This is a genomic window from Saprospiraceae bacterium, assembly GCA_016713025.1.
Lineage (GTDB): Bacteria > Bacteroidota > Bacteroidia > Chitinophagales > Saprospiraceae > OLB9.
On the sequence record JADJPZ010000004.1, the window covers coordinates 3,171,928 to 3,287,270 of the forward strand.

Sequence of the window (115,343 nt, forward strand, 5' to 3'; positions counted from 1 at the left end):
GGCTACTTCTACCCTGAATTCTTCCTGATTTGACAAGTCCGTCATATTTTCTCATTAGCAGATAACTCTCTATTTGTTGTAAAGTATCCAACACAACACCGACTAAGATCAATAATGAAGTGCCTCCAAAAAAATACGAAAATGCGACATTCACACCGGCGTAAGCTACTATTGCTGGTAAAATCGCGATCAACCCAATAAAGATAGCTCCCGGAAGTGTAATTCTTGTGGTTAAAGTGTCGATATAATCCTGAGTATCCTGACCTGGTTTTACGCCTGGTATAAAAGAGTTCATCCTCTTTAGATACTCCGCATATTGTTGCGGATTTACAATCAAAGCAGTATAAACGTAAGTGAAAATTACTATCAGTATAAAAAACACCACATTATAAGCCATAGACATCGGGTCATTAAACTTCAATAACAGATCAGACTGAACTCCTGCATTGCTGGTAACCCATTGTGCGCCTGTAAGAGGCAAAAACATAATCGCCTGAGCAAAGATAATAGGCATTACTCCTGCAGCACTCAACTTTAGATTAATAAAGTCATTTGCACCAGCTGCTGGTGCTCCTGCAGTACGACCTACCATTCTTTTTGCAGCCTGAATAGGAATTTTTCTAACACCTTGCACAATTAATATAGTGGCAATGATTATGAAGAAGAATACGATAAATTCAAGTATTAACGGTATCCACTTGTTGTTTGTGACTTGCGATATAACTTCAGCTGCGAAAGCCTGAGGCAATTTAGCGATAATACCCACCATAATCAGAAGGGAAATACCATTACCGATACCTCTATCAGTAATTTTTTCACCCAACCACATACAGAATATTGTTCCTGTGGCAAGCGTAATCATATTCGTAAACCAAAATACAGTTGGGTTGATGCTTGGATCCACTGCTCCCGGTGTAGTGTTGAGATATAAAATGTATCCGCTACCTTGGACGAGAGTAATTAGCACTGTAAGAAACCGGGTGATCTGATTAATTCTTTTTCTACCTGATTCACCTTCTTTTTGCTGTAATCTCTGGAAATAAGGTACTGCAAAACCCAATAACTGCACGATGATAGAAGCAGTAATATATGGCATGATACCCAAAGCAAATATGGAACCCTGATTGAACGCACCTCCTGTAAAAGTGTTAATCAGCTGGAGTAAGTCATTCGCTTTTCTACCTGATGATGCTGTCTCCAAAGCCAAGGCATTTACACCAGGCAATACAATATAAGAACCTAATCTGAATACTGCAAGGATGATAAGAGTAAATGTGATCTTATCTCTTAACTCCTTAATACTCCAAATATTTTTTAGTGTTTCAATAAACTTTTTCATGATGTATCTTATTATGCATTGACAGAACCGCCTGCAGCTTCTATTTTACTCTTTGCACTTGCAGAATATGCATCAACCGTAACATTAAGCTTGGCAGTAAGTTCTCCATTTCCCAAAATCTTAACTTTTTCTCCTCTGTTGATGATACCCTCATTATACAAGGCAACCTTGGTAATATCTGTCAGACCATAATTGTCATGAATCTCCTGTAACCTGGAAACATTGATTGCTACATATGAAACCTGATTGATATTTTTGAAACCCCTCTTTGGAAGACGCATCTGTATAGGCATCTGACCTCCTTCAAAAGCCCTCTTACTTTTGAAACCTGATCTGGCTTTTGCACCTTTATGTCCTTTGGATGCTGTGCCACCTGAACCTGATCCTTCACCACGTCCAAGCCTGCCTTTTTCTTTTTTTACAGATCCTGCAGCAGGCGTCAAATTATGTAATTTCATCTGTTTATTTTAAGTTTGGCACTCTCTGAGTGCAAGTTATTAATGTCAGATTGAACACCCAAAAATTATTCTCCAAAGTGTCCGACAGCTGTCGTGGGAGTTCCGTCTGATAATTCTTCTATTTATTTAATTGAAAGATGGAATTGAAAACAAATCTCCATCCTTACTCTGAATTGACAATTAGATTTAATTTTTAATAAATTTGAAATCAAATTGTAAACACCAAAAACTGAAAAAATAACTGTTTACTTTATCATTATTTTTGGATTATATTTTTCAAATTATCAACAATGCTCAATTTTTATGAGATGGGCAACTTTAGCCACCATACCCATAATCTGAGGGTTTGCCTCTTTTACAACTGTCTGATTGAGCTTTTTTATCCCTAAACATTCAATTGTTGCTTTTTGGCGCTTACTTCTGTCAATAGTACTCTTAACTTGAGTGATTTTGATATTTCCCATTTTCTCAAATTTTAAATTTAGTCTTCAAATACTTTTTTCAAATCAATACCACGATTTCTTGCAATTTCTTTTGAATCTCTAATTTTTGTTAAGGCATCTATAGTAGCTTTAACAACATTATGAGGGTTTGAAGATCCTTGTGATTTAGCTAATACATTATGAATACCTGCCATTTCCAACACCGCTCGCATGGCTCCACCGGCTATTACTCCTGTACCGTCAGCAGCAGGCTTAATCAATACCTTTCCAGCTCCATACTTACCTTTTTGTTCGTGAGGTATAGTACCTTTATTTAAAGCTACTTTAACCATGTTCTTTTTTGCATCTTGTACTGCCTTCTGTATAGACTCAGATACATCCAATGCTTTCCCAAGACCATGACCTACACTTCCATTGCGATCACCTACCACAACAAGAGCAGAAAAACTGAAGGTACGACCCCCTTTAGTTACCTTTGCAACTCTTGAAAGGTTTACTAGCTTTTCTTTCAGTTCAGATTCGGCTTGTTGATTTACTTTTACTGGTGCTGACATATATATTTTTTTTAAAAAATTAAACCACCTTCTCTGGCTCCATCAGCCAAAGACTTAACTCTGCCATGATACAAGTATCCGCCTCGGTCAAAAACTATTTTTTCAATTCCGGCAGCTTTTGCTTTTGAAGCAAGAATCTTACCTACCTCTGCAGCGACGGTAATTTTTGTACCAGCTACTTTTAGTCCTTTTGATGATGCGGCAGCAATTGTTACTCCATTTACATCATCAATTAACTGGCAATAAATCTCTTTATTGCTTCTAAATACAGACAATCTTGGCTTTTGGCTGACACCGCTAACCTTTTTTCTGATTCTATATTTGACTCTTGTCCTATTATATAATTTACTGTCCATTTTTGATGGCTTTGTATTATTTGATTATTTTTTACCTGATGTTTTCCCTGCTTTTCTTCTGATACTCTCGCCAGTAAATTTGATACCTTTTCCTTTATAAGGTTCCGGTTTCCTGTAAGTGCGTATTTTAGCACATACCTGCCCCAAAAGCTGTTTGTCTGATCCTTCCATGATAATGGTTGGGTTTTCACCCTTTTCCATTTTTGTTGTAAGTTTGATTTCAGACGGGATCATAAAATATATAGGGTGAGAGTATCCGACTAGCAATTCCAGAAGATTGCCTGTATTATTCACACGATATCCAACACCCACTAATTCCATTTGTTTGGAAAATCCAGAAGAAACTCCCGTCACCATATTGTTAATAAGTGATCTCGAAAGTCCATGCACTTCTCTATGTCTCTTTTGATCAGTTGGTCTTTCTACACTTAGAGTACCATCTTCAATTTTGATATTCAATTCAGGATTTATTTGTTCAGATAAAGTACCTTTGGCACCTTTTACTGTCACAAAGTTACCTTTACTTACATCCACTGATACACCCGAAGGTATGCTAATTACAGCTTTGCCAATTCTAGACATGACTATAAATAATTATTTTAAATTAATAAATATAACAGATCAATTCACCCCCGATATTCTCTTTTCTAGCCTGTTTGTCGGTCATTAATCCTCTTGAGGTAGAAACAATAGAAATACCTAGCCCGTTGATGATCTTTGGTATTTCTTTAGAACCTGAATACTGACGTAGACCTGAAGTAGATATTCTTCCCAATTCTCTGATTACAGGTTTTTTTGTGACAGGATCATACTTTAAAGCAATACTGATCACTCCCTGTTTTCCGGCAGCATCATCAAATTTGTATTTGAGTATGTAACCATGATCATAAAGTATCTCAGTGATAGACTTTTTCATGTTGGATGAAGGAATCTCCACTATTTTATGACCTGCCATCTGTGCATTTCTGATTCTGGTCAAATAATCTGCAATTGGATCTGTTACTATCATTTTTTGAAAACTAAATTCTATGTTATAAATTATTACCAGCTTGCTTTTGTGATACCCGGAATAAGACCTTCATTTGCCATTTTCCTGAAGGTCACACGGTTGATTCCAAATCGTCTCATGTATCCTTTAGGTCTTCCTGTAAGTTTACATCTATTGTGTAAGCGTACTTTAGAAGAATTTTTTGGTAATTTATCAAGGGCTTCATAATCGCCTGCTTCTTTAAGTTTTTTCCTCAAATCAGCATATTTAGCTACTAATCTTTCTCTTTTTATTTCTCTTGCTATAACGGATTTTCTAGCCATGGAAAGTTAATTCTTTTGATTTTTAAAAGGTAATCCTAACTCTTTTAGCAAAGCCAGGGCTTCAGCATCAGTTTTGGCAGTTGTAACAAAGCTTATGTCCATACCTGTGATCTTATTTACTTTGTCAATGTCAATCTCCGGGAAGATAATTTGTTCTTTAACACCCAGAGAATAATTTCCTCTTCCGTCAAAACTCTTGTCATTTATGCCTTTAAAGTCTCTTACTCGTGGTAATGCCACCGTAATAAGTCTATCAAGGAATTCATACATCTTCTTATTTCTGAGTGTTACTCTTGCACCTATAGGCATAAACTCTCTCAACTTAAAATTCGAAATAGACTTGGAGGCAATTGTTGAAACAGCCTTTTGACCTGTAATGGTAGTCATCTCGTTTAATGCATTATCGACAAGTTTTTTGTCCTGGGTAGCAGAACCAACACCCTGATTGATACATATCTTTTCAAGTCTAGGCACCTGCATGACAGTCTTATATCCAAATTGTTCATTCAATTTGGAGACGATCTCTTCCCTGTATTTCTGCTTAAGTCTAGGTATATAACTCATTACTTGATAATTTCTCCTGATTTTTTTGAATATCTTACCGATTTCCCATCCACCACTTTTCTGCCAATTCTTGTAGGCAACCCTGATTTAGGATCAATAAGCTTAAGGTTTGAAATATGAATAGGTGCTTCCATCTCATTTATCCCCCCAGGATTGTCCTGAGTAGATTTGATATGTTTTTTGACCATATTAACACCATCCACAATTGCACGATTTTCTTTTGGGATCACCAATTTAACTTCACCTTTAAGTCCTTTATTGGATCCAGCGATAACCATTACATTATCCCCTTTCTTTATATGCAATTTTGGTGCAAATCTTTTTGAATCAGTCATGATATAAAATTTTATTAGAGCACTTCGGGTGCTAATGATACAATACGCATATAATCACGATCTCTCAACTCTCTGGCCACAGGTCCGAATATACGGCTTCCTCTTGGCTCATCTGCAGCATTCAGAAGTACAACCGCATTATCATCAAATCTGATATATGAACCATCTTTTCTTCTGATTTCTTTGCTGGTCCTGACAATAACTGCTTTAGTTACAGTACCTTTTTTAATACCGGTAGGTGTAGCTGACTTCACAGCTACGACGATTTTGTCACCAACTGATGCATATCTTCGTCTTGTTCCACCTAATACACGGATACAAAGAACCTCTTTCGCTCCGCTGTTATCTGCAACTTTTAATCTTGACTCTGTTTGGATCATGACTAGTTAATTTAATTATTTCGCTTTTTCAACAATTTCAACAAGTCTCCAGCTCTTCATTTTACTTAAGGGCCTGGTTTCTGTAATTTTTACAGTATCACCTTCGGTACACTCATTGTTTTCGTCGTGAACAAAGAATTTTTTTGACTTCTTCACGAATTTACCATAAATAGGGTGTTTCAATTTTCTTTCAATCAAAACAGTCACTGTTTTATCCATTTTAGCACTGGATACCACGCCTATTCTTATTTTGTTTAATAAATTTTCAGTCATTGGACTTATTATTTTATGATTACTTTCTTCTGAATCTGATTTTTGATCTCTTAGCAAGATCTTCAGCAGACATAGCCTTCAATTCTCTGTCTCTCAACTCAGTTTGCAGTCTTGCTACATCCTTCCTAAGATTTTTTAATTCCAATGGATTTTCCAAACCTTTAGCACCATGATCAAATTTCATTCGATTCAGGTCAGTCATTGACTGGCGAAGCTCAGTTCCAATAGATTCGACAGACATTGTCTGCAACTCTAAAAATTTTTTTGATGCCATAATCAGCTAACTTTTTATATTATTCGCTATAATCTACTCTAACAACTGTTTTTGTCAATACAGGTAATTTTTGAGCTGCCAGTCTTAATGCTTCCACCGCAATTTCCGCTGGTACACCGTCAATTTCAAACATTATTTTACCTGGTTTAATAACTGCTACCCAATGATCTAAGGCTCCTTTACCCTTACCCATACGCACTTCCTGAGGCTTCTTGGTGATAGGTTTGTCCGGAAATATTCTGATCCAAACCTTTCCTTCCCTTTTCATATATCTGGTCATGGCAATCCTTGCAGACTCAAGTTGTCTGTTTGTAATTCTGCCAATCTCCATGGACTTTAGAGCAAATGAACCAAAAGATATTGTGCTACCCTTAACGGCTATACCTTTGGGGTTCATTTTATGCTGTTTTCTGTACCTCGTTCTTTTTGGTTGTAACATATCTGTTATCGTTTAAAACTTTACCTTTTTCAAAAAGTGGCGCAAAGGTAATATAAATTTACAAAATAATTTTATCTTTTTCTATTTCCTCCTTGTCCACCCTGTCCGCCTTGACCTCCTCTTCTGTCTCCACCACGTCTTTCATTTCTATCTCCTCTTTCTCCTCTACCGCCTCGGTGGTCTCCTCTATCTCCTCTTTCTCTATTTTCTCCTCCACCATCTGTATTAGCTTTGCCCGCTGTTACATTTGGCGAAAGGTCTCTTTTCTCAAGCACTTCACCTTTACATATCCAGGTTTTTATCCCGATTTTACCATAAACTGTCAATGCTTCCTTGATGGAGTAATCTATATCTGCTCTGAATGTATGCAATGGAGTTCTGCCATCTTTAAACTCTTCACTTCTCGCCATCTCTGCACCATTAAGTCTGCCGCTTACTCTGACCTTGATACCTTCAGCACCTGCTCTTATTGCAGATTGGATACCCATTTTAATGGCTCTTTTATAGTTTATTCTGGATTCGATCTGCTTTGCAATAGTTTCACCAACTATAGCAGAATCTAATTCAGGACGTCGGATTTCGATTATATTGATCTGAACATCTTTACTGGTGAGTTTTTTCAACTCTTCTTTAATCCTATCTACTTCCTGACCACCTTTACCAATGATGATACCCGGTCTTGAAGTGTGCATAGTAACGGTGATTCTTTTAAGCGTTCTTTCAATTACAATTTTTGAAAGACCACCTTTCTGAATTCGAGCGTTCAGGTAAACTCTGATTTGTTCGTCTTCTACGACTTTCTGACCAAACTCTTTACCACCAAACCAACTTGAATCCCATCCTCTGATGATACCAAGTCTGTTTCCTATTGGATTTGTCTTTTGACCCATGAACTGATGTTTTATATTTTAATCTTGGATTTCTAATTTATTCTCGACCACTAGTGTTACATGGTTCATTCTTTTTCTGATTCTGTTAGCCCTTCCATGGGGTGCCGGTCTGAATCTCTTAAGTACTGAACCACCATCAACGAAGGCAGTTTTGACAAACAATCTATAATCTTCAGGACTTGCCACTTCAGTCTTTGAAGCCCAATTGGATACTGCCGACAATAAAAGTTTTTCAACCCATCCAGCTGCTTCCTTGTTTGTATATTTCAATATATTAAGGGCATCATCTACGGATTTGCCTCTGATATTGTCAACCACCAATCGCATCTTTCGAGCTGACATCGGACAATTTCTAAGTTTTGCATGTGCCTCCATTTCTACTATTTTTCGCTTTTGCTAATTCTTGTTATTTTTTATTACCACTATGACCTCTGAATGTTCTGGTCAAGGAAAACTCTCCCAACTTGTGACCTACCATGTTTTCTGTCACAAATACAGGGATGAAAGTCTTTCCATTGTGAACTGCAATTGTTTGACCTATCATATCAGGTATAATCATTGAAGCTCTCGACCATGTCTTAATCACAGATTTTTTATTACTTTCAGTTGCTTTCACGACTTTTTCGTAAAGCTTGTGATATACATAAGGTCCTTTTTTTATTGATCTAGCCATTTGCTGATAATGATTACTTACGTTTTGAAATAATTAATCTACTTGAAGCCTTCTTAACGCTTCTGGTTTTCTGTCCTTTTGCCATGATGCCGGTTCTGGATCTTGGATGCCCTCCTGAAGCCCTACCTTCACCTCCACCCATCGGGTGATCTACCGGGTTCATTGCTACCCCTCTTACTCTTGATCTCTTGCCCAACCATCTGGTTTTACCCGCTTTTCCCATTACTTCCAGCCCATGATCAGGGTTTGAAGCACGTCCGATGACAGCTTTGCAAGTCAACAATACTCTTCTTACTTCGCCTGATGGCAATTTTACTATGGCATACTTACCTTCACGTCCGACCATTGTCGCATATGTACCTGCGCTTCTTGCTAAAGCTGCACCTTTGCCAGGTGACATTTCGATAGCATGAATATCAGCTCCTAATGGGATTGAAGAAAAGTATAAAGCATTTCCAGTATCAGGAGTAGCATCTTTGCCAGACATAATAGCATCACCTACTTTAATCTTGTCGGGAGCTATAATATATCTTTTTTCTCCATCAGCATACACCAATAAGGCTATAAATGATGTTCTGTTTGGATCATACTCTATGGAAACAACCTTAGCCGGAATACCTTCTTTATCTCTTTTGAAGTCGATAATTCTGTATTTTTGTTTATTTCCGCCTCCAATTTGACGCATTGTCATTTTCCCATCATGGTTCCTTCCACCGGATTTTGACTTACCTACTGTGAGGCTTTTTTCCGGTTTGGAAGTAGTCAATTCCGAATAATCGACCTGAACTTTTTGTCTCAGGCCCGGAGTGATTGGGTTAAATTTTTTAATTGCCATAGCGATTAATTTTTTATAATTATCTGCTTACTCTTCTGAACTGTTATAAATATCAAGGCTCTCTCCCTCAGCCAGAGTAACATAAGCCTTCTTGTAAGAACTTACCTTGCCTCTGATGACTCCTGATCTGGTATTTCGTGATTTCATTCTTGCAGGAACAATCACTGTATTGACAGCCAACACGTTAGTAGAGAACATTGCTTCCACAGCTTTTTTAATCTCTAATTTGTTGGCATTTTTGTCAACTACGAATGTGTACTGATTTCCTTTTGCTGTAAGGGACTCAGATTTTTCGGAGATAACCGGTTTTATTAATATATTTCCAGACATATCTTAACTATTTTATTGCTCCTGAAAAGCAGATTTAAGTTTATTTATTGAATTTTCAGAAATCAAAAGAACATCAGCTCCAATAATATCATAAGTATTGGCATCATTTACAAATCTCACCTGACTCTTAGGAAGGTTTCTTCCTGATAGGTAGACATTTGAATTGATCTCTGCTGTCAGTAATAATGATTTTCCATCCACTTTCAAGTTTTCAAGGATTCTTTTGTATTCTTTGGTACTTGGAGCAGCAAGATTGAAATCTTCGACTACAATCATTGAACCTGAAGCGACTTTGTCAGAATAAGCAGAATATCTTGCAAGTTCTTTGACTTTTTTATTCAGTTTGAATGAATAATTACGTGGTTTAGGTCCAAATGTACGTCCACCACCTCTGAAAACAGGGCTCTTCATAGAACCTGCTCTTGCAGTACCTGTTCCCTTTTGTCTTTTCAACTTTTTAGTTGTTCTTGAGATCTCCCACTTTTCTTTAGCTTTGTGAGTACCTTGTCTTTGTGCAGCAAGATATTGTTTTACAGCAAGATATACCGCATGAGGATTTGGTTCTACACCAAATATTTCTTCAGGAAGTTCTACACTTCTTCCTGTACTGCCACCTTGTATATTTAGAACATCTAGTTTCATCATCCTTACTTTTCAATAATTACATAAGAACCTTTGTGACCAGGAACAGCTCCTTGAATAAGGATAATGTTCATTTCCGGTAAAAGCTTAACAATTTTTAAATTTTTAGTCTTCACTCTTTCATTTCCAACTCTTCCTGCCATACGCACTCCTTTGAAAACCCGTGAAGGCCATGCTGAAGCACCTACTGATCCCGGAGCTCTCAATCTATTATGCTGTCCGTGGGTAGCTTGTCCAACTCCGTTAAAGTTATGTCTTTTTACGACACCCATAAAACCCTTACCTTTGGAAGTTCCTATGGCACTAACTTTATCTCCTTCATTGAATATATCACCAATATTGACCTCTTCGCCCAAAGCCCTATCCAATGGATAATCTCTGAACTCGACTACTTCCTGTTTGGGTGAAGTGCCTGCCTTTTCAAAATGGCCCTGAAGCGCCTTTGAAGTGTTTTTTACCTTTGCTTCACCATAACTCAGTTGAATGGCATCATATCCATCTGTCTCCACCGACTTAACCTGAGTGACGATATTAGACTGGGCCTCGATGACTGTGCAAGCAATATTTTTGCCACTCGCATCGAAAATACTGGTCATACCAAACTTTTTTCCTATTAATCCGTTCATGATTAAATTTTTAAAAAGATTCAGGAAACTACCTGATATCTATACTTCAGAATCTAAAAAATAAATAAAATCCAGCGATTAAGTGAGCTTCACCTGGATATCCACACCACTAGGAAGTTCTAGTTTTGACAATGCGTCAACTGTCTTCTGGGTTGGTGTAAAAATCTCGATGATGCGTTTGTGGGTCCTTAGCTGGAACTGCTCACGAGATTTTTTATTTACATGCGGGGAACGCAATACTGTAAATACTTCTTTCTCTGTTGGCAGCGGAATCGGACCGGAAATAACAGCACCGCTGTTTTTGACCGTTTTTACAATCTTTTCAGTACTTTTATCTACCAAATTGTGATCGTAAGAGCGGAGTTTTATCCTGATTTTTTGATTCATAACCTAATGTTAAATTTCACTCTATTTTTAAGAGGCCGCAAAGATAATACTATTTTGAATATCTCAGCAACAATTAATAAAAAATATTTAATAAAAAAATGATTCTTGATTCAATCATCAAAAATCATTTCAGAATGCTTTTAAGCTTTAGCGCCTTTTGCTTTTTCGATGACAGCGTCAGCGATGCCTTTTGGTGCCGGCGAATAATGGCTAAACTCCATACTACTGCTTGCTCTTCCAGAGGTGATGGTACGCAATTGAGTCACATATCCAAACATCTCAGCCAACGGAACTTCAGCTGCAATAGCTACTGCCCCACCTGATCTTGCTTCCTGTCCTTTTGGAAGTCCTCTCCTTCTGTTGAGGTCACCTATTACACTACCAACATATTCATCAGGCGAAACCACTTCAAGCTTCATGATTGGCTCAAGTAAAACCGGACTACATTTTTTGGAAGCTTCCTTGAAACCTTCTTTTGCACAAAGTTCAAAAGCAAGTGGCTTTGAGTCAACAGCGTGAGTCTGACCATCATAAAGTCTTACTTTCATACTGTCTATATGGTAACCTGCCAAAATACCATTGTCCATCATGGAATTAAACCCTTTGACGATAGAAGCAAAGTATTCTTTCGGAACTGATCCACCAAAAATATCATTGACAAACTGAAGCTTTGTTTTACCAGATTTAAAATCTTCTGATTCTAAAAACTTCTCATCTGCCGGCCCTAATTCAAATGACATCTGAGCAAAAAGTCCAGAACCTCCAGATTGCTTTTTAAGCCTTTCAGTATGTTCGACACTTGAAGTGAGTGCTTCTTTATAGTTGACCTGAGGAGCTCCTTCATTCACTTCCACTTTAAACTCTCTTCTCAAACGATCTACAATGATTTCAAGGTGTAATTCACCCATACCACTGATAACTGTCTGATTGGTCTCTTCATCATATTTTACTCTGAACGTCGGATCTTCCTCTGAAAGTTTATTGAGTGCCATACCCAACTTATCCAGATCTTTTTGTGTCTTTGGCTCAATAGCAAGACCAATAACAGGCTCAGGAAATACCATACTTTCAAGCACGATTGGATGCGCTTCTTCACAAAGTGTATCTCCAGTTCTGATATCTTTAAATCCAACTCCAGCGGCAATATCACCTGCCTCAACACGCTCAATGGCGTTTTGTTTATTAGCATGCATTTGATACAATCTGGAAATTCTTTCTTTATTATTTGACCTTGTGTTGAGTACATATGACCCGGCATCCAATCCACCAGAGTAAACGCGCATAAATGCTAATCTACCTACATATGGATCTGTAGCTATTTTGAAAGCAAGTGCTGCAAAAGGATCAGTGACTATCGGTCTTCTGACTTCTTCTTTTTCTGTTTTGGGATTAGTACCGGTGATACCTGCTGTATCTGTTGGCGAAGGCAAAAATGCACAGACGGCATCAAGTACGGCCTGAACTCCTTTATTTTTAAATGCTGAACCACACATCACAGGTGTAAATGCAAGATCCATTACGGCTGCTCTTACAGCTGCATTGATTTCAGGTACGGTGATTGAATCCGGATCTTCAAAGAATTTTTCCATCAGTTCTACGTCATACTCGGCAACTGCTTCTATCAGCTTAGCTCTGTACTCTGCAACGGTATCCGCTATATCAGCAGGTATATCAATTACTTTGTAAGTCATACCCTGATCTTCTTCATTCCACACCATGGCGATGTTGGTGATCAGGTCTACTGCTCCTTTAAATTTTTCTTCTGCTCCTATCGGAACTTGTAAAGGAATAGCATTGGCTCCGAGTTTTTCTTTGATATCATTTACTACATTGAAGAAATCAGCTCCAGATCTATCCATCTTGTTGACGAAAGCAATACTAGGAACTCGATACCTTTCTGCTAATCTCCAGTTAGTCTCAGACTGAGGCTCAACACCATCAACAGCACTGAAAAGGAAAACCAGTCCATCAAGTACTCTAAGAGACCGGTTTACTTCTACAGTAAAATCCACGTGACCTGGAGTATCGATGATGTTAAAATGGTATTGTTTAGTTTCAGGAAGGGATTGACCTTGAGTGGTAGGATAATTCCAGTTACAAGTAGTAGCTGCTGAAGTGATGGTGATACCTCTCTCCTGCTCCTGTTCCATCCAGTCCATAGTAGCAGCACCATCATGCACCTCTCCTATTTTATGACTTATGCCTGTATAGTACAGAATCCTTTCTGTTGTTGTAGTTTTACCCGCATCAATGTGAGCTGCGATACCTATATTTCTGGTATATTTAAGATCTTTTGCCATGATTATATGGTTATAAAGATTTTATTCTTTTTTAAAAAAATATGTTTCTAAGAAAAATTATGCTTTGAAGTGTGCAAATGCTCTGTTGGCTTCAGCCATTCTATGAGTATCTTCTCTCCTTTTTACGGCTGCACCTTCGCCTTTGCTTGCTGCAATAGTTTCTGCTGACAGTTTTTCTGCCATTCCTTTACCACTGCGGGCACGTGAAAATCTAATCAACCACTTCATTCCTATTGACATTCGTCTTGACGGTCTTATTTCAGTAGGTATCTGAAAAGTAGCTCCTCCTATTCTCTTACTTCTTACTTCAACAGCGGGCATTACATTTTCAAGAGCTTTTTTCCATACTTCATGTGGATTTTCGCTTGTTCTGCCTTCTACTTTGTCCAAAGCATCATAAAAAATACCGTAAGAAATGCTTTTTTTGCCTTCCCACATCATGTTGTTAACAAACTGAGTTACCATAGGATCACTATACCTTGGATCTGGAGTAATAACTCGCTTTTTTGGCTTTCTTTTTCTCATCTTTCGATAATATTATTATATACAGTCTAAGTTATATTATTTTTTAGGGGCTTTTGCTCCATATTTAGATCTACTTTGAAGTCTTTTTGCCACACCAGCCGTGTCTAAAGCACCACGAACGATAGTATATCGTACACCCGGAAGATCCTTAACCCTGCCACCTCTTACCAATACGATAGAGTGTTCCTGAAGATTGTGACCTTCACCAGGAATGTAAGCGATAACTTCAATGCCATTGGTCATTCTGACCTTAGCTACTTTACGAAGAGCTGAATTTGGTTTCTTAGGCGTCGTAGTATATACTCTGGTACAAACCCCTCTCTTCTGAGGACATGAATCCAAAGCTCTTGATTTACTCGCTACTACTACTTTTTCTCTACCTTTTCTTACTAACTGATTAATAGTTGGCATATATGAAAATTTATATAAAATAAAGATTATTTATGAAGAAAAAATACTCCTTCTTCAAAAAGAGACGCAAAGGTATTATTATTTTGCTTACGGAGAATATTTTTTTGGAATATTTTTTCAATAAATTACTGAAATTTAATATGTTCTGACGATCTCAGGCTTATAGCATGGTTGTTTTGGTTGTGTTGTTCTTGTCATTTAAAAAAATCATATATATAAACATCTGAATTTATGGAGTTGATACATTTAAAAAAATACTCCTTTTGAAATTTGTACTTTATGAGTCAGATATTTTAATTTTTTAGAGTGTCGGTTATTGTTCATTGCCGGGATGAGGTAACTCGATACTTTATACTTTTAGGAGTTTGGCAAATTTATGTATAAAATGCCAACACAATACTGATGTTTAGTGAATACAAAATATTTTGCAAAGTATTCAAATCACAAGTTATTAATATTCAAATAATTGCGATTTTTAATTATTGCATTTAATGTTTGTATAACAAACTGCACAAATTCAATTTTTCTTCCTCGCTACCCTCATTCCCTTGAGGGACGACCTGCCCAATTCAACCATGTTTTTACCGTTTATTTAAAAGAATTCTAAAAAAGTGCAATTTGTTATACATACGCATTTCATTTTCTGAGGATGGTAAACAGATTTTTAGCTACATTTGCGGTTTATTTTAAAATCAAAAATCCTTATGGCACTTAAAATAGGAATTACAATAGGCGATATCAATGGTATAGGTACTGAAGTCATAATAAAAGCTTTAGGCAATCCAAATATTTTGAAAACATTTACTCCTGTCATCTATGGCTCTTATAAAGTTCTTTCTTACCATAAGAATATAGTCAAAGATATAAATATCAATTTTCATTCTGTCAGCAATGCTAAACAAGCCATTCCCGGTAAAATAAATCTTGTAAATTGCTGGGATGATAATGTAAATATCACCCTTGGAAAAGCTACATCTGAAGGTGGAAAATATGCGATCATTTCACTGGACAAAGCTCTTTCAGATATTAAGGATGGTAGCATTCAGGGATTAGTCACTGCACCTATCAACAAAAATGCCATGCAGTTGGCTAATTTCACTTATACCGGTCACACAGAATATTTTACTGCCAAGGATGGTGCTGCTCAGAGTCTGATGTTTATGGTTAGTGAAGCTTTGAAAGTGGCTTTGGTCACCAATCATATTCCGGTTTCAAAAGTGGCGTCTTCAATTACCAAAGATCTTATCATTGAAAAAATAAAAATCCTGAATAAAGCATTGATAGAAGATTTTGGATATGAGCGTCCTGTCATTAGTGTTTTGGGATTGAATCCACATGCTTCGGATGATTCGCTGATAGGTGATGAAGAAGAAAAAATAATAAGACCGGCTATCATTGAAGTGAAAAAACAAGGTATATTAGTAAATGGCCCATATGCTGCTGATGGATTTTTTGGAAGTGGATTGTGGAGAAAAGCTGATGCTGTACTTGCGATGTACCATGACCAGGGATTGATACCATTCAAAGCGTTATCATTTGGCACAGGCACCAATGTTACTTCAGGTCTGTCATTTATACGAACATCACCGGATCACGGGACAGCATATGATATAGCCGGAACCAATATGGCGGATGAATCTTCTATGCTGAAAGCAATGTTTACAGCTGTTGAAATGGTCCATCATCGTCAGGAGTATTTTTCTTCGAGAGAAAATGCACTCGTAAGAAGAGAAAAACAAACAGCAGGGCTCAACGAATAGACACTATAAAAAAGTAAAATGCAGTATATTGCCGATGGAGTCATGCTTGGACTCACATTGACCATATTATTGGGACCTATTTTTGTTGCACTTACACAGACAGGTGTTCAGCATGGCTTAAGGGCGGGCATCGCAGTAGGAAGTGGAATATGGATCAGTGATATAATTGTGATCTCGGCATCATACTATTTTATACTTCAATTGACGGAACTAACCCAAGCGGAAAATTTTAAATTTGGTATGGGCCTTGCCGGAGGACTAGTATTGATTGGTTCTGGTCTGATATCTTTTTTCAAATCGCACAAAGGAGATGAATCTACGCCGGCTTTTGATGCCAAATCTTATTTTGGTTATTTTACAAAAGGGTTTGCTGTCAACTTCATCAACCCCTTTACCTTTATATTCTGGATTGGGGTGATGACAAGCTATGTGTCTGCCAAAGGGATAAATGGTATAGAAACCATCTTGCTTTTCGGAACTATAATGGTAACAATTATTATCACAGATTCGCTAAAAGTTATCATGGCGAAGGCCATAAAAAGTCGACTCCAATTGCATCATATTGGCATCTTTACCAAAATAGCAGGAGTATTATTATTTATATTTGGAATAGTACTGATGGTGCGAAGTGGAGTGATATTTTGATCTTTTATTGAATTGAATCATGTAAATGTCATTGCATTGAGGAGCATCCCTCTTTAAACCATTGATTGCGTACCACTGATAGAAAGTTAGCTAAAAATCCACACCTAAAGATCAATAAAAACAAAAATCCCTTGACAATCAATTAGTTATCAAGGGATTTTGTTGACCCACTAGGACTCGAACCTAGAATGACGGTACCAAAAACCGGAGTGTTACCATTACACCATGGGTCAATGTTTCATTTGCGGGTGCAAAGATAAAAATATTGTCTTTAAATTTTATATAGCAGGACATGTTTTTTTTAAAAAAAGTATTTTTGATGGTTAAGTTATTTATAGTGGACAGAAAATATTCTGCGAAATATTTAAATCATAATGTATTGTAAATTAAATAATTATGATTGTATATTTTCGCAATCAATTTTCTGTTTGGTATAAAAAGAAAAATTTTAAAACGGTGATTTTCCTTCTATGTAGCACATTTTATATCTTAAAGAAACAACTACACAATAAAGTGTCTATTATTTCTGTCATTTTGTCATATTTCATCTCAAATTGTTGTAATTTTGCATCCCAAACTTTATATTAAGAAACATGTACGATGACAATGTAACCCTGACCGGAATTAAGAAAGAAATAGATGAAGCCAGACAGGGTGAGGTATTATATCACCAAAATCTGACATCCGCTTCAAGGAAGTTTTATATAGAATCTTATGGTTGTGCTATGAATTTCAGTGATTCAGAGATTGTGGCTTCCATTCTTGCTGAAGATGGTTTTGGCCCTACCAGGATGATGGAAGAAGCTGACCTTATCCTTGTAAATACATGCTCTATCAGGGAAAAGGCAGAAGACACGGTCAGGAATCGTCTCAGAGTATTTAATGCATTGAAGTTGAAAAAGCCGGATATGATGATCGGTGTCTTAGGATGTATGGCCGAGAGACTTAAAGCGAAGCTTCTGGAGCAGGAAAAACTAGTAGATATCGTGGTTGGCCCTGATGCCTACAGAGATTTGCCCAACTTGCTGGCAAAAGTTGATGATGGTGAAAAGGGTATCAATGTATTACTGTCCCGTGAAGAGACGTATTCTGATATTTCTCCATTGAGATTAGACAGTAACGGTATCGTGGGTTTTATATCCATCATGAGAGGATGCGACAATATGTGTTCATTCTGTGTGGTGCCATTTACAAGAGGGAGAGAGCGCAGCAGAGACGCATATTCGATAGTGGCAGAAGCTACAGACCTGTACCAACGGGGCTTCAGAGATGTCACCCTGTTGGGTCAGAATGTTGATTCATACAAATGGACAAATCCAGATGCAGAAGAACATGTCAATTTTGCTCAATTGCTCGAAAGAGTAGCCCTGGTGCACCCGGACCTGAGAGTGAGATTTTCTACCTCCCACCCCAAAGATATCACTAATGAAGTGCTGCACACTATGTCAAGGCATGAAAACATATGCAAGTATATACACTTACCTGTTCAATCCGGCAATAGTCGTATCCTCGATCTGATGAACCGGACTTATGACCGAGAGTGGTATATGGAACGTGTTGAAGCTATTTACAAAATCATACCTGATTGTGCGATTTCATCAGATATCATTTGTGGTTTTTGCACCGAAACAGAGGATGAGCATCAGGAAACCATCTCCATGATCCGTTGGGCGAAATACAGTATGTCGTACATGTTTTTTTACTCCGAACGACCTGGTACTCCGGCAGCTAAAAAATTGATTGATGATATACCTGAAGAGATTAAAAAAAGAAGACTTCAGGAAGTGGTAGATACGCAAATGATGATTTCTCAGCAAGTCAATAAAGCTGATATAGGCAAAACCTTCAAAGTGCTTATCGAAGGAAATAGCAAAAGATCGGATCAGGAGTTTAAAGGACGGAACAGCCAGAACAAAATGATCAATTTTCCAAAGCAGGATGGTCTCAAAGCTGGTGAATATACCTGGGTAAAAGTAACGGATGCTACCTCAGGGTCGCTAAGAGGGGTAATCGTAGAAAAGCCTTAAAAACTCGCACCATGATCACAGACATTAACCAACTCGATCTCAGTAAGACATATTCTTATGCAGATTATCTACTTTGGAGATTTGAGGAGCGTGTAGAATTGATCAAAGGAAAGATATTGAAAATGTCTCCCGCTCCGAGTTCAAAACATCAGAGAACATCGAGTCAAATACATGGTCTTTTATGGACATTCCTTAAAAATAAGTGCAATGTTTATGCAGCACCATTTGATGTGAGATTGCCCATCTCTGAAGATCTCAATATTTCAAAAAAGTATAAAAACAAGGCTAAAAAGCTTCAGGATGGGAAAATACTTACTGTGGTTCAGCCGGATATCACAGTAGTATGTGATCCCGAAAAACTGGATGAAAGAGGTTGTATCGGTGCGCCTGATTTGGTCATAGAAATTCTTTCTCCCGGTAATAAAGATATAGAGCTCAAGGACAAGTTTGAAATATATCAAGAGTCCGGAATAAAAGAGTACTGGATAGTAGAGCCTGATGAATATATATTAGTTTATACCTTACTAAAAGGAAAATATACCGGAAGCAAACCATTTACATCAGGTGAGAAGGTGACATCAACGGTATTGCCCGGAATGTCATTAATTGTTAGTGAAATATTTAGGTAAAAATCAACATTCAAAAAAATTCGATTTGAACATACAGGGAGTTAAACAAAGATTTGGAATCATAGGTCGCTCACCATTACTGGAGAGGGCACTCAACACAGCTATGCGAGTAGCATCGACAGATCTTTCAGTACTCATTCAGGGAGAAAGCGGTGTAGGTAAGGAAGTATTCAGCCGCATCATACATGATTTGTCAGTGCGCAAACATAACAATTTTATAGCCATCAACTGCGGCGCCATCCCGGCTGGTACTATCAACTCCGAGCTTTTCGGACATGAAAAAGGGTCATTTACGGGTGCTTTGGGCGAACGCAAGGGATATTTCGAAACAGTCAATGGCGGCACCATTTTTCTGGATGAGATCGGAGAGATGCCTCTCGATACTCAAGCATATCTGCTGAGGATGCTGGAATCGGGCGAATTTCTGAGAGTGGGCTCTTCCAAGGTACTCACCACTGATGTGCGGGTTATTGCAGCCACTAATGTCAATCTGGAAGAGAAGATTCATTCCGGAAAATTCAGAGAGGATCTTTACTACAGATTGAATACTGTGCCTATCAGAGTGCCTGCCCTACATGAAAGACGTGATGACATCTATATGCTGTTCAGAAAATTTTCAAGTGATTTTGCAGAAAAATATCGTTCAGACTCTATCACCCTGACTCCGGAAGCCAAACTCATACTGGAAAACTACAGGTGGCCCGGAAATATCCGTGAGCTGAAAAATATGGTAGAGCAACTCAGTGTTCTGTCAGAACAAAAAGAGATTGATGCCGAACACCTTATTGAATTGGTACCGCACCTTACTGAAAGATTGCTTCCCAGCAAAAAGTTTGAAAGTGCCCAAAGTGAAGGAGGATTTCATGAAAGAGAGATCATATTTAAGTTTTTACTCGAGATGAAAAGTGATCTAAGTGATCTAAAATCACTCATCTACGAACTGATAAGGACGAATGATCTTACATTGCCGGATATATCAGCACTCAAAAATATGTCTTCTTACAATGCAGAAGCTTTATTTTCGAAAAGCTACCCTACTCCAGGCTCTACAATACGCAATGAAGAATATGAACCTTATGACAATAAACCGATATTGCTGCAAAACAAACAAAACTTCCACCAGACCGATGAAGTGGAAGAAATAAAATCCATTGAAGAAATGGAAAAAGACATGATAAGAAAATCTTTAAAAAAATTTAATAACAGGAGAAAAGATGCTGCAGATGAACTCGGCATTTCGGAAAGAACACTCTACCGCAAAATTAAAGAATACCATATACCTGAAAAACTCTAAATTATGACTTCGTATGCATTTGTAAACGGAAATATAGTACCTTCACATGAAGCCAATGTCAATATCAGCGATATAGGACTATTGCGAGGGTATGGTGTTTTTGATTTTTTCCGTGTAGTCGATGGCAAACCGATTTTCCTGGAAGATTATTTGGATCGATTTGAAAGATCTGTGACAGGGCTCCATCTTACACTTCCTTACACACGACAGTATCTCACCGAAAAAATATACGAAATCATCTCTCTTCATCAGCATCCACTCTTAGGTATAAAACTTTTATGCACAGGAGGTTATTCTCCTGATGGATATACTCCTGCACACTCCAATGTCTTCATGTTGGCCAATCCGTTCAGGTTTCATCCATATGAACAGGGTTTGAAACTGATGACGGTAGATTATTTGCGGGAATTGTATCATATCAAAAGCATAAATTATCTGAAACCTATATCTGTCATACCACAATTAAAAGCTATCGGGGCAGATGATGTATTGTACTACAAAGATGGTCTGATATCAGAATCATCCAGGTCCAATATATTTATGGTAAAAAATGGTATACTTATCACGCCTTCCGATGGTATACTGGAAGGTGTCACCCGCAAGAAAATTTTATCATTCGCACAGGAGGTGTTGCCCCTGGAGGTGAGACCGATAACTGTGGAAGAATTAATGGGAGCTGATGAAGTATTTCTGACTGCAAGCACCAAGAGAATTTCGCCAGTTACGGCCATTGACGATTATTTGTTCGAGAATGGTCCTTTCACCAAAAAACTTTTTGACAGATTGCTTGAAGCAGAAAAAAATTCATAAACCAACTCTTAGAAGGCCATGATAAAGTTTTTTTATTTACTGTTTTTTGTTTTTATCTCCTGCACTCCAAATGCCCAACAATTTCCCAAGGAAATATATCTCGCATATGACAACCATAAAGAACCTTCCTTTACAGTAAAAAGATTTAAACATAGTGACGTAGTACGACTTATCGAAAAACACAAAACAAGTCGGAATTTGATCATCACTGAAGCAGGGAAGTCTTTTGAAGATAGAAACATTTATCAGGTGAAATACGGCAATGGACCTGTCAAACTTTTGTTGTGGTCACAGATGCATGGCAATGAAGCAACAGCCACCATGGCTTTGTTTGATATCTTTAATTTTCTGAAGGCGTCTGGAGATAAGTTTGATTCATTTCGCAAAGAATTAGCAGAAAAGGCTACTATTTATTTTATCCCAATGCTCAATCCTGATGGTGCTGAAAAGTGGCAAAGAAGGACAGCTCAGGAAATAGATATGAATCGGGATGCTCTCAGATTAGTTTGTCCTGAATCCAGATTGCTGAAAAACCTGCAGCAAACAATAAAGCCTGATTTTGGATACAACCTACACGATCAGGATCACAGAATAAGTGCGGGGGTTTCAAAAAATCCGGCTACAATTTCCTTTCTGGCCTCCGCATATGATCATGAATTAAGTATGAATGAAGTAAGAAAAAGATCAGTGCAGTTGATTTCAAAAATGAATAAAGACTTACAACAGTTTGTCCCAGAGCAGATTGCCAGATACCCGGATGACCATGAACCAAGGGCATTTGGTGACAATATCCAGAAGTGGGGTACCAGCCTGATTTTGATAGAGTCGGGTGGATATAAAAATGATCCGGAAAAAATGTATATTCGTAAGCTCAATTTTGTATCTATACTTTCTTCCTTTCACCATATCATTCATAAGACCTACACTAAAGAGACACATTCTGAATATGAGAAAATACCGGAAAATAAAAACTTCCTTCATGACCTGATCATCAGAAATGTAGCATTAATGGTCAACAATACATCTTATAATGCAGATATTGCTATCTCCAGAAATGAACTTACTTCTGAAGATTTTCTCACATACACTTACAAATCTGTGATTTCAGATATTGGTGATTTGAGCACATATTATGGTTTTGAAGAAATTGATGCTAAGGGTGCCGGCATAACACTCCAAAATGATACCATATTTACTCCCAAGGTTGGTATGCCAGCCAGCTTCGTACTGAAAGACCTCAATGGTAAAAAAACTGTGGTCAATAATGGATTTAAAGAATAAAAAACAATTAGGATTTAGAGTATGGGTAAATCAAGGTCACAACTGTTGGGTTAACCCTACAGTTTCCAATCAATCGGAAAGTCTGTATAATTTGACAAAAAGTAGAACTAATCAGATATTCATTTCCAAAATATTTCATTCTGAATTTACGATCACGCTAAAGGCGGATAAACTTTAACATCAACAGGGGTATTTCTGATTACTTTGTTTAATCAACCAGACCATCCTTCTCTATCCAAACTTCTATACTGGATGGCTTCGGCCAGATGTTCGATTTTGATATCAGGACTTCCCGCGAGATCAGCACCTGTACGCGCCACTTTAAGTATTCTGTCATATGCTCTGGCTGAGAGTTGCAGCCGTGTCATCGCTGTCTTCAAAAGATTTGCTCCAGCAGGTGTCAATTCACACACATCACGGACCATACGACTAGGCATCTGAGCATTGCAGAAGATACCTTGCTGATCCTTAAATCTTTCATTCTGGATTTCACGGGCCCTGATGACCCTCTCCACAATTTGTTCGCTTGTTTCACTTTTGTATTCGTGATTTGCTAGTTCGTCATAAGAGACTGGTGTCACTTCCACATGCAGGTCTATACGGTCCAGAAGCGGGCCTGAAATTTTAGTCAGATATTTTTTAACTACTCCGGGGCCACACACACATTCTTTCTCCGGATGATTGTAGAATCCACAAGGACATGGATTCATAGAAGCTATGAGCATAAAACTGGAAGGATAGTCCACTGATACTTTTGCCCTTGAGATAGTGACTCGCCTTTCTTCCATAGGTTGACGCATGACTTCCAGTACCTGTCGCTTGAATTCGGGTAACTCATCAAGAAACAATACTCCATTGTGGGCAAGGGATATTTCGCCTGGGTTGGGATTGGATCCACCGCCAACGAGTGCGACATCGCTGATGGTATGATGAGGTGACCTGAATGGTCGTTCGGTGACAAGTGATGAATTAGCACCTAAAACTCCTGCTACTGAATGGATTTTTGTGGTTTCTAAAGCTTCATGTAGGTTTAACGGTGGCAAGATCGTAGGCAGTCGTCTCGCAAGCATAGTTTTTCCGGCACCAGGTGGACCAATCAGTATGACATTGTGTCCACCAGCAGCAGCAATTTCCAGAGCTCTTTTGATATTGTCCTGACCTTTTACGTCACTGAAATTGATAGCATACTGGTTACTCGTATCTGCAAATACTTCCCGGGTATCATATTCCACAGGCTTCATTTCGATGTCCCCATTCATAAAATCTATCGCTTCCTTTAGGTTTTCGATCCCATAGACTGCTATACCATTCACGATGGCCGCTTCTCTCGCATTTTCTTTGGGCAAAATAAAGGACTTAAACCCTTCTTTCCTGGCTTGAATCGCTATAGGAAGGGCACCTTTGATCGGACGCAAAGCACCATCAAGGGCCAGTTCGCCCATAAATATCACTTTATCAAGTTCAGTGGCACTGACTTGTCCGGTTGATGCCAGAATACCCATAGCTATGGGCAGGTCATAAGAGGATCCTTCTTTCCTGATATCTGCGGGTGCCAGATTGACCACCAATTTGACACGTGGGACTTGCAAACCGATGTTTTTTATGGATGCTTCTATCCTTTGCCAGCCTTCTTTTACGGCATTGTCAGGTAAACCTACCAACCAATACATCTGTTTTCCGGCAGCTACATTGCCACCAGCGTTGACCTCCACAGTGATAGTCTGTGCTTCAACACCATGAACCGCAGAAGCATAGGTTTTAGAAAGCATATTTATAAGCTATTATGTAATTCAGGTTTAAACCCGAATTATGCATTAGAAAGTCTATTCCGAAGCTAAACTGCTTTAAATCAGAATCCGCCGCTGCGGACAATTTTTCTTCTGTAACCGTAGCGGTGCTACGCTTTTCGAATATAAATAGCTGATTTATTGCATTTTAGCTTCTCATGACGAAGTTCTAATGCATAATCCGAGTTAAAGGTAAGCAATCCTTCATTATTGAGCATTTGTTTGCACAACAAATTACAATTTTTGCCATTTTGAAAAAGATCTATTCAAAGTATTTGGAATTACTCTCTTTAGATTATTACAATGATGTATTATTCAACATTATACCAAACAGAAAATTGAATGTCTAAATTAACATCATAATTATTTAATCTACAATACATTATGATTTGCTCTTTCGCATAATAATTTCTATTCACTATAAAATCTCTTTTAGAAGAATATTCATCAATTGTACAAATTTTGAATGAAGATGAAATGGATGATATTTAAAGATCTTTTTCTTCATCATCCTTTGCAGGTCCGTTGAGTTTCCACAATACAAATCCAAATCCTGCAATGAGATGCAGAATAATGATGCCTACCAGAATATTGGTGATCATATTTCAAATATTTAGTACTTTCAATTTGCAAATATCTCCTCTTTCATGTGATTTGTTCAAAAAGATGATAAAAATTTTGAATTTGATATTGGGTAGTACATCAATTTGAAAGTAGTTTTGCAACTTTATTTGAAGCCGAATTGTTAAAATGGCTATTTATTGAATATTGACTTTAATGCTATTAGATATTTAAAATGTTTAAGACTGACATACTTATTATTGGAGCAGGTCCTGTAGGATTATTTACAGTTTTTGAAGCCGGACTGCTCAAGTTAAAATGCCATCTTGTAGATTCTCTCGGACAGCCTGGAGGACAGCTTACAGAAATATATCCTAAAAAACCTATCTATTATATACCTGGATATCCAAGTGTTCTCGCCAGCGATCTTGTCGACAATCTGATGAAACAACTCGAGCCTTTCAAACCGGAATTTACACTAGGAGAAAGAGCAGAAAAACTGGAAAAAACGGAAGATAATCTTTACAAACTTACCACCAGCAAAGGCACAATCATATACGCACCCGTAGTTGCAATAGCTGGTGGTTTAGGTTGTTTTGAACCACGAAAACCACCTATTGACAATATTGACCACTTTGAAGACAGAGGTGTAGACTACATCATCAAAGATCCTGAAAAATACAGAGGTAAAAAAGTACTTGTAGCTGGAGGCGGTGACTCTGCCCTGGATTGGAGCATCATACTGTCTGATATTGCAGCAGAAGTGGCACTTATACACCGCAGAACTTCTTTCAGAGGAGCGCTGGATTCTGTTGAAAAAGTAATGGAACTGGCTAATGTTGGAAAGATACATCTCATCACCAATGCACAGGCCATCGGGCTGAACGGAAACGGTATGTTACAGGAAGTCATCATTGAAGAAGAAGGAAAGGACAATTATCCTTATATTGCTGATTATTTTATACCCTTATTTGGCTTAGCTCCCAAACTTGGGCCTATCGGAGACTGGGGTCTTGAAATTAAGGACAATGCTATTGTGGTTGATACTTATGATTACAGTACCAATGTACCAGGTATATATGCAATCGGTGATATCAATACGTATTCAGGTAAGCTGAAGCTGATTTTATGCGGCTTCCATGAGGGTACGCTGATGGTCCAGTCGGCATTTAAATATATCTATCCAGACCAGAAATTGTCCTTTAAGTACACTACAGTATCAGGTGTCAATGGATTTGAGTAAGGAGTTAGTGTATTTTTGCAAGAAATGCAGTCATTACTTTATCCCATTCATTCATATTGTGACAAGAGTCACACAAGAGTAATAAATCCATCTTATCTTTGAGCCATAAATCTGAAAAAATCCTGATGGATAATATAATAAGTCTTACAGTAATAGATAGAGATGGAGCTGAACATTGTCTCGAAGCTCCTACGGATATGGCCATGAATGTCATGGAAGTCTGCAAATCATATGAATTACCAGTGGAAGGTATATGTGGTGGAATGGCGTTGTGCGCATCATGCCATGTATATGTATTGAGCGATCACGAGCTGTCAGAACCATCAGAAGACGAAGAAAATATGCTTGATCAGGCTTTCTTTGTAAAATCCAACTCTAGATTAGGTTGTCAATTGTATATAGCAGAAAACTTAAACGGTCTCGTCGTTGAGTTAGCACCTGTAAGTGGTGATTGAGTTGGGGCAATAAAAAGCCTTTCACTTTTTCATACTAAACAGAAAATTGAAAGCCAATATTTTAAAATCATAATTAATTAACTTACAATACATTATGATTATAATTTTTTGAATAATATTTTCGACTCACTATAAGATGTTCTAGCTCTAAGAAACTACAAATGACATAGTTTGTCATCTAATGGTGCATTCACTAATTACACTTCTGCTCTGACTAGATAAAGAACTTAATTAAATGTGGTTCTTTATCCGAATATCTGAGTTAAAAATACTCACCGTAGGATTTGTCCTAACTGTGGCACAGTGGCCACAATTCAGAGCTAAAATCTTTTGCGACGATTTCTTTACGCTCTTCTTGCTTTTTGTCTTGATCTTCAAAAAAAATAACGCCCATTTTAATTTGAACCTATTATCTAGTCAGAGCACTACCATACTCATAGACTAAAAATACTTTTTTTATAAGACTAAAACTAAAAACCGGATAAATCGTATATTTTTTTACCTTTGGCGCTCAAATATACCTACTGAATAATGAAATCATCCTTATCTCTTTTCTGTTTTTTTTTAATATCTGTGGTTCTTGTAAGCCAAAAAAGTATTTTGTCTCCCGACCAATATTTTAAACACTATGGCAAACAACATTCATTACACCACCAAATCATAGAATATATCAAATATGCTGATCAACAAAGCGATCAGCTTCAGTTGACCCAATATGGAGAATCATCTCAAGGAAGACCCATGTATCTTTCCTTCATTTCTACGGCCGAAAACCTTAAAAACCTTGAAAATATACGACTGACCAACCTTAATAGCGCCGGTGTATCACCTCAAAAACCAGCGCAATCCATCGAAAAAGCATTGTTATGGTGTAGTTTTGGTGTACATGGAAATGAAGCAGGAACAACTGAGAGTGCCATCAATATCATGTATCAATTGCTGACCAATCCCAAAGCAGAAGAATGGTTAAAAAATACCGTGATCATACTTGACCCAAGCCTTAACCCTGATGGATATGACAGATACGTGCATTTTTTGAAGAATGCTTCAGGAAATAACATCCATCCTGGTGCTATGGACCGCGAACATATGGAACCCTGGCCATCAGGACGATACAACCATTATATGTATGATCTCAACAGAGACTGGGCATGGCATACACAACAAGAGACCAAATCAAGGATCTTAGTCTATAATCAATGGCTGCCTCATGTGCACGCAGATTTTCATGAGATGGGATATAATTCTAATTATTTTTTCGCTCCGGCAGCAGAGCCAATGCATCAATATGTCACACCCTTTCAAAGAGAATTTCAACTTGAGATTGGTAAAAATCATGCCACTTATTTCGATAAAAACGGATGGTTGTACTGGACTCGGGAGCGGTTTGATCTACTTTATCCATCTTATGGAGATACCTATCCAAGCTACAGTGGCGCCATAGGCATGACCTATGAGCAAGCAGGTAATAGTTCATCGGGTAGGGCAATACTTTTAAGCAATGGAGACACATTGACCATTCAGGACAAAATCGATCATAATACAGCTGTCGGATTGTCCACTGTAGAAGTCGCTTCAAAAAATGCTGAAAGACTTATTAGCAATTTTAAAGCTTATTATAAACAGAGTGTACAGAACCCGGTCGGCAAATACAAAGGATATGTACTTAAAAAAAGTCCATCTATGTCCAGACTTGCTGCAATATTTGACAATAGTGGGATCAAATATGGTTTTGCTACTAAAAATTCAAATGCGAGTGCTTATCACTATCAGTCAAAAGCCATTAAGTCCTTTGAAATTTCAAGTGGTGACATGGTCATTTCTGCCAATCAATCACGATCATTATTACTTCAGGTATTGATGGAAGAAGAACCTATACTGTCAGATTCAGCAACTTATGACATCACTGCATGGGCATTACCTTTTGCTTACGGACTGGAATGTTATGCATTTTCATCTTTGCCCAAAATAGATGTTTCTGGATCGGTTGAGCCTATCAAGCCTGAGGTCAAAAAAAATTCCGCTCCTGTCTTTGCATATCAAATCCCCTGGAATGACCTCAGGTCAGCTCAGTTACTGGGACAATTGCACCAACATGGTTTTAAAGTGAGGATGGCGGTTGCTGAGTCACTTTTCCATGGTAAAAAAATAGAAAAAGGCACCATCATGGTCACCCGTGACGATAATAAAAGGAAAAATGATTTTGAAAGCGCCATAGAAAAACTGGCTGAAGAGTACAAAATCTTCGACTTTGTAAGACATTACACTGGATTTTCTGATAAAGGCGGAGATTTGGGTGGAGGAAATTATCAGATCATACAGTCACCAAAAGTACTTTCATTCTCAGGTAGGGGTATCAGTTCCAACTCTTGTGGTGAGATATGGCATTATTTTGATAAGACATTAAATTATCCTGTCAGTACCGTAGAATGGGATCGTTTTGACAGAATTAATTTTGCAGACTATAATACCATTATTCTCCCTGATGGTGGTTACTCCATCAATGATGACAAATATAAAAAACTTGATGAATGGACCAAAAACGGCGGAAGGCTCATCGTTATAGAAGGAGCAGTCCAGCAATTTTCGGGCAAAAAGGGTTTAAATTTTGAAACATTTGCTACCGATGATGATAAAAAAGCAGCTGAGTCACAGGATAGAAAACTGGATCTTGAAGCCAGATTAAATGACTTTGAAGGACTTGAGAGACGCAATATCAGCAAAGGAACAGCAGGTGCTATAGTAAAAAATAAAGTAGATGATAGCCATCCACTTGCTTATGGTCTTGGCAAAACCTATTATAGCCTAAAAACTTCTTCTGCCACATTTGCGTTGCAAAAAGGACTTTGGAATGTCATTCATGTGCCCAAAATTTATGATATTTTTGGATTTGTAGGACATAGTATGAAGCCAAGACTTGCTGAATCTGTTTCTTTTGCCGTACAATCCAATGGGTCAGGTCAGGCTATTTTTATGGTGGACAATCCACTATTCAGGGGATTTTGGGACAAGGGACTTCTGCTTTTTGCCAATGCTGTTTTTTTGAATGGATACATACCGCAAAATTATTGATCTGTATATGAAATGGCAAGAGATCATTTTTAAAATAGCTATTTTTAGTATTCAAGTTTCGGATAAATTTTTAAAAAGTTAGAACCAAAAGAATAAATATATAATGAAATTTAATTGTCAAACTTTTACATTGGCGGTATTTCTAATACTTTCTAATTTTGAGCTCACAGCCCAGGGGTGTGTGGCCATCAGGCAAATGTCCACTTGTACAGGTGGTGGATTAGCTTCCAATATTCTTCAGAAAGGCGAAGCCCAGATTGGGTTCAACTACAGATATTTTAAATCTTTCAGACATTATAGAGGTACTCACGAAGAAGCGGACAGGGTAGCCAATGGCACCGAAGTAATAAATTATTCAAATGGATTTGAATTTTCAATTAATTATGGATTAAGTCAAAGGATATATACAAATATTAATTTACCGTATGCTATCTATGAAAGATCTTCGCTCTACGAACATGGCCGAACTGAAAGACATAGTTCTTTTTCGAGAGGGTTGGCAGATATTAGGGTGGGTATTGGCTATTGGTTACTTAATCCGGAGCAATATAGCAAAGGTAATATAGCTTTTGGGATTGGACTAAAACTACCAACCGGATCTTTTAACGCCTCAGACATTTTTTATAATGTGGGCATTAATAAGACATCGGAAGTAAGACCTGTTGATCAGTCTATACAACCTGGTGACGGCGGCTTTGGTCCTTCAGTCGACATACAATTTTACAGAAAGATTTCATCAAAATTTTCCATATACGGTACTGGATTCTATTTATTTAGCCCGAAGGAAACCAATGGTGTCAGAACCTTCAGAGAAACTTTAAGTCCTTTATTGGCCAATGAATCAATCATGTCTGTAACAGATCAGTTTTCAGCGCGTATCGGGTTAAATTATGGGTTTAATCATACACTTGGTGTTGGACTCGGAGCAAGATATGAAGGCATTCCTGTAAATGACCTGATAGGTGGAAGTCAAGGATTCAGGCGACCAGGAAATATATTATCCGTTGAGCCTTCAATAAATTATATGAAGGGAAATGTATCGATAAGTTTCAGTGTTCCGATCGCTCTTCGCCGCGAAAGACCACAAAGTGTCACAGATTTGGCAACAGAAAAACAGACAGGCATGCCTCGCAATGGAGACTCGGCTTTTGCAGATTATTTGTTGAGTTTCGGTGTTTTCTACAGAATAAATAGTATGCCAAAAACAGACCATAAGTAATTAATCTGACTAGTATTCATAATGATCGGATTGCAAATATATTCGTATGAAGAGTTTTATAGAGATACCTGAAAATAACGATTTTACCCTTCATAATATACCTTTTGGGATATTTAGAAAAACCAACTCAGACTACCTGGCAGCATGTACACGTGTGGGCAATATAATAATTGATTTGCATCAATGTATGGAGGCAGGATTGTTTAGTAAAGTTACATTACCCCAAAATATTTTTAAATCTGACAAACTAAATCCCTTTATTGCTTTAGGAAAAAGCATCCCCAATACAGTCCGTAAAATACTTCAGGAGTCTTTAGATACAGGTGGAATGTTAGATCAGCTTTCACGTGAAAACAAACAGATCTTGATTCCGACCAATGAGATAGAAATGTTATTGCCCATTGAAATAGGCGATTACACAGATTTTTACTCCAGCCGCGAGCATGCTACCAATGTTGGTGTGATGTTCCGAGACCCTGCTAATGCATTGCTGCCCAATTGGCTGCATCTCCCGGTAGGATATCATGGCAGGGCGTCATCCATCGTAGTATCCGGTACAGATATCAAGCGACCAAGTGGTCAGACAATGCCTGATGGAGCTACACAGCCTGTCTTTGGCCCCACTAAACAATTGGACTTTGAGCTTGAAATGGCATTTGTAATCGGAAAAAACAGTGCCCTGGGAGAATCCATTTCGGTTGACAATGCTGAAGAATATATCTTTGGGCTTATGCTCTTCAATGACTGGTCGGCACGCGATATACAGAAATGGGAGTACGTACCTTTGGGTCCATTCCTGGCAAAAAATTTTGCTTCCACGCTATCTCCCTGGATTGTCACTCTCGAAGCTCTGAAGATTTTCAGGACTGCCGGACCTGAGCAAAATCCAACACCACTACCTTATCTGCAATCCAAAGGACCAAAAAACTATGACATCCATCTGACTGTTGATATCAATACGGAATATGGAGAATCACAAAGAGTCTCAGAGTCAAATTTTAAATATATGTACTGGAATATGTGTCAACAATTGGCCCACCACACTGTCAATGGCTGTAATGTCAGGGTTGGTGATCTTATGGCTTCCGGTACGATCAGTGGACCGACCCCGGATTCATATGGATCTATGCTCGAAATCTGCTGGAAAGGAACAAAACCCATCGAAATGCCGGACGGGACCCAGCGAAGATTTATCAATGATGGCGATACCGTCGTCATGCGCGGATGGTGCGAAAAGGATGGCATACGCATAGGCTTTGGAGCATGTGATGGTAAAATTGAAAAATAGACAATTCTCCTAAGAATAGAAAATTAAGGTGGGGATAACAAATTACACATTATCTTGTTTTAAAATATTAACTTCATACCTTTGTGCAGTTTTTCTAAAAATATCATTTTGAAAGTCAGATTTTTATACCTTATCCTATTATTTTCCTTATGCACAGGTGCGATTACAGCATCAAATCCTGATAAAAAGCTTAATGCACTTCGTATCAATGAAGCTATAAAGATGGATGGTGTGCTGGATGAGGAAGTCTGGAAAAATGCTCAAGTAGCTACAGATTTTATTCAAACTGAACCAACACCGGGTTTGTCTGCAACATTTGTAACAGAGGCCTTTTTTTTATATGACAACAATGCGGTGTATATCGGTGCCCGAATGTTTGATCCTGAATCGCAAAAAATCCTGAAAGAATTGTCACTAAGAGATCAAATGGGCAATGCGGACTATTTCGGTGTATTTTTTGATACATATAAAAGTGGTATCAACGGGTTCAATTTTTTTGTTACTGCTTCAGGTGTACAAAAAGAAGGAGTAGTAACCAATCATAAGGATGATAGCAACTGGAATGCTGTCTGGGAAAGCGCTGTCTCTCAGGATGCTAAAGGATGGTATGTGGAGATCAAAATCCCTTATTCATCACTGAGGTTCCCATCTGTTGATATTCAAGAATGGAATGTACAGTTTGCAAGAGAGATACGCAGATTTCGTGAGACATCCTACTGGTCTCCCATTGATCCTACCGTCTCAGGATGGGTACAACAATCCGGTTCTGTCACCGGCATCAATAATATCAAATCACCGGTTAGATTGTCCCTTACACCTTATTTGTCAGGGTATGTCAATACTACTTATGATCCTGGTTCAAACCAAAAGAAATTGTCCTCAGGGACTGCTTATAGTGCAGGACTCGATCTGAAATACGGGATCAATGATGCATTTACTTTGGATATGACATTGATTCCTGATTTTGGTCAGGTCATTTCAGACAGACAGGTGCTCAACCTGAGTCCGTTTGAAGTTTTTTTTGAAGACAACAGACAGTTTTTTACAGAAGGCACAGAGCTGTTTAACAGAGGAAGACTATTTTATTCCAGAAGAATCGGAGGAAGACCTATACATTATAACCAAGTGAACTCTCAGCTAAAAGAAGGAGAAACTATCGTCAATAATCCGGAAACGAGTCAGCTTTTTAATGCAACGAAGGTCTCAGGGCGCACTTCAAATGGACTGGGTATCGGAGCTTTTAATGCATTGGTGAGTGAAGAATTTGCTCTCATCCGATCCAATGATGGCGTAGAAAGGCAGATAAAAACCAATCCTATGACCAACTACAACGTTTTTGTATTGGATCAGAATCTAAAAAATAACTCTTATGTAAGTTTGGTCAATACCAATGTATATCGGTTAGGAAGTGATTATGATGCTAATGTCACAGGTGGATTTTTTAATATCAGGAGCGCTAATCAGAAATACATGGTAGGTGGTTCAGGAGTATTAGCTAATCAAATTTACTCCACTGGAACTGAAAGAGGTTTTACATACAATCTGGAACTTGGAAAAATAAGTGGCAACTGGACTTATAGTTTTACGCACGGTGTAGAATCTGAAAAATATAATCCCAATGATCTTGGTTTTCTGTATAGTCCCAATGAAGTATTCTATAATATGGAAGGTCAATACGCACAATACAAACCAAAAAATGAAAAACTTCAACTATATGAAATAGGAGCTAATACTACATATTCCAGATTATACAAACCTTCTGTTTTCAGTGATTTTTATACAATTATCAGAAGCTTCTTCTTGTTTAAAAGCAGAAATGCATTTGGAATCAATGCCAGAATAGAGCCATTTGAAACGCGCGATTATTTTGAACCAAGAACAGTTGATTTTTCAAAGTACGTATCCTGGACTCCCAATTATATGCTCGGAGGATTTATTTCTACGGATTATCGCAAGCCTTTTGCTTTTGATATCAATGCTAATTATCGATATTTTGATGCTGAGCACAGGAGAAATTTTTCATCAAGTTTTAGTCCCAGGTTCAGGTTTAGTGACAGAATGTCTGTTTTTATGAACATGGCCTTGTCCCTTATCCGTTTTGAACCGGGTTATGTTAATAAAAATATTGATAGCAGGCCTATTGAAGGTCTTGGATCCAATGATATTCTGGTAGGTCATAGGAACAGGACCATCATGGAAAACTCACTCACCGGCAGATATATTTTTAATAGTGTCATGGGGATCAATGTCCGAATCAGACACTATTGGGATAAGGTCAGGTATCAGGAATTTGGTGCCCTCAATGATAAAGGATATCCGGATATCATCACCTACAATGGGTTAAATGAAAAAGCAGAACCAATCTTCGACAGAAATGTCAATATATTTAATGTAGATCTTCAGTACAACTGGCGATTTGCTCCCGGCAGCGACATCATCTTTGTATGGAAAAATCAGATCTTCAACAATGACAAAGAGTATCAAAGAGACTATTTCTCCAATCTCGGAGGACTTTTTGACTCATTGCAGACCAATAGCTTTTCTGTAAGAGTGCTTTATTTTCTGGATTACCTGCAGGTGTTTCCCCGTAAGGAAGTATGAAAAAATTTGATCATATCAATATCCGAAATGCTTCTTTTTCAGTTACACTGATTTTCTTTGTCCACATTGCTGTAGGTCAGGTAGCTGATGATGATTCTTTGAAAATTGAAAACTTAAAAAAGCAATCATTCACAAATTATATTTTCCCTGCCACTTGTGTTTCTTATGGTATCACAAGTATGTTTGTACCATCTATTCGGGATATCGACTTTGACATACGTGACAATCAATCCGGATATCAGGAGACTACAGCAGATGATTATCTTATTTATGCTCCACTAGTTAGTAACCTTGCTTTGAGTTGGGGAGGAGTACTTTCAAAAAACAGGTTGCGGGACAAGGCGCTGATTTATCTTATGTCTACCGGACTGAATGCTGTTTTAGTATACCCGACAAAAAAAATTACTTCCAGAGCCCGTCCTGACAATAGTGATTTTCACTCTTTTCCTTCCGGACATACTTCCAATGCCTTTGTAGGAGCAGAATTTTTCTGGCAAGAGTATAAAGACAAATCCAAATTATTAGCTTCGTCGGGTTATATTATTGCTGCTACTACAGGATATCTGAGGATACGAAATAACAAACACTGGTTGAGCGATGTTGTCGCTGGTGCAGGAACAGGTATTTTATCTACCAGATTGGTATATCATTTTTATCCAAAAATATCGAAAATATTATTTGCTGATTCTGATAAAGTGGTTTTACTTCCTTTTTCTGCTTATGATGCAAAAGGAGTCACTTTGTTTGTAGGGTTATAGAGATCATGATCCATGATGGTAAAGACCTTCCATAATTCTACTTTGTTAAATTTAATAATCAGATAATCAGTATATTGTAAATATTTTGTATATTTGTATTGTTGTTTTTTACCTGTCAAATATTCCTTACCTTTAGGAACGGCAGTAACAAAAACGACTTTTTAAGAACACAAAAAACACCCTTTATGAAATTTTTCAGGTCGTCAAGGATGGCGATCTTTGGACGCATGTCATTGATTATCAATCAGTTTTCAAATTAAAGACCATTGACCTTTGCGAAAATTCCGTCAAATATCTTGAAGGTTTGTTCTGTGCAGAACGTTCCAAACGCAATATCGAACGAATGGTGGAGAAGTCAAAAGCACAATATCAATCTCAACAACACTTTATCACAGACTCACCCTGAGTGCTTCGCAACTCATGATGGACGTTGCTAAAAAAGTAAATTCAGATTTAGGAGATACAAAGCTTCAAGCTTTAAACATTGATGAAAATAGTAATAAAAAATCAGGTAAACACTCTGTTGGAGTTTCCAGACAATACAATGGAAATGAGGGTAAGATCGAAAATTCACAAACGGGGGTATTTGCTTCCTTAGGAAGCGGAGAAAAAGTAAGTTTGGTTAATGCTCGTTTATATCTTCCAAAGGAGTGGACAGATGATGAGAAAAGATGCATTAAGGCAGGTGTGCCAAAGAAAGATATTAAATATGCTACTAAGGTGCAACTTGCCATAGATCTGATTGAAGAATTGGACAACAATGGGATAGAATACGGATGGATAGGCGCAGATTCGCTGTATGGTCAGGGGTATGAATTTGCAAATACACTTGACAAAAAAGGAAAGAAGTTTGTACTTGACGTAAAAACGAATCAACATATTTACCTTACAGAACCGGAAGTGTTGGTTGAAAAGCGAGTGACAAAAAAGGGTAAACAGATCGTTAAACTAACCAATGAACAAAAGTCAATAAAAGTAGAAGATTATTATAAAACATTGATTAAGAATGATTTCACCCAAGTCGAATGGCGCAAAGGTACGAAAGGTTGGCTGAAGGCCTTGTTCCATATCCAAACAGTATGGGTCTGGGATAGTAAATCGGAAAAAACTCATAAAAGGACATTGATCATAAGAAAGGATAGTAACAAAATAAAATTCTCGGTGAGTAACTTTACAATAGGGAAAAAAGCATTGAAGAATTAGCTTACATGCAAGGTCAGAGATATTGGATTGAGCGATCGTTTCAAGATAATATAGGAGAGTTAGGAATGGCCGACTATCAGGTGAGAAAATACAATTCATGGTATCACCACATGGCATTAGTGATGATGGCCATGCATTTTATTCTCAAAAAGCGGCAGGGAAAAAGGAAGGAATACCACTACTATCAGCAAGAGATGTCAGGCTGCAGACTATTGCTTTACTCCTGTCTCAAGGTGTAAGCATGGAAGATGAAATAATACAGATGCTCCACAGGCACATACAGCGAGAAAAGGATATTCAACGGCACTTTAAAAATAATCAAACTGATAACCTGTATGAAGATTTTCCTGATAATTCCTAAGTTGACAAAGTAGAAATAAAAGAAAAATAATAATTCATATCCAGTTTATGCTTAGTTCAAATTCTATCCTTAAATTGCTCCACAATTAAGCATTACATCTGCATGAGAAATTTATCTGTACTACTTTTCATTTGTCTGAGTGTTGAATTATACTCTCAGCATTGGAGCAAAACCATTCCATTTCAATGGGACGGAAGTCAGGAAAAGGTCATTATACAGACAATAGATCTTAGCGGTCTCTTTGTAGGAGACTTTATAGGAGTATCTTTTTATCTGGAAGGGAAGGATGTCAGCCCACTTACCATTCAGGCATCCTTTACGACAAAAAAATTGTATCGACAGGTTTTGCCATTTGGAGACGACCCTGATCAGAAAAACAGATTTGTGAGCGAACTTTTATACCTGAAGCCGGATGAAGCGGGAAAGTGTCTTTTACAATTGACATTGTCTGAACATATAAGTGCTCATGTAACAGGGGCCATCAGAGTGTTTGTCCCGCAAATGGAAGCTTCTATCAATGAGCACATCATAAAAAAGGCAAGCCCAAGACACTTTGTGTGCCCGTGCCCACAACCAGATTATGTGCCCAGGACTTCATGGGGAGTAGGATTCAGATTGAATGGAGATATATTTATTGGACCACCTGTATATACTAAAGTAACCCACCTTATAGTCCATCATAGTGCCGGGACTAATGTCAGTAATAACTGGGCCGGAGTAGTTGCCGCTATCTTTGATTTTCATGTCAATACCAATAAATGGTCAGATGTAGGTTACAACTGGCTAATTGACCCTAATGGTGTGATCTATGAAGGAAGAGGAGGCGGAGACAACGTACGAGGTGCGCACATGTGTGGGTATAATAATAATTCCATGGCAGCATGTCTGCTTGGAAATTTTGAAGTAGCACAACCCACCGATGCTATGGTCGCTGCCCTTACCAGATTATTCTCCTGGAAAGCATGTAAAGAAAACATCACTCCGGAAGGTAGTTCTGCAATAGTGTCGCATACTGGATTTATGCAGCATATATCCGGACATCAGGACGGATGTAGCCCCAACTATACACAATGTCCGGGACAAAATCTCTATGTCAAACTACCCGGACTGCGCACAACGACAAAAAAATATATTGACGAAACCTGCTCATCTATATCTGCGTCAGATGATATATTCATAAATCGTACCATTAAAATAATACCCAATCCGGCTGGAGACAATATAAGTATTAAAAATGATAATGATTCGGTAATTGAGCAATTAAAAATAACAGATATCACTGGACGCATAATAATTAGTCCGACCCCATCATCACATGTTATAGACATATCAGCTTTGAAACCGGGAACATATACTTTGATGGCGGTCACTAATTCAAGACTTAAAGTTGGAAAATTTGTTAAAATCTAAATAGAACATTTTATTTCTTAGTACCATATATTTGGGTGTAATTTTGAATATTTTCTGATTTACACATTTTAGCAAAGAAAATGCGACATCGCTTTGAATACAAGCAATTTTAATGTTGTTAATCCGATTGTGCATGCGAACAGTTATGCTGTGCACGTGAACAAATATAAAATATTTGTAAAAATATTTTTCATTTAATTCAAACATTATTACATTTGACGCAGCATTTTGTGTTAACGTTACGTTAAGTAGTGTAGGCGACAACAGGAAGTGACTCTTTAATTTTTGTAATTGATTAGAAGTCAATTAATTGTATTTTGTAAAATCTTTTTAATCATCAAATATTAACAATTAAAATTCATTAAAGCATGACAAAACTTTTTATGCAAAATTTGGCGGACAAAGTTTTTCGTTTTGATAAAGCGAAAACTTTTGTTTCATGTCTGATGATGGTGATGGCAACATTGAGTATCAACGCTCAGATGGTATCAGGTACTATCACATCAGACAAAGATGGCTCTCCATTGATCGGAGCGTCAGTACTCGAAAAAGGTACTTCAAATGGTACCATCACGGATGTAGACGGTAATTTCAGTCTGAAACTGACCAAGACACCAGCTGTACTTGAGGTTTCTTACATTGGTTTTACCACTCAGGATATCAATGTTACAGGTACTGAGTCAGGACTTACAGTATCATTGACTGAAGGTACAGCCTTAGAAGAAGTCGTAGTGACAGCCTTTGGTATGAACAGAGCGAAAAAAGCACTTCCATTTTCCGTAACCCAGTTGGGTGGAGAAAAATTTCAGGAGGTAAGAACAGCCAATGTAGGTAACGCACTTACCGGTAAGATTGCAGGTGTTAGCGTCGCACCACCAGCTTCAGGAGCTGCAGGATCTACCAGAGTGGTGATTCGTGGTGGGTCTAATTTAGGTGGAAATGACCAGCCTCTTTACGTCATCAATGGAGTGCCAATGGAAAGCGGCAACTTTGGTCAGGCAGGACTTTGGGGTGGTAATGATGGTGGTGACGGATTGTCAGCAATCAATCCTGATGATATTGAGAGTATGTCTGTTCTAAAAGGAAATACCGCAGCAGCACTCTATGGTGCAAGAGCAGCAAATGGTGTGATACTCATAACCACAAAATCCGGTAAAGCCAGAAAAGGTATGGGCATCCAGTTCAATTCCAATATTACAACGGATAAGGCAATAGACAGGACTGATTTCCAAAATCAATATGGACAAGGTATCGATGGTAAAAAACCAACAACACAAATGGAAGCTTTAGATAACTCCAGCTTTGCTTGGGGTTCAAAATTTGACGGTAGCCAGGTAGTGCAGTTTGATGGAAAAACCAGACCGTACTCCCACCTTGGTGAAAACATCAATGATTTCTACAGAACTGGGGCTACTTACAACAATTCTTTGGCATTCAGTGGCGGTAATGAAACAGGTACATATCGTCTGGCCCTATCTGATTTGAGCAATTCTGACATCATGCCCAATGCAAGTTTCAGAAGACATACTGCCAATCTGAGTATCAATAGTCAGATGAAAAAGTTAACACTGAACTTAACCACTCAATATACATTCCAAAATGTCAAAAACAGACCAAGACTTTCAGATTCTCCGGGTAATGCAAACTTTACTGTAACCACCAAAGCGGGTAATATACCTTACAGCGTAATAAAAGGAGAAACGGACAAGTTTGGTGCTCTTGCTGATGGAACAGAACTAAGATATCAAGGTAATACTTTTGCAACAAACCCTTATTGGGCTGCATATCAGTTCTTCAGAAGCGATATAACCAACAGGTTGCTCGGAAATGCATCTGCAAGATATGATCTCACTGACTGGTTGTATGTGATGGGTAGAGTAGGTACAGATCTTACCAACAGGGATGCTGCAAGCAGCGAAGCATACGGTACAGCATACAAAGCACGAGGAGATTATAATGAGAGTTTCCAAAATGTAAGACAAGACAATTTTGACATCTTCGTAGGTGGTGAGAAAAAGTTTGGATTGATTTCTCTGGATTATATGGCTGGAGGGACCAAATCAAGAACATATAATGAAACAAAAGGTGGCGGTGGAAACAACCTGGTAGTACCATTCGTCCATAGTGTAAGAAATGTGGAAGCCCCAACCGTTAATTATGGATACAGCGCATTTGGTACAAACTCTATTTTTGGACAAGCCAATATTGGATACAATTCATGGTTATATTTAAATCTTACCGGTCGTCAGGATCAGTTCTCTACACTTCCTAAAGAAAACAATACTTTATTCTACCCATCTGCTGGTGTGAGTGCAATATTGTCAGAAGCAGTGAAGCTACCTTCATTATTTTCTTTTGCAAAGGTAAGAGCCTCATGGGCGCAGGTAGGTGGTGGTGCACCTAATCCCTATGCACTTGGACTTACTTACAATTTAGTAGGAACAGGTCATGATGGTGCTAACCTGGCACAAATTTCTCAAGGCTCAATTCCAAACCAGGGGCTTAAACCTTACACATCCACTGAGTTAGAGATCGGAGCGGATATGAGGTTTTTAGATAACAGATTCGGATTGGATATTGCCTACTACAGCAGAAAGACTACAGATGACATCCTTGCAGCAGGTATTTCAGCTACTTCAGGATTTGGAAGCACTTTGGTCAATATCGGGGAGCTATCCAATAAAGGAGTTGAATTATTACTATCTGCAAACATCATCAGAAATGATAACTTTACCTGGGATGCATCTCTTAACTTTGCAAATAACATAAGCAAAGCCATTAATTTAGGAAAAAATGCAAAAGGTGAAGACATTCAATTGATCAATTTGGAAGAATCCAGAGTCCGTCAGGGCGAAAGAGTCAGAAATATAGTAGGACAACCGATCGGAACACTTGTAGGATGGAAACACAGAACTAATGCTCAGGGTGTAAAAGTATATGATGAAAACGGATATCCTGTAAAAAGTGCTGATGTTGAAATCCTTGGTACAGGTATACATCCAACTTCAGCCGGTCTATCCAATTCATTCAGTTATAAAGGTTTCAACCTTTCTTTCCTGATCGATATGCGTGCAGGAGGTAAAATATTTTCAGGAACTAACTGGTTGGCTTACAGATGGGGTCTGCATCAGGAAACATTGGAAGGAAGAGATGGCACTCTGAAAGTGAGTGGAGTATTAGCTGATGGTACTACTCCTATCAATGTGACCATACCTGCTGATAAAGTAGATAACTATTGGTCAAGATATTCAGATATCACTGAGTACCTTACTTATGATGCTTCTTATGGTAAATTGAGAGAATTATCATTTGGTTACAGAATACCGGCAAGTGTATTGTCAAAAACTCCATTTGAGTCGTTATCACTTTCGATAGTAGGTCGTAACCTGGCACTTTTATGGTCAAATGTTCCAAACATTGATCCTGAATCTGCTTATAATTCATCAGGTGCAGCTCAGGGTCTTGAATTTTTTGCAATGCCATTGACAAGAAACTTTGGTATCAATCTTCAGGCCAATTTTTAAGACATATTATTTAATGTATAAAATAAAAAAAGACAATATGAAAAGTATATTTTTAAAGTTTTGCATGATTGCTTCGTTTATAGTTATGGTTGATTCATGCAGCAAAGATGCACTGGCCGACCTGAACGTCGATCCAAACGCAGTAACAGATATTGATATGCAGTATTTATTCACATTGGGTACACTCAGAGTAGGTGGTGAATATGAAAATACAAGGGCATTGATGCTATATGCAGCACCTATGATTCAGCACACAGCTTCTACAGCAGGTTATTTCAGTGGTGATAAATATTTTTACAATTCAGGATATAGTGGCGCCTACATGGAAAGACAATTTACGGATGTGATAAGATTGCTTTCTCAGGTTATTTCCAAAACAAACGGTGATGCAAAACAAGCGAACCTGAATGCTGCGGCCACTCTTGTGAGATCATTCAATATGCACAGAATGACAGACTTGTATGGAGATATTCCTTATACTCAGGCCGGATATGGATTGGAAAATCAGGAAAACTGGTTTCCTAAGTATGAGAATCAAAAAGATGTCTATACAGCCCTTGTAAAAGATGTAAAAGCCGCACGTGACAAATTAAACGCAGCTGGTGGAAGCCTTGGAAAACAAGACCCTATCTATGGTGGTGATATAGCAAAATGGAAAAAATTTGCCAATTCACTTTTAATGCGTATCGGTATGCGTATGCAAAAGAAAGATGAAGCAACCGGGAAGGCAGTTTTTACTGAAGCTTTTACTTCCGGTGGAATTACATCCAATGCAGATAATGGAACCATCAAGTATCTTGCTGGTCCTCAGGGAGTCAACAGAAATGGTTTGAATGACGGATACTGGAATACTTATAAATATTCAAATGACTGTAAACTAAGCAAAACATTTGTTGACTGGATGGTAACTAACAAAGATCCAAGATTGATGATTGTATCAGGTGGAACAGGCACTCCAGCAGACGATAAGACATGGAATGTAGATCCTGCTGCTCAAAAAGGTATGCCAAATGGATATACATCTGCTAACATCAAACCAGTGCTTTCTGCTGCAGATGCTGCTGCATTTGACAAAGATGGTAATAGAATCTTTTCAATGCTAAATCTTAAATATCTTGATTGGCAGGATCCTTATATCTTAATCACTGCTGCAGAGACTGAATTATTGTGTGCAGAGGCTGCAGTAAGAGGATGGATCACTACAAACGCTGAAACTCACTTCAACAATGGTGTCACTGCTGCTATCAACCAATGGACGGCTTTTGATCCATCATTTGCCAGATCGGCTGCAGATGTGACAACTTACATCTCCGGAAGAAAGTTTGCTGCGGCCAATACTGCCGACAGATTAAAATTGATTAGTGAAGAATATTGGGCAGCTACCTGGCTCGATGATATCGAAGCATGGAGCAACTGGAGAAGAACCGGTATTCCTGCATTGGTGCCTACAAAAGATCCAAACAGAGAAGAAGCTAATGAAATCCCTAGAAGACTCAGATACTGGGAAAGTGAAGCAGGTTCAAATCCAGCCAACTACAAAACCGCAGTAGACAGAATGGGTGGAGATAAGTTCATGACCAAAATGTGGTGGGATGGTGGTAATTAATCCACAACCTGTACATTAGTTAATATTATAAAGCCGGGCAATATTGTCCGGCTTTTTACTTTTAAGAAATTCCAATTTTTTAATTACCTTTGTACTTAAGAATCTTGAGATGATAATTTCATTTAAATGGCTATCATGCTGCATTGTTTTCATCCTGTACTTTAGCAGCAGTATTTTCCATCATATCGAAGGACAAAAATCATTTACTACCCTTACTCCTGCCCAATCAGGAATAATTTTCGAAAATACCTTACCCGAGACTCCTGATGCCAATATCATCACCTACGAATATTTTTACAATGGCGGAGGTGTTGCAGCCGGAGATTTCAACAATGACGGACTTGGGGACCTTTATTTTACGGCAAATTTGGCTGAAAATAAGTTATTTTTAAACCTGGGCAATTTCAAATTTAAGGATATCACAAAATCTTCAGGCGCTGGTGGGAAAAGAGGTTGGAAGACAGGAGTTTCTGTGGCTGATGTCAATGGTGATGGATTTTTGGATATATATGTTTGTTATTCCGGTGATGTGGACCCTCAGCACAGGCACAATCAGCTTTTTATCAACAATGGCAATCTCACCTTCACAGACAAATCAGCGCAGATGGGAGTGAATGATAGCGGACACACCACTCATGCTGCTTTTTTTGATATGGATCGCGATGGCGATTTGGATTTGTACGTCCTGAATCACAATATCAAAAATCTCAGAAACTTTGATGCCGCATTTGTCAAAAAGATGGTTGATCCGGATGCAGGCGATAGACTCTATGAAAATGTAAACGGAAAGTTTGTCAACATAACTCAAAAAGCCGGTATCATCTCCAATCCGCTTGGGTATGGACTGGGTGTCAATATTGCAGACATCAATAATGATGGCTGGCCGGATATTTATGTGACCAACGACTATGTCGAAGAGGACTATCTCTATTTGAACAATCAAAACAGTACATTTAAAGAGTGTCTGAAGGAGCAGATCAGCCATATATCCAATTTTTCTATGGGTGTGGATATTGCTGATATCAACAATGATGGCTGGCAGGATATCTTTACCTTGGATATGCTGCCTGAAGACAATATCAGACAAAAACTGCTCTATGCGCCTGACAATTATGAGCTATATAATAATATGGTACAAAATGGATTTCACCACCAACTTATGCGCAATATGTTGCAGATCAATAATGGTAATGGAACATTCAGCGAAGTGGGTCAGGTCGCTGGAATATCCAATACGGATTGGTCATGGTCAGCTTTATTTGCGGATTTTAATAATGACGGGCTCAAAGATTTATATGTGACCAATGGTTACGGAAGAGACATGATCAACAGGGATTTTATGAAGTTCTACGCATCCGAAAGGCTCAAACACCTGCAGGGAAAGACCGATACCAAAATGTTTAAGATGTTACAGACGATCAGATCTACTCCTTTAAGAAATTATATCTACGAAAATACCGGAAATTATACTTTTAAAGACAGATCAGTGGATTGGGGATTTGAGAAGCCTGATTTTTCGCATGGAGCGATCTATGCAGACCTGGACAATGATGGAGATCTGGATATCGTTGACAATAAGATGAATGCTCCGGCCGGAGTATATAGAAATAATTGTATAGAACAAAAGAAGGGTAATCAGTTTCTAAAAATAGCACTGATTGCCTCAGATAAAAATTCCCAAGCTATTGGTGCAAGGGTCACGATCTTTACTCCATCGGGCATCTTGATGCAGGAGAATTATCCGGTTCATGGTTTTCAGTCTTCCATGGCGGTGCCATTGCATTTTGGATTGAAAAGTGATAACATTGATTCCATCTCAGTGAGGTGGCCAGATGGAAATGTCCAATCACTCTATGACCTAAAAGGCCAAATTAATACAACTATTGTTATCAAAAAAATCAGTGGAAGAGTAGAAAAAATCGGGCAAAAAAACATGGATCCTATTTTTATAACTGACGATACAGCAATACCTTACATACATGGAGAATTAGCCAAAAATGACTTTAAGGTACAACCTCTGATGCCCGATATGATATCTTACAACGGTCCAAAAATGGCAATTGGCGATACCAATAAAGACAATCTGCAGGATATTTATTTTTGTGGTTCATCAGGAAAGGCTGGTGTCATGATGACTCAGAAAGGAGACGGGACATTTGCAGCCATATCTCAGCCGGACTTCAATACTGATGCCAGGTATGAAGATACCGATGCTGTATTTTTTGATGCGGATGGCGATGGTGACCTGGATTTGTATGTCGTCTCAGGAGGATTTTATGGAGGAGCATCTGATGAATTGCTCCAGGACAGATTTTATCTGAATGCTGGTGGCACTTTTTTTGCAAAACCAAGCCGAGTTCCTAAGGAAAATCACTCAGGTAGTGTTGCGATTCCAATGGATTTTGATGGGGACGGTGACCTGGATATATTTGTTGGCGGAAGAGTCGTACCGGGTAAGTTTCCGTTATCACCCGGAAGTTTATTATTGGTCAATGACGGTAAAGGTAACTTCACTGATGGAACCCAGCAGTATGCACCTGCTTTCAAGGAATTGGGAATGGTCACTGATGCCAAATGGGAAGATATCAATAAAGATGGTAAAAAAGAATTGATAGTAAGTGGTGATTGGATGCGATTGGAGGTTTTTTCTGTGGCCAATAACACTTTCAAAAAAGTCACTGAACAATATTTTGACAAATCATACTACGGTTGGTGGAAAACCATCGCACTGGCAGACATAGATAAAGATGGTGATCTGGATATCATTGCCGGCAATTGGGGCAGCAATGCTCAATTTAAACCTTCAGATAAAGAACCTATGGAGTTGTACTATGATGATTTTGATAAAAATGGATACTTAGACCCTATATTGAGTTATTATATACAGAGTAAATCACATCCTATGGCATCACGGGATGAGATGACTGATCAGATTGTTGGGTTAAGACAACGGTTTGTCACTTATGATGCGTATAGCAAGGCTTCGCTGGAAGATATTTTTTCGAAAGAACAGATTGAAAAATCACCAAAACTGACGGCCAATCATATGTCCACATCTCTGTTTTTGAATGATGGAGGAAATTTCAGATATACCCGACTGCCGGTTGAAGCCAATTTTTCACCTGTGTACAGCATAGTCAGTGAAGATTTTAACGGAGATGGACATATTGATGTTTTATTGGCTGGAAATGTAGAGCAAACCCGGATAAAGATAGGAAGAACAGACGCCAATATGGGTTGCCTGCTGGTAGGTGATTCGAAAGGCAATTTCAAATATATTCCACAGTTGCAATCCGGACTAAGCATCAAAGGTTGTGTCAGAAGTCTTGAAGTGATGACCGATGGAAAAAAAGAAAAGTTTATAGTTTCCGGCATCAATTCAGGGAAGGCATTGAAAATCACTTGGAAAAAATGAAAACAACACACTTAAGATTCATTATCTCAATCATTGCTTATTTAAATATAAGTTTGGTTTTTTGCCAAACTAAAAAGATAAAGCCTGCGGTAGAATATGTAACTACACTGAAAAATATCACAAATGTCATGGTCAATGATGTCACATCTCCTGTGGCTGCTGCCAGATATTATGGATATATCACACTTACGGCATATGAAGTACTTTCCGTATCAAACGCTTTGGATTATCCATCTATGTCTACGGTACTGAAGTTCCCGGAAATAAAGATTTCTGATGCAGTGGATATAAAAAAAATCGATCCAGCAATGGCTGTAAACCTTGCAATACTGAAGGCCGCTGAAAAATTACTTCCCTCAGGCCCTACACTTTCGGGTCAAATAAGTCAATATATAGAGAACTATCATGTACCTACAGGAAAATCAGAAACAGGAAAACATTCTGTGGCACTTGCAGGTGAAGTTGCCGACCATATCGTCAGATGGGCACGCACAGATGGTTTTCAACAATTAAATAACCTGGAAAGATATACTCCAAAATCTGATCCGGGTAACTGGAAACCCACCGCACCGGCATTTATGGCTCCTATAGAACCGCAATGGAGAACCATCAGACCATTTCTTATGGATTCAGCACAACAGTTCAAACCTAAGTTACCTGCTCCTTACAGCACAGAAAAAAACAGTTCATTTTATCAGCAAATGCTGGAAACGTATGAAGTAGGTAACAGAGCTGATAAAAAAGAGCAGGAAATAGCCATGTTTTGGGATTGTAATCCGTTTGCCGTGCAGCAGATAGGTCATGTGGAGTTTGGAATAAAAAAGATATCGCCTGGTGGACATTGGATAGGTATCACGGGGATTGCAAGTAAAAAGAAGAACATGGACCTCGGCCAAACTGTGCTCACACACGCTATCATCGGAATCACAATGCATGACGCTTTTATAGCTTGTTGGGACGAAAAATACAGGAGTGATCGGGTAAGGCCTGAGACAGCTATCAATCTTTTGCTGGATCCAAGATGGCGGCCATTACTTCAGACACCACCATTTCCTGAGTATGTTTCGGGACACTCGGTGGTTTCATCGGCAAGTGCACAGGTGTTGACAGCTATCTTTGGTCCAAAACTTTCATTCACTGATGATACTGAAATAGAATTTGGACTTTCAAAAAGAAAGTTCAGATCATTTATACAGGCAGCGGAGGAAGCATCCATCTCCAGACTTTATGGCGGTATACATTACAGGGACGGCATTGATCAGGGAGTTTGGCAGGGAAAAGAAGTGGGTAAGTTGTCCATATCAAAACTAAAGAAATACTATCAACTCATCAGCAGGCAAAAACAATAACAGTTAGAATTGGTAGTTTTATCCTAAATTTTGAATTTTTTCGCTCGGCTCCACCTCCGCTTCATTATACAGATCTCCTACGGTAAACTCATTACTCTTTCGCAATAAGTGTCATCATTTACTACCCTTTTTTACCTCCAACTATTGGGCTTCCTAATTCTACTTTGTCATCTTCAAAAATCTAAGTCAATTACACTTTCATCAAAATTTAATCAACCGGAAACCTGATAATTTTTGATAGTTAAAGATTCCTAATAATGGCGACAGAATTATTTTAATAATAAAGACATGTGTATCATCGTCTTTAGAAAAATAAATTCTCGTCGGTATAAATGTATGGGTAAATTAGGGTCACAACTGTTGGGTTAACCCAACAGTTTTCCAATCAATCGGAATGTCCGTATAATTTGACAAAGTAGAACTAATCCAATGCTCACTAATCCAATGCTCACTAACACACAAGGTAAGCCTTTTATGATATTTCTGTCCGTACAGTCATTGTTTTGTCGCTCCGATTTACATCGGTCTTCTTTTGGCTTCCTTTAGATTCCACTTCAGAGTGGACACCCTTGCCTTTGACTAACACTTCCCATTGACTGGCGTATTCGGGACTTTAACCCTATAGTGTAATGGTATGCTTAGCGCATATAAAGAAAAGCGAAGGTTAAATGTTTTTAACCTTCGCTTTTCTTTATACACAATTTTGATTTACCCTTTACATATCAAAACTAAACCACTTGATGACGAAATTCAATACAGGGTTATGTGAATATTATCTTACAAACACGGGCCATTTCAATCTTTTATTGACATTATCGCCAATGGCTCTACCCAACTGTAAGCCCTTGCTATTGTCCATAGGGTAATGGATGCCCCCATAGAGGCGACTATTGGCACATTCTTCAGCCATCACATCAAAATTGGAGAAGCTTCTGGCAAAAAATCCATATTTTAGCTGACTATAATCTGTAAACTGGAAATTGCCATCTCCTTTGGTAAACATCGCAGCCAATATTCTGGAACCGGCACCCATCTCACATGAATGACCTGATGTATATGCCGGAAATGGAGGTGTACCAAGCAATGTTTTCCATGCGGGATCGATATGTCTGTTGATATATGTAACCGGTCTCAAAAGCACATGATCATATTTTCCCTTCCAGCAAGCAATAAAGGCATCGTTTTCTGCAATTCCAAGTCTTGCAATAGCGACACTCGTTTTTGCAAGAGTTGCTTTTTCTTCAAATAGTATTTGTGTCAGGATATTAAAAGTATGCCCGGCAGGTGTACAAGTGGCAAAAGGATCATCAGACCAGTATTTGGCTATTTCAACCTGTTCTGTGGTATTGTTTTTGACCTGATTGTAAGTAGCTATTGCTTCTCTATAAAACTCAGAGTCTTTTGATTCTGAAAAAACAACAGGCATGGGCACTTTTGTTTTTTCAACATTGACATCCATGAAAGGTCTGTTATTTCCCCATCTTGGACAAAGTGGGTCTTTGACACTTCCGGTAGGGACCCAACAATATGCATCAGTAGGAATGACGTATGGTTTTTGAAATGGTTCCAAATAAGCTTCATGACCACCATCTGCCTTTGAATAATCATAAACAGCATCAGCCACTTTTTGTCCAAATGCCACTGATCGGTCTACTATCTCTGTATTAACGGATGTAGACATTTCCTTTAAATTAGCTTTCTCCATATCTTCAATATTAAGTTTGTCTGCAGCCTTAAGATTCTTGTCATACATATACAACATCATTTTGGCGACAGCAGCATTGGATGCAATAGCCCAATTGTATTCCAAATGAGATTCAGGAACAGGCAAGGTAAAACTTTGAAATCCTTTTAATTGAGACTGTAGTGAAACAGCTCCTTCAATTCCATGTCTTACTGCTTCGTAATTGGTTATGGAGATATAGCCATACGCTCTTGCTGCTTGTGGAGGAAAAAATCCGGGTGTATTTTTTGTAGTGGTACAAATAAGGTCATAATAGTCAATAAGATGATTTGCTGAGTACGATTCCACATCCGGACTTTTAACTTCGCTTTCATCCTTTGAACATGACTGGAAAAACCCTACAAGTATAAACAAAAATACAAACTTGTAAATATTTTTAGGTAGACAAATTGAACAGTACATAATTTATTTTTAAGTGTTTATAAATTAAATAAATATTTAATATGTATATATCAAACATTGTGCCACTTTTTAATATGACACTCTATTCCGATATTACCCCTATTAAAATTCAAATTATTTTCTGTTCACTATAGATAATGAAATGAGCTTATTTTGAGCGAAAAGAGTCAAATTTAGCAGTCCGCCACTGCGGAAAGGCAATTCGACGAAAAATTTAACGAATTTGCAGTCAAAATAAGACGTTTTATTGCTTACAGATATTTTTTAAACAAACTCTAAAGCGGATAGCTCGGGCTAAAGGTATCGCCCTGAAAACAAAAAAATTCTTATATTTGCATTTTTAAGCATTCAAAGTATAAAAACCCAATCTCACAGTGATAGATTTTTGTCACCTGCACTCACACACACAATATTCGCTGCTTGACGGCGCTTCTGATATAAAGACATTGATGAAAAAAGCAAAGGCTGATGGTCAATCTGCTGTTGCAATTACAGATCATGGCAATATGTTTGGCGTATTTAAGTTTGTAAAAGAAGCCAACGCCAAAGACATAAAACCAATCATCGGTTGTGAGTTTTATGTATCAGAAGACAGACACATCAAAAGTTTTGAAAAGTCCCGTGGCCAGAAAGATGTACGCTATCATCAATTGATGTTGGCCAAAAATACTATTGGCTATCAAAATCTGACCAAACTTTGCTCTCTCGGATATACGGAAGGGCTATACGGCAAATACCCAAGAATCGATAAAGAACTGATCCTGAAATATCATGAAGGACTCATCGCCACATCATGCTGTATAGGAGCCGAAATACCACAAACTATATTGACGGGAAATACAGAGCTCGCAGAAGAAAGACTCAAATGGTGGATTGACCTTTTTGGAGATGATTACTACATAGAGCTACAAAGGCATCGTGGCATGGAAAAGATTGATGATACTGGTATGAGTCAGGAAGATGTCAATCAGGTGCTGCTGGGATTTGCAAAGAAATACAACGTCAAGACCATAGTGACCAATGATGCACACTATGTAGAAGAAGAAGATTATGCTCCTCACGACGTATTGTTGTGTGTCAATACGGGTTCGCTACTCGAAGATAAAGAACGATTTAAATTTCCGAGTTCTGATTTTTATTTCAAAACTAAGGCAGAGATGAATACGCTCTTTGGTGATGTGAAAGAGGCTGTTGAGAATACTATGGAAATTGCATCTAAAATAGACGATATCAAGCTGACTCGGGATATCTTGTTACCTGCGTTTCCCCTACCCGCAGGATTTGATACCCAGGAATTGTTCTTAAGACATTTGGCCTTTGAAGGAGCTAGAAGAAAGTACGGCACGATAAGTCATGTAGTTGAAGAGCGACTCAATTTTGAGCTGGATGTCATTACCAAATCAGGATATTCTGGTTATTTTTTGATAGTACAGGATTTTACTACTGTAGCTCGTGATATGGGCGTCTCGGTGGGTCCTGGTCGAGGATCAGCCGCGGGTTCATGCGTAGCATATAGTTTGGGTATCACCAATATAGATCCCATCAAATACGATTTGCTTTTTGAGCGTTTTCTCAATCCGGAGAGGGTATCTATGCCCGATATTGACATTGACTTTGATGATGATGGCAGAGACAAGGTCATCAATTATGTCATCGATAAATATGGCAAAAATCAGGTGGCGCAAATCGTCACTTATGGTACTATGGCTGCAAGGTCTTCACTGCGGGATGTAGGCCGCGTGATGAATATTCCGCTCAATGAAGTGGATAGAGTGGCTAAGATATTTCCATCCCATCTCACTGCTACATTGGCAGGCGTACTGGCAGAAAAAGATATCGAAGCTAAACAAAAGGAGGTCTTCACCAGTGAAGATAAGGAAAAAGCCTATGAATTCCGAAAAATGTCTGAGGAAAAATCCGAAATCGGTGAGATGATCCGGACAGCCAAAAAACTGGAAGGGTCGGTCCGAAATACAGGAATCCATGCTTGTGGTGTGATCATCACACCGGACGATATCACCAATTTTGTACCTGTATCTGTAGCTAAGGATTCTGAGCTTTTGGTATCTCAATATGACAACTCTGTAGCTGAAGAAGCAGGATTGCTCAAAATGGACTTCCTTGGTCTCAAGACGCTAACCATCATCAAAGATGCACTGGAAATAATTAAAGAGAGATATGGTACTGACCTGGATATCGACAGTATCTCTCTGGAGGACGAAGAGACTTTTAAACTTTTTCAGCGCGGAGACATGGTCGGCATCTTCCAGTATGAATCTCCCGGTATGCAAAAATACTTAAGAGACCTTGTACCAACGAGATTTGAAGACCTAATTGCTATGAATGCGCTGTACCGGCCGGGGCCACTTCAGTACATTCCGGATTTTATAGCCAGAAAAAATGGTAAGCAGGAGATCAAATTTGACCTTGCAGACATGGAAGAGTATCTGGCAGAGACATATGGAATCACAGTATATCAGGAACAGGTGATGTTGTTATCTCAAAAGCTCGGTGGTTTTAGCAAAGGTGATGCAGACATGCTCCGTAAAGCCATGGGTAAAAAGCAAAAAGCTGTCCTTGATAAGATGTTTCCCAAATTTATTGAAGGATGTAAAGCCAACGGTCATCCGGAAGATATAGTAAAAAAAATTTGGACAGACTGGGAAGCTTTTGCATCTTATGCATTCAATAAGTCACACTCTACTTGTTATGCCTATATAGCTTTCCAGACTGCATATCTCAAAGCGCACTACCCTGCTGCATTTATGGCATCAGTACTCAATCACAATAAGAGCGATATTTCCAAAATCAACTTCTTCCTACAAGAAACTAAAAGGATGAAAATCGACGTACTTGGACCAGATATCAATGAAAGTAATATCAAATTTGCAGTCAATGTCAAAGGGCAAGTTCGATTTGGATTGTCTGCACTCAAAGGTGTAGGCGAAGGACCGGTAGAAGAAATCGTCAAAGAACGCAAAGAAAACGGACACTTCGAAGATGTATACGATATGATGAGAAGACTCAATCTGCGTTCTGTCAACAAAAAATGTATGGATAGTCTTGTACTTGGTGGTGCATTAGACTCATTTGGAAGTATCAACAGAGCGCAATATTTTGAAATATCCGGTGACCGGACTGAAACATTTATAGAGTCATTGCTCAAATATGGATCCAACTATCAGTCTCAGAAAGAAAGCAACCAGATGTCACTTTTTGGTGATGCTATGACACAGTATATCGATAGTCCAAAACCACCATCAGTACCAGAATGGAGCCAAATAGAAAAGCTCGAAAGAGAAAAAGAAGTCACAGGCATCTATATCAGTGGGCACCCACTGGACGACTATCATCTGGAATTTCAACATTTTATCAACTGCCCGCTGGAGAAGGCTGATCAAGTACAAGGAAAACTCCTGAAAATGGGTGGAATCGTCACTGATGCTACTTTTGGCACATCACAAAAAGGTACCGGGTATGCAAGGTTTACCATCCAGGATTTTACAGGAAGTTTTCAGATCAATCTATACAATGAAAAATTTGAATCTTACAAACATCTCATCACAAAAGGTCAGGTGCTATACATAGAAGGAAGCAATGAAAAGGGGTATTCTCAAGATCGCTTTTTCTTCAATGTCAAAGACATTCGCATGCTTGATACTATAGGTAAAAATATGACCAAATCAGTCACCGTCAAGTTACCACTCCACATCATGAATGAAAAATTAGTCCATGAGCTTGAACACCTTTGTCTCCAAAGAGTGGGACCACATACTGTCAAACTCAAAGTGGTAGATGAAGGTGACGATATAGGAGTGGACCTAGTGGCTACAGCCATGAAAGTGACTGCCGACTATCAGTTTGTCAATGAACTTGAGATGATGGGACTGGCTTATAAGTTGAATTGATTTATAATAAAAACAGAATCTGGATTTACACTATTGCCTTTTATGTATTATAACGGATTTTGGGATATTAACTATAAGAATTCGGATACAACATCAATCGACTTCCCAAATTGCTTCCCAGCCATCATCAAATCCTGGTCGCACAAATTGCATAGCTTCAGGGAAAGTTTCATTGGTCAATCTCCGAAGTTTGCTCAGTAATGCCATAACATCTAAAATGACTTCTTTTCTATCTTCTGCCACATCGTATAGTGAATGCCAGGCTCCAATTGATGATTCAATGGCGAGTAAGACAATTTTTGCAGAGCCATTATGGTCAGATTGAAGATCGTTTTCATCGTTATCTTCTCTGGAAGATATTGCTCTTACTAATTTTACATGAATGAAATATTTAAACCAGTTGATTGTATCTATACTGTCCTTGATTTTTTGAAGCTCATCCATAAAGGATACTTGAGAGATTATGCCTATTGACATGTTTTTCTCCAGCTCGGTTTTATAGAACTTAAAAAGATCTGTAAGATCAATTTTGTCAGCAATGGTAATATAGCTCTTTGACAATTGAGCGATAATATCGTCAGTGACTCGTTTTTTCTTTTTTTGATGTTTATGTTCTACTTCTTGATTACCAAACTCATTTTTCGCTATGTCATTTTCAGCAATATATTTTTCAAGTAAGGTTTTTGCTTTTGTAAACTGATCGGATATGTTGCTCCAAAAAGCTTCCTTATTGATATTTTTTTGGTCTTCCGTCATCCTGGTTTCTTCCAGCCCAACGGCACATTGCTGTACGAATCTGCACTTTTCGCACCATCTGTCGCAATAGTTGTGTATAAATGGAATTGTTGACAAAGAAAAGGTATTTTTTTTCAAAGGTATGTAGAAGAAAACTGAAATTTAAGTTTAAGTCACAAAAAATTCAAGAAGAATATTTGCATGAACTTATTGGCCATGAACTTACTGAAAGATTTTTAAAGAACAGATTTGTTAGATAATAATTAATTTCCAACACCTTATTAAATAAAAAGAACTTTAAAAAATATACTTGACAGCACACCAAACTAGTGAAACAACGCATCTTCTATTTGTTACAATATTTAATATGCGGTGTTTTACAATATATTATACCGCATATATGAATATTAACCATTTAGTATTGTTTAGTATAATACTATCACAATATATGCTTAATCAATTAAATTTATGAAATATGTATAAAGAATTAGAGATTTCCAGCATTGGTGTGGCACTTTTTTTTATCGGAATAGTAATAATGACTATTTGTCTGATTGTATTTTTTCGATTGAAATATGATTTTTATAAACTGCCAGACTTGATAGATTTAAACAGGTCCAAAAAATCCGGCAAGTTTTATTTCCTAACTAAATTTCCGGAAATTGATGTATTTAAATTATCAGGGTCTTTTTTTAATTATGGCTTGGCTGTAGCTGTTGGATTTTCTCTGATTGCCATCAGCTGGACAACTTATGAAAAGCCGTTCAGGATGGAATTGATTGATTTGAATCCACATGATGAGGTTGAAATCGAAGTACCAAGATTGCCAGAACCACCTGCACCGCTGCCACCACCACCACCAGTCATTGTGGAGGTATCTGATGCTGAACCATTGGAAGAAAGCCCTGTATTTTTGGATAATTCGATCACAGAAGATACCAAGATGGAGCCAACGGAAGCTGTAGAAAATAAGCCTTTCATAGCACCGCCATTACCTCCTGCTGAAGAAACCACTGTAGAAGAAATAGTCAGGTTTGCAGATCAAATGCCGCGATTTCCGGGATGTGAAGACAAAATCTCAGAGGAGGATAAAAAGAAATGTTCAGAAACTGCCCTTATGCAATACCTGTACAAAAATCTCAAATTCCCTGCATTGGCAAAAGAAGTGGGAGTTGATGGTTCAGTAGTCATTCAATTTGTAGTAGATAAAGAAGGTAGTATCAATAATGTACAAATAGTGAGAGACATCGGTGCCGGATGTGGAGATGCAGCGGCTACAGTAATCAGAAATATGAATGAACTTCCTCAAAAGTGGACTCCGGGCAAACAAAGAGGGCGTCCGGTAAAAGTGCTTTACACACTTCCTGTCAAGTTTAAGTTGGATCATTAATACATCATTTGCACATTGTGATGTATTTTTTCAATGGATTAAAGTTTTGTTATGACTTGTTCTGTCTTATTGGGTGTATTTCATTTTTTCGCCGCACATTAAAAATCATCAATTTTTTGCAATTGAGGCAAAATGCCTTAATATATAGCATCGAAGCTAAAAGTTACGACGAACAAACAATGCTTTAGAGACATGATCCTGCAGATAAATTACTCCCGCCTATTGGGGCAGGAGCGTAGCTCTGTCATCTTTGTAGAAAACATTAACACCTGAAACATAAGGGGCGTAGCCCTGACATCTTATATTTACCACATCTTTTAAGATCACAGGGCTACGCCCCTTACGTGATGGTGTGTGGATATTTTTGCTATAAAGATCACAGGACTAGGTCCCTATATTAATCTCGAACATAAAGATTAGAGATAGTAGAAGGGTGTATTTCATTTTTTCGCATCAGATTAAAAATCATCAATTTTTTTTGCGATTCTGGCAAGATGCCTTAATATATTGCATCGAAGTTAAAAGCTACAACGAACTACGAAACTTGATAAGAAATCGAGCACAGTGCGAAAAAATGAAACGCACCTGTCTTATTCAATGTTTAAAATTCAAATTTGTATTCAGGTTTAACTAAGACCATTTTCCTTAAGTATCGTTACGACCTGATCTTCAGTAAGTTTTGTGATTTTAGCAATAAAGGGTATTTCTAATCCTTCTTTCTTCATTTCAATGACGATGTTGATGGTATTCGCCTTCATACCTTCTTCCCGACCTTCTTCCCGGCCTTCTTCCCGGCCTTCTTCCCGGCCTTCTTCCCGGCCTTCAAACTTGGCTGTTTCCAGCATACTGCGACTGATCACACGATCCTTGATATAGGCTTCGTATTCGTATTTTGTGGTGGTATCCATTTGGTCTATTTTTAATAAGTGAGCAACTTTATTCAATCCCCTGGCTTTTGAGTTTTCGGGTACAGCATTATGTTTGAAATAATATATCCAATCATCTAAGGAATCCCGAGACAAATCATTAAAGTCAATGTCGTTTAGATAAGGAATTTTACTTAGTTTTACCCTATCTAAATCTTTCCCTTCAAAGGGAAAGATTTCATAAAGATGTCTTAACTAAACGACATTGTCATTAAATCTGCTCAATAAACCCATTTTCCTTAAGTATCGTTACGACCTGATTTTCAGTAAGTTTTGTGATTTTAGCAATAAAAGGTATTTCTAATCCTTCTTTCTTCATTTCAATGACGATGTTGATAGTATTCGCCTTCATACCTTCTTCCCGGCCTTCAAACTTGGCTGTTTCCAGCATACTGCGACTGATCACACGATCCTTGATATAGGCTTCGTATTCGTATTTTGTGGTGGTATCCATTTGGTCTATTTTTAATAAGTGAGCAACTTTATTCAATCCCCTGGCTTTTGAGTTTTCGGGTACAGCATTATGTTTGAAATAATATATCCAATCATCTAAGGAATCCCGGGACAAATCATTAAACCGATTGACTTTGATGATGTAATATTCCGGATAAATAGCTGATATGTGATCGATATTGAAGGCTTTTTTTTGGCCTGCATTGATCTGCAATATATCCCTGGTGTGGATTCCTTTAAATTCGGTAGTACCTTTATAAATGTAGTCATCTCCTTGACCCAAGTCAAAATATACAATATTGATGGAATAAATCTTGCGAACCTTGTCATATGGATCACCTTTTTCTAAGTAATCGACGATCAACTTACTGCTGCCATACAACATACGATGCATATAGTCAAGCTCACTATTATATTGGAGTTCAATGAGAATCAATTCTTTATCTGAAGATTCGCAAAGGATATCTACTTTATTGATTTTGCTGGACTCTTCGGCAGCATTAGCCTCTGACTCAGGAATGTTGATGATTTTCATATCTCGATGCAGCAATTCTGATAAAAATCCTTCTAACACATCATAGTTTGCCTTCTGGCGCAACAATCTCTTGATGGCCCAGTCAAAACTTATCAATGGTCTCGAATCACTCATAATGCTTCATATTCTATCTTAGAACTACAAAATTAATTAAAAAATTCCATAAGTATCAAAAAGAATGTTGGTTGTGTATATAACAAACTGCACTAATTCAAATTTTCTTCATCGCTACCCTAACAAACTGCACTAATTCAAATTTTCTTCATCGCTACCCTTATTCCCTGAAGGGAGGACCCGCCCAATTCAACCACGTTTCTATCATTTATTAAAAAGAACACTGAAAAGGTGCAATTTTTTATACACACATGTTGGTTATCCTATTGTTGTTGTGCGTTATCGGTTACAAATTCCATCATTAGCAAAACTGACCCTAAGTATTCCACACCATAAAAGGAAAGGTGGAACCAATTTGTGAAAAATAAATTATTTGCAGCACAATATTATAACGATTAATTAGTTATATAAACGAAATACAAATTATATTTGCGCATAAATTTAAGAATTGTGACTCTCAATCCACTCGAAGAAGAAATCATGTCCATTTTCTGGAAGCTTGGTAAAGCCTTCCCAAAGGAGATCATCAGCTATATGGAAGACCCTATTCCACCTTATAATACGGTGCTATCCACCATCCGAAAGCTGGAAAAAGATGGATGGCTGGCATATCAGGTTTTTGGCAAGACCCATCAATACTATCCATTGATCCAAAAAGACGATTTTAATAAATCTGTTTTCAGTAAGATGTACCACCAGTTTATGGGAAGCAATAAAAATTCACTCCTGTCTTACTTTATGCAGGAAGAGAAGATGGATATTGAAGAGTTAGAAGCATTGGTTAAATCTTTAAAAAAGTAAAATGTTATGAACTCTTTTCAGTTTTTTGCTACATATATGTCAGATGGACATTACCTGATCAAGGCATCCTTAATCCTTTGTATTTTGTACCTTCCTTTTCATTTCATTTTCTCGAGAGAAGTTTCATTTAAAACCAACAGGTTCTATCTTTTGAGTACCATTTTACTCACTTTGATAGTACCTTTGGTAGGTTTTGAAGTATTACCTGTCAAAGACATTGTGTCATCAGCAAACGAAACTGTGAAGGCTGGAATCTCGAATCTATCCATTTCCTAACCTGCTAAAAATTTAATGATGTATGAAATTGATAGTGTTGCTAATATTAGTATGATGACTTTAGCTTACGATTGGCTTGACTTTATTATAAAAGGTAAGACCAAGCCAGAATTACTGAAAGACAAAGTTAATTATCAAGTTATGGGAACAAACGAATGGAAACATAGCCCAACACTTGAAAAAAACAATAATGATACATTAACTTTTTATCTTGACAAAATAAGCCTAATATCTTCAAAACCCAAGAAAAAAGGATTTCAACGGCAAAGTGTCGACTTTAAAGACAGAGAAAATCAAAATAAATATTTTACACCAACTATTATTTTTGACACTCTTGATGTAAGCAATGGTTTGGTTTTCAATACTGAATCATTTCAAGAAGAGTTTGTTATTAATGGCTCATTTATAGGTAATCTTTATACTACTATAAATAAAAAAGATATGGACGTTTCAATGGTTCTATTTGAATTAATGCAAGATGGTAAATATTTCTTTCTAACAAGATATATTGGTAGAGCAAGTTTTGCAAAAGATAATTCTAAACGACAACTTTTGCAACCCAATAAGAAAGGAAAAATTCACTTTAATAATACTCGTTTTGTGAGCAAAAAATTAATAAAGGTAACAAACTTGTTATTTTACTTAACGTAAATAAACATCCATTTGAAATAATCAATTATGGTTCAGGTAAACCCGTATCTAAAGAAACAATACAAGATGCTGGAGAACCCTTGCAAATAAAATGGCACAATGACAGTTACATTAAAATTCCTATATGGAAGAACGCCAGTCACTAAAAACTAAGTTTTCGTTTGGTACTAAGTGCCTTGAATTAAACCCCGTTGGTATAAATTAATCCTAAAGGGTGAATAACCAAATATATTTATTGTATGGGCATATGGTCAGCTAACTTGATTATTTCAAATACCTTTGCAAGATGATTACAAATGTGTTTTAGTGCTTTTTAATAAGTTTATACCATTGAGTCAGGCAGTTGATTGTAGAGTTTTTTTATTCCAGTTTTCATACAAGTTGTTTACAAAGGCTTTAGTTGTTGCTAATATTATATGTGAAGTGATGTCTTCACCGGAAAACTTCCTAAAATCATCCTGAAATAAATAATCTTGCCTATATTTGACTTTAAATTAAGCTGAAAGACACCTTTGAGAGTCCATTTAATTGAAAGCGTTACCCTTATTCCACCGGCCTCGTTTATACCGTTGGAAAGAATTCCTACGGGATGAAACTTGTAAAGTTGATAAAGCCTGTAGAAATATTTCCCAATTCCGGCTTTTGTAGTATGGCTGACATCAACTTCGCTTTGTGTTGTGCGTCATACAAGAGTGCCCCTTTAGCAATTAAAGTTCTTATGGTAAAAAACATGACACTTTCCTTATTAGTCTCTTTATTACTCCTGCAATCTTCTTGTGGTCAGAGTACTGTTACAAGAAATAAACCAATAAATGGAGGAGCGGAAACACTTTTATGGGCAGCAGACTGGAGTGCTGATGATAAAAAAATTGCCTTGGGTGGCGATGACAGCTTATTAAGAATTTACGACAGTAAAAATTTAAAACTACTTAAAGCCTACCAACTTAAAAGTATGATAAGGCAACTAAGTTGGCACCCCGCCAATATTTTTTTAGCCATTGCAACCAATGACGATGAAGTAAGCATTTTAAATACTGAGACAGAGAAATTCATTAAACTAAATGGAATAACTAATGGAGCAAGAGGAATTGATTGGAATTTCAATGGTCAGCTTCTTGCAACTGCTGATAATGACGGTCTTGTTAAAATTTGGGACTCAACAGGTAATTTACTGCGGACAATAAAAAAAGAAGACAACAATAGCTATTTTTCTATTAGCTGGCATCCAAGTAAAAATATCATCGCTGTTAGTGGAGACGATATAAGAATTATGGATACTTTGGGCGTAACATTAAAAGTAATTAAGCATCGAAAGGAAAATACTGGCATTTTAACTATTTGTTGGAATCCGTCCGGAGATTTTTTTGCAACAGGTGATTATGGGCACGACAAAGAAGGCGTAAAATCCATTATTCAGTTTTGGAAGCCTGATGGGACACTGACTAAAACGCTATATGGAAGCAAAGCAGAATACAGAAATATACGATGGAATAAATCAGGAACTCTTTTGGCATCAGCCAGCGATGCTCTTCGAATATGGAATGCAAATGGAAAATTATTATTTACAGGAAAATCTAAAGACTTGTTATGGGGGTTGGATTGGAACAGCAATTCTGAAAAAATTATTACTTCAAGTATCACTGGAAAAATTAAGATTTGGAATGCAAATGCCAAATTAATAACTGACGTTACTGAATAGAAACAATAGCTTATGTGGACAAATATTGATAGGCAATATGCGCGAATGCACAACATTGGGTTTGCTACAAGGCTGGCTAGACATTGGAGCAATGGTCATTTTATCGCTGTTGTAGTTCATCTGGGTTGGACGTACTCATGGGTTTTTGTTTGTTAACCTGTATTTGTAAATCTTTAACCAACAGCGGTTCCAGACGAACATGAAAATAATTCCAGCCTTTCAGCAAGCCCTGACTGTTCCTGCAAGCTTAAGAGAACCAGAAGAATTATATAACAAAACTTTCAAATGAATAATTGAATTATCTATCACAAATACTGTTTTTTTTGGAGCAATTGGTGCTTTTAACAGTCTAATATTAGCGTTCTATTTATCGTTGAGTAAATCTTACGCTAAATTAGAAAATAGACTTTTTGGATTATTTCTACTGATATTAAGCCTTAGAGTGTTAAAGTCTTTATTTTATTCATTTTCTACTGAAGAGCCTATTTGGTTTTTACAGTCTGGTCCCGCGTTTTTTTTACTTATAGGTCCTTTGTTATTTAGTTATACATTAAGCATTATTAGCCCTAACTCATTTTGGATAAAATATTGGAAATCCCATATTGCATTTTGGGTTTGTGTAGTTGTTTGTTTAATGTTTTTGATTCCTTTTAAAGACTATGTGCAACTTCACAAAACAACGATTTTACCAATCATAAATGCACAATGGTTTGTGTACATAATAATTTCAATTTTTTTCATTCAATCAAATTATGAAAATTCTCTGCGTCTACGTATTAAATGGCTTATAATTGTAACGGCTGCTGTCCTAATTATTTGGACTTACTTTACATTTATTTCCTTTGATTATTTTGTTGGATGTTCGATTATATTTTCGACAATATTTTATTTATCCTTTTTATTTTTTCTTATCAACAAAAAAATCGCATCAAAGATATTTGAGAAAAGAAAAGTGATCAAAAGCATAAATATATCAAAAGAGTCAGAAAAATCAATTGAACAATTAATAGCTTTAATGATTTCTGAAAAACCACATAAAAATCCAGATTTAAAACTTGCTGATGTAGCTCAAAATTTAGATATATCTTCTCACGAACTATCCAAACTAATAAATGAAAATTTACAAATTAGCTTTACAGAATTCATAAATAAATATAGAGTTGAAGAAGCTAAGCTATTAATAACTACAAATTCTAATTTTACAATAGAAGCCATTGGGAATATTTCAGGATTTAATTCAAAATCAGCTTTTTATAAAGCATTTAAAATTCACACTGGTACTACACCTTCAAAGTATGAATCTCATAAATAAGTTCTCTTTTATAAATCAGAACTTACCAATACAAACGCAATTGTTCTTCTTCTTAAGATTTTAATAAATTTGCACCAATTAATAATCATTAAAAATGAAAATGAACAGATTTATCCTTTTATTACTAATTTTCTTTACTACAAGTATTTGTTATTCACAAGAAAAAAAATCAATTAAAGAAACTATCGTAAAAACTAATTATAATGATATCAATTCTGCAATTAGTCATTATAAAAAGCTGAAAAAAGAAACGCCCAATGAGTATAATTTTGAGGATGAAAATGAACTCAATAATTTGGGATATCAATTATTAAAAGACAATCGAAAAGAAGATGCTCTTAAAATATTTGAATTATTAGTTTCTGAATTCCCCAACTCATTTAATGCTTATGACAGTTTTGCCGAAGCTTATTTTGTAAACGGCAATAAGGAATTAGCCGTAAAAAATTATAAAAAATCATTAGAACTAAATCCTAAAAATGAAAATGCCGAACGGTTTATTGTAAATGTAAATTATGAATCCCGAGATAAAAATAAATTCAAAAATGTCTATACTAAACAGCAATATTTGGAGGACTTAGATGAATTGGCAAATACATTAACTTCTGTAAATCCACACCCTTATAAATTTATGCCGAAAGAAGATTTTTGGCGAGTTGTAGAAGAAAAAAAGAAATTGATAACAGCGACTACAACTTACAGTGAATTTATTTGGCATTGCAGTGAATTGGTTGCCAATATAAACTGTGGACATAGCTCTATTCCTATGTACTTTATGCAGGAAAGTGAAATGCTTCCTGCCAATTTGCGTTTCCCTATGGAATTGTACAATATAAACGGCAAACTATATGTTGCAGATGCCTTAATCAACAAGAAAATGGTAAATTCTGGAACAGAAATTCGCTCAATAAATGGTAAAAGTAGTACGGAAATTATTAAAGATATTAACAAACACATTAGCTCACAAGGGAATGTTGGAAATGCTGTAAAAAGACATTTATTTAATGGACAATCAACAGTAATGCTTCCATACGCCTTTGGTTTTCCTAAAAAATACGAAATAGTTATTAAAGGCAAAAAGAAACCACTTGTATTAAATATGTTAGAAACGTATCAATTTCAATCAAAAAATCTAAATTCTTGTAAAGAAACGTTATGCCTTGATTTCATAGGAGAACAGAAAAACGCAGCCCTTTTTACCATAAAAAATTGGGATTTTTATGGTAATAGGTTTTCAATTATAAAAAAAATCATAGATGAGAGTTTTACAGAAATCAATACTAAAAATATAAAAAGCCTAATTATTGATGTTAGAGGAAATGGTGGTGGAAATTCCTGGGGTGCTTCATATATAGTTACCCCCAAAAATCGGACAGCAAGTTAAATAAATTTTTTTACACTAAATTTGCTGTTTATGACAAAGAGAAAATTAACATCAGTATTTAAGAGCAAGGTGGTTTTAGAGGCTCTTAGTGAGCGATACAGCTTATCTGAGTTAGCTCAAAGACATCAGGTTGCACCTACTCAAATTTCGACATGGAAGAAAGAATTTCTGAGTAACGCATCGGTGGTTTTCGAAAAAGTACCTCCAAGACCACAGAATCTGTGCCAACGGATCGGGATGAACTATTAAGGACAATCGGGGAACAGAAGGTTGAAATTGACTTTTTAAAAAAAGTTTAAAGAGACTGGGTTGAACATGCTGCCATTAATTCAAAGGATCATCCCGGGATAAGTATTTCGCACCAGTGCAAATTGCTTGGTATAAACCGAAGTACTTACTATTATACTCCAATAGCGGAAGCTGCACTGAATCTGGAGCTCATGCGGCTCATGGATGAGCACTATCTGCTGCATCCATACAAAGGCGTGCCACGGATGTATATATGGCTGAAGATGGACAAAGGCTACCAGATCAATATAAAACGAATAGAACGTCTGTATTATAATCTGATGGGACTTAGAGCCATAGTACCAGGTCCACATACTTCGAAACGGCATCCTGAACATGCTGTGTATCCCTATTTGCTTAGGAATGTGGAAATTACCAATCCTAATCAAGTATGGGCTACCGACATCACTTATATCCCGATGCTGTACGGTTATTTGTATCTGATGGCCGTTATAGATGTGCAAAGTCGCTTTATTTTAAGCTGGGATATATCCAACACGATGGATGCGACTTGGTGTGCTGGTCTAGTTCAGAATAGTATAACACGTTGGGGAATACCGCAAATAATTAATACAGATCAGGGGTCACAGTTTACGGCTGCTGAGTTCACTGCCACGGTACTGGACAATGGTATCAAACTGAGTATGGATGGCAAAGGCAGGGCCATAGACAACATCTTTATAGAGCGATTCTGGCGGACACTAAAGTATGAACACGTGTATTTGAATCCGACAAGTGATGGGAAGGAATTATATAAAGGAATTGATACATATATGAATTATTACAATATGGAAAGAAGGCATGAGTCATTAAACTATTGCACACCTTATTCACAATACCAACAAAAAAACAAATAAAATAAAATGAGCAAAATAAGGCATTCTAAGAGTTATCCACATATCTTTGTTTTGTTAACAAAGAAAAGAAGTCGAGTAGGCAAGCGGGAGAGGCTGTAAAATATTTTGTGTAAACAAAACTTCAAAGAATTATGGCTGAATCAAATTATCCTCAAAGATAATTAAAATTTCATTATGAGTAATATGCCAGTTATGAATTGGCATTGTCCATTTAACTTGAATTTGCTGAATAGCAAGATATACAGATTTCAAGGCTGCCTGATCATTTGGAAAAAGTGTTTTGGTTTTGGTAAATTTTCTGATGGCTCTGTTGAGGCCTTCAATGGTATTAGTGGTATACATAATTTTACGAATGTTAGTAGGATACTGAAACATGGGAGATAGATTTGACCAGTTTGCTTCCCAACTTTTAATGGCATAGGCATATTTAGACCCCCATTTTGCTTTAAAAGCTTCAAAAGCAATGAGAGCAGTTTCCATATTTAAAGCGGCATAAACAGTTTTTAAATCAGCCAGGAAGGCCCTTCTATCTTTCCATGGGACAAACTTCATAGAGTTTCTGATTTGATGAACGATACAAAGCTGGGATACGGTATCGGGGAAAGCAGTTTGAATGGCCTGAGTGAATCCTGTAAGATTGTCAGTGCATGCAATGAGCATCTTTTTAACGCCCCTGTCTTTGAGCTCATTTAAGACAGAAAGCCAAAACGCGGCAGACTCGTTGGCGCTCATCCAGATGCCCAAAACTTCTTTGATCCCATTGGTTTTCAGTCCTATAACGATATAAATACTCTTGTTGATGATTTTATTATCCTGCCGGATTTTAAAACAAATACAATCCATCCAAACGATGTAATAAGTATTATCCAAAGGTCTGTTTTGCCATTCCTGGATAGCCGGAATCATTTTGTTTGTAATATCTGAAACAAAGGTTTTAGAAACGTCTAAGCCATAAATTTCCTGAATTTGAGCTGTTATGTCATCAGTGCTCATACCTCTACTGTAAAGAGATGTAATGACAGATTCTACTTTCTCAGTGGTAGTTTGGCCCTTGGGAACAATGATAGGCTCAAATTCACCGTTACGATCCCGTGGAATATCCAACTCTACCTGTCCTTGTGTAGTGCGTATCTTTTTCTTATAAGACCCATTCCGGGAATTACCTGAATTAATCCCATCGGGCGAGTGTTTTGAATAGCCTAAATGATGACTTAGTTCAGCTTTTTAAAAGTTCTTGAATGCCATCTTTGTAAAGACCATTCATAACATTGTCAAAATCATTAAGAGACTTGACATCCTGAAGAAATTCAGAGAGATTAAGATTAAATTTGTTACTTTGCATAACTATTAAATTTGTTAGGTTAAAAAATGTGTCTGTACTTGGTCGCACAAACATATTAAAAAATTTTCCATCTGTGGGGGGTACCCCCCACAGATGGAAGCCTAACTCCTTGATACTAGTTTACACAATCTTTCTTACACTCCCAAGCGGGAGTTTCACCCGCAAGCCTCTCACGGAACCGTGCTTGAAGATCTCCCTTCACACGGCTCTTGATGCGGTTAAAACCTTTTCAACAATACCCTTTTTGACCAATGATAGAAAAGCTCTGGCTTTTCTTTTCTTATCATTTCATACATGTTCAACGCTTCTTTTGACCCTGTTTTATACTTCTTTCTAATCCACTTCAATATCCGTTTATTAAAATTATAAAAGCAGGTGTTTAGTCCACGTTTTGTGAAGAGACCATAATAATTTGTCCATCCAATCAATTTGCTATTTATTCTTGCTGCAATGTCCTGTATTTCTAAATCAGTATGTTTCATCGCTTTATTAATTCGAAACTCTTCCATTATCTTTTCTTACTGCTTTTGCTGATGTCTCCTAAGAATCCTAACAAGATTTGTTTGTCTTTCATTATCATCTTGGAAGGTTTAAAGCTAAAGCCCAGAAAATCAAATGTTACATGTTCATGGTTTGCTTTCCGTCGATAATCTTTGCAATAGGCTATCTTTGTTTTGCTTTCTTTGATGCTTAGTTTCACTTCTCCGAGACGTTGCTTGATTTGTGTAAGTATATGTTGTGCTTGTCGTTCACTTTTACAGTGGACTACTACATCATCCGCATATCTTACAAATCTTACATCAGGATGGTTTTTGTCAAACCATTTATCTAATGTAAAGTGCAGATATAAGTTTGCTAATAAAGGGCTTATAACTCCGCCTTGTGGAGTGCCTTTGCCTTCCTTATTCCTTATACTTCCATCTTTGTCTTGGATTGGCATTTCTAACCATCTTTTAACATACATCAATACCCATTTCTCAGGCATAACATGTGCTACTGCCTTTAGCATGATTTCATGGTCTATCTCATCGAAGAATTTACTGATATCCATGTCTATCACCCAATCATATTGATAGCAATTCTTAATTACTGTTTGTAATGCTTGATGTGCGCTCTTTAATGGGCGATAACCATAACTATCTTGGTGAAAAATTCCATCTATGCGACTTTCCATATATTCCTTCACTACTTGTTGACTGATTCTGTCTCGTATTGTAGGAATACCCAACTTGCGCTTCGTTCCGTCTTTCTTTGGGATTTCTACTTCTCTAACTGCACTTGGATGGTAGCTTCCTGAAGCCAGTCGGCTCCATATACTATGGAGATTACTACTTAACTTCTTTTCGAATGCCTTCCAAGTTTCTTCATCTACTCCAACGGCTTTCCCGCCCTTACGCAGCTTTAAATATGCCTGCGTAACCCACTGACGTTCGATTGGTATGCTTTGGTTTACTCTTACTTCCATTTCAATCTTCCTCCTCTACGGAGTTGTTTAATGTTAAATAATATCCACATCCTAAGCCCTTCGCTATTACCAACTTTCATTGGCCTTTAAAGCACTACTATGGCTTAGTCCGACTACCACATAACGCATCTTCTGCGCTGCCATATGTGGTTCTCCCAAGTTTTATATTGAAGCCCAATATACAGTCATGTCGTCTTTACACCGATGGATACATTGCCAGTAATTAGGCGTCCGCAATGCTTATCTCTGAGTCCTTTTTACAACCCGATTTTATCCATATCTCTGTTTTTTCGATGTTTCATCAACGATTCATTCGCATTCATCTCTGTATATCATACCTGACGTTTTAATACGCCTTTTCTCTTTACGCTTTCTACATTTCAATTACTCGTTTTGCAGAAAAGAGCGGTTTGACAAGTTACCCTAAAATCCCTTGCCGATACTTCGCAACATGGTCACTCATGTTGTTGTATCATCTTCAATATAACATGGTAGGCTTTCACCAACCTACCTTCGTGGCACACAAAAAGTAAACAAAAAATAAAAGAAACATATAATAATAAATAATAATATATTTATTATAAATTAAGATTAAACTGTCCGAACATTGGGGGTAGCTATAATATTTATTACAATATTTGGCTGAAAAACCTTTTACGTATTATAAAGTTGCACCACCCAATGATGCTAAACTTAAACCATTGGCACCTTTTGACAATAGATATAAGGGAGCAGTTTATTTTTTAACAGACGGAAGAGCTTCATCAACTACAGGTCAATTACTTGCACTTGCCAAGCAACATAATACAGGTACCATTATTGGAGAAGAATCAAATGGAGCTGTTTTTTATACGGCTGGACAAAAAATGTTTAGTCTAAAAAATACAGGAGTGTTTTATTCAATAGGAAGAGTTACTCATATCACAAATGTCGATTCTGTTTCAGAGAACAGAGGCGTCTTGCCACATCACTATTGTGTACAAACTATTGAAGATTATCTTCTTGATGTCGATACTCCATTAGAATATACTATGAAACTTATTCAGAATAAATAAAAACTTAAGAGACCCAAAGCAATGAGAATAACTATACTTTTACTGACAATTTTTATCAATAACGTATCTTACGGACAAAGAACTGAAAGAATTTACTTAAATGAAAAAGGCAGCACCTCAAATATGTATGTTGCACTTTTCCCTAAAGGTAAAGTCATAAATTCAATTATGGTTTTGTTAGACGGTTTTGGAAATTCACCAAATAGTGTATTATCACAAACAGAAATACCAAAATTTGCTTCAAAAAATGGCATTTTGACAATTATTCCAGTTTTAAAGACAGGTGCTACTTATTGGGGAAGTGACACAGCTTCTCAAGAGTCGCTAAAAGAAATTATTCAGCTTGTTGTTTCTAAATATCAACTCAAAGACAAAGATTTTTACATAGGCGGATTTGGAATTGGCGGGACTTGTGCTGTAAAATATTCTGAATTAGCAGTTCAAGAAAATTATGAAATTAAACCGAAAGCAATTTTTGCAATTAATCCAATTCTTGATTGGGAACGTTATTATTATGGAGCAAAAAGAATTATAAGACTTTCAGACAGTACAAAAGTTAATGATGAAGTTTTTTATATGATAAATCGAATAGAAAAAGAAATGGGCGGAAAACCAGAAACAGTATTGGAAAACTATCATTCTCAATCTCCGTATTCGTTCTCTGACACCACACAAAAAGCAATAAAAAACTTAATAAAAATTCCTATTATGATTATTGCAGAACCTGATATTCAGTGGTACTTAAAAGAACGTAATTATGATTGTTCATATAACAACATTTTTGACCAGGTAGCAATGATAAATGAGTTACAAAGATTAGGTAATAAAAATGCTGTTCTAATTACGACAATAAACAAAGGTTACAGAATGCCGAATAAAGTTAGACATCCTAATTCTTGGAGCATTGCAGACCCAAAACAAATATTAAAATGGTTACAAACACTCTGACAATAAAGCCAGCAGGTCACAGCGGACCCTTTACAAAAAAGCGGGAGTAAAAAACAGAAAAGAACTTGCTCTATTGAGCAAAAAAATTTTATAAAAGGTTGTAAATCAATAATTACACCCTTTTATCCACCTACAAAATCTTGCAAAACGGATTTTAACAACTGACTTTTACATGAATAAAAATTTAAATAAAATGGCAAATTCTGTAGTTTCAAATCAGCAATTTTCAATGGACTTGGAGTTGCACTTGAAGGTAGCGTTCTAGTGGTTTTGCAGAGTAAAAATGTAGATCCAGAAAAAGTACAACAAAAACTTACTGAAAAGAAAGAATTTTACAGTACTTCTGTGCAAAGTTTTTATTCTTTTATTGACAACCTAATTACAGGAATATCATTTACTTTATTGTTAAGTCTCTTTTTAAAATCCAATCCAAAATAAAATTATGGGCTTCAATCTAAAAGTTACTGTATGTATATAAAAGCAAAGCAATTGTTGAATATAAAAGTCAAATAAATCAAAAATGATAGACCTATTACAACAAATTTCAAAGAAAATGATTGCTCTTCATCCAGACTTTTTCTCTGATGAAGAAAAGGAATCTAAATGGATAGGTAGAAATCCTGCAACAGAGGAAAGCATTATACAAACACAAGAAAGATTGGGTGTTAAACTACCCGATGATGTAGTAGCATTTTATAAAATATCTAATGGTACGTCTGTCATCTTAAACCAAACCTTTGGGGCATTTCTGCCTATAGAGCAGATAGATTGGCTCAAAAATGCAGATCCATATTTGATTGAATGTTATGCCGAAATGGGTGAGGCTTTTACCAATGACTTAAAAAATAGCATCATCATCGCTGGAGCTCAGTACCCACATAGTGTACTTTTGATACAACCTTATAGCGAACATAAAGCATGGCGATATTGGGAGTTCGCGACTTATAATCCGGGCGAACATCCGTTTGATGGTATAAAGGATTATTTGTCAAGATTAGCAGACTTTCTTAAAGAACAAAACATCAATAAAGCAGAAACTGAATAAATAATTGTGTTTTGAAATATATCTTCATATTACAAAAACGATTTGTTGTTTAATTTCTCAATAAAAAAGCCATGCATCATCTGTCCATAAAATACAATAAAACAACTGACTTGAATGAACTTTGGCATTCGTTCTATGATTTCTTAGGCTTTCTGAGACATAGTGGTCAATTATTAGGTAGAGATATGAATCCATATGTGCACAATGGAGTGATGAATGCAGTGATTGTTACTATTGCAGAAGATGCTTTTGATGTAAAATATCAAAACAAGTATGTAAAAAGCCGTATTAAATCTTTAGAAAAATTGTGTGGCCATTCACTACAAATCAAATGGGTAGGCACTGGCGAAGATCAGGAAAATAGTATTTGTACCTGCAAAAAACATGAGCATTTATTGTTGAGGTATGCTGATGTGTATTCGCCTATTCAATGTGGTAAGTGTTATAAATCCATACCGCTTTATAAATTAGAAAAGGTAAAAGATTTTGGGTATGAGCCTATCACAAGCTGGATGAGCAATTATATGGCTTGTGTAATTTTGGATGTTAATTGTAGCGTTGGTGAGAAGTGGGCTATGGCACAACAAACGGAGTTTGATTCAGAATTGTCCATTTTAGGAAGAGATACAGCTGCACAAATACAAGCTGCAACGGGCATAAAATGTTATTATTTTTTGAATAACTTTTTAGAACAAAGCAGATATAAAGACCTAAACAGACCTTGTCCTTGCTGCAAAAAACCATGGAAGCTCAATGAAGAAATTCATAAATATGTGCTTTTCAAATGTGATGATTGTTTATTAATGAGTAATGCGTCTTATAATGTTGCTGAGATTAGTTTGCCATTGATCTTTCCAGAAGTGGAAAAGGTTTTGAGTACTTTTAATGACCGGGCACTGGCCGATAAGATATGTTCATTAATAGAAACATGGGAGAATTTCGCCAGAAGCTATGTTTATAAAGAAGAATATATCTACGAATGGCAAAATGATATGGATGCAAGACGATTGCTTGACGAAAGCTTTTCCTTAATTAGTATTTCATTGAAAAAATCAATCTTAAAACTCATAAAACCCCTTGATGACTTTGTGATGGAAAATACTTTTGAAATTGAGAAATGTATTTGGGGTGAAAAAGTGGAGAAAGAAAACAAATATAATCGGAAGAAGCATTGGTATTATTATAGGGTAAACCAATTGGTATTTGATAAAATGAAACTGGAAGATAAAAAAGTTACAAAATATTTTAGTTAAATAAATTCGCCTATCAGGCAAAATGATAATATGAACCTCACTTTTGAAAGAGTAAGACTATCTATGCTTTTTCTTCCTATTTACACTATTTTAGTTGTATCCTCAAATTGCACAATATTATATAATTTTTAAGTTTCCAATTTAGTGTATTATCCTAGTAGTTAAGAGTTAAAGGGTGGGTCGTCTCAAGCGTAGCTTGACAGGTTTAGTGGTAATGGGTCCAGACGTGAAACATTGATTTTTACAGTATGGAGATGACGGAAGCTGTATAGATTTCTTCCAGCCCTATACAAGTTGATAACAAAGGTCGTGTAGGTAGTGTTATTTTATATGTTGCCGATAATAGAAAACCCCTGAAAATCATCATGTAATAAATTATACTGCTTATCTTTGACTTACCGTATTTAGTTAAACAGGCTTTCATCAACTTTCTTTTGTGTTAGCAGCAAGGCTATAAAACCTAAACCTACATATGAAACAATTACAAACAGGAGAGTTTTTTGGGAAGACAAGCAAGACCATTTATTTAGATGCTATTACTCTGACAGATACAGAATACACCCTAAACAAAGTGGATTGGCATTACCACGAGAATGCATACTTCACCTTTATTTTACAAGGAAATATTATTGAAGGTAATAAAAAGGAAATTTATAATTGTTCAGCTGGTAGCTTATTATTTCATAATTGGCAAGAACCACATTATAATATAAAACCAGATGGATTTACCAGAGGCTTCCAAATTGAATTAAAAAACACATGGTTTGACAATTTGGACTTTAATATTGACCTGTTACAAGGAAGTATGAAAATTGAAAATGTGGATATTAAATTTTTAATGTATAATATATTTAAAGAAACAAAAATCGAAGACAGCGCGACTGCATTGACAATCCAAACATTAATTTTACAGATACTAGCTGAAATGTTTCAAAAAACTGAAATTATTACCCAACAAAATCCCATTTGGGTTAAAAAAATCAAAGAAATTTTATTTTATGAGTATTCAGATAGGTTAACACTTGAATATCTGTCCAAAACTTTGCATATTCATCCAGTTCATCTTTCAAGAAATTTTTCAAAATATTTCAATTGTAATCTGGGTGACTATTTAAGAAAATTGAAAATTGAAAAATCTTTCACTCTCCTACCAAACAAGGAATTGTCCCTAACTGAAATAGCATATGAAAGTGGATTTTCAGACCAAAGTCACTTTAGTCGTTGCTTTAAATCTGTGAGCGGGATAAGTCCTAACAATTTTAGAAAAATTATTTCTGCCTAAATTACCTAATGTTAATTCTGTTCTATTTTGGCTATTTCATGCTTTGTAACTTTGCAAGAAAATTTAATTTGAAAAATATGAAAGAGTTTTGTGTTTTATTTGCAATGTTTCTATTTACATATGAAACAATTTTAGGACAAATGGTTGATTTAGTAAAAAGTGACAGTGTTATTTATCCCATTCATAAAGCAAATATTGGTAAAATTGTTTTTATGGGGCAAATTATTCCAATCGAAAATTTTAAGGAACCCGACTTTCTCACCTCGTTTGAACTGAATGATAAAACCGATTTAAATATAAGGGTTTTTATGAGCAATTCCTTGACGAATTATTTACATCAGCTTTCTCCCCAACTTACCGCCAGTGAACTAGCAAAAATGGGTAATTTTCAGTTTACTTTCTGGGTGGATGAAAAAAAGATTTATACAGAAAACCTTCACGTAGGAGCATTTGGAGAAGAAAATAAAAACAAAAGAACTGTTTTTAGAATACCACTCTTAAGTTCAACCATCGAAGACTCTTGGGGTAGATTTCTTTGGAATAGATTTTATGGCAATGGTGGTCAAGACGCTTTAACTGAAGGAGAACATTTACTTAAAATTGAAATTAGATCTTACCTAAATTTAAACGAAATTTTAACAGGACACATAATAGCAGAAGGGGAATTGAAAGTTATTGTTCCTGAAATAAAAATCAATGAAGAACACGTGAAAATTCAAAAAATAAAACACCTTAAAGAGTTTCAAGTTTCAAAAAGTCAAATTGATACTCCCAAAATTGAAGAACTTAACCGAAAAATTGTAACACAAAATTTTAAAGACATAACAAGTATTTTAGTTCTAAAAGACGGAGAACTTTTGCTTGAAGAATATTTTAATGGTGCAAATAGAAAAACACTTCACGATACAAGGTCTGTTGGAAAATCATTTGCATCAACACTTTTAGGCATTGCAATTAAAGACAAATACATTAAAAGTGAAAGTCAAACCTTAAATCAATTTTACAAACTCAACACATTTCAAAACTATTCCAAAGCAAAAGACAGCATAACATTAAAAGATTTGCTTACAATGAGTTCTTCTTTTGATGGCTCTGATATGAACTCGGAATCACCAGGAAACGAAGAAAATATGTATCCTACAAAAAATTGGGTTGAATTTGCATTAAATCTTCCTATTGACAAATCAAAAGTAGAGAATAAACAATGGGACTATTTTACAGCAGGTGTTGTAGTTCTTGGCGATATAATTCATAAATCCGTTCCTAATGGTTTAGAGATATACTCAAACCAAAAATTATTTAAACCATTAGGTATTACAAAATACAAATGGCAATTCACACCTCAAAAAGTTGTAAATACTGCAGGTAGTGTTCAATTGCGTTCTTTGGACTATGCGAAATACGGACAATTATACAAAAACAATGGTGTTTGGAATGACAAACAAATAGTGTCCCAAGATTGGATAGCTAAAAGCCTGTCGCACCAAATTACAATTGCAGAAGACGAGCATTATGGTTATCTGTTTTGGAATAAAACTTACAACGTGAATGGAGTAAATTACGAAGTATATTATTCAAGTGGAAATGGTGGAAATAGAATTTTCATTTTCAAGGATTTTCCAATTGTGGTAGTTATAACTTCTATAGCTTACAACACGCCTTACGGACACAAACAAGTTGACAAAATAATGCAGAACTATTTAATTGATGCAATAATGAAATGAGAGGAAAAACGGCATTTAACAACTATGTTTTCGTCTTATGAAAAGCACATGTGATGAAAACCCAGTTGATCAGAAACTTCACTCATGTCGTCATCAAGATAAATAATTCTGTCGCCATTATACTCAAAATGAATAGTGTAGTAAATGAAATTTCGCAAACTAAGTTATTCTGAATATAAAATCGATAAGTGGTGGCGGATCCAGACAAAACTGCCATGTGCCAAAAAGGAAATGAAATCAATAATTAGTGGGAATAGAGTTGATAATCTTGATTCGAAGTAAAGTAGGAGAAATAATTTATTTAAAATTTAAAAATATGGCAGCAATTATATTTTGTAGTAATTTTACACAACATTTTGACAAACGAATTTTGACAATCTAATTGCTTTATGTTTTTATTATTACCAGACTTTATTGAAAACTTAAAAAAGAAAATATGAAAAAGGGTAACTACTCAGGTATAAAAGCATAAAAATAAAGTTGTAAAAATACAAAAAGAGTTATAACTTTGTACGACCAACCTTAAAGTATTGATATAGAACTTGATTTAAAATCAAGAAAATATCGAAAATTTATCTTCCATATTAGTTTTAGTTGAGCAGCTTCGCCAAATTGGTCAGGTAAAAGAAGAATTACGTCTTACCAAAGAAGATAACGAAAATTAAAGGCAAGGATAATAGAATTGAGTCATAAAAAGAATAGCTCAAACAGTTCACTTTCCTCAACGGATATACAAAGACAACAAAAGTCTCAGACAAAAAGTGGCAAGAAAACAGGAGGCCAAACTGGTCACGAAGGAACTACATTAGAATTTCCTCTGAACCCGAGGTAATTGATCACATTGACCAGACGTGTCCAGTATGGGAACAATTTATATCGATGTTCCAACATTGAAAGAAAGGCGACAAGTCTTAGACATACCGCCCATTGCCATACAAGCATATGAGCATAGGGGTGTACGAAAGACGTTGTAGTTGTGGGCTTGTTGTGTCAGTTCTTTTCCTGACCATGTAAAGAGTCCGATAAGTTATGGTCGAAACATTGAGACATTATGTGGATACTTTTCAGCCAGACAGTATGTGAGCGTATCCAGAATACGAGAGATGTTTGCAGACGTATTCAATCTAAACATCAGCGAAGGAACAATTGTCAATAAAATAAAGTCTTTGGCACAAAGATGTATGCCACAGTATGAAGAAATACAAAAAGAGGTACAACAAAGTAGCTGTGTGGGAACAGATGAAACAGGAGGCAAGGTAAACGGTAAGTTGCGATGGTTGTGGGCATGGCAAACAAGATTAGTCACCTTTATAGTAGTTTCATCAAATAGAGGCTTTGAAACTATTGAGAAGTACTTTGGCGAAGGATTTGTTAATACTATATTGGTCCATGATTGCTGGAAGGCACACTTCATCATAGGGGCAAAGGACGTCAGATATGCCTAAGCCAATACTTAGAGAATTACAATACTTTATTGAAAAGAGAAATAAATGGGCTTACGAGTTGACTAAATTAATATGGAAAGCCTTGGCTCTAAAAAAAATAATGCTTACAAATGCTGAAGCCAACTATGAAACACAAATCAACCAAATTGAAAAAACACTAAACCACATACTGAATAAAGAGATACATTCCAAAGATAAAAAACTACATACTTTACAAAAAGACTAAACAAACACCAACAATATCTACTTACTTTTCTAAAAGTAATGGAAGTACCACCAGACAACAACTTTAGCGAACAAGCCATCAGAAACGTAAAGGTAAAACTCAAGGTTAGCGGTCAGTTTAGGTCAGACCAAGGTGCTTCATATTATGCAGTCCTAAGATCAGTTATTGATACTGCTATAAAAAGAAATCTAAACGTTCTCCAAGTATTAGCTAATGCTTAACTTTGTACCTGAGTAGTTACGAAAAAGGTTATTTTTTTATTGGTGGTTTTTTTTGTTTTGAGTAGCGACGGTATGTTTCTAAAATTAGATTCTTACTTTTTAGAACCTGATACACCTGCTTTGATAAAACTTTTTAATGGGACTTTTGATAAAAGTGATAATGTCATAGACAGAAACAGGATGGTAGATGTAAGTCTCGTAGGTGGTGGGGTGCGCACCGCTGTAGATACAGCATTATGGAGCGAAAAAGATAGTATGACGCTGCTTAATTTCAACACTAAAGGCGAAGGAACTTGGATCGCCGGTGTATCTATCAAGCCAAAATTGATCGAAATGAAGGCAGATGAGTTTAATGAGTACCTTGCACATGATGGCGTCTCAGACATGTTACAGTGGAGAAAAGAAAATAATGCATTAGATAAAGATGCCGTCGAACAATATTCAAAACATGTCAAAACCATATTTCAGGTTGGAGATCATACTACTAGTGATTATAAAACTTCTCTCGGATATCCCTTGGAATTTATACCGCTTGATAATCCATATGAAATGCATCCGGGGCATGACTTAAAGATAAAATTGCTTTGGCAAGGTCAGCCCTTGACTAATCAATTAGTATACATAGGAAATAAAGAAAGCGCAGAAGATCAAGCGCATACGCATACTCACGAACATGATCACGCACATGATCACTCACATGCAGCCGGTGATGATCATACACACGATCTTAGTGGAGGCTTGCGTACAGATAGTGCAGGTATTGTAAGTGTACCGATTGTTAAAAAAGGAATCCATTATCTCCGTACCATCCATCTCATTAATTCGGATAAAGGAGGTCTGACTCATGAGTCAAATTGGGCGACCCTGACCTTTGAAATAGGTGACGGGCATATGCACAGCCATGATCATAGTTCTCTTGGCCATAGTCATGACGGATTGCCAATTTATGTTTATGCTTTAGCTAGTCTGGCCCTCATAGGTGGATTGTTTTATTGGTTTAGAAGAGACAAAGGGTAAAATCCCCATGATGCAGACTTCAATAGCCAATATGCCTAAATCGTGGGGATTCCATTTGTCCTTTGAAACAAAAATAATTTTAAACGCATGAAAAAATCTATACAATACCTTCCGTTTTTAGTGCTACTTATAGGTCCCCTTAGTATATTGGCTCACGGTGTAAGTCCGGAAAACCAAGCCACGCTGAATAATGGTGGTCAGATGTGAAAAACGAAATTTTGTGTTTTAACGCAGAGCGTCACAAGTGTTGGAGTTATCGTCAGGTACCTTGACTATTACTTTTCCTTTGCACAAATAGAAAAATCATTCAAAAATAAAAGTCGCTTAGAATGCACCTAAATCAGTCGTTTTTACCTACTTTTGGAATAAAAATGGTAGTTTTTAGATTTATCTGACTTTAGGCAGACAGTCTGCCGTTAGCGGCAAATTGACCACAGACAATCAAAATAACAATCTTAAAAAAGACTAAAGAATGAAATCAAAATTTGCAATTACTTTATTTTTGACCACTATTATATTTTACCATAATATCATAGCACAAGTTACTAATAATACAAAAACTTCTATTGATAGTATCATTCAAGTAAAAATGCATGAAACTGGAATAGTTGGAATTGGAGCTTCTCTTATCATTGATAAAAAAGTAGTTTGGACAAATGGATATGGCTATGCAGATAAAGAAAATAAAATTCCTTTCACGCCTTCAACTATAATTAATATTGCTTCCATAAGTAAGACTTTTACAGGGGTATGCATCATGAAAGCAGTTGAAGAAGGAAAAGTTTCGCTTGACGAAGACATAAACAACTATTTGCCTTTCAAAGTAATCAATCCAAATTATCCTAATGACAAAATAACATTACGACATTTGGCAACACATACTTCAGGGATAGCTGACAGACATCCGATTTACAGTGACCACTATTTTTATGATGGAAAAAAACCTGAACCTTTGGGTGAATTCTTAAAAAATTATTTTGTAGAAGATGGCAAACACTATTCAAACGAAAATTTTTACAATGCAAAGCCGGGTGCAAATAGAGGTTATTCAAATATTGGAGCTGGTTTAGCAGGATATATTATTGAATTGCAAACTGGTCAAAAGTTAAATGACTACGCCAAAAAATATATTTTTAAACCATTGAAAATGCTCAATACAGGTTGGGCTTTATCGGAAATAAAGATTGAAAATCATTCAAAACTTTACAAAAAACAAGGTGATACTATTGAACAAGTCCAATTTTATGAAGTAACAACATATCCTGATGGTGGAGTTAGAACTTCGATAAATGAATTGTCAAAATTTTTCATTAGCCTGCTAAACGAAGGGAAATTTAAGAAAGCAAGAATTCTGAAAAGTGAAACCGTTGAAGAAATGCTTCGCTTTCAATACACAGAAACCAATACACCTGAAAATGTGAACTTTAAAAAGCTTAACCAAGGTATTTTTTGGGCTACCAAATTAGGTGCAACTCGAATTGGACACAACGGTTCTGATCCTGGTGTCAGAACTTTTATGCTTTCAGATTTGACCAAAGAAATTGGTGTAATTATATTTTTCAATACGGAATTAAACGAAGAGCATGAACGCAAATACTTTGATATTTATGAAGAACTATATAAATACGGACAAGACTTAAAAAATAAAACAACCAGCCACTAACAATGCAATACAGGCAAAAAGGGTTTTAGTGGTATGCAAAGCTTATCACCCGCATCAAGTTTCTTAACGTGGGATAAGGTCGCAGCACGCAATCCCTTTCTGGCCATATTGCCACCGTTAACGGTCCTTCCTCATTTTTCCCGAAACAAAAATAATTTCTCGTGCCAACAAAATGATAGCTGAAATTAATCTAAATTTGTAACAGTAAAGTTATATTTAACGTTAGTCAGAATTGTAAAGCGACCAACAAATCTATTCAAAACTGTAACATCTTAATGAAATTGAAAATCCTTTTTTTTCTATTACTCGTTACCCGGATTGTATTTGGGCAGAATTTAAAGTCGGACAAAATTAGTTTTCTAAACTTTACACCTATAGTAGATGGCAAATTGGATGGTAAGTTGGTCAATCTTCAAAAAAATAAGTTTAACCATTTCTTCCATTTTGATAATCCTGGCTATGATTCTGTTAGTGTACATTATCGCATGGCATACACGCCGACACATTTGTACTTATATATTGAAGCCCGGGCTGATAGCATTACTTACAGGGATAGAGGATTCATAAACGGTGATGGATTTAAGTTACTACTTGCAAAGCCACAGAAAGATTCTCTGACTGATGAATACTATGATATAGGGTTCTCGCCGTCAAAAGATAAATATTACCGGGGAAGAAAAGGCATTTGGGATTATAACATACCACAAAATAGCGGTAAGAAATTGAGTTCAGCAACTCAATTTGCAGAGAAGGAATATGATGGAAAATGCGGGTTTGAAGTTTTATTGGCATGGAAAGATATTGAACCTTATCATCCTTGGTTTTCGGAACAATTGGGTTATAATTTATATTTCGCAAAAGCGATAAGCAATAATAATGCTTTGGGGTATTCCGTTGTTGAAGACGAAGGAATCTGGGATGAAGAAATCCCTAAAAGAAATTTTAAAACAATTACTTTCGGAAAACCCAAAAAAGTGAATCAGGAAATTGTCACTGCAAAACTCAGCAAAAGAAACATTAGCACGGCTGAACCACTATGGCTAAATCTAATTTCTGGATCAAACAAAAGTGGTTCTAAGTTAATTGAAGTTGACATCAAGAACGACTCGTCCAAAACAGTAGTGAGCAGAAAAGTAAATGTAAAGCTCAATAAAGAATTACAAAACGAGTTTTTGAAATTTGACCTCGATGGTTTACTTCCCAATCATTATAGCCTGTTTGTTTATTCCAATAAGGACACTATTGCTCAATATGATTTTGTTATTTTTCCCAAATTTGATTTCAATGAAATTCGAGTACATATTCGGAATAACAAACATGGTTTGCCATTGGGGACAGTTAATACCCTGGTTTTCAAAATAAATTTGATTGAACTGAATTTAAACAAATTAAAAATGTATGAAACCGGGAGGCAGCTGTTCGACGAGTATCTCAAGTTTCAAAATGAATACGCGCAGTTTTTAAAAGGAATTGACCCTTACCAAGGAATTACAACCTATTATAGAAGGGCTTTTAAATCCAAATATGACAGTACTTATCAACCATACACTATCAAACTACCAAAGAACTATAATCCAACAAAAAAGTATCCGCTATTAGTCTTTCTCCATGGTAGTGGTCAAGACGAGCAACATTTATTAAAAAGTGCAAGAAGCGGAGGCAATTTTATTGAACTTGCTCCATTTGCCAGAGATATGTATCGGTGTTATTCTTCAGACAGTTCTCAGAACGATATTATTGAAGCCATTGATGATGTAAAACTTCATTTTTCTGTAGATAGTCATAACATAATTGTAGGAGGGTTTTCTATGGGAGGTTATGGTGCATTAAGAACTTTTTATCAACATCCGAAGTTGTACAAAGGAGTTGCAGTATTTGCCGGACATCCGGATTTAGCAAATGAATGGTTAGGAGAAGGGCATCCAAATTTCTTAGACGATAAGTTTCTAACCAATTTTTTGAACATCCCTGTATTTATTTATCACGGAAGAAAAGATGGGGCATTGCCAATCTCTAAAATAGAAGAATTAATAACTAATCTAAAATCAAAGGGTATTACTGTAACTGAGCGATTAATCGAGAATAAAGCGCATGAGTATCCGGAAGATGAAACCAATAATATTTACTTTAAGTGGTTAACGCAAATTGTAGAAAAGTAAACAACGAACCGCTCCCATAGTATCGTCCATCGATGTCGCAACGGCGAAAGCCCCGGGCGTTTGGTGGCAAACATACAACATCACCCTACAAATTCAAAACTTTAATTTGCTGACATTTGTTTTTCTCCCCAGCTACGCATTTGATTAATAAACGGAATTAGTTCTTTTCCAGTTTCGGTAAGTGAATATTCAACTTTTGGTGGTACTTCTAAATAAACTTTTCTTATCACTAATTCGTCAGCTTCCAGTTCTTTTAGTGTTTGGGTAAGCATTTTTGGTGTAATACCCACTATTGCCCTGTTTAATTCACCGTATCTCAATAAGCCATCCCTCAATACCCATAAAATCCGCCCTTTATACTTTCCGCCGATTCTTTGAAAGGCATAATCAACTGCACAAAATGCGTTTTTACTTTTATTTTTCATTTATTTTAAAAACTTAAAATACTGATAATCAATATTACTATACTTTTAGTAAGTACCATACTTTATTGTATGTAATTGCCGTAAAGGTAATAAATACTTTTATTTGCAAAAACTTTTAATAAAATAAACAAAAAAATAATGAATGCATTAGCCAAAAAAGTACTTTATTTTCCAGTTACTAAAATTATTGTAGGAATTTGCGTTCCATTTTCACTATTTGTAGTAATTCAAAACTTTGTATTAAAACCAGTTTTTTACAGCATTATTCAGGATAAAAGTATTGCTGACCCTATTATTATTTTTATTGCTTCAATAGTATTATTAGTTAGTTATTACTATTTTTTCCGTTTATACGATAAAAGAGAAATTACCGAACTATCCCTGAAATACTTACCTAAAGAAATGTTTGGGGGTTTTCTATTTGGATTTTTGACAATCTCATTATCTATTTTCATTTTATATTTATTGGGGTTCTATCAGGCTTTTAGTATTTCAACTACTCATTACACAGCAAGGATGTTCACTGTATTACTATTTGCGGGGATAGTAGAAGACTTATTTCATAGGGGATTAATCCTAAGAGAATTGGAAAATTGGTTAGGTACTCAGATAGCCATTTTCATTGCCATGTTGGTAGAATTACAACACATAACCAATCCAAATTTCAAACTATATGTTATAATATTATATTTGACTTGGGGCTTTACAATGGCAATGATGTTTATTTATACTAAAAGAATATGGCTACCTTATTTCTTTCATATAGGCTGGAATTTTGCTCAGCCTTTTTATGGCTCCAATCTCACTGGGACAAATGATATGGGCAGTATCATTCAATCAAAATTTACAGGCCCTGAAATATTTACAGGTGGTGCAGTTGGAATGGAAGGTTCAATTTTTACGGTATTATTTCTATTAACTATTGGTATTGTTCTTTACCACCTTGCCAAAAAAGATGGTAAAATTGTAAAAGGCAAACTGTTTAAATGATGAATTTAAGAGATTCCCTTTTAGGTCTTGACAATTATTTTATACCAAAGATCATTGGTGAAGAAAATGACCAATATATTAAAATAGTAAAAATAAAAGGTAACCATGTTCCCTGGCATAATCACAGAAACGAGGACGAAATGTTCTATGTATTTAAAGGCTCATTGCTCTTGGAGATTGAAAATAAAGGCGCCTTTATAATGCGACAAGGCGATATTTATGTGGTTAAAAAAGCAACAAATCATCGAGTTTCTTCAAAAAGGGAATGTTTGATTATGCTAATTGAACCTAAGACAACAGAACATACAGGCAAGATAAAGTCCATTATAACAAAATCTGTTGATGAACAAAAATAGTAAGATTAAAAATTTTACAAACATTCAGTCATCCTACCCAAATCATTTAATTTAGGTGAACCCATCAATATCATAGGTAACAGCCGCGGCAGACAAAAAGTACCTTGATATCTCGTTTTGTTATATTTAACTATAATCGATTTGTATCGATCGATAAGCTCAAATATTATACACACACCTATTTAACATCATACAAAAATAAAAGTCACTTAGAATGCACCTAAATCAGTCGCTTTTACCTACTTTTGGAATGTAAATGGCAGTTTTTAGACAAACTGACGTTAGTGTCAATTTTATAAGACCGACAGAAATATGACAAACCAACAGAATTTCACTTTTATAAAAACTGACAGAAAATTAATCAAATTAAATTTTGACGATATTTTATTTGTAAAAGGTTTGGGGAACTACGTTGAAATATTTGTAAAAAACAACAAAAAATTTGTTTACTATAAGGGCTTGAAAGACCTGATTGACAAATTGCCAAATGAATTTATGAGGGTTCACAATTCGTACATCATTAACCTAAAAAATGTAGAGCATATTGAAGATAATCATTTGATAATTGAAGAACATAAAATTACGGTTGCAAAAAGTTACAAAGAATGTTTAATAAGTTGCATTAACAAATTATTGCTCTAAATATAAAAAGAGACAATCTAAATAAAAACAACTGATGAGTAAATAATTCATTTTTAGAATAGAAATTATGTGAATTACTTTGTTCAAAAAAATAAAAATATGAAACAATTATTATTTTGCTTAACAATTATCGCAATTATGGCAACTAACAAATTAAATGCTCAAAACAAGAATTATAAGAATGACGTACAAACCATTGATGCACTAATGAAAGCGAGTTACGAAGTGGTTTCGGGAGAAAAAGGTGCTAAACGACAATGGGATAGAGACAATTATCTACATCACCCAAAAGCAGTATATTCATATTTTGACAGAGAGCAGCAAAAGCAAGCAACTATGACTTTAGAAGAATTCCATAAAGAAACTGATGAAATGGTTTTTGGATCAGCATTCTATGAGAATGAAGTTAATAGAGAAGTCAGAGTTTTTGGTAATATTGCACACGTTTGGAGTACATATGAAACGAAATTAGAAAAAAATGGAAACGTTGAAAGAAGAGGAATAAATAGCATTCAATTAATTTTTGAGAACAATCGTTGGTATATTATTTCTTGGACATTTTGTGGAGAAACCGACAAAAACATAATTCCAAGAACATTTGACAGAAATTAGAAAAAACTACCACTAACAACTAAGTTTTCGCAGTGTGCGGAGCACAAGCCATGACTTGAGCGTAGCGACTGATGAATGCAGCTAAAACAAAATGGAACAATATGAATAAAACTCCGTTGAACCCTGCCTGACAGAGTGGTCAGGCGGGCGGGGCCTTAGGTAGTCAGCCTTTGCAGTCGGATAAACTCTGCCAGATGTGAAAAACGAAATTTTGTGTTACAACTCAGAGCGTTACAAGTTACTGCCAAAGCGGTACAAGTAACGCATTGGCGTCAGAACTATGGGATATCGTCAGGTACCTTGACTATTATTGTTCCTTTGCAAATAGAAAAATCATTCAAAAATAAAAGTCACTTAGAATGCACCTAAATAGGTCGTTTTTACCTACTTTTGGAATGTAAATGGTCGGTTCCAGGCAACTTCCCGTTGGTAGCAATTTTACAGACAACTTTCAAATGGACATTATTTACGAACTACTCTTTACTTTGCCAGACAAAGTCGGAAGATGATAAAATCTATTATTGTGAAAATATGAAAAACCTTTTCCCAATCCTTGATGAGATTTTAAAACCATTTTTATCTTCTAAAATATTGTCCTGGCAACATTTTGAAAAACTAAAGTGGTTAAAAAATGAAAAATGTTATAGAGGGAGCAGTTCAAAAATACCAACAGGTGGTTGTATCGACTGGAATTACGAAAATATAGAAAAAACATTGACAACTTTCCTAAAGGACAAAGCACTTCATAACCATATTTGGAATAACCTTAATGGAAATCCGGGCATTCCTATTCCCCAAAATTCATTGGACAAACGCGGCTATGTTTTTCATTACAGTACTACAGTTTTTGGAGATAGAAATAAATTAAATCGAGACAAAACAACTGATTGGTATAATAGAATTACTGATTTTAGATTTCAAATTCAGTACTTGTTGCGCAGTTAAGCAGCAAGAGCCGTTTTGAGTTTGTTTAATAATTTTTGTTTGGAAAAATTATTTAATTGTAGCGTAGCAACTGCTGCCGCTTTACAAGTCAATCTTGCGATAAGCCCGTCTGATGTTTTGGCATAATTTCTTTTCACCATAAATTGATCATCTAGTCGGGAAATTTTCGTTTCTATCTTTTTCCTATGATACGCAGAAGCTTTCGACCACATCGTTTGACCTTTCATGTTAGCTCTTAAAGGCGTAACTAATTGGATTGATTTTGTCTCAAATAAGGACAACTGAACGGACTCAGATATATAACCATTATCTCCAAGTAGTTGACAAAAGGATATAGAATTCTGATAGACAATGAATACAAAAAGCCAAATCCTGATTATAAACTGATAGAAAAATGGCGTAAAGAAGGTGCCAGAGATTGAGTTCTTTTCTTAAAGGTATATGTCAAAACATGGTCTGCAACAATCGGAACTTGACGCTCACCCTCTAACTAATTCTGCTGTCATCTTTCTGATCCTGTCTTCAAGTTTTTCGGAGGTCAGTTTTTCCCTGCTCAACCTGTCTGCTATGATCGGAAATGAAAATGGCGTCGCTTTGGATGGACGGCTGATGACGATATGGCTTTTTATGATTTTTTGCAGTGACTTACGCATCCTTTCTTCTTCCAGCTGGAAAATCATGACTTCATCATAAGTCTGCCTGAACAAAAGGTTGTCCGGCTCGTAGTCCCTGAATACATCAAAGATCAGTTGGCTCGATGCCTGAAGATGTCTTTCTTTCTTTTGTCTGCCCGGAAATCCTGTAAAGACCAATCCCGATATCCGGGCAATATCTCTGAATTTTCGTCTGGACATCTCCACACTGTTGATGCTTGACTGTATATCAGATGTCAGGTTTTTTGTAGAAAAAAGGTCAGGACTTATGACGGCTTCCACATCTATCTCCTGATCTGAAAGCAATTCAAAACCCAGATCATTCATAGCGAGAGAAAATGAAATAGGAAACATCATAGACAATCTTTTGGCGATGAGAGCTGCCATCCCTTCGTGTACATTCCTCCCTTCAAATGGATACATGATGAGATGGTGACCTTCCTTGCTCTCAAAATATTCTACAAGAAATTCATCTTCCTTTGGTATGAGTGATCGGCGAGCCTGCATTTCAAACAGAGGGACTAACGCTTCAATTTCCTGATCAACAATGATACCTTGATTATAAGCATAGATCTTCTGGCGCAGTACTTCTGACATCTGCGAGCTCAAGGGCATACGCCCGCCTGCATAGGAAGGTATCTTCCCTGATTTGGCTTTGGATGGTCTCACCTGTGCTGTCATTTCTTTGAGCCTTACAAACTCTAAAGCTTGTCCTGCAAACCAAAAGACATCTCCGGGATTGAGCTGTGAGACAAAATATTCCTCTATCGATCCAAGACTTCCGCCTTTTAGCATCCTGATATTGATCATTACTTCCGACACAATAGTGCCTATAGACAAACGATGTCTTAAGGCCTTCCTTTTGTCACTGACATGAAACAAACCCGATGCAGCAATTTCTATTTTTTTATACTCATCATAAGCCTGTAATGAATCGCTCCCCGATACTAAAAACTGCAAAACCTGAAGCCATTCTTCTCTGGATATCGATGCATAGCAAAAAGTATTTGAGATTTCCTGATAAATCTCTTCCTGATAAAAACCTTCAGAGACTGCAAGTGTCATCAGATACTGGATCAACACATCAAATGAGCGGATATAAGGAATTCTTTCTTCAAGATCATTATTTTCCATAGCCATGCGCAGGCCTGCTGCTTCTACCAGCTCCAGGGCATGGGTGGGTACAAACCATATGTGACTTTCGGCGCCCGGTTGATGTCCGCTTCTGCCGGCTCGCTGTACAAACCGGGCTACACCTTTTGGGCTGCCTATCTGTATGATGGTTTCCACAGGTCTGAAATCAACGCCAAGATCCAGGCTGCTGGTACAAACAACAGCCTTAACTCTTCCTTCATACAATGCTTCTTCTACCCACTCTCTGATATCTTTGCTTATGGATCCATGATGCATGGCTATCTGACCAGCCAGGTCGCTATCTAAATCCAGCAATTTATGATACCATATCTCACATTGTGCTCTGGTGTTGGTAAATATCAGGCAAGTTTTACTACTATGTACAATTCCCAATACTTTATCAGCCAATTTTAGTCCAAGATGACCAGCCCAAGGGTAGGTTTCGACTTCATCAGGAATAACAGAAAGTATAGAAATAACCTTCGGAATTTCAGCTTTGATAATCGCCCTTTGATCTTCAGGTACAGGATACAAAAGGACATCTATCGCTTCCTGCATATTGCCGATCGTGGCAGAAATGCCCCAGATTTTTAGATTTGGACATATTTTTTTCATTCGTGACAGTGCCAGTTCGACCTGTACACCTCGTTTTGAGCCCATCAATTCATGCCACTCATCTGCTACGACGGTTTTCAGGCCGGAGAAAAAAGCAGGATATCCAGGAGTGGAGAGCATCACATGAAGACTCTCAGGTGTTGTGATCAGGATTTGCGGAGGGTGTTGAAACTGATCTTTTTTTTCTTTTCCCGTGGTATCACCGGTGCGGATAGCTACTTTCCATGGAAGCTCAAATGCCACAATCGCCTTTTCACAGGATAAAAATATTTCTTTTGCAAGCGCACGTATGGGTGTGATCCAAATCAACCTCAGACCCTGTTTCTTGTCAGGAACAGAATCATGCTCAGCATTTTGATTTAAATAGTCTATCATCTCAGCCAAGAGGATAGAGTACGTTTTACCACTGCCTGTGGGTGCATTGACTAAGCCGGATTTGCCGCTGATGTATGCCTGCCAGGTTTCTTCCTGAAAAGGCATCGGTGACCAGCCCATTCGTGAAAACCATTTTAATACCTTTGTATATCCTTGTGACTGCAAGCTACGAGACTATCAATTTTGTTAATGTTGATAATGATAATGCCTATTGGATGAAATAGTTTATTTTACTACATTGAATTAGATAGATGAAGCATGCAAAGTTACAGTTTTGAAAGCGCATCTGTGATCTGATACTCAAACACTTCATCAAAACGCTCAAAGTATGGTTCTCCCATTTTTTTTACAGGTTGAACCAAACCATCGCTTTTTCCAAATTGGTTTTAGCCCTTTTTATGTCCTTCATTTCCGTATATATCAAGCCTGACTGGTAAAGCGCTTCTGTAAAGTTAGGATCAAAACGCAAGACCAATCCATAATTTTTGAGTGCTTCCGGATAATTTTTGAGTTCTTGATTACACCTGCCTTTGTAAAAGTATATTAAAAAACTACTTTCAGGTGAAAATCCAAGTTTTGCTTCCTCAATGAGCACTGTATCAAATGTGTTTATCGCTTCATTGTATTTTTTTAGCTTGTATTGGGCAAGTCCTTTTAATAGTCCGCAGGGTTCGCCCCAACAAACGTTATAGGTACGTTTGCTCATTTTTGTGATCTGATCCACATCGGCAATGGTTCCTTCATAGTCCCTGTAAAAATAAATATATGACCATGCTCTGTACTTGAGCAAATCATAAGACCCTTTTTTGACGTCCATTTCCACTGCTTCATTGAGTATTTTCATAGCTTTGATATGGTCACCTCTTTTTTTGTAAGAATAAGACAGCTGGGCACGGATATCAGTATTTTGCGGGGACAATATTATCGCAGAGTCTTTATACAATCGATGTTTGTCTATGGGTTGACTCATATAATTAGACATATCATCAAACACCTTTGATAATGAGTCTCTTTGCTCTTTGGTGTAATATGCATAATACTCCGGCTTTGGCTCAGGTCTTTCACATCCTGCAAGCACCAACAACACAAATGAAAATTTGACTATATTCTTTATGGACATAGGTCTGTGATTTTCCCGTTTTCGATTTTAAACATTAAAAAAGCGTGTCCGTCTTTGTAAGGATATGTTGTATCGTCGGATTCAGATTGAGGCCATTCACGGAGAAGCATCACCTGATCCAATATATGTTTCACGATGGCTGGACCAAAAGATTTTTTCTGGTATTTCCTATCCATCATCTGTATCCCAGGTCTGCCGGGTTCGTGTCTGCAGTTGACATTGAAGTGGATAACAATATACCCATCACCTTGATCCTGAGGAGCATCTTTTCCGATTTTGTTGATCAGATATTCATTTCCATGTTTGTAGGTCATATCTGGATTGCTTTGATAGTATTCGCCTACATGTCCATCGTAGCAGTTGGAATATTGTGATGCATTGTCTTCAGGGTATGCTGTGGACTTACAATGGATGATTATCTCTTCATCACTGATGAAATATCTCATGGTCAGTTTGTTTTTACTCGCATCGAGTACTTGATACAATGGTTGTGGATTTTCTGCATTTTCATTGCATGACATAAATACTCTCTGTCCTATATTAAAAAAATGACATTTTTGCCTTTGATATTCAGAGTAAAGCTTTTCTTTTTGATAGTAGTAGTCGATTCTTGTAGTCACACTATCCTTTGAAAATGTCAGGTACTTTATCGCCTGCAAATCATCATTTGGATTTTCGGATATAGGCGTGAAGGAGTATGTTTGGTTGATGGTGCTTTTCCTTATATCTTCAGATGACAAAGATCCAGTCATCAAAGTCGGTATAAATTTCGCCCTATACTTCCAGTTTTTGTTACCTTCATAAAGTGGAAACAGCAACGTATCATTCAGTTGGAAGACATTGACCCTTGATGAATCTGCATACACGACCTCAAATGGATGATGAACCATGTGCAACGTGTCTCCAGAGGCAATTTCTTTTGAGTGTTTGCAAGAGTCTATCTCCTTACCATTAAAATCATGTAGTACGTATTTCGAGTTTCGTTTTTGTAAGAAATAGGGGTAAGGTATGGTAAGGTCAGCCACTCTATAAGTACCCATCCAAAGATTGTCATCATGTCGGGTAAGGTGGACCCCGTCGCACGAACCTAATATATCAATTACAAATATAAGGATAGTAAATCTGACATGCATCATATGATTGTAATCTAAACATGAATTGACCACAATGATAGTTCAACTTCATCAAAGCATATCTGTTAAAATACTATCTTAACAGTATCTTAACCCAGAATGGTCATATTTCATTTTCTCATCACAGACACTCTGTAAATCAGGTCATTGCGGACTTCATAGATCAATACAAGCTCGACAGGTTCCTTGGATCCCCGTCTTCCGGTGATGTATTCATGGTCGATGACTTTATTGTCAAAAACAATACGTTGGACGATCGTTGAGTGAAGTTCGGGAGACAAGTCAAACAACTCCTGATACATTTTTCTACATACAGCGAGACCGGATAGAGTCAGCTGACCATCTGCAAAATTGACAAAAACAATGTCCTCTGAGAATAAAGACATAAAACCATCGATATTTCTGGCATTGTAGTAATCCAGATTTTTTTGAACTACCTGTTCCGGAGATAGAGCTTGAGAAAACATCATATTGAAATGCAATATTAAAAACACAGAAAGTAAAGACCTTGTCATCAAATGTGTCATTCGGATGATCTCAACCCTTGTAAATAATCCCTAACTCCTGCATAAGAAACCGTCTTATCTTCAAAATGAGTTATCACTTTAACACATTCATCTTCAGATGCATTGAGGTGATTCAGTATATTCATGAGATGCATTTTCATGTGCCCCTGCTGAATGCCTGTGGTAACCAATGATCTTACTGCCCCAAAATTTTGTGCCAGTCCTACAGATGCAACAATTCGCATCAGTTTCTCGGCAGATGGATTGCCCAGTATCTCCAATGATTTTTTTGCCAATGGATGCAGTGATGTCAGGCCACCTACGGTACCTATGGCAAGAGGTACATCCAGCCAAAATCGAAAAATACCATCATTGATTTCACAATAACTCAGACTTTTGTACTGACCACCTCTCGCTGCATAAGTGTGTCCTGCTGCCTCACATGCTCTGAAGTCATTTCCGGTAGCCAGGATGACAGCATCTATACCATTAAATATACCTTTGTTGTGGGTTGTAGCTCTGTAAGGATCTAGGTGGGCGATTTTGACTGCAGTCCTGAATTTATCTGCCAGTTGTTCGGCCAGCATGCCATTGGCAAATGTACCTAAATCCTGAACAGGACAGGAAACTTCAGCCCTTACGACACACTCCGGAGTATAGTTGGATAGAATAGACATGATGATATCTATATCTCTATTTTCATCAGGAATATCCGGACTGTCTACAAAAAATCGCTCGAGAGAATCTGCAAACTTTTCAAGAACAGAATTGATAAAATTGGCACCCATCGAATCACAAGTCTCAAAATGCACCCTGATCTGGTACAACCCATGCTCTTCCTCTGTAAAATCTATCAACTCAGTGCGCGTAATCCCTCCACCACGTTTTTGCATATTTTCGATGATGGGTGCGGCATTTCCCAGCAAGAAGGATTCAATCTTATTATAGATATTTTTGATTACTGACCCATCACCATGCCATTTGAAGTGCACCTGACCCACTTTAGTCGTACCCAGGATAGTGGTTTTGAATCCACCACGATCCATCCAGTATTTTGCTGCAGCTGAAGCGGCTGCGATCACAGAGCTTTCTTCGATGACCATAGGCACACAATACACTTCGCCATCTATTAAAAAATTGGGTGCCAGTCCGTAAGGCATTACAAAATTGCAGACGGTATTTTCACTAAAACCATCTATGATTTTCTGCAATGCTTCATCTTCAAGGCTGAACAATGCAAATATATCTTTGGCTCCATCTTCATCACTCAGATAATGTTGTATCAGCCAATCCAATTTTTCATCCTTGGATAGTTTGGAAAATCCTGTTATTGTGTTATTGTTTTTTTCTGTAATCATCTTACTTTCAGCATAGATTTTGCTAACTTAAATCCCTCAATCTGCATATGGACGTACTCTGATAAAGCTTCATAATTACCCTGTGCGTGTTTCAAAAATCCTGAAGCTTGTCCATAAATTGACGGCAATTGGAGTTTGTTTGTCAAATAGTATCCATCCAGAAAATCTGATATTCCACCGGAAATGATTACTTCTTTACATTTTAGGTGAGCAAATTGATCTTTCACTATCTGATTTACATATTCTGTCATTTGCAATGCAGAATGTCCGATATTCGCCAAACCCGAATAGTGTCCTGACATTTTTTCAGACGATCTCAATATCTCCAGCATTGCAAAATTGGTACCGCCGGCAGCACCAAAATCGATAGCTGCCAAAGGCAAATCAAGTAATAATCTGAGACTCTCAGGGCCCATACCTTGACCTACTTCTTTGACCACAATAGGACAATCAAGCATGTCTATCAATTTCAATATAGTTTCTATCGGCTGTTTTTTATATCTGTCACCTTCGGGTTGAAGCCACTCCTGCATAGGGTTGACATGAACTATAAGCCCGTCGGTTTCAAGCTTTTTTAACAACTCGGTGACTTTATACACTTGCTTTTCCTGTATTAATACTTCAAGCTGAGCGATGCCCAGATTGGCATAAAGTGGCTGATCCCCGATATATTTCCTTACAGCAAAGTCTTTAATATGCTCATTTTCGTATAATAATTGACGACAGGAGCCAAGTCCCATACCCAGTCCGAATTCTCCGCAAGCTTTGGCAAGATTTTTATTTATGATACCAGCGATGGCAGTACCTCCGGTCATACTGGAGACCCAAATGGGTGCATTAAATTTTTTACCGAGAAAAGTTAATGAAATGTCTGTGTTTTCATCAGGGTGTGGCCCCAATAATGGTTCATAGTAAAATCTTGAATCAATATCCGATGAGTTTACCCTTGACCTGAAAGCCAGTTCAATATGATCTCTTTTCCTTTCTTTTGCACCGGTATCAGTGTTTTCAGCCATACTATTTTCAGGGTAATTATGGAATTTTAATAAATACAATAAAATTAGGGGTCAAATATACCACTAATGCTGATTTAATTTTTCAAATTTGCAGAACAATTAGATGGTGCTTTAGTTCAATATTAATTCCCCCCTCATTTAGAGTATGTTTAACTTTTATCATTTGGCTCCAAGCGGCAAATTTTATTTTAGTCAGCGTTATATTTTTCGCCGTAGCTTCTGGCTACGACTGCAAAATATGTCTTGCCCAAAACTAAATTTCCTCACTTTCGCTCAAACATAAAAATTTAAACATATTCTTATTGAACAGTAAAACGGTAGAAGTTCTTGCTTTTTAATTTAATATTTATAATTATGCGTTTTGGGATAATTGTTATTCTGTTTGTCTGCTACAATCATGCTGTATGGGGTCAAGCCGAAAAATCAGCAATAGATTACTATAATAAAGGTGTGGAATATTCCAATGCCAAAAACTATGATCTTGCCATAGCATCCTATTCTACATGTCTGGAAAAAGATCCAAACTACATCAAGGCCTATTACAACAGAGGTACTTGTGCATTGAGTCTTCAGAAATACGATGATGCTATTGCGGATTTTGATAAAACGCTAAATATAGATCCTGAGTTTATTAAAGCTTATCTCTATATGGGATATACCAGATTGCTTCAGGGTGATTATGATTCCAGCATCGAGATACTGACAAAAACAATCGAAAAAGATCCTGCGCTTTCCAAAGCTTATCTGCACAGAGGGACAGCTCATATGAAATCCGGCAATATTGATAATGCCATCACTGACATGACTCAAGCCATCACCATGGGTGAACACACTTATGCGGCCTTTCTGAACAGAGCCATCTGCAAAAATAAAATCAAAGATTATGCTGGTGCACTTTCAGACTTTACGGCTGCAGCCAACTTAAAACCCGATCAGTATGTAACAGCTTTTGAAAAAGCAAAAATTTATCTGAAGCTTCAAAAATATCATGAATCCATCTCAGAGCTCAGCTATGCATTGAGAAAAAATCCATCGGACGCAGATCTATACCATTATCGGGGTTATGCAAAACTGATGCTGGAAGATATGGCTTCTGCTCTTACAGATTATAATATATGTCTTCAGATCAATCCATCACATGTTCAGGGATTAAAAAATAAAGCGTTGATTTCTTCAAAAATGGGAAAACACGACGAGGCCATTACTGATTTTTCAAATTTGATAAAAACAGATCCTAAAAATGCAGAATTGTTTGTCCTGAGAGGGACATCTTATCTTACATCAAAGGAGTATGAAAAAGCTTTGGAAGATTTTACTCAGGCTATCCATCTGAAATCAGACTTTGCAGAAGCATATTTCAACAGAGCTAATACTTATACAAAACTTCTGGATTCTAAAAAAGCCTGCACCGATATCAAACAATGCATTAAGTTGGGTTACAGCCCGGCACAGGCGCATGTAAGTAATCTTTGCAATTGATTATCTTTTCCGATAATTATCGTGGATCATAATGTATTGTAAATTAAATAATTATGATTGTAAATTTTCGCAATCAATTTTCCGTTTGGTATACTACCTTTCCAATATTTAATTCCTTGCCGGCTTATACCTTGATTTTTCCATAATTGCCTGTGCATCCGTCATTTTCAACAACTCCTGAACTGTTGTTGCCGGATGTCTTTCCATATAAGCATCAATGATTTTCCATCCCACATAATTAGCTGTTCTACCTGGTGCTTCAGCAGGCATATCGGGGCTGCCCGGCGACGGATTGAGATATTTGCCGATTCGTGAGAGGTTAGATTCATAAAAGAGTTTATTCTCCATAAAAAATGACCACATCTGCAACTCATTTTCCTTACACCAGTTGAGATGTTTTAATGAATATTCAGTGATGACGGTATCATGGGTTTCCGGCATAAGTAGTTTGCTGACATAAAGTTGTTTGCCATTATGAATCATTTGATCTATCATCCTGTGTCCCGATGGCTCTCCTATTATTTCAGTCACATAGGTATCACATAGTTTTTTTGTGATATGATCCCTATTCCAGGACCTGGTGATGTAATCTGAAAAATTGGTATTCTCAGGATCGAGCATTTTGTAGTTGATATCAGGGCTTAAAAACATATCAAGTCCTATGCCAACACCATCTATCCCATTTTTATCTTCAAATATAAACATTTGGTAACCAAACTCAGAAATAAAAGTGTACACATTGGGAATTTTAGACATTTTTTCGGGAAAATAGAATTTCAAATGCCTGAACATCTCTTCTGTCTCTGATTTCACTTTTGAAAAATCACCAAAAGTTTTACTTGTTTTTGTCAGAAGCTCTAAAGCCATAGTGTCCTTCCATAATGATTCAAGCAGGATCAGGTGGCTATCCACTGGCAAACCTTTGTACCCAAGTATTTCATTCAGATAAATATTATAAAAAAAAGGTTGATTCTCCGTAATTTTCCTTAGATCAGCAATAGATTTTGCGGAGGCGAGGTCATTTTCTGTCCTCATGACATCTACATCAGCTTGAATGGATGACACATCAGGTCCATGATTGTTTTGGCATGAACTGAAATATATCAGGGCAGCCAACAAAATGAAAAGCTGGTACTTCATTGTTATCTTAATTTTTATTTCAATGTCTTATCAAACGTCAAACAACTCATTTCTATTGAGAAATTCTCATACTTTTTTAAAATATGTAAAAATATAAGTTTAGCATGTAAAAAATTACTTTCCTAAATCTACTTTGTCACCTTCAAAAATCTAAGTCAATTACACTTTCACCAAAATGTAATCAACCGGAAAACTGATATTTTTTTATGGTTAAGATTCCTTATAATGGCGACAGAATTATTTTTATAATAAAGACATGTGTATCATCGTCTTTATAAAAATAAATTCTCGTCGGTATAAATGGATGGGTAAATTAGGGTCACAACTGTTGGGTTAACCCAACAGTTTTCCAATCAATAGGAAAGTCAGTATAATTTGACAAGGTAAAACTAATTGACTCACATAACTTATCAATATTTTTTAAAAATAAGTTTAGCATAAAATTGCCACCAAAAAAACATAATTTTGCATCTTCTTCTGATATACATGCAATAAATATGTCCAAAATAATAAGAAATTGCTTCTTTTTAGTGTTTGTTTTGACTTCCATCTGGTCCTGTCAAAACGAAGTCGTGCAAAAAATGGGATCAAAACCCTCAGCCATGGGTAGGATCAATAATGTAGTCATTGTGGCTGATCAAAACATCACAGAAAGTGATCTGGCTGATACCATTTCATATTATTTTGAGTCTCCATATCCCATTCTTACAGCAGACGAACCAATATTTGACATCAGATACATGACTCCGAAACAAGTGCTGACACAACCTTATACCAAGGAGTTGCGCACCTATGTCATCATTGCCGATATTTCAGATACATCATCGGTATCATCCAAAATGATCATAGAAGATCTCGGCAATGAAAAATTTCAAAGAGCCCTTACTGATCCGGAATTTACATCTTCTGTAGGTCAGGATAAGTGGGCCAGGGGACAGCTCATCATATATATATTTGCCAAAGGGCGCAATAACCTGGCACAAGCCATCAATAAAAATTTTGCTGCTATTGCCAAAAGAATCAATCAACACGATCAGAAAAACCTCGCAGCCACTGTGTATGGGATTCAGGATATCAATAGTGAACTTACCCGTACAGTGTTTGATCAGTTTGGTTTGAATATCCGCATACCCGGCCTGTATAAGAAAGCACTCCACGATACCAACCTTCTCTGGGTAAGGCTGGACGACAAGGAAATGAATCAAAGCTTAGTGTTTAGAAAATTTAAGTATGAAAACAAAAATCAGTTCAGGATGGACAATATCATCAGGCTGAGAAATGAATATGGTAAACAATATATCCGTACTTCGCAAAAAAATGCTTATATGAGTACCAATGTGATAGATTTGCCCACTTTCGAGTACACCTATATCCAAAATAATGTTTATACCAAAGAAGTTCGCGGTATATGGGAAACCGTCAATGACTTCATGGGTGGTCCGTTTGTATCATATTTGCTGCACAATGAAACAAAAGGTGAAGTTGTTTTCATAGATGCATTTGTTTTTGCACCAGGCAGAGAAAAGAGAGACCTGATCCAGCAATTGGATTGTATCGTCAAGACTGCAAATTTTTCAGGAGTAGTAAAGTAGAAGCTATACCCTTTATTTAAGTTGGAATACTAAAGTTTTAAAAACCTTTCTTCTTCTCCAAAATCTAAATATGGATGATATATTTTCAAAGTTTCGATATCCTGAAGTTGATGTTTTTTAAATGTGGCGTGTTCTTTAGATGTGGGATTAAAAGGCCGATGTTGGACTGCTTTTAGTATTGAATCGATCTTTTTGTTGAGGTCAGATGATTCTTTGTTAAAAAAACACTCCCCAAATTTTTGCCAGATATAGTCTATCGCGACTACATTGGGATGTATCATGTCAGCATCATAGTATCTGTAATCCCGCAGATCATCCATCAACCACTCATATGCCGGAAAATACAAAATCATCTCACTCTGTGCTATGAGTTTTTCAATCATTCCGTGGAGTCTGGCTTTACTGAAACTGTTTTCGATGATGCCATCCCTGATGTGTCTTACCGGACTGACGGTCATTATGATTTTTACATGTGGATTCTTTTTATTCAATTGTTCAATAGCTTCTTTCATTGCCTTGAATCCATCTTCGGTAGTCGTTTCGATTTTTTCAAAATTATCTGGAGGCAGTTTGTGACAATTGGCCACAATCCGATCATTTTCTATGTGGCGGTAAGCAATGGATGTCCCCAAAGTCACAAACAAAAAATCAATGTCCTGTATACTTTCATGAACAGATCTTATGCATTCATTTATGTTCTGACGTGTTGTCTGCTTGTCAGTGTGGCACAAAGAAGAGTGAAAGTCGGGATGCACCCAAACTCCCTGAGACATCAGTAGTTCACTGTCTTCAATATATTGTTTGTCGATAGCCCTACTCAACAGATAAGAAATTGAAATCGGATTGAATACTGTACCAAATGGATTGGAAATACATTTAAATTTATACTTTTGCAATCTTTGACCGATATGATGCGAAAAACATGATCCTATAGTCATGGATTTGGAGTAGTGACATAGTGTAATTGGTGATATTGGAATAGATAATTCTGTTCTGTGTAACATAAAATGTACGGGTTGTATTACGAAAATGTAAAAATGAATCTTTTTTCCAGAATATTCAAAAAAACCTCGGATACGAAGACACCAAACATACAGTTTGGCAGGTTTACTGACACATACAAGTCTGATGAAAAGTATGAAGCCTGGGACAAATCCATTGAACTTTTTGAAAATGAAAAATACCTGAACAGTTACGCTGCCTTGATGGAATTTCTTAAAACTGATGAGAAGGAAAATGTCAGTTATTCTCAAGTACAAGGCAAACTGAATTTTACTATTTATCAGGGTTCAAAACTCATTGAAGGCCAGGCAGATCACAAAAAATTTTCTGCTGAAGCCAAAATCGCCATCATGAAAAAGCAGCACCTTGGTTTGTTGAGATTGCTTCTGGAAGAAAATTTTGACCTGAAATATTCCAGATATTCTCTTGACGAAAACAATTGTATATGTCTGAAATTTGATACTTTTGTAGAAGATGGATCACCGCACAAACTCTATCAGGCACTAAAAGAAATTTCGACCGTATCCGATAGGAGGGATGATGTGCTGATGGAAAAATTTGCCGATCTGGAAGCAATTAATTATCATCATACCAGACAAATATCACCTCTGGAAAAGCAAGTCAAGTATGATTTTTATAAAACAGTATTAGATAATATTATCCGTGAATTTGAACATGGTAAACTCAATACTTTCATGTATCCCGGTGGTTTGTCATTTTTGCTTTTGGATGGCTTGTACGCTATTGACTATCTAATAAAACCTGAAGGCAATGTTATGGAGATGATCCATGACAGCCATGACATGTACTTTGCTGACAACATTACGCTGGTGCATGACAAAAACAAGGCCCTGATCGCTGCTTACAGGACGTTGGAAAATATCACTTTTGATGATTTCAGCAAAGAACTATATGAAGTAAATTCGACCTTTGGCTTGTCCGTTCCTGACGGACATCAGAGATTGGTAGACATCATAGACGCCCAGATCAATGATTTTGACTGGTATTATCAAAACAAATATTATAATTATGCAAAGGCCATTTGTGGATATGTGGTAGGTTTTTCCTTATATTCCTATTCGCTGCCAGGCCCTTCTAAAGATCTCCTGATTTTATATTATCGTATTGTTTACAACCATTATTTTAGTGCATTGGGATTCAGTGATGTCTTTTTATTTGGCAATGCTTTTTATAAAAAAAATATCAATTCGACAATAAAAAATATCATGCAGCAGCATCATGATAGATATCCCGGCCTGAAGGCAGACGTGAGATTATTGAATTTCACTGACGAGTACCTGTTTTGTAAGAGCTATCTTAGCATGTTAAAAAATATAACATATCCCGACTAAAATGAAAAACAGCAGGGACATCATATCATTTTTTGAAAAAGTCATCATCCAGATAGCTACACCTTACAGTACTGGCACGGGTTTTTATCTTAAGGATTATGACCTCATTGTCACCAACGAACATGTGGTAAGAGGAAATAAAAGTGCCATAATAGCCGGGAATGAATTTGAAAAGCAAATCGTTGATGTAGTGTATCTGGATACAAAATTTGATTTGGCTTTTTTAAAATCTCCGGTACATCACACCATGCCGCATGCCGAACTTACTGCCACAAATCACCTTGACGAAGGTGAAAACGTGATTGCGGTCGGACATCCTTTTGACCTGAAGTATACTGCTACCCAAGGTATCATATCCAGCTTACTTCATCACGAAGATGATATCAGATATATTCAACATGATGCAGCACTTAATCCGGGTAATAGTGGTGGTCCACTCGTGGATAGCAACGGGCATATCATCGGCATCAATACCTTTGTCATTCAAAATGGTAACAATATAGGATTTTCTTTGCCATCTGACTATTTGATCCAATGTATCTCTGAGTTTAGGAATGGGGAAAATAAAAGAGGAGTGAGATGTTCATCTTGTAACAACATCAGTTTTGAATCAGAAGAAAAATCAAGTGGTTACTGTGAAACTTGCGGCGCCCCTTTAGAAATGATTGCACAGATAGATGAGTATGAACCATTTGGTGTATGCAATACTGTAGAGAATATACTAACAAATCTGGGATTCAATGCTCCATTGACCAGAAAAGGTCCCAACAATTGGTCTGTTAAAAAGGGGAGTGCTCTGGTCAATATTTCTTATTATGAAAAAACCGGAATGCTTATCGGCGATGTTTTTCTATGTTCATTACCGGAAAGAAATATTGGAGAGCTTTACCATTATTTACTCAGAAAAAACCATGATCTTGAAGGTATGGCGTTGTCGATCAAAGATCAGGATATCATTCTTTCTTTACTTATTTTTGATCAGTTCATCCATCAGGATACTTTACTGAAATTATTTTCACGGCTTATTGATACTGCAGACGTCATTGACACTATGCTGATAGATCGATTTGGAGCTAAAGAAAAAGTCTTGCATAACAAATAGGTATCAATGATCTACAAAGGTCAATGTCCTTTATCAGCTGATTCAATCCTTTTGTGTTTCAATGACTTACTTGACTTTGAAGGAACCAAAACTAAAGTCAGACTTTGACCGGTAGTGAAAATACTACTTCTAAAGGAAGACCAAAAGAACACTGTCCTAAAGTCATAGTCCTTGGACACTTCAACTTTTATAAAAAATACTAAAAACAAGGGATTTTAAACTGATCCTGGCCCAAAATGAATATATAAATGTTAAAGTAAGTCAGCTACACCATAATATTAGTATTTTGTCGTTAACTTTACACCTTAATACTAAAAGTTGGTCTGCATTTTGCAATTTTATATTTTGCAAAAATATTTAATCTGATATGTACATGAATAACATCGTTACCAGAATTTTAATATTATTAGTGGTTATGTCTTCTATAAGATTATATAGTCAGGACATACATTTTTCACAGTTTTATATGTCTCCACTCAATCTCAACCCTGCGATGACCGGCGTGATGAACTGTAAAACCAGAATGATTGCCAATTACAGGAATCAATGGGCCGCCGTGCTTGCTGCCAATGCTTACAATACCTATTCTGTATCATATGATCAAAAAATCCCTGTAGGAAGAGAAGACTATTTCGGTATAGGTGGCTCTTTGTGGGGTGATGTGGCAGGTGAGTCAAGATTTGGAACTACACAGGGTAGAGTCTCATTGTCATACAGTAAAAAAATGGCTGGCTCCAGAAAAAAAGCAAGCTATCTTGTCATCGGAGCAGATGGAGCTTTAAGTTCAAGAGGCATAAGCAGAGCAGACCTGAGATGGCCATCACAAATCACATCAACCGGTTTTAATCAAAGTATAGACCCTAATGAACCTCGCTTTCAGGATACCGATTTCTTATACCCGGACATAGCAGCAGGATTATTGTGGTTTAGTGTCCTTGATGACAAGACCAACTGGTATGCAGGAGCTGCAATGCATCACCTCAACAGACCAAATGTATCATTTCTTGGCGAAACTGTCAGTCTATACAGTAGATATACAGTTCATGCAGGGTTACAATTTGAAGTGGCAAGAAAGATATCGATGTTGCCATTTGCAGTATTTATGTCTCAGGGACCACACAAGTCTCTCAATGCCGGTACCAATTTCAGATTTGCTCTCGGTCCCGCAAAAATATCCAATCAGTCCTGGGAGGCTGGTCTTTGGTATCGAATAGGCAATAAAGTTCCTTCAGGATTACATTCTGATGCACTTATTTTGTCTTCAAGATTCAACTACGAAAACTTTAACATAGGCTTCAGTTATGATGTAAATATATCAGGATTGAGTGCGGCTTCCCGAGCAAATGGCGCTTTTGAGTTTTCATTAGTATACAATATCTGCGGACCGGAAAGCAGGGGCGTCTATTGTCCAAGATTTTAATCTGAAATTTTTTTTATACACAAGTCAAAATTGTAAAAAAAATTACTTAACTTTGATTTGTTGTTTAAGGGAGTACGTTTAAAGTTTCATCATTTAGCTCCAATCTGCAAATTTTATTCTCTCTTGCGTTATATTTTTTGGTCTAGTAACCAACTCCGACTGCAAAATATGCCTTACATAAAATTAAATTTGCTCACTTTCGCTCAAACATGAAAATTTAAACATACTCTAATTTGAAGAATTTATTTTTTCGGATTTTTACATACTCATTATCTCATCTCAAAACCATTAATTCATGTTCGGAGGAAAAAATGAAAAACAATCAGGCCAAAATGGTGCAGCTCCATCGGCCAATGTCAGTAACAGTATTGTCGAAGGTACTCAAATCAATGGCAATATCATGGCAACTAATGATATCAGAATAGACGGAACCCTTATAGGCAAATTAGATTGCAAAGGAAGAGTGATAGTCGGACCACAAGGCAAAATAGAAGGTGATGTCAAATGTGTTAATGCCATCATAGAAGGCGCATTTACCGGAAATATAGAAGTAATTGAATTATTGGCTGTAAAAGAATCTGCAGTGATCAATGGAGATATCATCACCGATAAACTCATGGTTCATACAGGTGCAGTCTTTAATGTAAGTTGTAGTATGGGTGGTCAAAAGCTCAAGTCACTCGTCCACAAAGACAATTTACAAAAAGTGTCTCAATCCTGATAACCTATTAATAGTGTCTGAAAAAAACACTGATGATACACAACAAAGAAAAAGCAGGTACGCTTATCTGAAGTATTCGGGTCTTGCCTTCCAGATGGCCGGAGTTGTAGTATTTTCAATATTGGCAGGCCAATGGTTAGACAATAAATTAGGTTTTGAAAAACCCATCTTTACAATCTCCTTTGTTTTGTTTTTTTTCAGTGCATTCATGTATAAATTGTACAGAGAGCTGCTTCAAAAATGAACCACTATCTAATTTTTTTTGGAAAGCTTCTTGCTGTCATCATTATATCATCGTGTATAATGACTTTCGTACATACATTTCCGGTATTTTATCATTATAAAAACTTATCCTTTTACAGCATAGCAATGTTTGCTGTGATGAGTGTATTTTTATACTTTTTTTTGTACAAATCGCTATATGTCAAAGACAGACAAATATTTATATCAGTAACATTACTCAATATGTTTGTAAGGATGGCAGGGTCGGTTGTAATACTTTTGGTATACAAAAATAAAATAGATCCTCCTAACAATAAATTCATCATTTCTTTTCTGATTATTTATGTGATTTTCACTATATTTGAGACTTATTTTATGGTCGGCCTCGCTGATAAAAAACACGAAAATAAAACGTTATGAGCACATATGGATATCAGACAATGTACGAAATTAATGACCTTCACACTTTTGATGACGAAACTTTATCATCAAAAGATATCAGAATAGTATCAAGAGAAGGAAACATCATAAAACTATTTTTTGACCACAAATCTTATCAGGCAGTCATTAAAGATTTTGATCCGCAAACAAAAAAAGCGTGGATCAATGTATCCGGATTTGATTTCAGAATCAAAATAAATGAGCCATTAGACAAGCTAATCAATGATCTAGGATTTCTTAAAGCTGCCAAACATTCAGTAAAAGAAATTAAATCTCCTATGCCGGGATTGGTAGTCAATATTTTTGTTAAGGAAGGTGATTCTGTGTTGGAAGGTGACAAGTTACTTACTCTGGAAGCCATGAAAATGGAAAACATCCTGAAATCACCGGGAGACGGTATCATTAAGAAAATAAATATAGGAAAAACACAAACTGTAGATAAAAATCAGATTTTGATTGAATTTGAATGATACGTCATTCAGCATCATTCTTTTTTTGATATAGGGTTTTGTTGTTTATTTTTTTCAGGCATTTTTTTACCGAAATGCTGTACCCAGTATTTGTCAACTTTTGCGACTGCCATTTCTTCCACTCTCGGGTGCATCAGCATGGTGCAGTGTTGATAACTTTTTAACCAGTCGTTAAGGACTTCTTCAAATGTTTTTTGTCCTTCGCCGAGATTTTCTCCTGCGACCATCCAATTATATCCTGCTTTCTGAAGTCTCTCGCCTATATTGAGACCATCTTTGGAGAAGTGAGCAAAAAAATTAAAATCCTTCATTTCTTTTGCCTGGGTAAAAGCACTTTTGTACAATATACCATCCCAGACTATCGGTTGCACTGGTTCCATGTACCTTCTTCCACAATAGCACCCTTTGCTTCTGATGTTATTGACTGAATCTATCATCAGTTTTTTTTGTTCAATTGCAGGTTCAGCAAAATCATTTTCAACTGTTCCTACAAATAAAAAACTTAAAAGCATGATCCATTTCATAAAAATATCAATATTGCCAAGGATTCGAAATTCTAAAATAAACGGAAAAATTAAGAATGTGTTTTTAAACGAGCACATTATCATGCAATTTTAACGCATTTTTAATAATAAACAGAATTTTGAAAGGTTTTTTCTTTAATTATAAAAATGCAGCACCAAAAACACCGGCAGAATCTCCCAACGTTGGCTTGAAGAATTTTGTATCTAATCGAAGATTAAAAACATGTTTTTTAACTTCTTCAACTCCTTTAGTATACAGCTCATCAATATTTCCGACTCCTCCGCCGATCACTATGGCATCTGGATCGATGATATTGATCACCACAGATACAGCTTTTCCAAAAAAATGAAATAATCTTTCCATAGTTGCTGTGGCATGTATATCGCCCTCCTTTCTGTAAGCATCCACAATTTCTTTTAATGATTTCCTTGCCCCTGATATCTGTTCGTAAAATTTTTCCAGAGCTGGCCCAGAAATGATCGTCTCGACACATCCGGTTTTACCACAGTAGCATGATCCTCCTGAATCATCAAGGTGATTGTGTCCCCACTCTCCACAGATACCTTGTCTGCCATTGAGAACTTTTCCATCAACAACCAATCCGCCGCCAACCCCTGTGCCCATAATCACTCCGAAAACAACTTTAGCCTCGGGCATGTGATCTTTTATGCACCCGAAATTAGTTTCTGCGACTGCGAAACAGTTTGCATCATTGCTCAGAATAAAAGGAATACCCACTAATGAGTTGATATCTTCATTTAGATTTTGACCATTGAGTGATGTGCTGTTACAATTTTTCATCGCATATTGTATCGGATCATAACTCCCCGGTGTACCCATACCGATTTTTACAGGTTTCAGTCCCGTATTGGCAGCAAGGAGGTCCACCATTTTTTTGATTTGTGAAAGCACGTGATGATAACCAAATTGGCCTTCAGTAGGTATGCGTTGTCTGGTTAATATATCTCCGGTGGCAGGATTAAGAACAATACCTTCAATTTTTGTACCACCAAGGTCAATACCCCAAAGGGTCTCCATAATAATTACATTTTATGCACAAATATAATGTTTTTTGGTAGTAATAGACAAAATTAATGTTAATTTTTTCTTTTAGTTGAGTAATGGACAAAATTAATGCACTTTATTTTTTCGATTTAGCAAAGTAGACTTAAATAGGCAATACATTTGCATTGTCTTTGGTGAAACACAATCAGGCTCTGCTGGGGAGCAACCTGCTCAGGGATAGCCATTGATGTTGGGGAAAAAGTTTTCTTCTTGGGGGTGTATCAAAATACCCCCTTTTTTAATTATTTTAAACTTTTACTCAACATACATGCCTTAAAAAACCCATGTCATGTAGGCTTGTTTTATGTTTTTAAATAAGCATTTATAAATTTTATTTTCCTTTCTTTATTTAGCCCATTGTGGTTTCTCAGTTTAGATTTTAGATCAGAAAATGTTCCATCTACAGTATTTGTAGTGTTTGGAACATCCTCCAACTTCTTACAGGTAAATAAATATGGTAAATGTCTTTTTAAACTATTATAGGCTGATCTTAGCCTTTTATGTGTGTAATGCGACTTATTTGTTATTGGATTTAGAGTTCTCTCATTATAAAAATCTTTCCATTCTTCCATCCAATTCTCAAGACTCTTAATAAAGTCCGCTTCATTTGAAGCACCTAAACTCTCCACGATCTTCCATAACAATATCGAAGCTTCAAGTTTTGGTTTAGTTGTTAAGTACCTTCTGATGATTTGTTTTTGGTGAAAATGACACATTTGTATAGGAATTTTATCCTTAAATGCCTTGAAGATACCCAATCTTCCATCACATACAATTGCTTTTATTGTGAATCCTAACTTCTCTATTTCCTGGATGCCTAATATGTATTGCTTAATTGTTTCAGTTTTTACGTAGTATTTATGTAAGTTTTCTCGTTTTATTGAATCTCTAAAGAGCATTACTCCAAAGTTCCTACCCCAATAGGTTGTGTCCATTACTATTGTGACTATTCTGGTTTCTTTAGCTTGATGACTAAACTGATATTTATCTAGTTTCCTTTGAATGGTTTTCTCACTTACTCCATATTTGGTTGAAAGTTGTCTATAGGTTTGCTTCCCTTGAATGTAATTCTCATATAATTCTTTTATATCTATTTGAGATCTTTGGTGAAATTGTTTGTTACAACTCAAGCATAAATACTTTTGCTTACCTCTATATTTGCCATTTTTTCTAACTATTTTACTAGAACAATAAAAGCAATTTTTTTATTCATTTACATTATTTTGACGCAAAGCTAATGTTTATAAGGCTTTCAGCCTTTATTAACATTAATTTTGTCTATTACCTCGTTTTTTGGGTGTATTTCATTTTTTCGATTCACATTGTGTGTATAACAAATTGCACTTTTTGTTAAAACGATAATAACTGTTACGCTAACCACGAAATGAAATTAGTTTTAGTTATTTACCTCCACATACCCCCGACCCCTAAAGGGGAGATCAGCCCTCTGATGGGAAATATTGGGTGGGGCGTCTCAAGCGTAGCTTGACAGGCTCTTTAGGGAATGAGGGTAGCAGGGCATTTAAATATTGGTGCAATTTGTTATACACACCTTCACATTAAAAATCACCATTTTATAATTTCGCGATTCAGGCAAGATGCCTGTCAATATTGCATCGTAGCTGGAAGCTACGACGAACAAACGAAACTTGATAAGAAATCGAGCAAAGGGCGAAAAAATGAAATGCACCCTGTTTTTTTTGCATCATATTATTAGGAAAAATATTTAACCAAGCATAATTTTGTCTGCTTCTTCAACTGTGATTCCTACAAATTGCATATTTACCTGATCCCATTCAACTCTCTTACCGCTCCTTATAGAAAGAGTGCCCATTAGTGCAGTGATGGCCTCTTCAAAACCTTCCTGAATACCACAACTGATAGGGGTGTCATTTCTTATTGCACTTAACCATTCTTTGATATGCAAATGCGTAGAGTCAACCCTTTTACCATCAATATAAGTGTACAACAATCCTTTTTTATCAAAGTATTTGGCCGTAGCTGAAGTTACGCCATCTACCTGATTACGTCGGGGATCGTATAGGTATAGTGGTGTTTCAGGATCGATAGATTCATCTTCAAGAAGTTTTTTATAACGGGTTGAATTACCATCCGGGTATATTTCAAGAGTGTGGCCTTCAAGTTTCATGGTAGCGTCATGGCCCATCAATAAAGTAGACCGATCAAATTGATTACCCAATGTTGCGCTGTATAAGAAGGACATGCCTGCTTCTTTACCTTTTGGCTGACTAGAACCATTGAAGTATTCGGGAAACTCCATAGCCACCTGAATGACATCCGGTACGTTTCTGCCATCTTTGTGTGTATATATTCCACCCGATGCCACGACATATTTAGGAATACCCATTTTTAATATACAATTGATCCGATCATAGTCGTGTACCAACAAATCTCCTGTCAGGCCACTGCCATATGCCCACCATTTACGCCATCTGAAAAAGTGTTCTTTATTGAATGGAATCTGAGGTGCGCTGCCCAAAAACTGATTCCAGTCGATGGTATCGGGATTTGCCTTTTCATGAATATCATATTGCCAGGCACCATTGTCACTATTGCGGTTGGTATTGGCCTGAACTAAGTTGATATGACCCAAAATGTTTTTCCTGATGATGTCCTGAGCGGTGATAAAACTTAACGTCTGACGATGCTGATGACCCACTGCAAATGTCTTTGAAGAACTTTTGGCCACATTGTACAATTCCAGAGTTTCTGCAAGATTGTGGGTCATGGGTTTTTCAACATATACATGTTTGCCGGCCTTTAAAGCTTCAATAGACATCGGTGCGTGCCAATGGTCAGGTGTAGCGATGATGACTCCGTCTATATCCGGACTTTGCAATAACTCTCTGTAATTTTTAAATCGTTTTGGTAGGTTTTTGTCAATCGCAACAGCTTCTATTGCTTCGTCGGCCTTTACGTCAAAAACATCGCATACTCCCGTAAATATTACGTTCAGATTTTCCTGATCTAAAAAGTCTTTTAACCGGGTATCCTTCTTGTTTTTTTCGCTGGCTTCTTTCATACTTTTAAGCCATCTTTTTGAAGCATAACCCGCTGCCTGCACCAGTTGCTCTCCTCGGATTCCATACCCGATGATACCCAATCTTATAGGATCACCCGCCATTGAACCTTTAGGTGAAGCTACGGCAGCTTCAATTTTTAATTCGTTGAGTAGCGTAGATTTTTGTTTATTGATGTGGTCACCTTTCGACCAGACGCTGGCTCCAAATACTCCTAAAACCGGTAGTGTTGCAAGGCCCTTGAGTATATCCCGCCTTTCAATATTTTTATTTTTATCATTCAAATCCATGTTAAAAAATTAATTGCATGAAGAAATTGTGACTGCAAAATGAAGCAATGTCAACTGACTCTTTCTTTTTGCCTTTTTAATTTTGATACAAACCTGTCCAACCCAATAATATGGCTCGTTGGAAAGACAATCATCAAAGCCAGAGTAAAAATTTCAATTAAGTTTCGGTCCACTATCAGGTAACTGCCAGTACCAGGTGGTGTGCTCAACCCAGGAAAAGGTGGCAATGCCAGATAGTACATACTTAACAAAAGAATTCCGATCCAGGCATTTATTTTTGTAAAAAGGCCTAAGATAAGACACAATCCTACGATGATCTGAAAAGCAACATTTAAATGATCGATCAGACCCAAAAGAGATGTGTTTTCTCCCATAGTCTTAAACAATGGTGCAAACCACCCTTCAGCATTATTAAGAAATCCCGCTGCAGTCCAGCTTTTGTTGATATACTTGACCACACCTTCGTACAAAAAATGCCAACCAATCAGTACTCTGACTATCACCAATAAGTTTAGTTGGACTGAAGTATATTGTTTCATTTTTATAATCATTTATTTTCAAATTCTGTCAAAACATTCAACTCTAAAGAGTTTGTGTGTATCACATTTTTGCACAAAAATTGGTTAAACTGCCCGCTACCCTCATTCCCAAGCTATGCTTGAGACGTCCTACCCTTTAACTCTTAACTACTAGGATAATCCACTAAATTGGAAACTTAAAAATTATATAATATAGTGCAATTTTGGGATACACCCAAGCTTTTACACAAAAAACTCCGCAAATCAACCGTAAAATAGTCTTAAATTAAAATAAAAACAGATGATGTTGGTCTCTTAATCATATGACTATGCTCATACATTTGCGGTAGTCTATTTTCCACAAAATATTTTGCTTTCGCTTTTCTTTTGTTGCAAATCAAATATTTGAATTTTTATCAATGTGTAGCTCTATTTACTTTTTAATTAGTATTTTTGGCCTTTAAAAACTAATATATAAATAATACTAATGGCTGTAGATGTGATATTGGGCCTTCAATGGGGAGATGAAGGGAAAGGAAAGATCGTGGATTTCCTTGCCGAAAAATATGATTTAGTTTGCAGATTTCAAGGTGGCCCGAATGCAGGGCACACACTTAAAATAGATGGAAAAAATATGTCCTGCATACCATTCCATCAGGTATATTCAGACCGGAAATCACTAATGTCATAGGCAATGGAGTGGTACTCGACCCTATCACTATGGTAAAAGAACTCCAGTCACTCGATGCCGCTGATGTGGATTACCACAAAAGATTATTGGTATCCAAGAAAGCACATCTGATCATACCCACTCACAGATATCTTGATGCTGCTTCAGAGTCGGCCAAAGGAAACAGTAAAATAGGTTCTACACTCAAAGGTATCGGGCCTGCATATATGGACAAAACCGGCAGAAACGGGCTTAGGATCGGAGACATGTTAGCAAGTGATTTTGAATCCCGATACAAAGCCATAAAAACCAAACATTTAGGACTCGTAAATCTATATCCTCACATAGACTTTGACCTTGCCGGAGAAGAGGAAAGATTTTTTGAATCAATAGAAAAAATTCGCAAACTAAGGTATATAAATAGTGAATATTATATCAACGATGCACTGAAAGAAGGCAAACAAATCCTTGCTGAAGGTGCTCAGGGATCTATGTTGGATATTGATTTCGGTACTTATCCATATGTCACATCTTCCAATACCATAACAGCAGGAGTATGCAGCGGATTGGGTATCGCTCCTTCAAGAATTCGTGAGGTCATAGGAATTGCCAAAGCATATTGTACAAGAGTTGGCTCAGGACCTTGCCCTACAGAATTGCACGATCACACCGGAGAAAAATTGAGAATTGCTGGTTCAGAATTCGGATCAACTACCGGACGACCACGAAGATGCGGATGGATTGATATTCCTCAGCTTTTATATACTATTATGCTCAACGGGGTCACTCAGGTCATTATCACAAAACTGGACGTACTGGATACTTTTGAGGACATTGATGTGTGTACAGCTTATGGTTATGAAAATCTGATAACGGATGAATTACCATTTGATATTGTCAATATTGCGATTGAACCGCAGTATGAAAATCACAAAGGATGGAATCAATCACTCGAAGGTATCGTAGGCTTTGAACACTTACCTGAAAAAGCCCAATCATACATTCATCACCTGCAGAAACTATTAAAGACAAAAATTTCGATGGTCAGTACAGGTCCTGAGAGAGAGAAACTTTTAGCTGTTAATTGATGTTTGAATACTTAAAGTAAAATTAATACAATGAGCAAAAAGAATAAATTCCTTAGTGAAATCACAGAAGCTTACACTTTTAAAGGGGACTCCATTATATTGGGTTCACCAAAATTGGATGGCGAAGTACTGACCAATACCTTTGTAAAAGTACCTCTAAAAACACTAAACAGACACGGTCTTATAGCAGGCGCTACTGGAACAGGCAAAACTAAAACTCTTCAGATCATCATTGAGCAACTGTCAGCCAAAGGTATACCGAGTCTGGTTATGGATATCAAAGGTGATCTTTCAGGCGTGGCTGTCCCCGGGGTAAATAACCCTAAAATAGAAGAAAGACATCATAACATAGGAATACCGTTTACTGCTTCAGGTAGTCCTGTAGAATTCCTCAGTTTGTCTAATGATGCAGGTGCCAGACTCAGGGCTACTGTAACAGAATTTGGTCCGGTACTGTTTTCTAAGATTCTTGAACTGAATGAAACCCAGGCCAGCGTAATATCATTGATCTTTAAGTTTTGTGATGACAATCAGTTGCCATTACTGGATTTGGATGATATCAAAAAAGCACTGAACTTTATCACCAATGAAGGCAAAGAACAAATAGAATCCGAATATGGGGCCATCTCCACAGCATCCGTGGGTACTATTTTGCGCAAAGTCATAGAACTTGAACAACAGGGTGGTGATGTATTTTTTGGCGAAAAGTCATTTGACGTAGGTGATCTTACCCGGATTGATGAAAACGGAAAAGGATATATCTCTATACTAAGAGTGACTGACATTCAGGATAAACCCAAGTTGTTTTCTACATTCATGCTCCAGATACTTGCTGAAATTTACTCTACTTTTCCGGAAGAAGGCGATCTTGAACAGCCCAAACTTGTCATCTTCATAGATGAAGCACACCTTATATTCAATGAAGCCAGCAAAGCCTTGTTAAACCAGATAGAGACCATCATCAAGCTGATAAGATCCAAAGGAGTGGGTATCTTTTTTGTTACTCAAAACCCCACTGATGTTCCTGATGCTGTATTGAGTCAATTGGGATTGAAGGTTCAGCATGCTTTACGTGCATTTACTGCAAAAGACAGAAAAGCGATCAAGCTTACCGCTGAAAATTACCCACTTACGGATTATTATTCAGTGGATGTTTTGCTCACAGAACTGGGTATCGGTGAGTCTATCATAGCGGCGCTCAATGAGAAGGGTGTTCCTACACCGTTGGTACACTGTTTCCTCAGAGCTCCTCAATCGCGTATGGATGTACTTTCTCCTTCAGAGATCAGTCAGATCATGGGCCGCAGCCGTATCAAATACAAATATGATGAAGTCATCAACAGAGAGAGCGCCTATGAAATATTATCCGGTAAAATAGAATCCGCTCAGTCTGAAGAAATTCAGAAACAACTCAGAGAACAACAAGAAAAAGCAGCATCACAAGCTGCGCCAAGAGGAAGACAGGAAAAAAGTACTTTTGAAAAAGTACTCGACAGTCAGGTCACAAAACAAATTGGACGTACAGTTGCACAAACATTGACGAGAGGATTGCTCGGTGTTTTGGGTGTCAAAACAACTTCAAGCCGTAGTAGCAGTCGAAAATCGAGTTGGTGGTGATTATTTACGTAAACTTAAAGTAATTTGGTTTGCGAAAAATTCATCTACTATTGTATTCATATTGGCGACTGATCACTTTATTTTAAAATTTCGCCAATTTGACTATTGTTCCAATCCTGAAATCATAAGCTTCAATATCTCTGATGCTGCCTCTGATATAATAGTCCCGGGACCAAAAACAGCAGCAACTTCGGCATCAAACAAAAACTGATAATCCTGAGGTGGAATGACGCCACCGACAACGACCATGATATCTTCCCTGCCTATCTTTTTCAACTGACTGATCGTTTCGGGTACAAGGGTCTTGTGCCCCGCGGCCAATGATGAGATACCCAGGATGTGTACGTCGTTTTCGGCAGCTTGTCTTGCCGCTTCTTCAGGAGTCTGGAACAATGGTCCCATGTCTACATCAAAACCTAAATCAGCAAAACTTGTAGCTATCACTTTTGCTCCACGATCATGACCGTCCTGACCAAGTTTTGCGATCATGATACGCGGTCTTCTGCCTTCGAGCTGTGCAAATTTGTCCGATAGTTCAAGAGCCTCTTTAAATTTATTATCCATTTTTATTTCGTGTGCATATACGCCTGTGATAGTCCTGTTGGTAGCGGCAAACCGACCAAATACAACCTCTAATGCCATCGATATTTCTCCCAAAGTCGCTCTGTGACGAGCAGCTTCAATGGCGAGTTCCAAAAGATTGCCTTGGCCTGATTTTGCGCATGCAGTGATAGCCAAAAGTGCA

104 protein-coding genes, 1 tRNA gene and 5 pseudogenes (2 of these 110 only partly in view) are annotated in these 115,343 nt (G+C 36.9%); 58 read left to right on the forward strand and 52 right to left on the reverse strand.

The features are described from left to right. The 25 genes from secY to IPK35_19965 form a co-directional block, all read right to left on the reverse strand. Nucleotides 1–1,339 carry the 5' portion of a preprotein translocase subunit SecY gene (secY, locus tag IPK35_19845; protein MBK8055457.1) on the reverse strand. 29 nt of this gene lie to the left of the window's left edge, so 1,339 of the gene's 1,368 nt are visible here — the first part of the coding sequence; the start codon lies at nucleotides 1,337–1,339; the stop codon falls past the left edge of the window. Between the two features lie 11 nt (nucleotides 1,340–1,350). Next, on the reverse strand, nucleotides 1,351–1,797 hold the full coding sequence (rplO, locus tag IPK35_19850) for a 50S ribosomal protein L15 (GenBank protein MBK8055458.1): 447 nt from the start codon (nucleotides 1,795–1,797) through the stop codon (nucleotides 1,351–1,353). Nucleotides 1,798–2,081: 284 nt separating this feature from the next. Beyond that, nucleotides 2,082–2,261, reverse strand: a complete 180-nt coding sequence (gene rpmD / locus IPK35_19855; protein ID MBK8055459.1) for a 50S ribosomal protein L30 — start codon at nucleotides 2,259–2,261, stop codon at nucleotides 2,082–2,084. Between the two features lie 17 nt (nucleotides 2,262–2,278). Then, the gene (gene rpsE / locus IPK35_19860) at nucleotides 2,279–2,794 is read right to left on the reverse strand and encodes a 30S ribosomal protein S5 (GenBank protein MBK8055460.1); all 516 of its coding nucleotides are present in this window, start codon (nucleotides 2,792–2,794) and stop codon (nucleotides 2,279–2,281) included. 11 nt (nucleotides 2,795–2,805) lie between these two features. Then, nucleotides 2,806–3,150: a 50S ribosomal protein L18 gene (locus tag IPK35_19865; GenBank protein ID MBK8055461.1), complete on the reverse strand. Its 345-nt coding sequence runs from the start codon at nucleotides 3,148–3,150 to the stop codon at nucleotides 2,806–2,808. Nucleotides 3,151–3,174: 24 nt separating this feature from the next. Further along, on the reverse strand, nucleotides 3,175–3,732 hold the full coding sequence (gene rplF / locus IPK35_19870) for a 50S ribosomal protein L6 (GenBank protein ID MBK8055462.1): 558 nt from the start codon (nucleotides 3,730–3,732) through the stop codon (nucleotides 3,175–3,177). A gap of 22 nt (nucleotides 3,733–3,754) precedes the next feature. Continuing rightward, complete coding sequence (gene rpsH, locus IPK35_19875) at nucleotides 3,755–4,159, reverse strand: 30S ribosomal protein S8 (GenBank protein ID MBK8055463.1); 405 nt, start codon at nucleotides 4,157–4,159, stop codon at nucleotides 3,755–3,757. A gap of 32 nt (nucleotides 4,160–4,191) precedes the next feature. Beyond that, on the reverse strand, nucleotides 4,192–4,461 hold the full coding sequence (gene rpsN, locus IPK35_19880) for a 30S ribosomal protein S14 (protein ID MBK8055464.1): 270 nt from the start codon (nucleotides 4,459–4,461) through the stop codon (nucleotides 4,192–4,194). A gap of 6 nt (nucleotides 4,462–4,467) precedes the next feature. Further along, nucleotides 4,468–5,016: a 50S ribosomal protein L5 gene (rplE, locus tag IPK35_19885; protein MBK8055465.1), complete on the reverse strand. Its 549-nt coding sequence runs from the start codon at nucleotides 5,014–5,016 to the stop codon at nucleotides 4,468–4,470. An 8-nt stretch (nucleotides 5,017–5,024) separates the two neighbouring features. Beyond that, nucleotides 5,025–5,330, reverse strand: coding sequence for a 50S ribosomal protein L24 (gene rplX, locus IPK35_19890; protein ID MBK8055466.1), 306 nt, complete (start codon nucleotides 5,328–5,330; stop codon nucleotides 5,025–5,027). A gap of 44 nt (nucleotides 5,331–5,374) precedes the next feature. Continuing rightward, entirely contained in the window at nucleotides 5,375–5,740 is a 366-nt protein-coding gene (rplN, locus tag IPK35_19895; protein MBK8055467.1) for a 50S ribosomal protein L14, read from the reverse strand. Nucleotides 5,741–5,755: 15 nt separating this feature from the next. After that, on the reverse strand, nucleotides 5,756–6,013 hold the full coding sequence (gene rpsQ / locus IPK35_19900) for a 30S ribosomal protein S17 (protein ID MBK8055468.1): 258 nt from the start codon (nucleotides 6,011–6,013) through the stop codon (nucleotides 5,756–5,758). A gap of 19 nt (nucleotides 6,014–6,032) precedes the next feature. Then, a complete protein-coding gene (gene rpmC, locus IPK35_19905; GenBank protein ID MBK8055469.1) occupies nucleotides 6,033–6,287 on the reverse strand; it encodes a 50S ribosomal protein L29 in 255 nt (84 codons plus the stop codon). Between the two features lie 19 nt (nucleotides 6,288–6,306). After that, entirely contained in the window at nucleotides 6,307–6,726 is a 420-nt protein-coding gene (gene rplP / locus IPK35_19910) for a 50S ribosomal protein L16 (protein MBK8055470.1), read from the reverse strand. Between the two features lie 71 nt (nucleotides 6,727–6,797). Beyond that, nucleotides 6,798–7,616, reverse strand: a complete 819-nt coding sequence (gene rpsC / locus IPK35_19915) for a 30S ribosomal protein S3 (protein ID MBK8055471.1) — start codon at nucleotides 7,614–7,616, stop codon at nucleotides 6,798–6,800. Nucleotides 7,617–7,634: 18 nt separating this feature from the next. Then, nucleotides 7,635–7,991: a 50S ribosomal protein L22 gene (gene rplV / locus IPK35_19920; GenBank protein ID MBK8055472.1), complete on the reverse strand. Its 357-nt coding sequence runs from the start codon at nucleotides 7,989–7,991 to the stop codon at nucleotides 7,635–7,637. A 31-nt stretch (nucleotides 7,992–8,022) separates the two neighbouring features. Beyond that, the gene (gene rpsS, locus IPK35_19925) at nucleotides 8,023–8,289 is read right to left on the reverse strand and encodes a 30S ribosomal protein S19 (GenBank protein MBK8055473.1); all 267 of its coding nucleotides are present in this window, start codon (nucleotides 8,287–8,289) and stop codon (nucleotides 8,023–8,025) included. Nucleotides 8,290–8,302: 13 nt separating this feature from the next. Next, a complete protein-coding gene (gene rplB / locus IPK35_19930) occupies nucleotides 8,303–9,124 on the reverse strand; it encodes a 50S ribosomal protein L2 (GenBank protein MBK8055474.1) in 822 nt (273 codons plus the stop codon). A gap of 27 nt (nucleotides 9,125–9,151) precedes the next feature. After that, a complete protein-coding gene (rplW, locus tag IPK35_19935; GenBank protein MBK8055475.1) occupies nucleotides 9,152–9,454 on the reverse strand; it encodes a 50S ribosomal protein L23 in 303 nt (100 codons plus the stop codon). Nucleotides 9,455–9,466: 12 nt separating this feature from the next. Beyond that, entirely contained in the window at nucleotides 9,467–10,096 is a 630-nt protein-coding gene (gene rplD / locus IPK35_19940; protein MBK8055476.1) for a 50S ribosomal protein L4, read from the reverse strand. A 5-nt stretch (nucleotides 10,097–10,101) separates the two neighbouring features. After that, nucleotides 10,102–10,722 carry a 50S ribosomal protein L3 gene (rplC, locus tag IPK35_19945; GenBank protein MBK8055477.1) on the reverse strand — a complete coding sequence of 207 codons (621 nt, stop codon included), beginning with the start codon at nucleotides 10,720–10,722 and terminating at the stop codon, nucleotides 10,102–10,104. A gap of 78 nt (nucleotides 10,723–10,800) precedes the next feature. Further along, nucleotides 10,801–11,109 (reverse strand): 30S ribosomal protein S10, encoded by a 309-nt coding sequence (gene rpsJ, locus IPK35_19950; GenBank protein MBK8055478.1) that lies wholly within the window; start codon nucleotides 11,107–11,109, stop codon nucleotides 10,801–10,803. 140 nt (nucleotides 11,110–11,249) lie between these two features. Continuing rightward, nucleotides 11,250–13,409 carry an elongation factor G gene (gene fusA / locus IPK35_19955; protein ID MBK8055479.1) on the reverse strand — a complete coding sequence of 720 codons (2,160 nt, stop codon included), beginning with the start codon at nucleotides 13,407–13,409 and terminating at the stop codon, nucleotides 11,250–11,252. 57 nt (nucleotides 13,410–13,466) lie between these two features. After that, nucleotides 13,467–13,934: a 30S ribosomal protein S7 gene (gene rpsG / locus IPK35_19960; GenBank protein MBK8055480.1), complete on the reverse strand. Its 468-nt coding sequence runs from the start codon at nucleotides 13,932–13,934 to the stop codon at nucleotides 13,467–13,469. Between the two features lie 36 nt (nucleotides 13,935–13,970). After that, entirely contained in the window at nucleotides 13,971–14,345 is a 375-nt protein-coding gene (locus IPK35_19965) for a 30S ribosomal protein S12 (GenBank protein MBK8055481.1), read from the reverse strand. A 698-nt stretch (nucleotides 14,346–15,043) separates the two neighbouring features. On the opposite strand from IPK35_19965, the gene pdxA reads away from it, so the two are divergent. Together pdxA and IPK35_19975 are read left to right on the forward strand one after the other, a co-directional pair. Continuing rightward, the gene (pdxA, locus tag IPK35_19970; protein ID MBK8055482.1) at nucleotides 15,044–16,105 is read left to right on the forward strand and encodes a 4-hydroxythreonine-4-phosphate dehydrogenase PdxA; all 1,062 of its coding nucleotides are present in this window, start codon (nucleotides 15,044–15,046) and stop codon (nucleotides 16,103–16,105) included. 18 nt (nucleotides 16,106–16,123) lie between these two features. Then, entirely contained in the window at nucleotides 16,124–16,750 is a 627-nt protein-coding gene (locus tag IPK35_19975; GenBank protein ID MBK8055483.1) for a LysE family transporter, read from the forward strand. Between the two features lie 162 nt (nucleotides 16,751–16,912). On the opposite strand, the gene IPK35_19980 is transcribed toward IPK35_19975, so the two are convergent. After that, nucleotides 16,913–16,983, reverse strand: a tRNA-Gln gene (locus IPK35_19980). Nucleotides 16,984–17,343: 360 nt separating this feature from the next. Between IPK35_19980 and miaB the strand changes: the two genes are divergently transcribed. The 5 genes from miaB to IPK35_20005 are packed head-to-tail and all read left to right on the forward strand — an operon-like array spanning nucleotide 17,344 to nucleotide 22,791. Beyond that, on the forward strand, nucleotides 17,344–18,777 hold the full coding sequence (miaB, locus tag IPK35_19985) for a tRNA (N6-isopentenyl adenosine(37)-C2)-methylthiotransferase MiaB (protein ID MBK8055484.1): 1,434 nt from the start codon (nucleotides 17,344–17,346) through the stop codon (nucleotides 18,775–18,777). 11 nt (nucleotides 18,778–18,788) lie between these two features. Then, on the forward strand, nucleotides 18,789–19,406 hold the full coding sequence (locus IPK35_19990; protein MBK8055485.1) for a Uma2 family endonuclease: 618 nt from the start codon (nucleotides 18,789–18,791) through the stop codon (nucleotides 19,404–19,406). A 25-nt stretch (nucleotides 19,407–19,431) separates the two neighbouring features. Then, nucleotides 19,432–20,700 carry a sigma-54-dependent Fis family transcriptional regulator gene (locus tag IPK35_19995; protein MBK8055486.1) on the forward strand — a complete coding sequence of 423 codons (1,269 nt, stop codon included), beginning with the start codon at nucleotides 19,432–19,434 and terminating at the stop codon, nucleotides 20,698–20,700. 3 nt (nucleotides 20,701–20,703) lie between these two features. After that, a complete protein-coding gene (locus tag IPK35_20000) occupies nucleotides 20,704–21,510 on the forward strand; it encodes an aminotransferase class IV (protein MBK8055487.1) in 807 nt (268 codons plus the stop codon). 18 nt (nucleotides 21,511–21,528) lie between these two features. After that, nucleotides 21,529–22,791 (forward strand): peptidase M14, encoded by a 1,263-nt coding sequence (locus IPK35_20005; protein MBK8055488.1) that lies wholly within the window; start codon nucleotides 21,529–21,531, stop codon nucleotides 22,789–22,791. A 212-nt stretch (nucleotides 22,792–23,003) separates the two neighbouring features. Here the strand turns inward: IPK35_20005 and IPK35_20010 are convergent, their stop codons facing one another. After that, on the reverse strand, nucleotides 23,004–24,560 hold the full coding sequence (locus IPK35_20010; protein ID MBK8055489.1) for a YifB family Mg chelatase-like AAA ATPase: 1,557 nt from the start codon (nucleotides 24,558–24,560) through the stop codon (nucleotides 23,004–23,006). Between the two features lie 814 nt (nucleotides 24,561–25,374). Here IPK35_20010 and IPK35_20015 point away from each other — a divergent pair. The 14 genes from IPK35_20015 (at nucleotide 25,375) to IPK35_20080 (ending at nucleotide 48,643) form a co-directional block, all read left to right on the forward strand. Then, entirely contained in the window at nucleotides 25,375–26,382 is a 1,008-nt protein-coding gene (locus IPK35_20015) for an NAD(P)/FAD-dependent oxidoreductase (GenBank protein ID MBK8055490.1), read from the forward strand. Between the two features lie 125 nt (nucleotides 26,383–26,507). Beyond that, the gene (locus tag IPK35_20020; GenBank protein MBK8055491.1) at nucleotides 26,508–26,837 is read left to right on the forward strand and encodes a 2Fe-2S iron-sulfur cluster binding domain-containing protein; all 330 of its coding nucleotides are present in this window, start codon (nucleotides 26,508–26,510) and stop codon (nucleotides 26,835–26,837) included. Between the two features lie 531 nt (nucleotides 26,838–27,368). After that, entirely contained in the window at nucleotides 27,369–29,909 is a 2,541-nt protein-coding gene (locus IPK35_20025; GenBank protein MBK8055492.1) for a hypothetical protein, read from the forward strand. A 103-nt stretch (nucleotides 29,910–30,012) separates the two neighbouring features. Further along, nucleotides 30,013–31,128 carry a hypothetical protein gene (locus IPK35_20030; protein ID MBK8055493.1) on the forward strand — a complete coding sequence of 372 codons (1,116 nt, stop codon included), beginning with the start codon at nucleotides 30,013–30,015 and terminating at the stop codon, nucleotides 31,126–31,128. Nucleotides 31,129–31,174: 46 nt separating this feature from the next. Next, nucleotides 31,175–32,416 carry a fumarylacetoacetase gene (gene fahA / locus IPK35_20035; GenBank protein ID MBK8055494.1) on the forward strand — a complete coding sequence of 414 codons (1,242 nt, stop codon included), beginning with the start codon at nucleotides 31,175–31,177 and terminating at the stop codon, nucleotides 32,414–32,416. A 108-nt stretch (nucleotides 32,417–32,524) separates the two neighbouring features. Continuing rightward, complete coding sequence (locus tag IPK35_20040; GenBank protein ID MBK8055495.1) at nucleotides 32,525–35,017, forward strand: carbohydrate binding family 9 domain-containing protein; 2,493 nt, start codon at nucleotides 32,525–32,527, stop codon at nucleotides 35,015–35,017. Next, nucleotides 35,014–35,775, forward strand: a complete 762-nt coding sequence (locus IPK35_20045; protein MBK8055496.1) for a phosphatase PAP2 family protein — start codon at nucleotides 35,014–35,016, stop codon at nucleotides 35,773–35,775. Before IPK35_20040 ends, IPK35_20045 begins: the two co-directional genes overlap by 4 nt. 420 nt (nucleotides 35,776–36,195) lie before the next feature. Next, complete coding sequence (locus tag IPK35_20050) at nucleotides 36,196–36,978, forward strand: transposase (GenBank protein MBK8055497.1); 783 nt, start codon at nucleotides 36,196–36,198, stop codon at nucleotides 36,976–36,978. 97 nt (nucleotides 36,979–37,075) lie between these two features. After that, nucleotides 37,076–37,339 carry a hypothetical protein gene (locus tag IPK35_20055; protein MBK8055498.1) on the forward strand — a complete coding sequence of 88 codons (264 nt, stop codon included), beginning with the start codon at nucleotides 37,076–37,078 and terminating at the stop codon, nucleotides 37,337–37,339. A gap of 102 nt (nucleotides 37,340–37,441) precedes the next feature. Then, nucleotides 37,442–38,749, forward strand: coding sequence for an N-acetylmuramoyl-L-alanine amidase (locus tag IPK35_20060; protein MBK8055499.1), 1,308 nt, complete (start codon nucleotides 37,442–37,444; stop codon nucleotides 38,747–38,749). Nucleotides 38,750–39,195: 446 nt separating this feature from the next. Further along, nucleotides 39,196–42,273: a SusC/RagA family TonB-linked outer membrane protein gene (locus IPK35_20065; protein MBK8055500.1), complete on the forward strand. Its 3,078-nt coding sequence runs from the start codon at nucleotides 39,196–39,198 to the stop codon at nucleotides 42,271–42,273. Between the two features lie 37 nt (nucleotides 42,274–42,310). Beyond that, nucleotides 42,311–43,879 (forward strand): SusD/RagB family nutrient-binding outer membrane lipoprotein, encoded by a 1,569-nt coding sequence (locus IPK35_20070; protein MBK8055501.1) that lies wholly within the window; start codon nucleotides 42,311–42,313, stop codon nucleotides 43,877–43,879. 109 nt (nucleotides 43,880–43,988) lie between these two features. Next, complete coding sequence (locus tag IPK35_20075) at nucleotides 43,989–47,294, forward strand: VCBS repeat-containing protein (GenBank protein ID MBK8055502.1); 3,306 nt, start codon at nucleotides 43,989–43,991, stop codon at nucleotides 47,292–47,294. Next, nucleotides 47,291–48,643: a vanadium-dependent haloperoxidase gene (locus IPK35_20080; protein ID MBK8055503.1), complete on the forward strand. Its 1,353-nt coding sequence runs from the start codon at nucleotides 47,291–47,293 to the stop codon at nucleotides 48,641–48,643. The genes IPK35_20075 and IPK35_20080 overlap by 4 nt, the downstream gene beginning before the upstream one ends. A gap of 772 nt (nucleotides 48,644–49,415) precedes the next feature. Here the strand turns inward: IPK35_20080 and IPK35_20085 are convergent. Continuing rightward, nucleotides 49,416–50,789 (reverse strand): vanadium-dependent haloperoxidase, encoded by a 1,374-nt coding sequence (locus tag IPK35_20085; protein MBK8055504.1) that lies wholly within the window; start codon nucleotides 50,787–50,789, stop codon nucleotides 49,416–49,418. A 374-nt stretch (nucleotides 50,790–51,163) separates the two neighbouring features. On the opposite strand from IPK35_20085, the gene dnaE reads away from it, so the two are divergent. Further along, a complete protein-coding gene (dnaE, locus tag IPK35_20090; protein MBK8055505.1) occupies nucleotides 51,164–54,697 on the forward strand; it encodes a DNA polymerase III subunit alpha in 3,534 nt (1,177 codons plus the stop codon). A 93-nt stretch (nucleotides 54,698–54,790) separates the two neighbouring features. Here the strand turns inward: dnaE and IPK35_20095 are convergent, their stop codons facing one another. After that, nucleotides 54,791–55,549 carry a hypothetical protein gene (locus tag IPK35_20095; GenBank protein ID MBK8055506.1) on the reverse strand — a complete coding sequence of 253 codons (759 nt, stop codon included), beginning with the start codon at nucleotides 55,547–55,549 and terminating at the stop codon, nucleotides 54,791–54,793. Nucleotides 55,550–55,907: 358 nt separating this feature from the next. Here IPK35_20095 and IPK35_20100 point away from each other — a divergent pair, with 358 nt between their 5' ends. After that, complete coding sequence (locus IPK35_20100) at nucleotides 55,908–56,822, forward strand: energy transducer TonB (protein ID MBK8055507.1); 915 nt, start codon at nucleotides 55,908–55,910, stop codon at nucleotides 56,820–56,822. A 626-nt stretch (nucleotides 56,823–57,448) separates the two neighbouring features. On the opposite strand, the gene IPK35_20105 is transcribed toward IPK35_20100, so the two are convergent. Further along, a complete protein-coding gene (locus IPK35_20105; GenBank protein MBK8055508.1) occupies nucleotides 57,449–57,730 on the reverse strand; it encodes a hypothetical protein in 282 nt (93 codons plus the stop codon). Between the two features lie 229 nt (nucleotides 57,731–57,959). Next, nucleotides 57,960–58,850: an Rpn family recombination-promoting nuclease/putative transposase gene (locus IPK35_20110; protein ID MBK8055509.1), complete on the reverse strand. Its 891-nt coding sequence runs from the start codon at nucleotides 58,848–58,850 to the stop codon at nucleotides 57,960–57,962. 429 nt (nucleotides 58,851–59,279) lie between these two features. Between IPK35_20110 and IPK35_20115 the strand changes: the two genes are divergently transcribed. From IPK35_20115 to IPK35_20150, 8 genes and pseudogenes are all read left to right on the forward strand, one after another. After that, entirely contained in the window at nucleotides 59,280–59,651 is a 372-nt protein-coding gene (locus IPK35_20115) for a BlaI/MecI/CopY family transcriptional regulator (protein ID MBK8055510.1), read from the forward strand. A 6-nt stretch (nucleotides 59,652–59,657) separates the two neighbouring features. Continuing rightward, nucleotides 59,658–59,927 (forward strand): hypothetical protein, encoded by a 270-nt coding sequence (locus IPK35_20120; protein ID MBK8055511.1) that lies wholly within the window; start codon nucleotides 59,658–59,660, stop codon nucleotides 59,925–59,927. A 15-nt stretch (nucleotides 59,928–59,942) separates the two neighbouring features. Then, nucleotides 59,943–60,724, forward strand: a pseudogene (locus IPK35_20125) (hypothetical protein). Nucleotides 60,725–61,296: 572 nt separating this feature from the next. Continuing rightward, nucleotides 61,297–62,277, forward strand: coding sequence for a hypothetical protein (locus IPK35_20130; GenBank protein ID MBK8055512.1), 981 nt, complete (start codon nucleotides 61,297–61,299; stop codon nucleotides 62,275–62,277). A 373-nt stretch (nucleotides 62,278–62,650) separates the two neighbouring features. Further along, on the forward strand, nucleotides 62,651–63,589 hold the full coding sequence (locus IPK35_20135; GenBank protein ID MBK8055513.1) for an AraC family transcriptional regulator: 939 nt from the start codon (nucleotides 62,651–62,653) through the stop codon (nucleotides 63,587–63,589). 100 nt (nucleotides 63,590–63,689) lie between these two features. Continuing rightward, nucleotides 63,690–64,973: a hypothetical protein gene (locus tag IPK35_20140; GenBank protein MBK8055514.1), complete on the forward strand. Its 1,284-nt coding sequence runs from the start codon at nucleotides 63,690–63,692 to the stop codon at nucleotides 64,971–64,973. Between the two features lie 30 nt (nucleotides 64,974–65,003). Continuing rightward, nucleotides 65,004–65,222 (forward strand): transposase, encoded by a 219-nt coding sequence (locus IPK35_20145; GenBank protein MBK8055515.1) that lies wholly within the window; start codon nucleotides 65,004–65,006, stop codon nucleotides 65,220–65,222. 122 nt (nucleotides 65,223–65,344) lie between these two features. After that, nucleotides 65,345–66,118, forward strand: coding sequence for an IS3 family transposase (locus tag IPK35_20150; GenBank protein ID MBK8055516.1), 774 nt, complete (start codon nucleotides 65,345–65,347; stop codon nucleotides 66,116–66,118). A gap of 129 nt (nucleotides 66,119–66,247) precedes the next feature. On the opposite strand, the pseudogene IPK35_20155 reads toward IPK35_20150, so the two are convergent. Then, nucleotides 66,248–67,460: pseudogene (locus IPK35_20155) on the reverse strand (IS256 family transposase). Nucleotides 67,461–67,678: 218 nt separating this feature from the next. After that, nucleotides 67,679–68,925, reverse strand: a pseudogene (gene ltrA / locus IPK35_20160) (group II intron reverse transcriptase/maturase). Between the two features lie 638 nt (nucleotides 68,926–69,563). Between ltrA and IPK35_20165 the strand changes: the two are divergent. The 4 genes from IPK35_20165 to IPK35_20180 all read left to right on the forward strand — a co-directional run bounded on the left by IPK35_20165 (nucleotide 69,564) and on the right by IPK35_20180 (nucleotide 73,226). Further along, nucleotides 69,564–69,980, forward strand: a complete 417-nt coding sequence (locus IPK35_20165) for a hypothetical protein (GenBank protein ID MBK8055517.1) — start codon at nucleotides 69,564–69,566, stop codon at nucleotides 69,978–69,980. 21 nt (nucleotides 69,981–70,001) lie between these two features. After that, a complete protein-coding gene (locus tag IPK35_20170; protein ID MBK8055518.1) occupies nucleotides 70,002–70,928 on the forward strand; it encodes an alpha/beta hydrolase in 927 nt (308 codons plus the stop codon). A gap of 520 nt (nucleotides 70,929–71,448) precedes the next feature. Next, entirely contained in the window at nucleotides 71,449–71,973 is a 525-nt protein-coding gene (locus IPK35_20175; GenBank protein ID MBK8055519.1) for an SMI1/KNR4 family protein, read from the forward strand. 71 nt (nucleotides 71,974–72,044) lie between these two features. Then, nucleotides 72,045–73,226 carry a DUF2310 family Zn-ribbon-containing protein gene (locus tag IPK35_20180; GenBank protein ID MBK8055520.1) on the forward strand — a complete coding sequence of 394 codons (1,182 nt, stop codon included), beginning with the start codon at nucleotides 72,045–72,047 and terminating at the stop codon, nucleotides 73,224–73,226. Between the two features lie 241 nt (nucleotides 73,227–73,467). On the opposite strand, the gene IPK35_20185 is transcribed toward IPK35_20180, so the two are convergent. Then, nucleotides 73,468–73,650, reverse strand: a complete 183-nt coding sequence (locus IPK35_20185; protein MBK8055521.1) for a hypothetical protein — start codon at nucleotides 73,648–73,650, stop codon at nucleotides 73,468–73,470. A gap of 48 nt (nucleotides 73,651–73,698) precedes the next feature. Between IPK35_20185 and IPK35_20190 the strand changes: the two genes are divergently transcribed. The 8 genes and pseudogenes from IPK35_20190 to IPK35_20225 all read left to right on the forward strand — a co-directional run bounded on the left by IPK35_20190 (nucleotide 73,699) and on the right by IPK35_20225 (nucleotide 82,963). Continuing rightward, nucleotides 73,699–74,508: a helix-turn-helix transcriptional regulator gene (locus IPK35_20190; GenBank protein ID MBK8055522.1), complete on the forward strand. Its 810-nt coding sequence runs from the start codon at nucleotides 73,699–73,701 to the stop codon at nucleotides 74,506–74,508. A gap of 77 nt (nucleotides 74,509–74,585) precedes the next feature. Beyond that, a complete protein-coding gene (locus IPK35_20195) occupies nucleotides 74,586–76,232 on the forward strand; it encodes a serine hydrolase (protein ID MBK8055523.1) in 1,647 nt (548 codons plus the stop codon). Between the two features lie 974 nt (nucleotides 76,233–77,206). Beyond that, entirely contained in the window at nucleotides 77,207–77,677 is a 471-nt protein-coding gene (locus IPK35_20200; GenBank protein MBK8055524.1) for a transposase, read from the forward strand. Further along, nucleotides 77,670–77,903, forward strand: a complete 234-nt coding sequence (locus IPK35_20205) for a hypothetical protein (GenBank protein ID MBK8055525.1) — start codon at nucleotides 77,670–77,672, stop codon at nucleotides 77,901–77,903. Before IPK35_20200 ends, IPK35_20205 begins: the two co-directional genes overlap by 8 nt. Continuing rightward, nucleotides 77,891–78,124, forward strand: a pseudogene (locus IPK35_20210) (transposase). The gene IPK35_20205 and the pseudogene IPK35_20210 overlap by 13 nt, the downstream one beginning before the upstream one ends. Before the next feature lie 72 nt (nucleotides 78,125–78,196). Continuing rightward, nucleotides 78,197–79,141 (forward strand): DUF4198 domain-containing protein, encoded by a 945-nt coding sequence (locus tag IPK35_20215; protein ID MBK8055526.1) that lies wholly within the window; start codon nucleotides 78,197–78,199, stop codon nucleotides 79,139–79,141. Between the two features lie 472 nt (nucleotides 79,142–79,613). Further along, nucleotides 79,614–80,804: a serine hydrolase gene (locus IPK35_20220; protein ID MBK8055527.1), complete on the forward strand. Its 1,191-nt coding sequence runs from the start codon at nucleotides 79,614–79,616 to the stop codon at nucleotides 80,802–80,804. Nucleotides 80,805–81,079: 275 nt separating this feature from the next. Further along, nucleotides 81,080–82,963, forward strand: coding sequence for a prolyl oligopeptidase family serine peptidase (locus tag IPK35_20225; protein MBK8055528.1), 1,884 nt, complete (start codon nucleotides 81,080–81,082; stop codon nucleotides 82,961–82,963). 101 nt (nucleotides 82,964–83,064) lie between these two features. On the opposite strand, the gene IPK35_20230 is transcribed toward IPK35_20225, so the two are convergent. After that, a complete protein-coding gene (locus IPK35_20230; protein ID MBK8055529.1) occupies nucleotides 83,065–83,388 on the reverse strand; it encodes a helix-turn-helix transcriptional regulator in 324 nt (107 codons plus the stop codon). A gap of 138 nt (nucleotides 83,389–83,526) precedes the next feature. Between IPK35_20230 and IPK35_20235 the strand changes: the two genes are divergently transcribed. The 5 genes from IPK35_20235 (at nucleotide 83,527) to IPK35_20255 (ending at nucleotide 86,933) form a co-directional block, all read left to right on the forward strand. After that, nucleotides 83,527–84,378 carry a CPBP family intramembrane metalloprotease gene (locus IPK35_20235; protein ID MBK8055530.1) on the forward strand — a complete coding sequence of 284 codons (852 nt, stop codon included), beginning with the start codon at nucleotides 83,527–83,529 and terminating at the stop codon, nucleotides 84,376–84,378. Next, entirely contained in the window at nucleotides 84,375–84,734 is a 360-nt protein-coding gene (locus tag IPK35_20240) for a cupin domain-containing protein (protein MBK8055531.1), read from the forward strand. The genes IPK35_20235 and IPK35_20240 overlap by 4 nt, the downstream gene beginning before the upstream one ends. Nucleotides 84,735–85,046: 312 nt before the next feature. After that, nucleotides 85,047–85,376 (forward strand): LytTR family transcriptional regulator, encoded by a 330-nt coding sequence (locus tag IPK35_20245; protein MBK8055532.1) that lies wholly within the window; start codon nucleotides 85,047–85,049, stop codon nucleotides 85,374–85,376. A gap of 129 nt (nucleotides 85,377–85,505) precedes the next feature. After that, nucleotides 85,506–85,988, forward strand: coding sequence for a hypothetical protein (locus IPK35_20250; protein MBK8055533.1), 483 nt, complete (start codon nucleotides 85,506–85,508; stop codon nucleotides 85,986–85,988). A gap of 531 nt (nucleotides 85,989–86,519) precedes the next feature. Then, nucleotides 86,520–86,933, forward strand: a complete 414-nt coding sequence (locus IPK35_20255; GenBank protein MBK8055534.1) for a hypothetical protein — start codon at nucleotides 86,520–86,522, stop codon at nucleotides 86,931–86,933. On the opposite strand, the gene IPK35_20260 is transcribed toward IPK35_20255, so the two are convergent. From IPK35_20260 to IPK35_20290, 7 genes are all read right to left on the reverse strand, one after another. Continuing rightward, nucleotides 86,930–87,352, reverse strand: coding sequence for a hypothetical protein (locus IPK35_20260; protein ID MBK8055535.1), 423 nt, complete (start codon nucleotides 87,350–87,352; stop codon nucleotides 86,930–86,932). The genes IPK35_20255 and IPK35_20260 overlap by 4 nt on opposite strands. A 60-nt stretch (nucleotides 87,353–87,412) precedes the next feature. Beyond that, a complete protein-coding gene (locus IPK35_20265; protein MBK8055536.1) occupies nucleotides 87,413–89,830 on the reverse strand; it encodes a ligase-associated DNA damage response DEXH box helicase in 2,418 nt (805 codons plus the stop codon). Nucleotides 89,831–90,056: 226 nt separating this feature from the next. Then, nucleotides 90,057–90,830: a hypothetical protein gene (locus IPK35_20270; protein ID MBK8055537.1), complete on the reverse strand. Its 774-nt coding sequence runs from the start codon at nucleotides 90,828–90,830 to the stop codon at nucleotides 90,057–90,059. Next, entirely contained in the window at nucleotides 90,821–91,966 is a 1,146-nt protein-coding gene (locus IPK35_20275) for a hypothetical protein (GenBank protein ID MBK8055538.1), read from the reverse strand. The genes IPK35_20270 and IPK35_20275 overlap by 10 nt, the downstream gene beginning before the upstream one ends. A 107-nt stretch (nucleotides 91,967–92,073) precedes the next feature. Then, nucleotides 92,074–92,433 carry a nuclear transport factor 2 family protein gene (locus IPK35_20280; GenBank protein MBK8055539.1) on the reverse strand — a complete coding sequence of 120 codons (360 nt, stop codon included), beginning with the start codon at nucleotides 92,431–92,433 and terminating at the stop codon, nucleotides 92,074–92,076. A 53-nt stretch (nucleotides 92,434–92,486) separates the two neighbouring features. Next, complete coding sequence (locus tag IPK35_20285; protein ID MBK8055540.1) at nucleotides 92,487–93,827, reverse strand: hydroxymethylglutaryl-CoA reductase, degradative; 1,341 nt, start codon at nucleotides 93,825–93,827, stop codon at nucleotides 92,487–92,489. After that, entirely contained in the window at nucleotides 93,824–94,843 is a 1,020-nt protein-coding gene (locus tag IPK35_20290) for a type 2 isopentenyl-diphosphate Delta-isomerase (GenBank protein MBK8055541.1), read from the reverse strand. The genes IPK35_20285 and IPK35_20290 overlap by 4 nt, the downstream gene beginning before the upstream one ends. Before the next feature lie 354 nt (nucleotides 94,844–95,197). Here IPK35_20290 and IPK35_20295 point away from each other — a divergent pair, with 354 nt between their 5' ends. Then, entirely contained in the window at nucleotides 95,198–96,322 is a 1,125-nt protein-coding gene (locus tag IPK35_20295) for a tetratricopeptide repeat protein (protein ID MBK8055542.1), read from the forward strand. Nucleotides 96,323–96,430: 108 nt separating this feature from the next. On the opposite strand, the gene IPK35_20300 is transcribed toward IPK35_20295, so the two are convergent. Both IPK35_20300 and IPK35_20305 read right to left on the reverse strand, forming a co-directional pair. Further along, nucleotides 96,431–97,462 (reverse strand): hypothetical protein, encoded by a 1,032-nt coding sequence (locus IPK35_20300; GenBank protein ID MBK8055543.1) that lies wholly within the window; start codon nucleotides 97,460–97,462, stop codon nucleotides 96,431–96,433. A gap of 319 nt (nucleotides 97,463–97,781) precedes the next feature. After that, on the reverse strand, nucleotides 97,782–98,012 hold the full coding sequence (locus IPK35_20305; protein MBK8055544.1) for a hypothetical protein: 231 nt from the start codon (nucleotides 98,010–98,012) through the stop codon (nucleotides 97,782–97,784). 31 nt (nucleotides 98,013–98,043) lie between these two features. Between IPK35_20305 and IPK35_20310 the strand changes: the two genes are divergently transcribed. Continuing rightward, the gene (locus tag IPK35_20310) at nucleotides 98,044–99,054 is read left to right on the forward strand and encodes a DUF4837 family protein (protein MBK8055545.1); all 1,011 of its coding nucleotides are present in this window, start codon (nucleotides 98,044–98,046) and stop codon (nucleotides 99,052–99,054) included. Between the two features lie 29 nt (nucleotides 99,055–99,083). On the opposite strand, the gene IPK35_20315 is transcribed toward IPK35_20310, so the two are convergent. Then, nucleotides 99,084–100,058, reverse strand: a complete 975-nt coding sequence (locus tag IPK35_20315; protein MBK8055546.1) for a GSCFA domain-containing protein — start codon at nucleotides 100,056–100,058, stop codon at nucleotides 99,084–99,086. A 33-nt stretch (nucleotides 100,059–100,091) separates the two neighbouring features. Here IPK35_20315 and IPK35_20320 point away from each other — a divergent pair, with 33 nt between their 5' ends. The 5 genes from IPK35_20320 (at nucleotide 100,092) to IPK35_20340 (ending at nucleotide 104,895) form a co-directional block, all read left to right on the forward strand. Further along, entirely contained in the window at nucleotides 100,092–101,408 is a 1,317-nt protein-coding gene (locus tag IPK35_20320; protein ID MBK8055547.1) for a hypothetical protein, read from the forward strand. Between the two features lies 1 nt (nucleotide 101,409). Continuing rightward, entirely contained in the window at nucleotides 101,410–102,510 is a 1,101-nt protein-coding gene (locus IPK35_20325; GenBank protein ID MBK8055548.1) for a trypsin-like peptidase domain-containing protein, read from the forward strand. 373 nt (nucleotides 102,511–102,883) lie between these two features. Next, nucleotides 102,884–103,930 carry a PorP/SprF family type IX secretion system membrane protein gene (locus IPK35_20330; protein ID MBK8055549.1) on the forward strand — a complete coding sequence of 349 codons (1,047 nt, stop codon included), beginning with the start codon at nucleotides 102,884–102,886 and terminating at the stop codon, nucleotides 103,928–103,930. A gap of 295 nt (nucleotides 103,931–104,225) precedes the next feature. Beyond that, entirely contained in the window at nucleotides 104,226–104,651 is a 426-nt protein-coding gene (locus IPK35_20335; GenBank protein ID MBK8055550.1) for a polymer-forming cytoskeletal protein, read from the forward strand. Between the two features lie 13 nt (nucleotides 104,652–104,664). Next, on the forward strand, nucleotides 104,665–104,895 hold the full coding sequence (locus tag IPK35_20340) for an AtpZ/AtpI family protein (protein ID MBK8055551.1): 231 nt from the start codon (nucleotides 104,665–104,667) through the stop codon (nucleotides 104,893–104,895). A 112-nt stretch (nucleotides 104,896–105,007) separates the two neighbouring features. Here IPK35_20340 and IPK35_20345 read toward each other — a convergent pair whose 3' ends face one another. After that, nucleotides 105,008–105,199, reverse strand: a complete 192-nt coding sequence (locus IPK35_20345) for a hypothetical protein (protein ID MBK8055552.1) — start codon at nucleotides 105,197–105,199, stop codon at nucleotides 105,008–105,010. A 90-nt stretch (nucleotides 105,200–105,289) separates the two neighbouring features. Here IPK35_20345 and IPK35_20350 point away from each other — a divergent pair, with 90 nt between their 5' ends. Further along, complete coding sequence (locus tag IPK35_20350; protein ID MBK8055553.1) at nucleotides 105,290–105,784, forward strand: acetyl-CoA carboxylase biotin carboxyl carrier protein subunit; 495 nt, start codon at nucleotides 105,290–105,292, stop codon at nucleotides 105,782–105,784. A 14-nt stretch (nucleotides 105,785–105,798) separates the two neighbouring features. Here the strand turns inward: IPK35_20350 and IPK35_20355 are convergent, their stop codons facing one another. The 5 genes from IPK35_20355 to IPK35_20375 form a co-directional block, all read right to left on the reverse strand. Next, complete coding sequence (locus IPK35_20355; GenBank protein MBK8055554.1) at nucleotides 105,799–106,308, reverse strand: CAP domain-containing protein; 510 nt, start codon at nucleotides 106,306–106,308, stop codon at nucleotides 105,799–105,801. A 139-nt stretch (nucleotides 106,309–106,447) separates the two neighbouring features. Next, nucleotides 106,448–107,347 carry an ROK family protein gene (locus tag IPK35_20360; GenBank protein MBK8055555.1) on the reverse strand — a complete coding sequence of 300 codons (900 nt, stop codon included), beginning with the start codon at nucleotides 107,345–107,347 and terminating at the stop codon, nucleotides 106,448–106,450. A 329-nt stretch (nucleotides 107,348–107,676) separates the two neighbouring features. Next, on the reverse strand, nucleotides 107,677–108,468 hold the full coding sequence (locus IPK35_20365) for a hypothetical protein (GenBank protein MBK8055556.1): 792 nt from the start codon (nucleotides 108,466–108,468) through the stop codon (nucleotides 107,677–107,679). 632 nt (nucleotides 108,469–109,100) lie between these two features. Continuing rightward, nucleotides 109,101–110,705, reverse strand: a complete 1,605-nt coding sequence (locus IPK35_20370; protein ID MBK8055557.1) for a Gfo/Idh/MocA family oxidoreductase — start codon at nucleotides 110,703–110,705, stop codon at nucleotides 109,101–109,103. 50 nt (nucleotides 110,706–110,755) lie between these two features. Then, complete coding sequence (locus tag IPK35_20375) at nucleotides 110,756–111,256, reverse strand: DoxX family protein (protein MBK8055558.1); 501 nt, start codon at nucleotides 111,254–111,256, stop codon at nucleotides 110,756–110,758. Between the two features lie 454 nt (nucleotides 111,257–111,710). Between IPK35_20375 and IPK35_20380 the strand changes: the two are divergent. Together IPK35_20380 and IPK35_20385 are read left to right on the forward strand one after the other, a co-directional pair. Next, nucleotides 111,711–112,981 (forward strand): annotated as a pseudogene (locus IPK35_20380) (adenylosuccinate synthase). Between the two features lie 30 nt (nucleotides 112,982–113,011). Continuing rightward, nucleotides 113,012–114,598 carry a DUF853 family protein gene (locus tag IPK35_20385; GenBank protein MBK8055559.1) on the forward strand — a complete coding sequence of 529 codons (1,587 nt, stop codon included), beginning with the start codon at nucleotides 113,012–113,014 and terminating at the stop codon, nucleotides 114,596–114,598. 102 nt (nucleotides 114,599–114,700) lie between these two features. Here the strand turns inward: IPK35_20385 and scpA are convergent, their stop codons facing one another. Beyond that, a protein-coding gene (gene scpA / locus IPK35_20390; GenBank protein ID MBK8055560.1) for a methylmalonyl-CoA mutase crosses the window boundary here: on the reverse strand, nucleotides 114,701–115,343 show its end. It continues 1,442 nt past the right edge of the window; only the last 643 of its 2,085 coding nucleotides appear in the window; the start codon falls outside the window, past its right edge; its stop codon occupies nucleotides 114,701–114,703.

What these genes read in the sequence shown, in the direction of transcription:
- IPK35_20320 (MBK8055547.1), top strand. Translation starts at nt 100,092, where the DNA reads ATGAATCTTTTTTCCAGAATATTCAAAAAAACCTCGGATACGAAGACA.
- IPK35_19865 (MBK8055461.1), bottom strand. Translation starts at nt 3,150, where the DNA reads ATGGACAGTAAATTATATAATAGGACAAGAGTCAAATATAGAATCAGA.
- IPK35_20055 (MBK8055498.1), top strand. Translation starts at nt 37,076, where the DNA reads ATGGTATCACCACATGGCATTAGTGATGATGGCCATGCATTTTATTCT.
- IPK35_20360 (MBK8055555.1), bottom strand. Translation starts at nt 107,347, where the DNA reads ATGGAGACCCTTTGGGGTATTGACCTTGGTGGTACAAAAATTGAAGGT.
- rpsH (MBK8055463.1), bottom strand. Translation starts at nt 4,159, where the DNA reads ATGATAGTAACAGATCCAATTGCAGATTATTTGACCAGAATCAGAAAT.
- IPK35_20315 (MBK8055546.1), bottom strand. Translation starts at nt 100,058, where the DNA reads ATGTTACACAGAACAGAATTATCTATTCCAATATCACCAATTACACTA.
- IPK35_20330 (MBK8055549.1), top strand. Translation starts at nt 102,884, where the DNA reads ATGAATAACATCGTTACCAGAATTTTAATATTATTAGTGGTTATGTCT.
- rpsS (MBK8055473.1), bottom strand. Translation starts at nt 8,289, where the DNA reads ATGGCTAGATCAATAAAAAAAGGACCTTATGTATATCACAAGCTTTAC.
- IPK35_20015 (MBK8055490.1), top strand. Translation starts at nt 25,375, where the DNA reads ATGTTTAAGACTGACATACTTATTATTGGAGCAGGTCCTGTAGGATTA.
- IPK35_20285 (MBK8055540.1), bottom strand. Translation starts at nt 93,827, where the DNA reads ATGATTACAGAAAAAAACAATAACACAATAACAGGATTTTCCAAACTA.
- IPK35_20195 (MBK8055523.1), top strand. Translation starts at nt 74,586, where the DNA reads ATGAAAGAGTTTTGTGTTTTATTTGCAATGTTTCTATTTACATATGAA.
- rpsE (MBK8055460.1), bottom strand. Translation starts at nt 2,794, where the DNA reads ATGTCAGCACCAGTAAAAGTAAATCAACAAGCCGAATCTGAACTGAAA.
- IPK35_20290 (MBK8055541.1), bottom strand. Translation starts at nt 94,843, where the DNA reads ATGGCTGAAAACACTGATACCGGTGCAAAAGAAAGGAAAAGAGATCAT.
- IPK35_20280 (MBK8055539.1), bottom strand. Translation starts at nt 92,433, where the DNA reads ATGATGTTTTCTCAAGCTCTATCTCCGGAACAGGTAGTTCAAAAAAAT.
- IPK35_20215 (MBK8055526.1), top strand. Translation starts at nt 78,197, where the DNA reads ATGTTTCTAAAATTAGATTCTTACTTTTTAGAACCTGATACACCTGCT.
- rplB (MBK8055474.1), bottom strand. Translation starts at nt 9,124, where the DNA reads ATGGCAATTAAAAAATTTAACCCAATCACTCCGGGCCTGAGACAAAAA.
- IPK35_20020 (MBK8055491.1), top strand. Translation starts at nt 26,508, where the DNA reads ATGGATAATATAATAAGTCTTACAGTAATAGATAGAGATGGAGCTGAA.
- IPK35_20110 (MBK8055509.1), bottom strand. Translation starts at nt 58,850, where the DNA reads ATGAGTGATTCGAGACCATTGATAAGTTTTGACTGGGCCATCAAGAGA.
- rpsG (MBK8055480.1), bottom strand. Translation starts at nt 13,934, where the DNA reads ATGAGAAAAAGAAAGCCAAAAAAGCGAGTTATTACTCCAGATCCAAGG.
- fahA (MBK8055494.1), top strand. Translation starts at nt 31,175, where the DNA reads ATGAAGAGTTTTATAGAGATACCTGAAAATAACGATTTTACCCTTCAT.
- IPK35_20185 (MBK8055521.1), bottom strand. Translation starts at nt 73,650, where the DNA reads ATGAAAGCCTGTTTAACTAAATACGGTAAGTCAAAGATAAGCAGTATA.
- rpsN (MBK8055464.1), bottom strand. Translation starts at nt 4,461, where the DNA reads ATGGCTAGAAAATCCGTTATAGCAAGAGAAATAAAAAGAGAAAGATTA.
- IPK35_20180 (MBK8055520.1), top strand. Translation starts at nt 72,045, where the DNA reads ATGCATCATCTGTCCATAAAATACAATAAAACAACTGACTTGAATGAA.
- IPK35_20240 (MBK8055531.1), top strand. Translation starts at nt 84,375, where the DNA reads ATGATGAATTTAAGAGATTCCCTTTTAGGTCTTGACAATTATTTTATA.
- IPK35_20000 (MBK8055487.1), top strand. Translation starts at nt 20,704, where the DNA reads ATGACTTCGTATGCATTTGTAAACGGAAATATAGTACCTTCACATGAA.
- IPK35_20100 (MBK8055507.1), top strand. Translation starts at nt 55,908, where the DNA reads ATGTATAAAGAATTAGAGATTTCCAGCATTGGTGTGGCACTTTTTTTT.
- rplV (MBK8055472.1), bottom strand. Translation starts at nt 7,991, where the DNA reads ATGGAGGCACATGCAAAACTTAGAAATTGTCCGATGTCAGCTCGAAAG.
- IPK35_20275 (MBK8055538.1), bottom strand. Translation starts at nt 91,966, where the DNA reads ATGATGCATGTCAGATTTACTATCCTTATATTTGTAATTGATATATTA.
- IPK35_20325 (MBK8055548.1), top strand. Translation starts at nt 101,410, where the DNA reads ATGAAAAACAGCAGGGACATCATATCATTTTTTGAAAAAGTCATCATC.
- IPK35_19975 (MBK8055483.1), top strand. Translation starts at nt 16,124, where the DNA reads ATGCAGTATATTGCCGATGGAGTCATGCTTGGACTCACATTGACCATA.
- rplO (MBK8055458.1), bottom strand. Translation starts at nt 1,797, where the DNA reads ATGAAATTACATAATTTGACGCCTGCTGCAGGATCTGTAAAAAAAGAA.
- IPK35_20245 (MBK8055532.1), top strand. Translation starts at nt 85,047, where the DNA reads ATGACAAACCAACAGAATTTCACTTTTATAAAAACTGACAGAAAATTA.
- IPK35_20345 (MBK8055552.1), bottom strand. Translation starts at nt 105,199, where the DNA reads ATGATGAATTTATTGTTAGGAGGATCTATTTTATTTTTGTATACCAAA.
- IPK35_20140 (MBK8055514.1), top strand. Translation starts at nt 63,690, where the DNA reads ATGAACAGATTTATCCTTTTATTACTAATTTTCTTTACTACAAGTATT.
- rplD (MBK8055476.1), bottom strand. Translation starts at nt 10,096, where the DNA reads ATGAAACTAGATGTTCTAAATATACAAGGTGGCAGTACAGGAAGAAGT.
- IPK35_20230 (MBK8055529.1), bottom strand. Translation starts at nt 83,388, where the DNA reads ATGAAAAATAAAAGTAAAAACGCATTTTGTGCAGTTGATTATGCCTTT.
- IPK35_20370 (MBK8055557.1), bottom strand. Translation starts at nt 110,705, where the DNA reads ATGGATTTGAATGATAAAAATAAAAATATTGAAAGGCGGGATATACTC.
- rpsJ (MBK8055478.1), bottom strand. Translation starts at nt 11,109, where the DNA reads ATGAATCAAAAAATCAGGATAAAACTCCGCTCTTACGATCACAATTTG.
- rpsQ (MBK8055468.1), bottom strand. Translation starts at nt 6,013, where the DNA reads ATGACTGAAAATTTATTAAACAAAATAAGAATAGGCGTGGTATCCAGT.
- IPK35_20265 (MBK8055536.1), bottom strand. Translation starts at nt 89,830, where the DNA reads ATGGGCTGGTCACCGATGCCTTTTCAGGAAGAAACCTGGCAGGCATAC.
- IPK35_20235 (MBK8055530.1), top strand. Translation starts at nt 83,527, where the DNA reads ATGAATGCATTAGCCAAAAAAGTACTTTATTTTCCAGTTACTAAAATT.
- IPK35_20270 (MBK8055537.1), bottom strand. Translation starts at nt 90,830, where the DNA reads ATGTCCATAAAGAATATAGTCAAATTTTCATTTGTGTTGTTGGTGCTT.
- IPK35_20080 (MBK8055503.1), top strand. Translation starts at nt 47,291, where the DNA reads ATGAAAACAACACACTTAAGATTCATTATCTCAATCATTGCTTATTTA.
- IPK35_19990 (MBK8055485.1), top strand. Translation starts at nt 18,789, where the DNA reads ATGATCACAGACATTAACCAACTCGATCTCAGTAAGACATATTCTTAT.
- miaB (MBK8055484.1), top strand. Translation starts at nt 17,344, where the DNA reads ATGTACGATGACAATGTAACCCTGACCGGAATTAAGAAAGAAATAGAT.
- IPK35_20310 (MBK8055545.1), top strand. Translation starts at nt 98,044, where the DNA reads ATGGGATCAAAACCCTCAGCCATGGGTAGGATCAATAATGTAGTCATT.
- rplN (MBK8055467.1), bottom strand. Translation starts at nt 5,740, where the DNA reads ATGATCCAAACAGAGTCAAGATTAAAAGTTGCAGATAACAGCGGAGCG.
- IPK35_19965 (MBK8055481.1), bottom strand. Translation starts at nt 14,345, where the DNA reads ATGCCAACTATTAATCAGTTAGTAAGAAAAGGTAGAGAAAAAGTAGTA.
- IPK35_20085 (MBK8055504.1), bottom strand. Translation starts at nt 50,789, where the DNA reads ATGTACTGTTCAATTTGTCTACCTAAAAATATTTACAAGTTTGTATTT.
- IPK35_20070 (MBK8055501.1), top strand. Translation starts at nt 42,311, where the DNA reads ATGAAAAGTATATTTTTAAAGTTTTGCATGATTGCTTCGTTTATAGTT.
- IPK35_20190 (MBK8055522.1), top strand. Translation starts at nt 73,699, where the DNA reads ATGAAACAATTACAAACAGGAGAGTTTTTTGGGAAGACAAGCAAGACC.
- IPK35_20045 (MBK8055496.1), top strand. Translation starts at nt 35,014, where the DNA reads ATGAAAAAATTTGATCATATCAATATCCGAAATGCTTCTTTTTCAGTT.
- rplP (MBK8055470.1), bottom strand. Translation starts at nt 6,726, where the DNA reads ATGTTACAACCAAAAAGAACGAGGTACAGAAAACAGCATAAAATGAAC.
- IPK35_20375 (MBK8055558.1), bottom strand. Translation starts at nt 111,256, where the DNA reads ATGATTATAAAAATGAAACAATATACTTCAGTCCAACTAAACTTATTG.
- IPK35_20050 (MBK8055497.1), top strand. Translation starts at nt 36,196, where the DNA reads ATGATGGACGTTGCTAAAAAAGTAAATTCAGATTTAGGAGATACAAAG.
- IPK35_20170 (MBK8055518.1), top strand. Translation starts at nt 70,002, where the DNA reads ATGAGAATAACTATACTTTTACTGACAATTTTTATCAATAACGTATCT.
- IPK35_20205 (MBK8055525.1), top strand. Translation starts at nt 77,670, where the DNA reads ATGCCTAAGCCAATACTTAGAGAATTACAATACTTTATTGAAAAGAGA.
- IPK35_20075 (MBK8055502.1), top strand. Translation starts at nt 43,989, where the DNA reads ATGATAATTTCATTTAAATGGCTATCATGCTGCATTGTTTTCATCCTG.
- IPK35_20105 (MBK8055508.1), bottom strand. Translation starts at nt 57,730, where the DNA reads ATGGATACCACCACAAAATACGAATACGAAGCCTATATCAAGGATCGT.
- IPK35_20255 (MBK8055534.1), top strand. Translation starts at nt 86,520, where the DNA reads ATGAAAAACCTTTTCCCAATCCTTGATGAGATTTTAAAACCATTTTTA.
- IPK35_20010 (MBK8055489.1), bottom strand. Translation starts at nt 24,560, where the DNA reads ATGCTTTCTAAAACCTATGCTTCTGCGGTTCATGGTGTTGAAGCACAG.
- IPK35_20300 (MBK8055543.1), bottom strand. Translation starts at nt 97,462, where the DNA reads ATGAAGTACCAGCTTTTCATTTTGTTGGCTGCCCTGATATATTTCAGT.
- rplW (MBK8055475.1), bottom strand. Translation starts at nt 9,454, where the DNA reads ATGTCTGGAAATATATTAATAAAACCGGTTATCTCCGAAAAATCTGAG.
- fusA (MBK8055479.1), bottom strand. Translation starts at nt 13,409, where the DNA reads ATGGCAAAAGATCTTAAATATACCAGAAATATAGGTATCGCAGCTCAC.
- IPK35_20025 (MBK8055492.1), top strand. Translation starts at nt 27,369, where the DNA reads ATGAAATCATCCTTATCTCTTTTCTGTTTTTTTTTAATATCTGTGGTT.
- IPK35_20130 (MBK8055512.1), top strand. Translation starts at nt 61,297, where the DNA reads ATGGTAAAAAACATGACACTTTCCTTATTAGTCTCTTTATTACTCCTG.
- rpmC (MBK8055469.1), bottom strand. Translation starts at nt 6,287, where the DNA reads ATGGCATCAAAAAAATTTTTAGAGTTGCAGACAATGTCTGTCGAATCT.
- IPK35_20065 (MBK8055500.1), top strand. Translation starts at nt 39,196, where the DNA reads ATGATGGTGATGGCAACATTGAGTATCAACGCTCAGATGGTATCAGGT.
- IPK35_20060 (MBK8055499.1), top strand. Translation starts at nt 37,442, where the DNA reads ATGAGAAATTTATCTGTACTACTTTTCATTTGTCTGAGTGTTGAATTA.
- rpmD (MBK8055459.1), bottom strand. Translation starts at nt 2,261, where the DNA reads ATGGGAAATATCAAAATCACTCAAGTTAAGAGTACTATTGACAGAAGT.
- IPK35_20030 (MBK8055493.1), top strand. Translation starts at nt 30,013, where the DNA reads ATGAAATTTAATTGTCAAACTTTTACATTGGCGGTATTTCTAATACTT.
- IPK35_20335 (MBK8055550.1), top strand. Translation starts at nt 104,226, where the DNA reads ATGTTCGGAGGAAAAAATGAAAAACAATCAGGCCAAAATGGTGCAGCT.
- IPK35_20005 (MBK8055488.1), top strand. Translation starts at nt 21,529, where the DNA reads ATGATAAAGTTTTTTTATTTACTGTTTTTTGTTTTTATCTCCTGCACT.
- IPK35_20350 (MBK8055553.1), top strand. Translation starts at nt 105,290, where the DNA reads ATGAGCACATATGGATATCAGACAATGTACGAAATTAATGACCTTCAC.
- rpsC (MBK8055471.1), bottom strand. Translation starts at nt 7,616, where the DNA reads ATGGGTCAAAAGACAAATCCAATAGGAAACAGACTTGGTATCATCAGA.
- IPK35_20175 (MBK8055519.1), top strand. Translation starts at nt 71,449, where the DNA reads ATGATAGACCTATTACAACAAATTTCAAAGAAAATGATTGCTCTTCAT.
- IPK35_20120 (MBK8055511.1), top strand. Translation starts at nt 59,658, where the DNA reads ATGAACTCTTTTCAGTTTTTTGCTACATATATGTCAGATGGACATTAC.
- rplC (MBK8055477.1), bottom strand. Translation starts at nt 10,722, where the DNA reads ATGAACGGATTAATAGGAAAAAAGTTTGGTATGACCAGTATTTTCGAT.
- IPK35_20145 (MBK8055515.1), top strand. Translation starts at nt 65,004, where the DNA reads ATGACAAAGAGAAAATTAACATCAGTATTTAAGAGCAAGGTGGTTTTA.
- IPK35_20355 (MBK8055554.1), bottom strand. Translation starts at nt 106,308, where the DNA reads ATGAAATGGATCATGCTTTTAAGTTTTTTATTTGTAGGAACAGTTGAA.
- IPK35_20295 (MBK8055542.1), top strand. Translation starts at nt 95,198, where the DNA reads ATGCGTTTTGGGATAATTGTTATTCTGTTTGTCTGCTACAATCATGCT.
- rplF (MBK8055462.1), bottom strand. Translation starts at nt 3,732, where the DNA reads ATGTCTAGAATTGGCAAAGCTGTAATTAGCATACCTTCGGGTGTATCA.
- IPK35_20385 (MBK8055559.1), top strand. Translation starts at nt 113,012, where the DNA reads ATGAGCAAAAAGAATAAATTCCTTAGTGAAATCACAGAAGCTTACACT.
- IPK35_20225 (MBK8055528.1), top strand. Translation starts at nt 81,080, where the DNA reads ATGAAATTGAAAATCCTTTTTTTTCTATTACTCGTTACCCGGATTGTA.
- IPK35_20220 (MBK8055527.1), top strand. Translation starts at nt 79,614, where the DNA reads ATGAAATCAAAATTTGCAATTACTTTATTTTTGACCACTATTATATTT.
- IPK35_20305 (MBK8055544.1), bottom strand. Translation starts at nt 98,012, where the DNA reads ATGGAAGTCAAAACAAACACTAAAAAGAAGCAATTTCTTATTATTTTG.